Raw genomic sequence first — 94,035 nt, 5'->3', positions numbered from 1 at the left:
CCGACTTGCCCCGAGCCCCGCCGTCCCCGCGCCGGGACCGGCGGCCCCAGCGCCCCGGACCGAGCCGGCAGCCCCTGCCGCTGCGGCCCCGGCCGCTCCCAGCGCCCCGGCGACCCCCGCCGCGCCCGCCGCCCGGTCCGAGGTGTCCCCGGCCCGCGACGGTGGCAGGCCCGGTCCGGGTGTCCCGCAGCCCGCGCGCCCCGGTACCGCCGGACCGCGTCCCGGTGCCGCTCAGTCGGCGCCGCGTCCCGGTGGGCCCCGTCCCGGCGCCCCGCGTCCGGGCAACAACCCCTTCGCCCCGTCCCAGGGCATGGGCACCCAGCGCCCCGCAGCGCGCGAGGGCTCGCCGCGTCCCGGGAACAACCCGTTCGCGCCCTCGCAGGGCATGCCGCGGCCGCAGTCGCGGCCCGGTGGCCCGCGTCCGGGTGGCGCCGCCGGTGCCGGTGGTCCGCGCCCCGGTGGTCCGCGCCCCAGCCCCGGCATGATGCCCGACCGCTCCGCGGTCGGTCGTCCCGGTGAGCGCCCGGCGCGTCCGGGCGGTCGTGGCCCCGGTGGTCCCGGTGGCGGCGCAGGCCGTGGTCCCGGTGGGCCCGGTGGCCCCGCCGGTGGCGGCGGCTTCGCAGGTCGCGGTGGCTTCCGTGGTGGCGCGGGCCGTGGCTCGACCGCCGGTGCGTTCGGCCGCGGTGGCGGCCGTCCGGTTCGTGGCCGCAAGTCCAAGCGCGCGAAGCGCCAGGAGTTCGAGCAGATGCAGGCGCCGTCGATCGGTGGCGTGACCGTCCCCCGTGGCAACGGTGAGACGCTCATCCGGGTGCGTCGCGGCTCGTCGCTGAGCGACTTCGCGGACAAGATCAACGCCAACCCCGGCGCGCTGGTGACGGTGCTCTTCCACCTCGGCGAGATGGCCACGGCCACCCAGTCGCTGGACGAGGACACCTTCAAGCTGCTCGGTGCCGAGCTCGGCTACAACATCGAGGTCGTCTCGCCGGAGGAGGAGGAGAAGGAGCTCTTCGACTCCTTCAACATCGACCTGGAGACGGGCATCGAGGGCGAGGACGACGCAGACCTGCAGCCGCGTCCGCCGGTCGTCACCGTCGTCGGCCACGTCGACCACGGAAAGACCCGCCTGCTCGACGCGATCCGCAACGAGGACGTCGTGGCCGGCGAGGCCGGTGGCATCACCCAGCACATCGGTGCCTACCAGGTCCACCGTGAGCACGAGGGCCAGGACCGCGCGATCACCTTCATCGACACCCCCGGTCACGAGGCGTTCACCGCCATGCGTGCCCGTGGTGCCAAGGTGACCGACATCGCGATCCTCGTCGTCGCTGCCGACGACGGTGTGATGCCGCAGACCATCGAGGCGCTCAACCACATGCAGGCCGCCGACGTGCCGATCGTCGTCGCCGTCAACAAGATCGACGTCGAGGGCGCGAACCCGAGCAAGGTGCGCCAGCAGCTGACGGAGTACAACCTCGTCGCCGAGGAGTACGGCGGCGAGACGATGTTCGTCGACGTGTCGGCCAAGGCCGGCCAGAACATCGACGCGCTGCTCGAGGCCGTGCTGCTGACCGCCGACGCGGCGCTCGACCTGCGGGCCAACCCCGACAAGGACGCCCGCGGCGTCGCGATCGAGGCCAACCTCGACCGTGGCCGTGGTGCGACCGCGACGGTGCTGGTCCAGTCCGGCACGCTGCACGTCGGTGACGCCATCGTCACCGGCTCGGCCTACGGCCGTGTTCGCGCCATGCTCGACGAGCACGGCGCCAACGTCGAGGAGGCGACCCCGTCGCGTCCCGTGCAGGTGCTCGGCCTGTCTTCCGTGCCCCGCGCCGGTGACACCTTCGTCGTGGCGCCGGACGACCGCACGGCCCGCCAGATCGCCGAGAAGCGCGAGGCCGCGGACCGTCAGGCCTCCCTGGCCAAGGCCCGCAAGCGCATCTCGCTCGAGGACCTCAACGAGGCGCTCGCGGCCGGCAAGGTCGAGACGCTCAACCTCATCCTCAAGGGCGACGTGTCGGGTTCCGTCGAGGCGCTCGAGGACGCGCTGCTGCAGATCGACGTGGGCGACGAGGTCGACCTGCGGATCATCGACCGCGGCGTCGGTGCGATCACGATGAACAACATCAACCTCGCGATGGCGTCGGACGCGATCATCATCGGCTACAACGTCCGCGCCGAGGGCCAGAACGCCGACTACGCCGAGCGTGAGGGCGTCGAGATCCGGTACTACTCGGTGATCTACAACGCCATCGAGGAGATCGAGCAGGCGCTCAAGGGCATGCTCAAGCCGGAGTTCGAGGAGGTGGAGCTCGGCACCGCCGAGATCCGCGAGATCTTCCGCTCCAGCAAGTTCGGCAACATCGCCGGGTCCATCGTCCGCAGCGGCGAGATCAAGCGCGGCACCCGTGCCCGCATCACCCGCAACGGTGTGGTCGTCGCGGAGAACGTCGAGATCGCCGGCCTGCGCCGGTTCAAGGACGACGTCACCGAGGTCCGCGAGGGCTTCGAGTGCGGCATCAACCTGGGCTCGTTCAACGACCTCCAGCTGGGCGACCTCATCGCGACGTACGAGATGCGGGAGAAGCCGCGCGCCTGAGCGCGGTCCCGCACCAGGTGACGGTATGCCGCCGGCCCACGCCGGCGGCATACCGTCACCCACGACACCACTGACCAGGAGGAGCCATGGCCGACGCCGGACGTGCCCGCAGGATCGCCGACCGGATCAAGACGCTGGTCGCCGCGAACGTCGAGTCCATCGTCAAGGACCCGGACCTCGGCTTCGTCACCATCACCGACGTGCGCGTCACCGGCGACCTGCAGCACGCCTCGATCTTCTACACCGTCTTCGGTGACGAGGCGCAGCGCACCCGCACCGCCGAGCTGCTGGAGAAGAACAGGGGCCGGCTGCGCTCGTTCGTGGGCAAGCAGATCCAGATCCGGCTGACGCCGACCCTGGAGTTCATCGCCGACGCCATCCCGGAGACCGCCGCGCACCTCGAGGACCTCCTGCGCGAGGCCAAGGAGCGCGACGCGGCGGTGGCGGCGGCAGCGGCCGGCGCGACGTACGCCGGCGACGCCGACCCGTACAAGCACGACGAGGACGAGCTCGAGGACGACGATCTCGAGGACGAGCCGGGCGACACCGGCCTCGGGGACGACGGCGACGAGTCCGTGGGCGAGCGGGGCGACGGCGCGGATGCCCGCGCCTGACGGCCTGCTGGTCGTCGACAAGCCGCAGGGCTGGACCAGCCACGACGTGGTGGCCCGGGCGCGGCGCATCTGCGGCACCCGCAAGGTCGGGCACGCGGGGACCCTGGACCCCATGGCCACCGGCGTGCTCGTCCTCGGCATCGGTCGCGCGACCCGGTTGCTGACCTTCCTCGTCGGGTGCGACAAGGACTACGCCGCGACGGTCCGCCTGGGGCAGTCGACGCTCACCGACGACGCCGAGGGCGACGTCACCGCCTCCACCCCCGTCGACTCCGTGTCCGGCCTGGACGAGGCCGCGGTCGTCGCAGCGGTCGCCCGGCTCACCGGTGACCTCCAGCAGGTCCCGAGCGCCGTCTCGGCGATCAAGGTCAAGGGGGAGCGCGCGTACCACCGCGTCCGGGCCGGGGAGGACGTCGAGCTGCCGGCGCGCCCGGTGACCGTGTCGCGCTTCGCCGTCACCGGCCGGCGGCCGGGTGTCGCCGCCGACGGCACGCCCGTGCTCGACCTCGACGTCGAGGTGACCGTCAGCTCGGGCACGTACGTGCGGGCGCTGGCCCGCGACCTCGGGGACGACCTCGGCGTGGGCGGCCACCTCACCGCGCTGCGCCGCACGCGGGTCGGTGCGTTCGAGCTGGCGCGGGCGCACGACCTCGAGTCGCTCACGGCCCTCGAGCACCCCGAGGCGGTCCCGGTGCTGCCGCTGGCCGAGGCGGCGCGCGCCCAGTTCGCGGTGCACGAGCTCACCGAGCCCGAGGCCCGTGCCCTCGGCTACGGCCAGCGCGTCGACTCCGCGACACCCCTGCGCTCGGAGCCGGTCGCGGCGTTCGGACCGGACGGCCGGCTCGTCGCGATGCTCGATGAGTCGGGTCACAAAGCGAGGCCACACGTCGTGTTCGCCCCGGCCGGTTCGTAGAGTGTCCTCCGTGCACCGCTGGACCGACCCCGCCCAGACCCCCGCGCACCTGCGGCCCTCCGTCGCCACCTTCGGCAACTTCGACGGTGTCCACCTCGGCCACCGGGCGGTGCTCGGGCGGCTCGTCGAGGAGGGCGCTGCCCGCGGCCTGCCCAGCGTGGCGGTCACGTTCGAGCCGCACCCGGCGACGATCTTCCACCCCGAGTCGGTCGAGCTGATCGCCCCCGGCCGGCTGCGCGACGACCTGCTCGCGTCCACCGGCATCGACGGGCTGCTGGTCCTCGACTTCACCCGCGAGTTCGCCGACCAGACGCCCGAGGAGTTCATCGTCGCCACCTTCGTGCAGACGCTCGGGGTCCGGGCGCTCGTCGTCGGGGCGGACACCCAGGGCTTCGGCAAGGGCTACACCGGCGACGTCGCGCTGCTCGCCGAGCTCGGCCGCCAGCACGGTTTCGACGTCGTCGTGGTTGACGACCTCGGCGAGGGGGAGCGCTGGTCCTCCAGCGCGGTCCGGCGCCACCTCGACGCGGGCGAGGTCCGCGAGGCCGCAGCCGTGCTCGGCCGGCCGCACCGGATGACGGGCACCGTCGTCCACGGCGCGCACCGTGGCCGCGAGCTGGGCTACCCCACCGCCAACCTCGCCGACGACTCGCTCGGCCTCGTCCCGGCGGACGGGGTGTATGCCGGGTGGCTGACGCGCGTGCAGCGTCCGGTGCAGGACCCGGAGCGGACCCTGCCGGCGGCGATCTCGGTCGGCACCAACCCGACCTTCGACGGCAGCCTGCGCACGGTCGAGGCCTACGTCCTCGACCGCACCGACCTCGACCTGTACGGCGAGGAGGTCACGGTCGAGTTCGTCGAACGGATCCGGCCCACCCTGCGTTTCGACTCCGTCGAGGACCTGCTTGCGGCGATGGGCAAGGACGTGGAGAGGTGCCGCCGCGTGCTCGGCACCATCGTCCCGTCCTGACCTCCGGCGGCTCCCCGGCCGCTCCCCGGCCGCTCCCCGGCGGCTCCCCGGCCGCTCCCCGGCCGCTCCCCGGCCGCTCCCCGGCGGGTCCGCCGTGAGGGGTTCGCCACACGGGCAGCCTTTCGGTCACATTCACCCGTGATTTTGCCCTCCGGGTGCGCGACCATGGCACTATCCCTCGGATAGTCCCACCCCACCGCAGCAACCGAGCCGAGGACAACGATGTCGACTCCCACCCTGCACCACCCCCGGTCCGCCTCGGCGGAGACGATCGACGCGAGCCTGATCGAGAACCGCGCTCCCTCGGTCGGCCACCTGTTCCGCGACCGGGTGGCCAAGACCCCCGACGCGGAGGCCTTCCGGTTCGCCGACGGCGAGACCTGGGCGAGCGTCACCTGGTCGGAGGTGCAGCACCGCGCGTACCACCTCGCCGCGGGGCTCATCGCCCTCGGGGTCGGGCCCGAGGACCGGGTGGCGATCGCCTCCTCCACCCGGTACGAGTGGGCGCTGGCCGACCTGGCGGTCATGTGCTCGGGCGGAGCGACGACCACCATCTACCCGACCACCATCGCCCCTGACGTCGCCTACATCCTGTCCAACTCCGGCAGCGTCGTGGTCTTCGCGGAGAACGACGAGCAGGTCACCAAGCTGTGGGAGCGCCGGGTCGACCTGCCCGAGGTCTCCCGGGTGGTCACCTTCGACGGCGCCTCGGACGGCGAGTGGGTCCTCGGCCTGGCCGAGCTGGAGCAGATGGGCGCCGAGCTGCTCGCGACCAACCCCAGTGCGGTGGACGACCGCATCGACGCCCTCACCCCGGACCGGCTCGCCACGATCATCTACACCTCCGGCACCACGGGCCGGCCCAAGGGCGTGCGCCTGGACCACCACGCCTGGACCTACCAGGCCGCCGCCACCGACGCCATCGGGATCCTCAGCCCGCAGGACCTGCAGTACCTCTGGCTGCCGCTGGCCCACGTCTTCGGCAAGTTCCTGCTGACCCTGCCGGTCCAGTGCGGCTTCCCCACGGCGATCGACGGCCGGATCGACAAGATCGTCGACAACCTGGCCGTGGTCCAGCCGACCTTCATGGGGGCGGCGCCGCGGATCTTCGAGAAGGCCTACGCGCGCATCACGATGATGATGCAGGCCGAGGGCGGCCTGAAGGAGAAGCTCTTCCTGTGGTCGGTCAGCGTGGGCCGCCAGGTCGCCGCCATGCGGGCCCGTGGCGAGGAGCCGACGGGCATGCTGGCGAAGAAGATCGCCCTCGCCGACAAGCTCGTCCTGCACAAGGTGCGCGAGCGCTTCGGTGGTCGGATCCGGTTCTTCATCTCCGGGTCGGCAGCGCTCAACACCGACGTGGCGCACTGGTTCGACTCGATCGGGCTGACCATCATCGAGGGCTACGGCCTCACCGAGACCAGTGCCGCCTCGTTCGTGAACCGCCCGAGCAGCAACCGGATCGGCACCGTCGGCTGGGCCCTGCCCGGCACCGAGGCACGGATCGCGCCGGACGGCGAGGTGCTGCTGCGCGGCCCCGGCGTCATGGAGGGCTACCACAACAAGCCGGAGGACACGGCCGCAGCCAAGGACGCCGACGGCTGGATGCACACCGGTGACATCGGGGAGCTGGATGCCGACGGCTACCTCAAGATCACCGACCGCAAGAAGGACTTCTTCAAGACCTCCGGCGGCAAGTACGTCGCGCCGTCGCTCATCGAGTCGACCTTCAAGGGCCTGTGCCCGTACGTCAGCCAGTTCGTCGTCTACGGCGCGGAGCACAACTTCGTCACGGCGCTGGTCACCCTTGACGCCGAGGCCATCCGCGAGTGGGCGGAGGGCCACGGCCTCGCCGGCGACTACCGCACCATCGTGACCTCCCCCGAGGCCCGCGACATGGTGCAGACCTACATCGACACCCTCAACGTCAACCTCAACCGCTGGGAGCAGATCAAGAAGTTCGTGGTGCTCGACCACGACCTCACCATCGAGGACGGCGAGCTCACCCCGAGCCTGAAGCTGCGGCGCAAGGTCGTCAACGAGAAGTACGGCGACGTGCTCGACGCCCTCTACACCGGCTGACCCCCGCGGCCCTCGGCCGGCGGGCCGGTGACGAGGGGCACGAAGCGGTACCAGCCGTGCTCCTCGACCACCGGTCCGCCGTCGTGGTTGCGCACGCGGAGCATCCGGCCGGCGACGGGCACGACCATGACACCCCCGGGAGCGAGCTGCGCGACCAGGTCGGCGGGCAGCTCCCGGGCCTGAGCCGACACCAGCACCCGGTCGTACGGCGCGCCCGCCGGCCACCCGAGGTGGCCGGGCAGCGCCTCGTGGACCCGGGCGGTCCGGGCGCCCGCCCTCTCGACGTTCGCCGTCCCGAGGACCACGAGGTCGGGCAGCAGCTCGACTCCCACGACCGACCCCTGGGGGCCGGCGAGGTGGGCCAGCAGCGCGGTCGTCCAGCCCGACCCGCAGCCCACGTCGAGCACCCGGTCGCCGGGCTGCACGTCGAGCAGCTCGAGCATCGCGCGCACCGTCGTCGGCTGGCTGTTGGTCTGGCCGTGGCCGATGGGGAGGGGCTCGTCCCGGTCCGCGTGCCGGACCTGGTCCGCGGGCAGGAACCACCGGCGGGGCACCGCCTCGAGTGCCGCCGCGACCCGCGCCCGGGGGTCGGCCACGTCGCCAGTATGCCGCCGGGCCGGCCTCCCGCCCGTCCCCACCGAACTCCTGCCCGTCCTCACCGAACTCCCAGCCTGGGCGCAGGCAGGGCGCAGGATCCGACGGGATGCTCTCAGGTGGACCGGACCGCCGACACCCGGCGGACCGGGGAGGAGGAGTCTCGTGCCGCTGCTCGGTTGGCCGTTGCTGGTCACCCTGGGGGTCGTCGTGGGGACGGCCATGGCGCTTGCCGTCCTGCTCTGGTCCCGGGTCCGGGGTCCGCGCCCGCTCCGGGTGACCCAGCGCGTGGGGCTCCTCGTGCTGACCCAGGTGACGACCGTGCTGCTCGTCGCCGCCGCCCTCAACAACTACGGCTACTTCTACGGGTCCTGGTCCGACCTGCTCGGCACGTCCTCGGCAGGGGCGCCGAGCGCCAGGACGATCTCGCGGGCGCTCGCCGCGCACGGTCGCACGGGGGCACCGCTGGCGGTCACCCGGGACGCCACGGTGGCGGGCGAGTCCACCTGGTCGGCACCGGCCCAGTGGCGGACGAAGGGGCGCGTGGAGTCCCTGACCGTCTACGGCGCCCACAGCAGGCTCAGCGAGCAGACCCTGGTCTACCTGCCACCGCAGTACTTCCAGCCGGCCTACGCCAAGAGCCGTTTCCCCGCGGTGGAGGTCTTCACGGGCTACCCCGGGACGACGAGCAACCTCGTCCGGCGGATGCACTACCCCGACGTCCTGCTCAAGGAGATCCAGGCCGGGCGGTCGCGCCCGATGGTCCTCGTCATGCTGCGACCCACCGTGGCGCCTCCCCGTGACACCGAGTGCACGGACGTGCCGGCGGGACCGCAGACCCTCACCTACTTCGCCGAGGACGTGCCCCGGGCGATCTCGAGCTCGCTGCGGGTCCAGCAGGCCGGCTGGGGCGCCATGGGCGACTCGACGGGTGGGTACTGCGCGACCAAGATCGCGATGACGCACTCGAGCGTCTTCCCGGTGGCCGCCTCGCTGTCCGGGTACTACCACACGCTGCGCGACGGGACGACGGGCGACCTCTGGGGCGGCTCGCCCCAGGTGCGTGAGCTCAACGACCTGGAGTGGCTGCTGCGCCACCAGCCCGCCCCGCCGGTCTGGGTCTACGCCTCGATCGGCGCCGACGAGCACACCCACACCGGCGTCGGGGACACCAGGGCGTTCGCCGCGCTCGTGCGGCCGCCGATGTCCATGACGACGGTCGTGCTGCCCGGGGGCGGGCACAACTTCCGCTCGTGGTCGCAGGTCATGCCCGCCGCGCTGGACTTCCTGTCCCACCACCTCGCCTGATATGTAGTCGCATGCCACCCCGCGAAACAACGGTTGCTCGGCTTCCCGCGGGACATCGACGCGCGGGAAGCCGAGCAACCGTTGTTTTTGCGCGGGTCAGGCGGCCGGGGAGGGGGTCTCGGCCAGCAGCGCCCTGGCGATGAGGGTGTGGCCGGCGCCGTTGGGGTGGTCGCCGTCCTCGGCCAGCAGCGGCGTCGGGTTCTTCGTGCCGTCGGCGCCGAGGAAGGGGTGGTAGAGGTCCACGCAGGTGTCGCCGGCTGACGCTGCCTCCGCGCAGATCGCGGCGTTCGCCGCCACCGTCACGCGGTCGCTCCAGTCGGCGAAGCCGGGGCCCTCCTTGGAGTCGGCGACGTCGCCGTCCTCGAAGACGTTCCAGTAGTCCGTCACGAGCACCTGCGTGCCGTCGGGGACCAGGTGGTTGATCCGGGACAGCACGAGCGCCACCGACTTTCGCATCGTCGCGACCGCCGGCTGCACGCACGCGGACCCGCAGGGCCCGTTCTCCCAGGTCGAGACGAGCGGCACGAGGTCGTTCGCGCCGATGGTGACGACGACCGTCCCGGCGTTCGCGACCTCGGCGGCCGTGCCCGGGTCGGTGAGCTGGTCGGCCAGCTGGGCCGCCGTCTGGCCGCCCGCGCCGAGGTTCGAGGGGGAGACGGCCCGGTGGTCGCGGGCTGTCAGCATCGTCGCGTACTGCCCGAGGAACGGCTGGCAGTCACAGGCGGCCCCCGACATCACCGAGTCGCCCAGGCCGACGAGCCGCAACGTGGGCAGGGGTGTCGTCGTGCTCGTGGTGGGTGTCGCCGTCGTGGTGCTCGGCGCGGCGCTTCTCGACGGCGTGGCGTCCGAGGTGGCGGTGCTCGACCGTGGGGCGCTGGGGGGAGGGGCCGAGGAGCCCATCGCCGAACCCGTGCAGCCGGTGAGGAGGAGGGCGATGGCCGCCCCGGCGAGGCAACCGAGGGCGACAGCGTGGTTCCGGTCCGGGCGCCCCACGATCACGTGCCCGTCGGCGCCACGGTCCGTGCGTGGTGCGTCGTGGGTGTGGGGTCCGGCCCCGAGCCGACGGAGTGGGTGGCGATCGCGAGAGCGAGGAGCAGGCCGAGGGCGACGACGAGGCGGACGGATGACTGACGCACGGCCGCCGACGGTACCGGGGGTCGCTGGCAGTTCTCTGTGAGAGACATCAGGACGGCAGCTCCGGGTCCCGGGGCGTGGGCATCGAGGAGCCCGCGCGTTTCGGTGCGGCGGGCCGGCCCGGTTACCCTTGTCGGACCATGACCTCCACCCCCGGCGACTCCGTCTTCCCCCGCCTCGAGCCCCTGCTGGAGCAGGTCAGCAAGCCCATCCAGTACGTCGGTGGCGAGCTCAACTCCACGGTGAAGGACTGGAACGTCGGCGGCCACGGCCCCGGCGGGGAGGAGCTGACGACCCGCTGGGCGCTCATGTACCCCGACGCCTACGAGGTCGGCGTGCCCAACCAGGGCGTCATGATCCTCTACGAGGTGCTCAACGAGCGTGCCGACGCCCTCGCCGAGCGCACCTATGCCGTGTGGCCGGACCTCGAGCGCCTGATGCGCGAGCACGACGTCCCCCAGTTCACCGTCGACGGCCACCGGTCGGTGCGCGACTTCGACGTCCTGGGCATGTCGTTCTCCACCGAGCTCGGCTACACCAACATGCTCACCGCCCTCGACCTCGCGGGCATCCCCCTGCACGCGCAGGACCGCACCGAGGCGGACCCGCTCGTGGTCGCTGGCGGGCACGCGGCCTTCAACCCCGAGCCCATCGCCGACTTCCTCGACGCCGCCATCGTCGGCGACGGGGAGGAGGCCGTGCTCGCCGTCACCGACATCGTCGGCGACTGGAAGGCGCAGGGTATGCCGGGTGGCCGGCAGGAGCTGCTGCTGCGCCTGGCCCGCACGGGCGGGGTCTACGTCCCGTCGCTGTACGAGGTCTCCTACCTGCCGGACGGGCGGATCCAGCGCGTCGCGCCGCGGGGCGACGTCACGGGCGTGCCGTGGCGGGTGTCCAAGCACACCGTGATGGACCTCGACGCGTGGCCCTACCCGAAGCAGCCGCTGGTGCCGCTGGCCGAGTCGGTGCACGAGCGCATGTCGGTCGAGATCTTCCGGGGCTGCACCCGCGGCTGCCGGTTCTGCCAGGCCGGCATGATCACGCGCCCCGTGCGGGAGCGGAGCATCACCGGCATCGGCGAGATGGTCGAGCGCGGTCTGGCTGCGACCGGGTTCGAGGAGGTCGGCCTGCTGTCGCTGTCGTCCGCGGACCACTCGGAGATCGCGGACATCACCAAGGGCCTGGCGGACCGGTACGACGGGACCCAGACCGGCCTGTCGCTGCCCTCCACCCGGGTCGACGCGTTCAACATCGACCTCGCCAACGAGCTCACGCGCAACGGCCGCCGCTCCGGCCTGACGTTCGCGCCCGAGGGTGGCAGCGAGCGGATCCGCAAGGTCATCAACAAGATGGTGACCGAGGACGACCTCATCAACACCGTCGCCGCGGCGTACGGCGCCGGGTGGCGGCAGGTGAAGCTGTACTTCATGTGCGGGCTGCCGACCGAGACCGACGAGGACGTGCTGCAGATCGCCGAGCTCGCCAAGCGGGTCATCGAGACCGGCCGGCGCGTCTCCGGGCGACGCGACATCCGCTGCACCGTCTCCATCGGCGGCTTCGTGCCCAAGCCGCACACGCCGTTCCAGTGGTGCGGGCAGCTCGGCGCCGAGGAGACCGACGCCCGGCTGGCGAAGCTGCGCGATGCGATCCGGTCCGACAAGCGCTACGGCAGCTCGATCGGGTTCCGGTACCACGACGGCAAGCCCGGCATCGTCGAGGGGCTGCTGTCCCGGGGCGACCGCCGCGTCGGCCGGGTGATCGAGCAGGTCTGGCGCGACGGCGGCCGGTTCGACGGCTGGAGCGAGCACTTCTCCTACGAGCGCTGGATGACGGCCGCGCAGACGGCCCTGTCCGAGCTGCCGTGGGACCTCGACGTCGCCTGGTACACCACGCGTGAGCGCGGCGAGACCGAGGTCCTGCCCTGGGACCACATCGACTCGGGCCTGGACAAGGAGTGGCTCTGGGCCGACTGGCAGGACGCCCTCGACGAGACCGAGGTCGACGACTGCCGCTGGACCCCGTGCTTCGACTGCGGCGTCTGCCCGCAGATGGGCACCGAGATCGAGGTCGGGCCCACGGGCAAGACGCTGCTGCCGCTCACTGTGCTCGGGTCCGGCCGCGAGGCCATGCTCGCGGGGTCCTCGTCCGCCGGGGAGCCCCACTCGCACTGAGGCCGGCAGGCGGCCACGGGCGCCGCACCGGGACCTCCGCCCCTGCCTGCACGCGCCCGCGGTCCTCCACGCTGGCAGGCGGGAGACGAGGGGGCGGCCGATGCAGTGGACCCGCGAACGACGGACCTGGCTCGGGACGAGCCTGCAGAAGCGTGGCCGCTGGCACGGCATCCCGTACGTGGTCCACGGCTACCGCACGACCGGACTGACTCGTGGGGGAGCGGTGGTGCTCGCCCTGGTCGCCCTGCTCGTGGTCGCGGTGGTCCTCGTCGAGGAGCTCGTCCTGTGATCCCTGCGCCCGGCCGTGGCGGCGAGCCGTCGGCAGGTGTGCCCCCGGTGCGACCCCTGGTCGAGGGGGTCGACCACGTGTACGTGCCGATGGTCGGTGCCGAGGAGGCGTTCGAGGTCCTGTCGGCCGACCTGGGGCTGCCGGTCCTGTGGCCGTTCACCAGCTTCGGCGCCTTCGCCAGCGGGGGCCTCAGCGTGGGGTCGACCAAGCTCGAGGTGATCGGTGCGACCGACGCCGCCCCGTGGTGCACGGCGCAGATCCTTCCACAGATCCAGGGGGTGGCGCTGCGGCCGGCCGCCCCCGTCGACGCCGCGTACCTGCGGTCCGTGGACGCGAGCGGCCTGGCCCGCAGCGAGCCGGCGCTGTTCGAGCGGGACGGCAGGCCGGCCTGGACCAACCTCTACCTCACCGACGTCATCGGCGAGCGTGCCGGGGCGTTCGTCTGCGACTACCACCTGCCCGAGTCCAAGGACCTGGGCAGGAGGCGACGCGTCCTCGCGGACTGCGGAGGGGGCCTTGCTGGGTGTCCTGGACGCCGCCGAGCTGGTGGTCCGGGCCCGCGACCCGGCGCGGGCGGGGGACCGGTGGCAGCGGCTCCTCGACCCGCTTCGGACCGACGGGCTGGTCTGGCGCCCGGCCGTCGGGCCGGCGGTCCGGCTCGTGGCGACGAGGACCGGGTGGAACGGCTCGACCTCGCGGTCCGCTCCGTGGTGAGGGCCCGCGAGGTCTGGGCCGAGCGCGCCGCCCAGCGGCTGCCCGGGTTCCCCCTGGGCTTCGTCCCGGGGGAGCAGGGCGGTCCGCCGCACCGGGGGACGGCCGGGCCGCCGGACTGAGACGGTCTTCGGCCCAAGCGTCGTGCTCCGTGGCGGCCCGGGACACCGGGTCGCCCACCGCCCGGCCGTGCGTGCCCTGATGGGACTCTCAGGGAACTCACATGCAGGGGATGACACTTGTCATGGGGGCCGGGTCGGCCCCCGGTGTCCAATGGAGCAAGGCGGTCGTCTCCTCCTGACCGCTCCGGTGCGGACCCCTTCACCTCACCGGAACCCCCGGACGCTCGTGCGGAGAGCCTTCGGGAAACGTGCCGCCCGCGCCTCGGCCCAGCCGAGAGCGCGGGCGGCACATTCCTGTGCTCCGCCGGCCAGCCATGGCGGGCGGTCCCGCGGGGGACGCGCCCGCGGTGGCCGGGCGCCATGGTCGGGCGCGACGGACTGGCGCGATGGCTGGGCGTGGTGGCCGGGCTCGCCGGAGGCGCACTCGGTGACATCCGTCATGGTTGCGCAGGCCAACGGTCGTGTCGGATGGGGGAGTACTGCCTCGCGCGGTCACCCCTGCGCGGGCCCACCACTCCGGAGGTCTCATGTCACGACTGTCGAGAACCGCCTGTGCCGCCGTCGGGGCCGCAGCCCTGGTCACCGTCGCGGCCGCGGGAACCGCGCTCGCCGCACCCGGCGGGCGCCACGCCCTGGCCGGCAGCGTCCCGTCCTGGGCCATGCCCAAGAACGAGGTGGCGGCCTCGCCGTCCACCCAGCAGGTCACCTTCCGCGTCTACCTGGACTACCGCGGGGGTGACGCCGCAGCGGCGTACGCGCGCGCCGTCTCCACGCCGGGCAACGCGGACTACGGCCACTTCCTCACGCCCGCGCAGTTCCGCGCGAGGTTCTCCCCGGCGAGGAGCGACGTCGACGCGGTCTCGTCGTGGCTGAAGGGCCAGGGCTTCGCCCTCGGCACGGTCCCCGACAACCGCAAGTACGTCGAGGCGACCGGCACGCTCGCCCAGGCGGCGAGCGCGTTCGGGACGTCCTTCGCGCAGTACCGCACGGAGGGCAGGCAGGTCCGCGCCAACACCAGCCCCCTGCAGGTGCCGGACTCGCTCCCCGCGGTGGAGGGGGTCATCGGCCTCGACGAGTCCCAGACTCTCGCCCACGCGGACAAGGGGGCGCCCGGCCCCGGCCTGTTCCGCAACGCCCAGCCCTGCTCGGCGTACTGGGGACAGAAGACGGTGCAGAACACCCCCACCCCCGACGGCACCCCGCTCCCGGCCTCGCCGAGCGCCTACGCGCCGTGCGGCTACAGCGGCGCCCAGCTGCAGGGCCTCTACGGGATGGCGGGGGCGATCGGGTCGGGCAACGACGGCAGCGGCGTCACGGTCGGGATCATCGACGCGTACGCCTCGCCGACGATCGAGCAGGACGCCAACACCTACTTCGGCCGGCACGGCCTGCCGGCCTTCAAGCCCGGGCAGTTCAGCCAGGTGGTCTCGCCGGGGACGTACAACCGCCCCGAGAACCCGCGCCAGGACCCGCAGGGCTGGGCCGGTGAGGAGACCCTCGACGTCGAGGCCGTGCACACCATGGCCCCGGGGGCGGACATCACCTACATCGGCGCCCCCAACAACTTCCGGGACATGGACGCGATCATGAACCGCGTTGTCGACAAGCACCTCGCCGACATCGTGAGCAACTCCTACGGCTACGGCGGTGAGGCCCTCCCGGCCGGCACGATCAAGCCGTCGCTCGACACCCAGGTCCAGGCCGCGGCCGAGGGGATCTCGCTGTTCTTCTCCTCGGGCGACAACGCCGACGAGACCGACGCCGTTTCGGGTGCCACCCCTACCCCGGACTGGCCGGCCTCGAGCCCGTACGTCACCGCGGTCGGTGGCACCAGCGCCGGCGTCAGCCAGGCGAACGGCCGGGTCTTCGAGCTCGGCTGGGAGACCCGGCGCAGCGCGCTGGACACGGCGACCACCACGTGGAAGCCCTCGACCTGGCTCTACGGCTCCGGCGGCGGCACCTCGCGCCTCTTCGCCCAGCCGTCGTACCAGACCGGCGTGGTGCCGAGCTCGATCTCGCAGACCTACGGCGGCGCGGCCATGCGTGCGGTTCCGGACGTCGCGGCCCTCGGCGACCCCAACACCGGCATGCTCGTCGGCGAGACCCAGACCGCTCCCGACGGCTCGCAGGTCTACGACGAGTACCGCATCGGCGGCACCTCGCTCGCCTCGCCGCTCTACGCGGGCATGTTCGCCCTCGCCGAGCAGAAGGCCGGCCACGAGTTCGGCCTGGCCAACCCGGTGCTCTACGGCACCCGCGCTGCCAGCATCGACATCACGAAGAACGACCGCGACGCCTACCCCGGTGACGTCCGGTCCGACTACGTGAACGGGGTCGACGCGAGCAACGGCTACCGCTACAGCGCCCGCTGGTTCGACGCGGACGAGCAGCTGACGATCCACGTCCGACCCGGCTACGACGACGTCACCGGCGTCGGCGTGCCGAACGGGCAGGCCTGGCTGGACGCCGTCTCCGCGCAGTAGAGGTCCCGCAGCAGGCGTCCGCCCAGCAACGGCAACCGCGGGCACGTGTGCCGCCCGCTCACCTAGGCTCTCGGGCCATGGTCGAGCGGGCGGCATACGCGTGTCTGGAGGTGCAGGAGGAGCACCTGGCCGAGGTCGCACGGATGCGCACCGACTGGACGGTCGCCCAGGGCGGCTCACCGGACGCCGGTTTCGAGGACGAGCTGCGCGACTGGTGGGCCCGGGAGTCGCGGCACCGCCGTGCCTGGGTGGCGGTGCCCGAGGACCGGGACGGGCCGAGGGCGGCGGTCGGCATGGCCAACCTCATGGTGTTCGAGCGGATGCCGCGCCCGGGCCGGGAGGCCGGTCGGTGGGCCTACGTCGCCAACGTCTGGGTCGACCCCGGCCACCGCAGCCGAGGCGTCGGCCGGCTGCTCATGACGACGGTCATGGACTGGTGCCGGAGCCAGGGGCTGGTCCGGGTCGTGCTCAACCCCAGCGAGATGTCGGTCGCGCTCTACGCCTCGCTCGGGTTCCGGCCCGCCGACGACCTCATGCGCGTGGACCTCTGACGTCCCTCGTCGTCAGAGGTCCGACCACGACCCGCGCGGCCCCCTTTCCGTCCGCGCCGCGCGAGCGCATCGCGGTCGCGGGGGTCAGGTGTAGAGCGCCCCGACCACCTCGCGGAACACCTCGGTGTGCAGGTCGACGTCAGCGCGGGTCGTCTCCGGGCACATGAGCGCCATGTTGTGGAAGGGCGTCATGAGGATGCCACGGTTGCACATCGCCAGGTGGAGGTAGGCGTCGAGGCCGTCGTCCGCGGCGGCCGCCGACTCCTCGCCGGTGCGCGGCGCGGGGCGGGCGAAGCGGTACTCGGCCCGCGCCCCCAGCTGGCTGATGCTCCACGGCACGTCAAGGTCGTCGAGCGTCTGCTGCACCCCGGCCGTGAACGCCGTGGCGAGCTCGGTCATGTGCGCGAAGGCGTCCTCGGTCAGCACCTCGCCGAGGGTCGCCCGCATCGCCGCGACCGACAGGGCGTTGCCCGCCAGGGTGCCGCCGACGCCACCCACGTCGACGATGTCGGCGTCGCCCGCCTCGGTGTGGCGGGTCACCGCCGCGGCCACCTCCGCACTGATGCCGTACGCGCCGCACGGGATGCCGCCGCCGATGGACTTGCCGATCACGAAGAGGTCCGGCTCGAGCCCCCACTCCTTCGTCGCGCCGCCCCAGCCGGCGGAGAAGGTGTGCGTCTCGTCGATCATGAGCAGCGACCCGTACCGCGTCGCCAGCTCGCGCAGCCCCTCGAGGAAGCCGGGGTCGGGGAGCACGATGCCGATGTTGGTCAGGGCCGGCTCGGTGAGGATCGCGGCGACGTCGCCGTGGGCCAGCTCGCGCTCGACCGACTCGAGGTCGTTCCACGTCGCGGCCCGGGTGGTGAGGTCGAGGGGGACCGGGGGTGCGACGTTGCCGGGTCGGCTCTGCGCCTTGCCGTCCGGCCCTGGCAGGGCGAAGGCCTCGTCCACCGACCCGTGGTAGCAGTAGGCGAAGACGAGCACCTTCGGCCGTCCGGTCGCGAGCCGGGCGAGCCGGATCGCCCAGCGGTTCGCGTCGGTCGCCGACAGAGTGAAGCTCCACGACGGCATACCGAACCGGCGGGTGAGCTCGGCACCCACCCACTGGGCGTCCTCGGTCGGCAGCATCGTCGTGATGCCGCCCAGCTCGCCCATGCGGCGCTGCACCGCCGCGACCGTCGGGGCGGGGGAGTGCCCGGCCATGGCGCCGGTGTCGCCGAGCGCGAAGTCGACGTAGGTCCGGCCGTCGACGTCGGTCACGCGGTTGCCGTGGGCCCGGTCGAGGTAGAGCGGGAAACCCCCGGTCCACATGTTCATCCATGTCATCGGCACGCGGCCGAAGAGGTTGTCGGCCTGCGCGAAGAGCACGCGGCTGCGCGGGTGGGAGTCGGTGTATGCCGCCTGCTCGGCCTCGAGCAGGGCGGCCAGTCGGGTGCGGTCGAGGGACGCCATGGCCGAAGGCTAATGCGACGGTGTCGGTGGCGAAAGAGGGGTCCGACTGCCCATCTCGGTCGTCGTACCGCGGTTTCGCCACTGATTCCGCAGCCGTGGGCCCGCTCGGGGTGCCGCGACCAGGAGAGGCCCCGCCCGGTGGCGCGGGCTCGCCGGCACACCTCCTAGGCTTGCCCACCATGGCACGGCAGCGCACCCCCGACGGTCCCCCGCCCGCTCCGGTGGTCCAGAAGCTGCGGGTGCGGTACGCCAAGCGGGGGCGGCTGCGCTTCTCCTCCACCCGGGACTTCCAGCGAGCGCTCGAGCGGGCGCTGCGCCGGGCGGGGGTGCCGATGGCCTTCTCCGCCGGCTTCCACCCCCACCCCAGGATCAGCTACGCCAACGCGGCGCCGACCGGCACGGCCAGCGAGGCGGAGTACTTCGAGATCTCGGTGACCGAGCGGGTCGACCCGCAGTCGCTGCGGGCGGCGCTCGACGAGGCGCTGCCCGACGGCCTCGACGTGCTCGAGGTGGTCGAGGCCGCGCCGGGCGCGCTGGCGGACCGGCTCCAGGCGAGCGACTGGGTGATGGAGTTCCCCGGCCTCGGGGTGGCCGAGCTCGAGCGCGCCGCCGCAGGCTTCCTCGAGCAGGACCGTGCCGAGGTCACCCGCATGTTCAAGACCGGCCCGAGGACCTTCGACGTGCGCTCGGCCGTCGTGTCGCTGGACGCCACCACGGCGGAACGTCCCGACTGTGCGATACTGCGAGTGGTCGTACGGCACACCACACCGGCCGTACGCCCCGACGACGTCCTGACCGCGCTGCGCGCAGTGACAGAGCTCTCGCCACCGGCACCACCCCTGGTGACCCGGCTGGCGCAGGGCCCGCTGCGCACCGCAACCGCGAGGGTGGCTGATCCCTTGGCTGCCGACCTGGACGACGACGGCGCCTGACCCGGTGCCGCGCGGCCCGCGCGAGCTGGGGACGGCGTAGCCAAACCGACTTCCGTGCCGGGGGCAACCCCGCCACCGGCACGAGCATGACCGCGCACCACGCGGCCGTGCGGAGGATCCGCCCGCGGACCTCGGGTGTGGCCACGGCCCGTGGGTGACGGAAGGACGCCTCCCATGGCTTCCACGGACGACCAGCCCACCACCACCTCCCAGACCGAGGGTGCCCCGGCCGACGCCGGGGTGGACACGCCCCCACCGGTCAAGCGCCCGCGCCGGGCCACGAAGAAGGCCGCCGCACCAGCCCCGGCCGCGGCTGTCGGGGCGGCCCCGGACAGCCCCGACGGCACTGGCGCCGGCCCCGCCGACGCGCCCGACGTGGCCGCCGGTCAGGGTGCCGAAGAGGCGCCGGTGGCGAAGGCCGCGAAGCGGGCACCGCGCAAGAGCGCCAAGAAGGCCACCAAGGCCACCAAGGCCGCCACCGCGTCCGGCACCACGACCACCGAGCCCACCGTCGACGCGGCCACCGGCACCGAACCTGCCGCCGAGCCCGCCACCGAGCCCGCCGTAGAACCGGCGGCTGCTGCCGGGACGACCGAGCCGGGCGCGGCGAAGAAGACCGCCAAGCGGGCGACGCGCAAGCGCACGACGAAGGCGGCGAAGGCCGCCGAGGCCGCGGTCGAGCCGGTCACCGAGTCCGGCGCCGAGGAGGACGAGGAGGCGCTCGAGGCCGCACGGCTCGAAGCCGCCCGCGCCGACGAGGCGCGGCTGGCCGAGGGCGCCGCCGAGCCGGACGCCGGCTCGTCCGCGGCGACCGTCCCCAGCTTCGGCGTGCTGTTCCAGGCCCCCGACCCCGAGGCCGCCAAGCCGGCGCGCAAGCGCGCCACCCGCAAGCGCGCCACCGCCCCCGCCCAGGAGGTCACGCCCGCTCCCGAGACGGAGCCGGAGGCCGGGCCGGCCGAAGCCGCCGAGGACGTCGTCGGCGAGGCCACCGCGGTCGGCCCCGAGCCGGAGGCGTCCGAGCCCACGGAGGCCGGCGAGGGTGGCGGCCGTCGCCGTCGCCGTCGCGGCGGCAAGGGCCGCGGGCGCGGGCGGGGTGCAGACGGGGATGCCCGGGACGACTCCGAGGGCGGCGCTGACGAGACGGCGTCCGAGGACGCCGACCAGGCCGAGGGCCATGGCCCGGCCGACGACTCCGGTGAGGGCGAGGGCAGCGCCAGCAGCCGCCGTCGCCGTCGCCGCCGTCGCAGCGGCTCGGCCGGCGAGGGCGAGGACCCGCCCGGCACCGTGACCAGGGTGCGCGAGGCGCGTCGCGACGAGCCCCAGAGCGTCAAGGGCTCGACCCGGCTCGAGGCGAAGAAGCAGCGCCGCCGCGAGGGCCGCGAGGCCGGGCGTCGCCGCACGGTGATCACCGAGGCCGAGTTCCTCGCGCGCCGCGAGAGCGTCGAGCGGATCATGGTCGTGCGCGAGCGCGACGGCAAGACCCAGATCGGCGTGCTCGAGGACGACGTGCTCGTGGAGCACTACGTGTCGCGGGAGACCAACGCCTCGATGGCCGGCAACGTGTACCTCGGCCGCGTGCAGAACGTGCTGCCCTCGATGGAGGCGGCGTTCGTCGACATCGGCAAGGGCCGCAACGCCGTCCTCTACGCCGGTGAGGTCAACTGGGACGCCGCGGGCCTGGAGAACAACCAGCCCAAGCGCATCGAGAACGCCCTCAGGTCCGGCGACAGCGTGCTCGTGCAGGTCACCAAGGACCCGATCGGCCACAAGGGCGCCCGGCTGACGAGCCAGATCAGCCTGCCAGGCCGGTACCTCGTCTACGTGCCCGAGGGCTCGATGACCGGCATCTCCCGCAAGCTGCCCGACACCGAGCGCGCCCGGCTCAAGGGCATCCTCAAGGAGGTCGTGCCGGACCACGCCGGCGTCATCGTCCGCACCGCGGCCGAGGGCGCGAGCGAGGAGGAGCTGCGCGCCGACGTCGAGCGCCTCACCAAGACGTGGGAGAAGATCAGGGCCAAGGCCGACTCCAAGGGCAAGGCCAAGGGTGGCGCGCCCGCGCTGGTCCACGGCGAGCCAGACCTCACCGTCCGGGTGATCCGCGACGTCTTCAACGAGGACTTCGGCAGGCTCGTCGTCGCGGGCGAGCGTGCCTGGGACGAGGTCAGCGAGTACATCGGTGACGTCGCCCCCGACCTCGCCCCGCGGCTGGAGAAGTGGACCGGCACCGAGGACCTGTTCACCCGCTACCGGGTCGACGAGCAGATCGCCAAGGCGATGGACCGGAAGGTGTGGCTGCCCTCGGGTGGCTCGCTGGTCATCGACCGCACCGAGGCCATGACCGTCGTCGACGTCAACACCGGCAAGTTCGTCGGCTCGGGCGGCAACCTCGAGGAGACGGTCACCAAGAACAACATCGAGGCGGCCGAGGAGATCGTCCGGCAGCTGCGCCTGCGCGACATCGGCGGCATCATCGTCATCGACTTCATCGACATGGTGCTGGAGTCCAACCGCGACCTCGTCGTGCGCCGGCTGCTCGAGTGCCTCGGGCGCGACCGCACCAAGCACCAGGTCGCCGAGGTCACCTCGCTGGGACTGGTCCAGATGACCCGCAAGCGGGTCGGGTCCGGCCTCATCGAGGTCTTCTCCGAGACCTGCGACCACTGCGGCGGCCGGGGCATCATCGTCCACGACCACCCCGTGGAGAAGTCGTCGGGCGGCGACCAGGGCGGCTCGACCGGGTCGCGGGGCGGCTCCGAGCGTGGGTCGGCCACGACCGGCAGCACCCGGGGCCGGCGCGGACGCTCGGGCTCCGGCTCGAACGCCGGGGCGACCGAGCCGCAGCAGCCAGCCCAGCACGGTGGCCCGACGCCCGCCCAGATCGCGGCGGCAGCGCACGCCGCCGCCCTGAAGTCGTCCGAGGCCCATCCCTTCGGCACCGGTGAGCCGGTCGACGAGGCGCCCGCCCAGGACGAGCCGGTGGTGCAGGTGCACGAGACCGCGGACCAGGAGCCGGTCGAGGCGCGCACGCCCGCGCCCGAGGCCACCCAGCCCGAGCCGGCCCGGACCGGGTCGGTCCAGCCCGAACCCGTGCAGACCGTCGAGCCGGCGCCGACCGTTGTTCCGGAGCCGGCCCGTCCGGCAGCAGCCGCCGCGCCCCGGCGCCGCAAGCGCGGTCGGGTCGTGGCCCCCGCGGGGCCGCCGCGCCCGGCCGGCGCGGCGCCCGACGAGGCCCCCGCCGAGCCGGCGACGGACGCGTCCTGAGCCGTACGGCATCCCCGCAGGTCGTCCTGCGGGGATGCCGCCCGGCCGCCGGTTTGGTCGGGGGACCGCCCACCCGGTAATCTTGTGCCTCGGTGCGCCCACCGTCCGGCGTCCGCAACCAGAGCCCCGTCCGCGGGGTTCCTGCACGCGGGTCGCTGCCGGCCGGTCCAGACAGAGAGCGCGTGCCTCCCGAAGTAGGAAGAGAGTTACCCGTGTACGCGATCGTTCGCGCAGGTGGCCGCCAGGAGAAGGTCTCCGTCGGTGATGTGCTCATCATCGACAAGGTCTCCGGCAAGCCCGGTGACAGCATTGCGCTGACCCCGCTCCTCGTCGTCGACGGCTCGACCGTGACCAGCGACGCCGACAAGCTCGCCAAGGTCTCCGTCAAGGCCGAGGTGGTCAAGCCCGCCAAGGGTCCCAAGATCACGATCATGAAGTACAAGAACAAGACCGGCTACAAGAAGCGTCAGGGCCACCGTCAGCACCTGACCCAGGTCAAGATCACCGCGATCGACGCCTGAGCCGCGGCGACCGACACAGACTTCCAGAAGGCAGGAACCTGACATGGCACACAAGAAGGGTGCGTCCTCGACCCGCAACGGTCGCGACTCGAACGCACAGCGACTCGGCGTCAAGCGCTTCGGCGGCCAGCTCGTCAACGCCGGCGAGATCATCGTCCGCCAGCGCGGCACCCACTTCCACCCCGGTGACGGCGTGGGCCGCGGCAGCGACGACACCCTGTTCGCGCTCGTCGCGGGCAACGTGGAGTTCGGCACCCGGCGCCGTCGCCGCGTCGTCAACATCGTCCCGGTGGAGACCGCGGACGCCAGCTGATCTCGGTATGCCGGGTGCTCCCCACCCGGCGCACCGCACCGGAGGGGGCGGGCCCGACACGGGCCCGCCCCCTCCGCACGTCCCCTCCTAGACTCGGGGACGCACCGACCAGACCAGGAAGAAGAGCCCCATGACCACGTTCGTCGACCGCGTCGTGCTGCACGTCGCCGCGGGCGACGGTGGCCACGGTGTCGCCTCGGTCAAGCGCGAGAAGTTCAAGCCCCTCGGGGGCCCCGACGGCGGCAACGGCGGCCGTGGGGGAGACGTGGTGCTGCGGGTCGACCCGCAGGCCACCACGCTGCTCGACTACCACCACCACCCCCACCGCAAGGCCGACAACGGCCGGCCCGGTGCCGGTGACGAGCGCAACGGCGCCGACGGTAGCGACCTGGTGCTCCCCGTGCCGGAGGGCACCGTCGTGACCGACGGCTCCGGCGAGGTCCTCGCCGACCTCGTCGGCCCGGACGCGTCCTTCGTGGTCGCCCGCGGCGGCCGGGGCGGCCTGGGCAACAAGGCGCTGGCGTCCCAACGGCGCAAGGCCCCCGGCTTCGCCCTCCTCGGGGAGCCCGGTGACGTCCTCGACATCGTGCTCGAGCTGAAGTCGCTCGCCGACGTCGCGCTCATCGGCTTCCCGTCCGCGGGCAAGTCCTCGCTGGTCTCCGTGCTCTCGGCGGCCCGGCCCAAGATCGCGGACTACCCGTTCACGACCCTGGTCCCCAACCTCGGCGTCGTGCAGGCGGGGGAGCAGCGCTTCACCGTCGCCGACGTCCCCGGCCTCATCCCGGGCGCGAGCCAGGGCAAGGGCCTCGGCCTGGAGTTCCTGCGGCACGTCGAGCGGTGCTCCGTGCTCGTCCACGTCATCGACTGCGCCACGCTCGAGCCCGGCCGCGACCCCATGACCGACCTCGACGTGATCGAGGAGGAGCTGGCGCAGTACGTGCCCGACCAGACGCTCGGGGGGCGCCCGCTGTCCGAGCGCACCCGCATCGTCGTGCTCAACAAGGCCGACGTCCCCGACGCGCGGGAGCTGGCCGAGCTCGTCCGCCCCGACCTGGAGGCCCGCGGTCTCGAGGTGTTCGTGGTCTCCGCGGTGGCCCACAGCGGCCTGCGCGAGCTGACCTTCGCCATGGCCCGCCACGTCGCCGCGGCCCGCAAGGAGATCGAGGAGGCGGCCGCCGTGCCGCAGCGGATCGTCCTGCGGCCCAAGGCGGTCGACGACAGCGGCTTCCGCGTGGTGCGCGAGCAGACCGCTGACGGTGAGGTCTTCCGGATCGAGGGCGAGCGCCCGACCCGCTGGGTGCGCCAGACCGACTTCAGCAACGACGAGGCTGTCGGGTACCTCGCCGACCGGCTCGGCCGGCTCGGGGTCGAGGAGGCGCTGTTCAAGGCCGGGGCCGTCGCCGGCGCGACCGTGCTCATCGGCCCCGCGGACAACGCCGTCGTCTTCGACTGGGAGCCCACCCTGGCAGCCGGTGCCGAGCTGCTCGGCGCCCGGGGGACCGACCTGCGCCTCGAGGAGGCCGCGCGCCCCACCCGCGGTGACAAGCGCGAGCAGTACGCCGCGCGCAAGGCCGCCAAGTCCGCGGCCCGGGACGAGCTGGCGGCCGAGCGCCGGGCCAGCCACTGGGCGACCGCGCGGGACGAGGACGACGGGGAATGACGCCGGCCGACCACCGGCGCCCGGTCTCCGAGGGGCGCCGGCTCGTCGTCAAGATCGGCTCGTCCTCGCTGACCGACCCCGCGGGCGGTTCGCTCGACGAGGACCGCCTCGTCGCCCTCGTCGACACCCTCGCCACCCGCCGCCTCGCCGGCCAGCAGGTGGTCCTCGTCTCCTCCGGGGCGATCGCGGCCGGTATCGCGCCGCTCGGTCTGGCCCGCCGCCCGCGTGACCTCGCCACGCAGCAGGCTGCGGCGAGCGTGGGGCAGGGAGCCCTCGTGGCGGCATACCAACGGGCGTTCGGTGCCCACGGGCTCACGGTGGGCCAGGTGCTGCTCACCGTCGACGACGTGACGCGGCGGACGCACTTCACCAACGCCAAGCGCACCCTCGACCGGCTGCTCGAGCTGGACATCGTGCCCATCGTCAACGAGAACGACACGGTGGCCACGCAGGAGATCCGGTTCGGCGACAACGACCGGCTCGCCGCCCTCGTGGCGCACCTCGTCCAGGCGGACGGCCTGCTGCTGCTCACCGACGTCGACGCCCTCTACGACGGACCCCCCACCCACGCCGGGGCCCAGCGCGTGCCCACCGTCGTGGGTGGCCGGGGGCTGGAGGACCTCACGATCGGTGGGACCGGCTCGTCGGTCGGCAGCGGCGGGATGGTGACCAAGGTGGAGGCGGCCACGATCGCCAACGCCGCCGGCATCACCACGGTGCTCACCAGCGCGGCCCGGGCGGCCCAGGCGCTCGCGGGCGAGGACGTCGGCACGGTCTTCGCGCCGGGCGGCGGCTCGCGGCACACCTCGCGCAAGCTGTGGCTGGCCCACGCCACGACCCCGCGCGGCCGACTGCTGCTCGACCCCGGTGCCGTGCGGGCCATCACCGAGCAGCGGCGCTCCCTGCTGCCCGCCGGGATCCGGTCGGTCGAGGGCACGTTCGTCGACGGCGACCCGGTCGACCTGTGCACCCTCGAGGGAGCGCCGGTCGCGCGGGGGCTCGTGAACTACACCTCGGCGGAGCTGCCGGGGATGCTGGGCCGCACGACGCACGAGCTCGCGAAGGAGCTGGGCCCGGGGTACGAGCGGGAGGTCGTGCACCGCGACGACCTCGTGGTGCTCTAGGCCCTGGTGCCGTGCGCTCGCGGGCGCCCACGGCTCAGGGGGAGCTCGTGGGCGTCGGGGGCGGCTGCGGGACGATGTCGCCGGTGGCGCCGTCGACGACGGCGCGGCTGCCGACGGGCGCCGCCAGGGTCACCGTGACGGTGCGCAGCTGCGCGAGCGCCGGGCACGCCGCGTCGCCCTGCGGACCGGCGTGGGGCAGCTCGCGCAGCCGGATGTAGACGCGGTCGACCGTCTCGCTGGCCCCGGCCCGGTAGTCCGCGCCGCACGGTCCTGGCTGGTCCGGGATGCCGGTGAACGACACGACGACCTCTCGGCCCTGCACGCGGTAGGAGTCGAACGGGTGCACCCGGCCGCTGGGCGCCTGCCCCGGTGTGCCGCCCGAGCACGCAGCCAGGGCGGCGCCGGCTGCTGCCAGCAGCGCGACGGCGTGCCGCACGGTGTGGCGACGACGGGCGGTGGCCACGTCCCGGGACCCGGTCAGCGGACCTGCGTGACCTCGAACTGCATCCGCGGCTGCGCGATGGTGTCCTGCGACTGCACGAGCTGCAGCTCGCGCTCGCCCGACTCCAGCGTGGTGCGGAGCAGGTCGAAGACGCTGCTGGCGGTGCGAGCCAGCGCGACGGAGGGCTCGCCGGTCTCGAGCAGGTGGGCGGTGAAGAGGGCGGCGGTGACGTCGCCGGAGCCGTTGGCCTTCATCGGCAGCCGGGGCGTCTGCACCACCCAGGCGCCGTCGCCGGTCACGGCCATCATCTCGATCGTGTCCGCCGGCGCGTCCGGACGCTCCACGCTCGTCACCAGCACCGTCGCGGGACCCATGGCGCGCGCCAGGTCCACGGACGCGAGGGTGTCCTCGATGGTCCGCGGCTCGGTGCCCGTGAGGAAGCCAAGCTCGAACTGGTTGGGGGTGATGAGGTCGGCCCTGGGGACGACCTTCTCGCGCAGGAGCACCGGGATCGCCGGGTGGACGAAGCAGCCGCTCCTGGCGTTGCCCATGACCGGGTCGCAGGCGTAAATCGCCTCGGGGTTGGCGGCCTTGACCCGCTCGACCGCCTCGAGGATGACGTCGCCGATGTCCTCGCCGCCCTGGTACCCGGACAGCACCGCCGTCACGGCGGGGAACGCGCCCCGGTCCTCGACGCCGCGGATCACGGCACGCACGTCGTCCGCGGGCAGCAGCGGCCCGCGCCACTCGCCGTAGCCGGTGTGGTTGGAGAACACCACCGTGGACACGGGCCACACCTCGACGCCCAGGCGCTGGAGCGGGAAGACCGCCGCGCTGTTGCCGACGTGGCCGTAGGCGACCGAGGACTGGATGGAGAGGATGCTCACCCGAGCCATTCAACCAGCCGTTGTCGCCCGGGGTCGCCGGCGTGGCGCGGGCGCCGGAGGGGGACCCGGGCAGCAGGGGGCACGGGCCGGGGAGGGGGCCGGCAGGGGAGGGGGAGCTCCCGATGCGGACACCGGCACGAGGTGGCGGGCACCCGGCATACGCTGGACGCATGGCCGAGATCGACCCCACCGCCGTCGAGCAGGTCGCGCGGGCGGCGCGCGCCGCCCGGGAGGCCTCCCGGCGCCTGGCCCTGCTGTCCCGCGCCGACAAGGACGCCGCCCTGCTCGCCATGGCCCGCGCCCTGGAGGCCGCCGCGGCCGACGTCGTGGCCGCGAACGCCGAGGACCTCGAGCGCGGCCGCGCCTCTGGCATGGCCCAGGGCCTGCTGGACCGGCTGGCGCTGGACGAGACGCGGGTCCACGGCGTCGCGCAGGCGCTGCGGGACGTCGCCGCGCTGCCGGACCCGGTCGGCGAGGTCGTCCGCGGGTCCACGCTGGCCAACGGGCTCCAGATCCGGCAGGTCCGGGTGCCGATGGGCGTCGTGGGCATGGTCTACGAGGCCCGCCCGAACGTCACGGTCGACGCCGCGGGCCTGGGGCTCAAGTCCGGCAACGCGGTGATCCTGCGCGGTGGGTCGGCGGCGGAGTCGACCAACCGGGCGCTCGTGGCGGTCATGCGCCGGTCGCTGGAGGAGCAGGGACTGCCCGCCGACTCCGTCACGCTGCTCGAGGGCGGCCGCGACGCGGTGCGGGCCCTGCTCACCGCCCGGGGCCTCGTCGACCTCATCATCCCGCGCGGTGGCGCCGGCCTGATCCAGACCGTCGTCACCGAGTCCACGGTGCCCGTCATCGAGACCGGTGTCGGGAACGTCCACGTCTACGTCGACGCCGCCGCGGACCTCGACAAGGCGCTCGCCATCACCGTGAACGCCAAGACGCACCGGCCCAGCGTGTGCAACGCGGCCGAGACGCTGCTCGTCCACGAGTCCGTCGCCGCCGACTTCCTGCCCAAGGTGCTCGCCGAGCTGTCCGGTGCGGGCGTCGTGCTGCACACGGACGCGGCCTCCGGCGCCGCCGCCGACGCGGCCGGGGCGCCCCACACCGACGCCACGGAGGCGGACTGGGACACCGAGTACCTCGCGCTGGAGCTGGCGGTCCGCGTCGTCCCCGACCTCGACGCGGCCATGGAGCACATCCGGGCGCACGGGTCCGGTCACACCGAGGCGATCGTCACCGAGGACCGTGCGGCCGCCCGGCGCTTCACGGCCGAGGTCGACGCCGCCGCCGTCATGGTGAACGCCTCCACCCGGTTCACGGACGGTGGGGAGTTCGGCTTCGGGGCCGAGATCGGCATCTCCACGCAGAAGCTGCACGCCCGGGGCCCGATGGCGCTGCCCGAGCTGACGACGACCAAGTGGGTCGTCGAGGGGGACGGGCAGGTGCGGGCCTGAGCTCGGCCGGTGGCAGGATGACCCGCCATGGAAGGCACTGAGGTCCGCAAGCTCGCGGCGCTGGAGGACACCCACTGGTGGTACCGGGAGCGTCGCCACCTGCTCCGGCGCATGATCGAGGGGATCGCGCCGGGGAGGGCCCTCGACGTCGGTGCTGCCGGCGGCGGCAACACCCGGGTGCTGCGCGCCGCCGGCTGGTCCGCGGCCGCGCTGGAGTACGGAGCGGACGGCGCCGAGGTCGCGGCCGAGCGGGGGCTCGCCGTGCTGCGGGGGGATGCCACCGCGCTGCCCGTCGACGACGCGTCGCTGGACCTCGTCGTCGCCTTCGACGTGCTCGAACACATCCTCGACCACGACGCAGCGGTGCAGGAGGTGCACCGGGTGCTCGCCCCGGGTGGTCGCTTCCTCGTGGCCGTCCCGGCCGACCCCAGGCTGTGGTCCGAGCACGACGTCGCCGTCGACCACGTCCGCCGCTACACCCGCACCACGCTGCGGGGCGTGCTGGAGCGTGGGGGCTTCGAACTCACGTCGATGACGTCCTGGAACGTGCTGCTGCGGCCGGTCGTCGCCCTTCGCCGCCGGTCCGCCAGCGGCTCCGACCTCGACGACGTCCACCCCGTCGTCAATGCCGCGCTGAACGCGGTGGTCGCGGTCGAGCGCTACCTGCCCGTGAAGGCTATGCCCGGGGTGACCCTGTTGGTCGAGGCGCGTCGGCGGAGCTGACCCCGCCGGGGGTTGACCGGACGTCCGGACCGGTGTGGGGCGGCGTGGCCGTCCCGGTCCGGGAGGACTCGGCCGCGGTCGACGGAGCCCTGGACGGCTCGGCCGGGCCGGTCAGCGAGTCGTAGGCCACGTAGTAGGTGGGGCGGCCCTGGAGCTGGGCGTACATCCGCCCCACGTACTCCCCGAGGATCCCCACGCAGATCAGCTGCACGGCGCCGACACCGGCGACGGCCACGACCGTGGAGGTCCACCCCGGCAACGTCTCGCCGACCGCCATCGCCACGAGCGCGTACACCAGCAGGAGGAGTGCTCCGACCCCGCCGAGCAGGCCGAGCCACGTTGCCGCCCGCAGCGGTGCGGTGGAGAAGCCGGTGACGCTGTCCAGCGAGAGCCTGACCATCTTCGTCAGTGGGTACTTCGACCTGCCGGCCGCACGGGCCTCCCGCCGGTAGGTGACCGTCGCCGAGGGGAAGCCCAGGGCCGGCACCACGAAGCGAAGGACGCGGTGGTGCTCCGGCAGGGCGTTCACGGCATCGACGGTGGCGCGCGACATCATCCGGTAGTCGCCCGCGTCGACCTGCGCGTGGGTTCCCGACAGGCCGCGGATCAGGCGGTAGAAGGCTCGGGCACTGAGCCGCTTGAAGGCGGAGTCGGTCGAGCGGTCGCCGCGCACCCCGTAGACGACGTCCGCCCCCTCGGTGATGGCGAGGTCCAGCATCTCGGCGATCACCTCGGGCGGGTCCTGGAGGTCGGCGTCGAGGGTGACGACGTAGTCGCCCCGAGCGCTCGCCAGCCCTGCCGAGATGGCGGCCTGGTGCCCCGCGTTGGCCCGCAGCCGCACGATCCGCAGCTGCGGCCAGCCGCGCGCAAGCCGTTGCAGCACGGCGGCCGAGAGGTCGGTCGACCCGTCGTCGACCGTGACCACCTCGTAGGTCGTGCCGAGGGCGTCCGCGACCGGGCGCAGCCGTTGCGCGAGCAGGGGCAGGACGTCCTCCTCGTTGTACACGGGGACGACGATGCTCAGGGCCGGCGCTGCCATGGCACACAGGGTACGGGCGCCACGTCTGCCCAAGGCCCTCCCGCGGCCGGTCAGGGCCAGCAGGGTGTGGGGGGCGGCGACCTCGGTCGGTGGTCGAGGTCGCCGCAGGCAAGGCGAAGGCCCCTCGAAGTATGAGTTCGAGGGGCCTTCTGGTGCGGGTCCCGTTCCCGCCGAGGCGGTGGCGGGGCCCACGAGGTGCAGGGCACGACCGGCGAACCGGTGCGGGCGCTGCCCCGGTCGATCGCCCACGACCTGCCGTGGCGGGCCGTGTCCACTGCGACGGTGGCGCCAGCACCTGCGGCCGCCGGAGCGGCCCTCGGTGCGACGTTGCGATCTGGTCGGCGGGTCCGGAGTTCCTCCGTGGCGTCGCCCACGGACCCAGCACCCGAAGGCTCTGGGACCCCGTCCGGGCGGACCCGTGCGGGGCGGTCCACCGTTATCCGGCCGACCTGTGCCCTGGCCGGTGGATCTTCCCGGGTCTCCCCGTTCCGACCCTCCGTCCGGAGCGCGTGAGAGATGTCTAGTCGTGGGAATCCTTACCCCGCAAGGGGTTTCGCCGAGCACTTTTCATCCACCGGTTCCCCACACGGTTGTCCACACGACGCGGTGCGCAGGGAGCGTGTTGTGCACAGGTCTGTGCACAAGATCGGTGGACAACGAGGCGCGTACGTTCGCCAGCGCCGGTGGACCGGTGTCGGCGGCGGCGCGGGTGGCGCGGCCGGGTAGGCTGACCCCCATGTCGTCGTCCCTGTCGAACCTGCTCGCAGCCACCCAGGAGCAGACCCGCGAGCTGCCCATGCCGCCGCTGGCCTTCGGTGCCATCGCCTTCATCGGGTTCCTCGTGCTCCTCGGGGTGCTCTGGTCCTTCCGCGGCACCGCCCAGAAGATCTCCGGTCAGCACCTGCCGCACGACCACTCCGGCGGCACGCACTGACCATGCGCCTCGGTGTGATGGGCGGCACCTTCGACCCCATCCACCACGGCCACCTCGTGGCGGCCTCCGAGGTCCAGTCACGGTTCGGGCTCGACGAGGTCGTCTTCGTCCCGACTGGGCAACCCTGGCAGAAGGACGAGCGCAGGGTCAGCGTGGCCGAGCACCGCTACCTCATGACGGTGGTGGCCACGGCCTCCAACCCCCGGTTCACGGTGAGCCGGGTCGACATCGACCGGCCCGGTCCGACGTACACCATCGACACCCTGCGCGACCTGCACGGTGAGCGGCCCGAGGCCGAGCTGTTCTTCATCACCGGCGCCGACGCCCTGGCCCAGATCCTGTCCTGGAAGGACGCCGACGAGCTCTTCGAGCTGGCCCACTTCGTCGGGGTCACCCGTCCGGGGTACGTCCTGTCGGAGTCAGGCCTGCCACGCGACCGGGTCACCCTGCAGGAGGTCCCCGCGATGGCGATCAGCTCGACCGACTGCCGCTCGCGCGTCGAGCGGGCCGAGCCCGTGTGGTACCTCGTGCCGGACGGCGTGGTCCAGTACATCAACAAATACCGCTTGTATGCCGCCAACCCGCGTCCCGCGGGAACGGCACGGACGTAGGAGAGCAGTGCCCGCCACAGACCGATCCCTCGAGCTCGCCAAGACCGCTGCCCTGGCCGCGGACGACAAGCTCGCCACCACCGTCGTCGGCATCGACGTCAGCGAGCAGCTGGCGCTGACCGACGTCTTCGTCATCGTCTCCGGGTCCAGCGAGCGGCAGGTCGGCTCCATCGTCGACGAGGTCGAGGACAAGCTCCGCGAGCAGGGGGCCAAGCCGATCCGCCGCGAGGGCGAGCGCGACGGCCGCTGGGTGCTGCTCGACTTCGGCGACATCGTCGTGCACGTGCAGCACGACGACGAGCGTGAGTTCTACGAGCTCGAGCGGCTCTGGAAGGACTGCCCCGAGGTCGACCTGGGCGTGCCGAAGCGCCGCGACGCGTGAGCGCGGCGAAGGCCGTCCGCCGGGTCGTCGTCGTCCGCCACGGCGAGACCGACCACAACGCCGGCGGTGTCTGGCAGGGGCAGCTCGACACGCCGCTGTCCGACCGCGGGGTCGAGCAGGCGCGCGCCGCGGGGGCGGCCCTCGCGGCCTACCGGCCCACCCGGGTCGTCGCCTCGGACCTGTCGCGGGCGACGGTGACGGCACAGCACCTGGCCGACGCGGCCGGGCTCGACGTCGCCCTCGACGCGCGCTGGCGCGAGATCCACGTGGGGCAGTGGCAGGGGATGCACACCAGCCAGGTCCGCGCCGAGTATGCCGAGCTGCTCGAGCAGATGGACCTCGAGGACGTCCGCCGTGGGGTCGACGGCGAGACCCTGGCCGAGGTGGGGACGCGCGCGGGAGGTGCCCTGCGCGAGCTCCTCGACGGCGTCCCCGAGGGCGAGTGCGTCGTCGTCGTCGCCCACGGCGTCTCCAGCCGGGCAGCGGTCGCCGAGGTCCTGGGGATCGACCAGCACCTGGCGACGCATGCCCTCGCGACGCTCGGGAACTGCCACTGGGCGGAGCTCGCCGAAGGCCGCACGGGGTGGCAGCTCGCGGCGTGGAACGCCCACGCCTGAGCCGATTTGGTCGCTCGCGCGGGGCGTGGGTAGACTTCCGCAGTCCCCTTCGGGGGCACCCACTCGGGGCAACTCGGGGCTGTGGCGCAGTTGGTAGCGCACTTCCATGGCATGGAAGGGGTCAGGGGTTCGAATCCCCTCAGCTCCACAACGCGAAGATGGACCGGACACGCTTTTCGTCCGGTCCATCTTCGCGTTCTGGGACGACGCGCGGGGGATTCGGGAGGAGTCCCCCGGCGCGAAGCGCCCCCGCACGACGGCTCCCCTCAGCTCCACCGGCGAGTGGCGCTGGGAGCAGCGAAGCGTTGTCACCCGACCGCTCCCCTCAGCTCCACCGGCGAGCGGAGCTGGGTGCAGCGAAGCGCTGTTGGCTCAGCCGAGGGGGAGCCGGTAACCGAGCCAGCTCGAGCGGTCGGCGCCGGTGGCGTCGTAGAGGCGCTGGGCGACCCCGTTGTCGGGCGCGGTCTCCCAGGCCAGCGCAGGGCAGCCCCGCTCGCGGGCGGTCGAGGCGCACGCGTCCAGCAGCCGGTGCCCGACGCCTCGGCCACGGGCGTCCTCGGAGACGAACAGGTCCTCCATCACGGCCAGCGGCGTTCCGTTGGTGGTGTCCCAGCTCCACAGGATCGTGGCGAAGCCGGCCAATCCACCCGTCTCGCGGCGGGCCACGAGCTGCGTCCCTGACCCCGAGTCCCCGCAGAAGCCCTCGGCCATGCGCAGCAGGTCCGCGTCGGCCGCCTCGGCGCCGTAGAAGGCGCTGTACCCCCGCAGCAGGGGCAGCAGCGCGGGCAGGTCAGCGACGGTCGACGGCTCGATCACGATCTCCATGGAGGCCGACGGTAGTGGCTGCCTCCGGACGCGGGACAGGCTCGGTGGGCGTCGGCGTGACGGGGGGCGACGGCTCCGGTGCGACGAGCACGAAGCCGTGCCCACGGGGGGCGGTCCCGTCTGCGGACCGGGGCCGGGTGGGGCAGGCTTCGGACATGACCTCCTCCTCCGGACCGGCTCACGACCCGATGCCGGAGCCGGGCTCGATGCCGGCCCAGGGTCCGGCGCTGCGCGGCCGCCCGCTGATGACCCAGCGCTGGCAGGACATCACCTTCGTCCACTGGCGCGTGGACCCCGCGCGGCTGGAGCCGTTCATGCCGCGCGGAGTGCGGCCCGACATCCACGACGGTTCCGGCTGGGTGGGGCTGATCCCGTTCCGCATGGTCGACGCCGCCGTCGGCCGGGGCAGGCCGGTCCCGTGGCTGGGGACCTTCCTCGAGACCAACGTGCGGGTCTACTCCCGGGACGACAGGGGGCGTCGCGGCGTGGTGTTCCTCTCGCTCGACGCGCAGCGCCTGCCCGTCGTCGTGGGCGCTCGGCTGCTGTTCGGGACGCCCTACGAGTGGGCCGACATGGACTCCTCGCCCCCCGTGCTGCCGGCCGACCCTCGGGGCGCCGTCATGGCATACGCGCACCGTCGCCGCCGGGCGCCGTGGGGACGGGGTACGCGCGCCGGCCACACGGGGGCGCCGTCAGGGCCGGCGGCCACGAGGATGAGGGTGCGCATCGGTGAGCCGGTGACCGACCCGGACGAGCGCGACCTGTTCCTCACGGCGCGGTTCGGGCTGCACACGACGGTGCTCGGTCGTCCGCTCTGGGTGCCGAACACCCACGGACCGTGGCCGTTGCACCGCGCCGAACTGCTCGGGTTCGAGGACGGGTGTGTGGCAGCGGCCGGCCTGCCCGGCGTCGTCGACCGGGCCCCGGACAGCGTGCTCTTCTCCCCGGGTGTCGAGACGACCTTCGGGTGGCCGGTCCGGCTCTGACCGGCAGCAGGAGCCGAGACCGGCCGCGCTACGGCGTCGCCGGTCCGGTGCGTCGGATGAGGCCACGCCCGACCGCGGTGGCGACCGCTGCCGTGCGCGAGTCCACGTCGAGCTTGGTGAAGATGTGCACGAGGTGGGACTTCACGGTGGCCTGGGAGAGGAACAGCCGCTGGGCGATCTGCTCGTTCGACAGCCCGTCGGCCACGAGCGTGAGCACCTCGCTCTCGCGCGGGCTGAGTGAGGTGGCAGGGGTACGCATGCGCTCCAGCAGGCGCCCGGTGACCGCGGGGGCGAGGGCCGACCGACCCGCCGCCGCGGCGCGCACGGCGGCGACGAGCTCCTCCGGCGGGGCGTCCTTGAGCAGGTAGCCGCAGGCTCCCGCCTCGACCGCCGCGATGATGTCCGCCTCGGTGTCGTACGTCGTGAGGACGACCACCCGCGGTCCCCCGGGCAGGGCGCCGATCCGGCCGGTGGCCGCGATCCCGCCCGCGCCGGTGCCGAACTGCAGGTCCATGAGGACGACGTCCAGGTCGCCGTCGCGCGCTCGCTCGACGGCCGCCTCGCCCGTCGCGACGGCGTCGACCACCTCGATGTCGGCCTCGGACTCCAGGACGGCGCGCAGTCCTGCCCGCACCACGGGGTGGTCGTCGGCGAGCAGCAGGCGGATGGTGCTCACGAGACCGGCCCCGAGGAGCGGGGGAAGCGCACGGAGACCGCGGTGCCGTGCCCGGGCCGGGACTCCACCGTCAGGAGGCCGCCGAGCTCGGCCGCCCGCGAACGCATGGAGCGCAGCCCGAAGCCGCCCCCGGGGGCCTCGGCCCGGCCGTTCGGGGCGCGGCGGTCCGGGGAGTCGGGGACCGCGGACTGGAGGTCGTCCGCCTCCGCTCGCCCGGCGACGAACCCGACGCCGTCGTCGACGACGTCGAGGGTGACCTCGGAGTCCATGGTGGTCAGGGTGACATCGGCTCGGCCGGCGTGCGAGTGCTGGATCGTGTTGCCGAGCGCCGACTGGGCGATGCGCAGCAGCGCGACCTCGACCGGGGTCGGCAGCGGCTCGGCCGCACCGACCTCGTGGAACGCGACGGGGAGGGAGCCGCGGCTGCTCGTCGTCTCGCACAGCCGGCGCAGCGCCCCGGCCAGGCTCGACGCCTCCAGGTCGCCGGGCGCCAGGTCGCGGACGAACCGTCGCGCCTCCGCGAGGTTCTCCTGCGCCGTCTCCCGCGCCTGCTCGGTCAGGGTCGCGGCCCTGCCGACGTCGACCCCCCGCTCCGGGTCGAGCGAGCGCGTCGTCGCACGAAGCAGCAGCTGGATGCTGGTGAGGCCCTGCGCCAGGGTGTCGTGGATCTCGCGGGCCAGCCGCTCCCGTTCGTCCAGGACGCCGGCCCTGCGCTGGGCCGCCGCCAGCTCGTCCCGGGTGCGGGCCAGCTCGACGATGAGCACGCGGCGGCGTTCGGACTCGGCCTGCAGCGCCTGGTACCCGAGGACGGTGGCGGTCGCGACGGCGGCCCCCAGCACCGGCCCGATGACCATGGCGGCGTCGAGCCTGCCCTGGTGCCAGGCGAATCCCGCGACGGCCGCCACGGTGGTGGCGGCCACGGCGACCAGGCCGGCCGTCCTCGGCAGCAGGTGCAGCAGCAGGAGGAACCACGCGAACGCCAGGTAGATGGCGTCGGGGGTCAACGCCAGCAGGACCACCCACGTGCCGAGCAGCACCGTGAGCCACGCGGCGGCCCCACGCCGGGACGTCGACACCCTCGTGGAGTGCGGCCCCACGGCATACACGACCCCCACGACCGCCACCCAGGCGACGACCCATGGCCAGCCGGTCGGCCGGTTCGCGGCGGCGCGCACGGCCGCCAGCACCAGGAGCACCGCCACGAGCAGGTGCAGGCCCCACCGCGCCGTCGCGGGGACGGGCGCGGGCGCCCACCCGGAACCGTCGGCAGTGGCGGAGACGGTCGGGGAGGCCGGCCGGCCGGGGCGCGCAGTCATGTCCGTGCCACGGTACGGCCATGCCGGTGCGACGGCATCAATCGAAAGTCGGAACGGTCCGTGCGACCTCCGACGCCGAGGGTCTGTGCTGCGGGTCGATGTCGCTGGAGCCGCGCCACGGCACCGTGGATGGTGCGCCGCAGCCGCGGCGCGACCGGTCGCGGACCGACCCACTGCGGTGGGACGGGACGACTCGGTCCACCTCCACCGGAAAGGACGGCGCCGGCGTGTTCGTCGCCACCAGGGACCTGCGTTTCGCCAAGGGCCGGTTCGCCCTCATGGGCGCGGTCGTCACCCTCATCACCATGCTCGTCGTCCTGCTGTCGGGCCTGACCGCAGGACTCGGCCGGGGCAACACCTCGGCCATCACCGAGCTCCCCGTCGACCACCTCGTCCTCGCGGCACCCGCCGACGGGCAGAAGCTGGCCTTCACCGACTCCTCGCTGCCCGCGTCCGCCCAGGCGGCCTGGTCCCGCGAACCCGGGGTGCGTCGCGCTGACCCGGTCACCGTCGCCCTGAGCCGCGCGGCGGCGGGCGGGCGCACCAGCGGCGTCGCCGTCTTCGCCGTCCCGCCCTCGTCGCCGCTGGCGCCGGGGGTGGCGGCAGGACGGGCAGTGCTGTCCGTCAAGGCGGCCGACTCCCTCGACGCCGCCGCGGGTGACCGGGTCGAGGTGGCAGGACGGTCCCTCACCGTCGCCCGCGTCGCCGGCGACGCGGAGTTCTCGCACGCCCCCGTCGTGTGGGTCGCCACGGCCGACGCTGCGGTGTCGGGCCGCGAGGCCGGTACGGCGACGTTCCTGGCCCTCGACAGCGACGGCGTTGACCTCGCCGCCGCGGACGCACGCCACCACACGGTCACCCTCACCCCCGAGCAGTCCCTCGCCTCGATCGGCTCGTACGCCTCCGAGAACGGCTCGCTGCAGCTGATGCGGGCCCTGCTCTTCGCCATCTCGGCCCTGGTCATCGGCGCGTTCTTCACCGTCTGGACCGTCCAGCGCAGCAGCGAGATCGCGATCCTCAAGGCGCTCGGCGCCTCCACGCGCTACCTGCTCCGGGACGCGCTGGGACAGGCCCTGGTCCTGCTCGTGGTCGGCACCACCCTCGGCACCGCGCTCGCCGGTGCGCTCGGCGCCGGCGTCACCGCCGTCGCCGGGTCGGGGGTGCCGTTCGTGCTCACCCTGCCCACCCTCCTCCTGCCCGCCTTGGCCATGGTCCTGCTCGGCCTCGCCGGTGCGGCCGTCTCGCTCCGGACCGTCACCACGGTCGACCCGCTCACCGCCCTGGGAAGTGCCCGATGACCCTGCACCTGGACGACGTCACCCTGACCTACCCCGACGGCGAGCAGCGACTCACCGCGCTCGACCACGTCAGCCTGACCGCGGACCCGGGCACCCTGACCGCCGTGGTGGGGCCGTCGGGCTCCGGCAAGTCGAGCCTGCTGGCCGTGGCGGCGACGCTCATCACCCCCGACTCCGGTCGCGTCCTGCTCGAGGGTCGCGACCTGGCCACCCTGGGCCGCGCCGAGACGGCGGCGGTGCGCCGGGAGCAGATCGGCATCGTCTTCCAGAGCTCGAACCTGCTCGCCTCGCTGACCGCCCTCGACCAGCTGCTCGTCGTCGCCCACCTGGGCGGTGCCGACCTCGACACCGCCCGCGAGCAGGCCCGGGAGCTGCTCGACGCGGTCGGGCTGGGCGCCCAGGCCGGCAAGCGCCCGCACCAGCTCTCCGGTGGGCAGCGGCAGCGGGTGACGATCGCCCGCGGCCTGATGAACCGGCCGTCGCTGCTCCTGGTCGACGAGCCGACCAGCGCGCTGGACAGCGAGCGCGGCGAGGCCGTGGTGGCGCTGCTGCGCCGGCTCACCGTCGAGCGGTCCCTGACCACCGTCATGGTGACCCACGACGTGGAGCACCTCGCGGCGGCGGACCCGGTCGTGGAGATCGTGGACGGGCGCACCCGCCGGCCCGTGGAGCGGTCAGCGGGGAGCGGCCGAAGCGTGTGACGATGGGCCGGTGAGTGCGGTCTTCGACTACGAGAACCTCAGCGCGCGGCCGGCAGGTCCGGTGCTCACGGCGCTGTCGTGGGCCCTCCCGGGGGTGCGCGAGGTGCGGTCCCAGACGGCGCCCTATGCCGCGTTCTGGCGCGCGTCCAACGCCGCCGCCCTCGAGCAGGACGGTCCGCTCTGGGTCGCCCTCGGCGACTCGATGACCCAGGGGATCGGGGCCAGCGCGCCGGACCGCGGCTACGTCGGCCAGCTGCGCGACCACCTCGCAGCGGCAGGTCGCGCGCACCGGCTCGTCAACCTCTCGGTGACCGGCGCGCGGGTGCAGGACCTCGTCACCCACCAGCTGCCCGCGCTCGAGCGGCTGGTCGGCGGCGGTGAGGTGCCCGACCTGGTGACCGTCGTCATCGGGTCGAACGACGTGCTGTCACCGCGCAGCCGGGCCGGCCTCGCCGGGCGGTTCGAGGCGATGCTCGACCGGTTGCCCCCCGGCGCGGTGGTGGCCAACCTCCCCAACCCCCAGTCCGAGGCGCGCCGGGTCGGCACGGTCCTGCGCGAGCGGGCCGCCCGCGGCGAGCTCGTGGTCGCCGACATCCGGGCGCACGGCCCGCGCACCTGGCGTGGGCGGTTGGCCGCCGACAGGTTCCACCCCAACGACATGGGGTATGCCGGGATGGCGCGGGTGTTCGACGTGGCCCTCGGACTGCCCGGCGGGGAGGGCTGAGGTGGACGTCACGGCATACCTGGCCCGGGTGGGCCAACCACGGCGGAAGCCGGGCATCGAGGCACTCGGCGACCTGTACGAGGCCCACGTCCGCACGTTCACGTTCGACAACATCGACGTGCTCCTCGAGCAGCACCCGGGGGTCGAGCCGGACGTCGTCGAGGCCAAGTTCGTCGGGCGCGGGCGTGGCGGGTACTGCTTCGAGCACTCGACCCTCCTGTGGCGGGTGCTGCAGGAGCTGGGCTACGACGTCGAGCGCAGGCTGGGCCGGGTCGGCGACGTGACCGCGTCCGCACGCACCCACTGCGTGCTGTCGGTCCGCCTCGACGGGCGGCGTTGGCTCGCCGACCCCGGGTTCGGGCTCAGCCTCCTGCGCCCCGTCCCGCTCGAGGACGGAGCGCGCGAGGACCACGGCGGCTGGGGCTACCGGGTACGCCGCGTCGACGGCTCGGTGAGCGGGCCCACCTGGGAGCTGCAGCGGTGGCGTGAGGGGGCGTGGGAGCTGATGCACACGACCGACGAGCTGCCCGTGCAGCAGGTCGACGTGCGGTCGGGGCACCACTACACGAGCACGTACCCGGCCTCGCACTTCCGGCACGGCCTGATGCTGACCCGCCACCAGCCGGGCCGGCACACGACCGTCACGCACGAGCACGTCACCGTGCGTCGACCGGGGGAGCCCACCCAGCAGCACCGGCTCGAGCCCGGCGAGCTCGAGTCGCTGCTGCACGACCTGCAGGTCGGGCTCACCCCCGACGAGCGGAGCCGGCTGCTCACCGTCGTCGAGCGGCCGCGGGCCGAGCCGCCCCGCTGAGGGAGCGCTCCGCTGAGGGAGGGCTCCGCTGTGAGCCTGCGCGCCGAGGCGGTCGAGCCCGGCCGGGGTCGGTCCGGTCAGGCGTCGTGGTCGTCGCGGACGGAGGAGTCCCACCGCCACGGCCTGCCGCGGGTCTCCTCGGTGCGGCCCGTCGCCGCGAGCAGGTCCTGCCAGGGGTCGGCGCCGGGGACGACGTCCGGGAAGACGCGGTGGAGCACGCGCTCGGCGATCCCGGCGTCGACCTCGAAGGGGATGTCCTGCGCGGTGAGGACGTCCCAGGCGTGCAGCGCCCCCTCGACGATGCCGATCGCCGCGAAGCCCGAGGCGTCCGGGTTCCCGGAGGGGTGGAAGCCGAGGTGGCCCGGGGGAGCGGTCGCGGTCACCGCCACGAGCAGCCCACCGGTCGCGTCGACGCCGCGCACGATCGCCGCCGTGCCGCCGTCCGGGTCGGGCCAGCAGAACATCGGCGGGCTGCCCTCGCGCCAGGGCGGCGGCTCGAGGAACGGGACGTAGCTGTCGACGTGGACCTCGCGGCTGGCGAGGTTCATGGCGTAGAAGGCGAAGTCGTCCATCAGGTGCGCAGCGGTGTCCCGGCAGTCCCACTCCAGCCGGTGCGCCGGCCGCTCCCAGGCGTCGTCGGGCACCCGGGCGAACCCGGCCATGATCGTGTCGACGACGACCCGCAGGTCCTCGGGGGTGGAGACGGCTCGGCTCATGGCCCCGACCCTAGGCGCGGGGCCCGACGCCGCCCACCGGGTTTCGGGCCGGGTCGGGAGCAGGGGGTGCTCAGAAGCCGGGGCCATCCGCGGCCACGGTGCGGAGCCGAGGCCGTCAGGAGGCGGTCAGGAGCCGATGCGGTAGTCGATCGGCTTGCACGTGCCCGCGTTCGACTTCTCGGCCGAGCAGGCCGTCAGCCCCACGTGCAGGTCCAGCTCCGCGCGCACGACGAACCGGTCGCCCGCGACCGACGTGGGGGGGTCGATGTGCAGCTCGCCGGACCCTTCGGACCACACGTTCATGAAGATGTTGAGCGTCGTCGAGACCTGGTCGGCCATGACCCCGAAGGGCGCGAGCCCGGTCGAGAGGTTCTCCAGGCAGCTGGGGTGGTAGGCGCCCTGGAACTCGGGGTAGAGCAGGTCGAAGGTCTGCTGGCTGCAGGGCGTCAGCAGGATGTCGTGGTGCCCGCAGGTGTCTTCGACGACGGTGAGCATGGGGCGGCTGCGGTTGGAGTACAGCACTGACCCGGTGGTGACGGCGACGGAGTTGGCGTAGTCGATGGTGCGGCCGGTGGAGAACCACTCGTCGTGGTCCTCGGCGCTGAAGCAGAACAGGTCGCTGACCTGCTCCCCGGTCGGGTCGACGACGGTGAGCAGCTCTCCGGCCTCGAGCAGGAAGCCCGTGCCCGTCTGCGGCGACAGCCGGGTGAAGCCCGGGGCCGGCCCGTCGGCGCTCGTCCTCGCGTGGCCCTGGGCGGTGCCGGGTCCGGTGCTCATGCCGTCGCCCCTTCTCCCAGTGCGGGGGGCTCCCAGTCGGCGGGGACGGCCCGGCCGGAGTACTGGGCCGCCTCGGAGCCGCGGCCGTGGTCGGCGACCATCGGGTTGAGCGAGCCCTGGAGGGCGACGTCCCGCGTCCGGATGGTGTCCCGCATCCGCTCGAACCGGTCCGAGGCCCGCAGCTGCTCGAACTGCTCGTGCAGGTTGAAGACCAGGGTCGGCAGGGGTGCGCGGCGGGCGATCCGGGACGACAGCGGGTGCAGGCCCACGACAAAGTACGCCGTACCGCCCACGCTGAAGGCGAAGTGGGGGTCGGTGGGGTCCGCGGAGACCTGCGGGTCCCAGGGCTGGTCGTCGACGTGGTGGAGCAGCTCGAGCTGGCGCCACAGCAGCTGCTCGAAGTGCGACTCGTCGCGGACGTCGGTCCGGGCGAAGACCGCCAGGAGCGAGGCGAACCCCTCGTCGAGGTCGGTGGCGTCGGCGAACCGGTCGAGCTCGTCCCTGAGCGCCACCGCCGCGTCCCGCGTGCCCAGCTGCTCCAGCACGACGACCCGCGCCCGACTTCGGTTGAACACCGAGCGGGCGCCGAGACAGGGGTACTCGGGGTGCAGCACCATGGTCTCCAGCGCGTCGGCCACCTGCTCGGCGGTGCGGGGCTGGCCGTCCGAGTGCACGTGGGCCAGGTCCTGCAGGACGGTGGGCAGGGGCGGCTCGTGGCTCACGGAGCTCCTCGGGGTCGACGGCGTGCGGACCTCGCAGGTCCGTGGACCGGCCCCTACCCGCTGGGGACGGGGGCCAAACGCGGCCGGGCGGCGCGGTGATGCTGGGCGACAATGGCGCCGCACTGCGGAATATACCCTGTGGGGGTATGGTTGAGGTCACCATGACAACCACGGGAGACCACCACCACGTCCAGCACGGCGACGGCCCCCACACCTCGGGACCGGCCGGCTCGCTCTGGCGGCAGGCCGTGAGCGCCACGCTCCACTGCCTCCTCGGCTGCGCCATCGGCGAGGTCCTCGGCATGGTCATCGGCACCGCCCTCGGGTTCCACAACCTGGGCACCGTCGTCCTGTCGATCGCCCTCGCCTTCGTCTTCGGCTACTCGCTGGCCATGCGGCCCATCCTGCGCGCCGGCCTCACCCTGGCCGCGGCCCTGCCGGTCGCGCTGGCGTCCGACACCGTCTCGATCGCCACCATGGAGGTTGTCGACAACGCGCTCATGCTCGTCATCCCAGGGGCGATGGACGCCGGGCTGAGCAGCGCGCTGTTCTGGCTCTCGCTCGTCCTGTCGCTCGCCATCGCGTTCACCCTGACCGTGCCGGTCAACCGCTGGCTGCTGGCCCGCGGGCGGGGCCACGCGGTGGTGCACCAGTACCACCAGCACTGAGTGGCGCCGGTCCGCAGCTGGTCCCCCGGCGGCCGTCAGCCCTGAGGGTGCGCCCGGCCGGGCGTCGACCGGGCGGTCCACCCGGCGGGCGTCAGCGCCCTGCCGGGCGGCGCGGGCTCTCGGAGTCGGTGAGCGCGTCGAGGTCGGCGAGCGCACCGGCCACTAGCACGAGGCCGACCGACATCGCGCCCCGCCACGCGATCACCGCGGGCGAGGCGCCGCTGGGGACCGTGGGTGCCAGGCCCACGGTGACCAGCACGAGCCAGCCACCGACGGCCATGAGCACCCCCGGCAGCCGCGGGAAGACGCTGCCGCGCAGCACCGAGATGCCGAACAGCGCCAGACCCGCGGGGACCCATGTCGGGTTCCCCGCGAAGCCGAGGACCAGCACCGCGAGCCCCGCCCAGCCCAGCCAGGCGGACCGCGAGTCGGCCTGCCGCAGCTGGTACCCGACCAGCGCGGCACCGACCAACACGGCCGCCACCAGCCCGGTCAGCGCCAGCACGACGCCCGGGACGGGGGCGTGCACCGCGCTGAACATCCACCAGGCGAAGAGCACCAGCCCCCCTGCGTCGCCCGCGACCGGACCGACACGCTCGAGCGTCGCCGCCATGTCCTGCGTCTGCGCCATGGGCCGAACGTACGACCTCCGTCTCGACCTCGCATCGTCCGATTGACGCAGGCGCCCGCCACGGGGGCGGCCGGCGACGTCACGGCGCCTCAGCCGGTGACGACCCACCGGCCGGCATCTGGGTCGAGCCGGGCCAAGCCGCGCCGGTACAGCTCGGCCAGCCACCCCTCCATCGGGAACCAGCCCCACCGGTCGTGGAACACGTTGGCGTTCCTCACGATCGAGCGCCGGTGGCGCAGCGGTGGGCTCTCCTGCTCGTGGTGCTGGTGGAAGGCCGTGGCGCCCCCGACCCAGAGCATGGTGCCGCCCGCCGCGCGGATCCGCTGCCCGAAGTCGGTGTCCTCGCCGCCGTAGCCGACGTAGTCCTCGTCGAAGCCCCCCAGCCCCCGCCAGCCCGACGCGGTGACCGCGAACGACAGCGACCAGAACAGCCGGACGTCGTCGGCGACCTGCGTCGTCCCCGGGGTGGGCGCGGGACGGGCCGGGTGCGGCCTCGCGGTCGCAGCGAGCGAGGGCACCCGGTATGCCGTGGGGTGACCGACCGGGGGCAGGTAGGCGACCTCACCGCACGCGACCACGGGACCCGTCCCGGCGTCACGAAGCACCTGTGCGTAGCGGCCCACGGTGTCCTGGCCGGGGATGCAGTCGACGTCGAGGAACACGAGGACCTCGGCCCCGAGGTCCAGTGCGGCCTCCGCTCCCGCGTTGCGGGCCGTGGACAGGGGCAGCTCTCCGCTACCCGTGAGCGGCACCGGGACCACCGCAGCCGCCGGGTGGAGCTCGCGTGCGACCGCCTCGACCCCGGCGTCACCCATGGCGACGACCACGTAGGTGTCGGGTCGTACCGACTGGCGGCCGAGCCCCCAGCCCTGGCCCCGGAGGTGCTCGTGCCGGCCGTGGGCGAGGGTGATGACGGCCGTGCGGGGGTGGCTGACCCGACCGCCGGCGTCGCCGCTCGTGCGCTCACCGGGACGGCCGCTCGGGAGGGGCTCCGGGTGGCCGTTCACGCGGGCACCCGGGCGGGGAGCCCCACCTCCGACAGGAGGGCTGCGGCCCGGGCTGCCCCGTCCCCGGTGCTCCAGCGGGCCCAGCCCTCGCCGCCCGTCGCCACGGCCTGATCCAGCAGCCCCGGCCACTCGTGCGGCGGCGGCCAGCTCGTCCGGCCGACGGCCAGGCCGAGCTCCTGGACGCACTCGGCCGTCGCCACCTGCTCGTCGTGGGGGCGCGGCTGGGCGACCACGACGGCGGGACGCCGCGCTGCGGCGACCTCCGCGACCGCGTTCTGGCCGGCGTGGGTCACCACGACGTCGGCGCGCCGCAGCTCGTCCCACAGGTCCGTCGACGCGCGCGCGCCGGGGGAGCGTTCGACCCAGGTCCACCCAGGGGTTGCCGCGCGGGCGGCAGCCACCTGTGCGGCCGTCGTGCCCCGGCCGCCCGCGCCCCAGAGGAGGAGCACGGACGGTCCGGACGACGTCCCGCCGGGGGCCTTGTCCCGGGCGTCGCTCGGCGCGGGGGGTCCGGCCCACGGGGCTGTCGGGTTGCCGTCGGCCGGCACTGCGGCTGCGCCCTGCCGGCTCAGGGAGTCGAACCTGGAGATGCCGCCGACGCACCGGTTCTTGGCGACCCACTCCGGCGGCCAGGCCCGCTCGTGCGTCCCGGCCGGCCACGGGGCGAGCAGGGCTTCGGCCGTGTCGTACGCGAGCCGGTGCGCCCGGTCGTCACGGCGCCCGGGCAGGGCCACGACCACCGTGGGGACGCCGGCCAGCCGGGCCAGCAGAGCGACCTCGACCGACACGTCGACCACAAGCAGGCGCGGCCGGTGCCGGGCGGCCCAGGACACGACCTGCTGCGCCCGGCGCGCCAGCCCGGCGTGACCGCGGGGGACCCAGTGGAGGGCGCCCTGTGCCGTGACGTCGGCGTCGTGGTCGAGGGGATCCCCGGGGGCGTCGTCGTCCCGGGCCAGCTCGGTCCAGCCCGAGCTCCAGCCCTCCGGGCGCGGGGCCGAGCTGAGCCCCCAGACGGGTTCGTCCAGCGCCGCCGCGACGGCCTGCATGCGAGTCACGTGGCCGGCCCCTTGGTGGTGGGCGTAGTACCCGATCATGCGGCCTGCCCGACCTGCGTCATGTCCTCGTACCGCTCCACGTAGGCATCGACCATGGTGTCGAGCGAGCAGTGCCGGACCGCATGGTCGCGGCAGCCCGCGCGGTCGAGGATGACCGCGCCCGGCAGCGCGGCAGCCGCCGCGTCGACGTCGCCCGGGGCCACGAGGACGCCGGTGCCGGGGACGACGAACTCGCCCAGGCCGCCGCGGCGGTAGCCGACCACGGGCGTGCCGCACGCCAGCGACTCGGCCGCGACCAGACCGTACGGCTCGTCCCAGGCGGGCGTCACCAGCGTCGCCGCACTCGCTCCCACGAGGTCGCGCAGCGCGCGCACGCCGAGGTGCCCGACGTACTCGGCCCCAGCCCCCAGCAACGGCTCGACGACGTCGCGGACGTAGCCGGGGTCGCCGACGGGACCGGCTAGTCGCAGCCGCCGCCCGCTCGCCGCCGCGATGGCGATGGCCTCGTGCGGTGCCTTCTCAGGGACCAGGCGGCCGAACCACACGAGGTCGGTCCCACCCGGGCCGGGAGTCCACGTGGAGGTGTCGACGCCGTTGTGCACGACGTCGGCGGTGGTGACGTGCCGCCACTGCTCCGCGGTGTGAGCGCTGACGGCGACGAACCGGGCCCGGGACTGGTCCATGAGGGAGATCGCGGGCTCGAGCCACGGGGTGGGCGGCGTGTGCAGCGTCGTCAGCATCGGCGCGATGCAGGCCTGCGCCAAGGAGATGGGGACGAAGTGCAGGCTGTTGTTGTGGATGACGTCGACGTCGCGCCGCGCTCGCAGCTCGAGCATGACCTGCAGGTAGGCGTGGTGCTCGCGCAGCCACGGCTCCGGCGGCATGCCCACGTCGGCCCGCGCCGCGTCGCTGAGCCGCAGCGGCGCCACCATGAGCTCGCGGGCGTCGAGCTCCGGGTCGCTGCCGGGTCCGGCGAACACGGTGACGTCGACCCCCCGGTCACGCAGTCCGCGCACGAGCGCCCAGGTCAGCGACTCCAGTCCTCCGGCGAAGGGCTGCCGAAGGGGATGGCGGGCGGCGGCGAGGATCACGACGTGCACGCGCGCCTCCGGCCCAGGACGCCCTCGTACACGTCGTGGTGCACCGCGGCGACCTGCTCCCGCTCGGCCCGGCGCTCCTCCGTGGTCGCCCGGGGGGCCGCTCGTCCGGCCAACCAGCCACGGTGCGCGTCGCGCAGGGCCGCCACGAGGGACGGCACGCGCTCGGCTCCGTCCGCGGCATACGTCAGGCAGGGCCGCTGCTGGGCGTAGAAGCCGCAGTCGGGGGCGGCCACCCACGTGCCGAGGTCGTGGCAGGCCTCGAGCCAGCCGGAGTGGGTGCCGAAGCGGTACGGCAGGACGGACACGTCCAGGCCCTGCAGGTACGCCCAGAGCTCGTCGTCGGAGAAGTAGTCGTGCACCCGCAGGTCGACCCGGCCGTCCTCCGCGAGGGCGGTGAGGTGGGCCGCGAGCACGGGGTCGTGCCGCGCGAAGCCCTCGGTCATGACGTCGGTGTGCGCGTCGATGTGCAGCACGGCTCCGGGCAGGTCCCCGAGAGCGCCGACCATGCCGTCGACCAGGGCGAGCGGCTCCATGTTGGCGCGCAGGCTCTTGGCGTGCAGCCCGACGACGAACCGGTCCCGCACGGGACGCGGCCGCCCGAGCCACTCCTCCGGGACGACGTGCGGATGGGGGACGACGGTCGCGGTCCGTCCCCAGCGCTGCTCCAGGACGGCGGCGGCGCCGGGGGTCAGCGTGAGGAGGGCGTCGGCGGCCGCGACGAGCACGTCGAGCTGGGCGTCGTGGGTCTCGGCGGTGGGGTGGTGCGGGTTGCGCAGGTCGTGCACGGTCAGCACGAGCGGCTTGTCGTGCTGGCGGAGGGCGAGCGTGAGCGCCTCGAGGTCCGCGGGCGACAGGGCGTCGAACCCGAAGTGGACGTGCATGAGGTCGAACTCGGCCGCGTGGCCGTGCACCCACGCGCTCGTGAGCATCCGTGGCGGCCACCAGGGCGAGTCGGGGGAGGCGCCGGACGGCGGATCGGGGAGGCGGACCACGTCGGCGGGTGCCGGCCCTGGGGACGCCAGGTGCCGGACGTAGACGTGGCCGGACGGGATGGACGCGACGAGGATGCTCACAGCTGACCTTCGGGAGGGGTCGGGCGCGGCTGCACCCGACCAACGGGCAGCAGGCAGGTGGCTCGACCGGCTGTGGACTTCCCGACCAACGTAACCGGCATCCCCGACACTCGCTCCTCCGGCTGCGCCGACCCCCCGTCGGCACGCCCCCGGCGCAGGGGGCACGGGGGCTGCGGGCTCAACCTGCGAAGCGGCCTGCGCTAACCTGTCCTCGTGGCACGGTCCCTGCTCCTTACCTAGCCGCGACGACGACCCGACAGGACGTCGACGCGGCCAGCCCCTCCTGCGCGAGGGGCTTCGTTGTGTGTGGGCGCACCGGTGTGTGGACGCACGCAGCGGGTGGAGACCGTCGGGAGCAGGCCCGACCAGACGAGACGACGAGGACGAGATGAGCGACACGACGCCGCACCGGTACACCGCAGCCCTGGCCGACCGGATCGAGGTGGCCTGGCAGGACCGCTGGGAGCAGGAGGGGACGTTCCACGCCCCGAACCCGGCCGGTCCGTGGGCCGAGCCCGAGAAGGTCGGCGACCGCGAGAAGCTGCTCGTCCTCGACATGTTCCCGTACCCCTCCGGGGCGGGCCTGCACATCGGGCACCCGCTGGGGTACATCGCGACCGACGTGTTCGGGCGCTACCACCGGATGACCGGCAAGAACGTGCTGCACTGCCTGGGCTACGACGCGTTCGGGCTGCCGGCCGAGCAGTACGCCGTGCAGACCGGCCAGCACCCGCGGAAGACGACCGAGGAGAACATGGTCGTCATGAAGCGCCAGCTGCGGCGGCTGGGGCTGGCGCACGACGACCGGCGCGCGATCGCCACGATCGACCCCGAGTACTACAAGTGGACCCAGTGGATCTTCACCCAGATCTGGGACGCCTGGTACGACGTCGACGCCGTCCGTGAGGACGGTGGCCGGGGGAAGGCGCGGCCGATCCGCGAGCTGGTCGCACAGCTCGAGAGCGGCGAGCGCCCGACGCCGGACGGCCGCGACTGGGCTGACCTGTCCGCGGCCGAGCGCGCGGAGGTCCTCGACGGGTTCCGCCTGGCCTACTCCTCGCAGGCGCCGGTCAACTGGGCGCCCGGCCTGGGCACGGTGCTCTCCAACGAGGAGGTCACCAACGACGGCCGGTCCGAGCGCGGCAACTTCCCGGTCTTCAAGACCAACCTGCGCCAGTGGATGATGCGGATCACCGCGTATGCCGACCGGCTGGCCGACGACCTCGACCGCGTCGACTGGCCCGAGAAGGTCAAGCTGATGCAGCGCAACTGGATCGGGCGCAGCCAGGGCGCACGGGTGCGGTTCCCGGTCGCCGGTCACGACGTCACGATCGAGGTCTTCACGACCCGGCCCGACACGCTGTTCGGCGCGACCTTCATGGTGCTGGCGCCCGAGCACCCACTGCTGGAAACCATTGTCTCCCAGGGCGACTGGCCCGAGAGCGTCAACCCGGCGTGGACCGGTGGCGAGGTCACCCCCGCAGCCGCGGTCGCGGCGTACCAGCGGGCTGCCTCGCGCAAGTCCGAGGTGGAGCGGCAGACCGAGGGCAAGGACAAGACCGGCGTCTTCACCGGCGCCTGGGCGACGAACCCGGTCAACGGCGAGCAGATCCCGGTCTTCGTCGCCGACTACGTCCTCATGGGGTACGGCACCGGCGCGATCATGGCCGTGCCCGCGCAGGACACGCGAGACTGGGAGTACGCCGAGAAGTTCGGGCTGCCGATCGTGCGCACCGTCCAGCCGAGCGAGGGTCACGACGAGTCGACAGCGTTCACCGGCGACGGGCCGGCGGTCAACTCCGCCAACGACGAGATCTCGCTCAACGGCCTGGGGGTCGCCGAGGCGAAGTCCGCGATCATCGACTGGCTGGTGACGAAGGGCTTCGGCGAGGCCACGGTCAACTACAAGCTGCGCGACTGGCTGTTCAGCCGGCAGCGGTACTGGGGCGAGCCGTTCCCGATCCTGTTCGACGAGGACGGCGTGGCCCACGCGGTGCCCGACTCCATGCTGCCGGTGGAGCTGCCGGACGTGCCGGACTACTCGCCCAAGACGTTCGACCCCGACGACGACTCCTCGAGCCCGGAGGCGCCCCTGTCGCGGGCCACCGAGTGGGTCGAGGTCGAGCTCGACCTCGGCGACGGCTCCGGCCTGCGCAAGTACCGCCGCGAGACGAACACGATGCCCAACTGGGCGGGGTCGTGCTGGTACTACCTGCGCTACCTCGACCCGGCCAACGACGAGGCGTTCGTCGACCCCGAGAACGAGCGCTACTGGATGGGCAAGCACCCGACCCCCGTCGAGGGTGCGCCGGCCGGAGTCAGCGACCCCGGTGGCGTCGACCTGTACATCGGTGGCGTCGAGCACGCGGTGCTGCACCTGCTGTACGCGCGGTTCTGGCACAAGGTGCTGTTCGACCTCGGCCACGTCAGCAGCGAGGAGCCGTTCCGGAAGTACTTCTCCCAGGGGTACATCCAGGCCTTCGCCTACCGCGACAACCGCGGCCAGCCGGTCCCCGCCACCGAGGTCGAGGAGGTCGAGGGCAGCGACGCCCAGGACCCACAGTTCACCTGGCAGGGGCAGCCCGTCACCCGCGAGTACGGCAAGATCGGCAAGTCCCTCAAGAACGTCGTCAGCCCGGACGAGATGTACGACGCGTACGGCGCCGACACCCTGCGGGTCTACGAGATGTCGATGGGGCCGCTGGAGCTGTCCAAGCCGTGGGAGACACGCGCCGTCGTCGGGGCGCAGCGGTTCCTGCAGCGCCTGTGGCGCAACGTGATCGACGAGGAGACCGGCGAGGTCCGGGTGGTCGACGCACCGCTCGACCAGGACACGCTGCGCACCATGCACCGGACCATCGACGCGGTGTCGAAGGACTACCCGTCGCTGGGCTTCAACACGGCGATCGCCCGGCTCATCGAGCTCAACAACGCGCTCACCAAGCTCGACGCGGTGCCCCGGGAGGCGGCCGAGACCATCGTGAAGATGGTCGCGCCGATCGCCCCGCACATCGCCGAGGAGCTGTGGTCGCGGCTGGGCCACGACGAGACGATCACCTACGAGTCGTTCCCCGTCGCCGACCCGGCGCTGCTCGTCGAGGACACCGTGACCTGCGTCGTGCAGATCAAGGGCAAGGTCCGCGACCGGCTCGAGGTGGCCGCCGACATCAGCGAGGACGCGCTGCGCGAGCAGGTGTTGGCGCTGCCCAAGGTCGTGGCCGCGACCGAGGGCGGCATCCGCACCGTCATCGTGCGGGCGCCCAAGCTGGTCAACGTCGTCCCGGTCTGAGCCGTGCGGGTCCCGCGCTGCTCGTCCCGGTCCTGGGCGGTGCGCGTCCCGCGCTCCCCGTCCCGGTCCTGGGCGGTGCGGGTCCCGCGGGCCCCGTCGCGCCGATAGCCTGCGCGCGTGAGCGTCGCCCTCGTCACGGACTCCACGGCATACCTGCCGGCCTCGGTCGTCGAGGCCCGCGGGATCCGCGTCGTGCCGCTGCACGTGGTGATCGGCGGCACCGAGTTCAGCGAGGGCGTCGACGTGACCACGGCGGAGGTGGCGGCCGCACTGCGCGCGTTCAGGCCGGTGTCGACGTCGAGGCCCTCGCCCCAGGCGTTCCTCGAGGCGTACGAGAAGGCCGCGGCCGGCGGAGCGGACGCCGTCGTCTCCGTGCACATCTCGGCCGACATGTCCTCGACGGTCGAGTCGGCGCACCTGGCGGCGAAGCAGTCGCCGGTGCCGGTCACCGTGGTCGACTCGCGGTCGCTCGGCATGGCGATGGGGTATGCCGTGGTCTCGGCTGCCGACCTCGCGGCCGGTGGCGCCTCGGCCGAGGAGGTCGCGGCGGTGGCACGCTCGCGCAGCGAGGCCTCGACGGTCGTGTTCTACGTCGACACGCTCGAGCACCTCAGGCGCGGCGGCCGGATCGGCGCGGCGTCGGCACTGCTCGGATCGGCGCTCGCCATCAAGCCGATCCTCGGGCTCGGGGACGGGCACATCCGCCCGCTGGAGAAGGTCCGCACGTCCGCCCGGGCGCTGGCCCGGCTCGAGGAGCTCGCCGTCGAGGCGGTCACGGCAGCGGAGGGTGACGTCGACGTCGCCGTGCACCACCTCGACTCCGCGGCCCGGGCGGAGGACCTCGCCGAGCGGATCCGTGCGCGGGTCCCGGGCTCGGACGAGGTCGCCGTGGTGGAGCTGGGAGCCGTGGTGGGGGCCCACGTGGGTCCGGGCACGCTGGCCGTGGCGGTGTCGCCGAGGCCATGACGGCGCTCGACGTGGTGGTGGGGCCGGCCGGCCAGGTGCTCTGGTCGGCCGGTGGGGCGGTCCGGTCGGCCGGGGACGGGATGTGGTCGGCCGGGGAGGTGGTGTGGTCGGTCGGAGGGGTCGTCCAGGGAGTCGTCGCGGCGGTGGCGGCGTTCCTGCTCGGGTCGGTCAACCCGGCGACGATCCTCGCGAGGCTGCTGGGCAAGGACCTGGCCCGCTCGGGATCCGGCAACCCCGGGGCCACCAACGCGGGAAGGGTCCTCGGCGTGCGCTGGGGTGTGGTCGTCGGGCTCGCGGACGTCCTCAAGGGCTGGCTGCCGGTGGTGCTCGCGGCGTCCTGGCTCGGCCCCGTCGTGGCGCTCGTCGTCGGGCTCGCGGTCGTCCTGGGGCATATCTGGTCGCCGTTCCTGCGCGGCCACGGCGGGAAGGGCGTGGCGACGTCGCTGGGGGCGATCCTCGCGGTCCAGCCGTGGTTCGCGGTGGTCATGCTGCTGCTGTTCGCGCTGCTGGTGTGGCGGTTCCGCTGGGTGGCGGGCGCCTCGGTGACGGCGTGCCTCGTGCTGCTCGTCCTGGGCCTGCTGGCGCTGCTCGGCTGGCTGCCGGGGTGGGCGCCCGACGTGAGCCGGCAGACGGGGCTGTGGTGCGTGCTCCTGGCGCTGGTCGTCATCTACCGGCACCGCCGCAACATCGAGCTGTGGCTGCTCGCCCGCCGGGAGTCGTCCACAGGCTGACCCTGCGCCCCCGGCCGTCCACAGGCGGAGGCCGCGTGGTGCCGGGTTGCCCGCCGGCTTCCTAGCGTTCCGGTATGCCGTTGCGCCGCCGACCGCCCGAACCGTCGCCTCGACTGCGTGCCCTCCTCGACCGGGCGAGCGCGAGTGCCCCCGGCGAGCCGGCCGGTGGTGTGCCGGCCGGCGAGGCGACCGGTGCACCGGCGAGCGGGTTCGAGCCCTGGCAGCCGGAGCGAGCGTGGATCGCCTCGCCGCCCCAGTCCGCGGGTGCACCGCGCGTGACCGACCCCACGCAGGAGCCGCCCGCTGCCCGGGACCCCGCGGGGTCCCGAGCGGGGCGCGGCACGCCGGTCCTGCCCGGGCGGCATCGTCGACCCCGGCCTCCCGGACCGCCGTGGCTCGCGGTCCCGGAGGCGCTGCGAGGCGCCCGGCTGACGGCCCCGCGCGCGGCTGCGGCGGGGCTGCTGCTCGTGGTGCTCGTCGCGTCCCTCGTCTTCGGCGCCCGGGTGGCCCTCGCACGTGCCGCGAGCGAGCCCCGGCCGGTGGCGCCCGCGCCCTCGCAGTCGGCCGTCCTCACCCGTGGACCCTCCACCTTCGCCACGTCCGCCACCAGCGCGGGCGGGGGAGGGCCGCCGACCGCCCTGGCCACGGTCACCATCCACGTGGTCGGGCAGGTCACCCACCCCGGGGTGCTCCGCCTGCCCACCGGCTCACGGGTCGGGGACGCCGTCACCCGCGCGGGTGGCGCCCTGAAGGGCGCCGACCTCGGCGCCATCAACCTGGCCCGGGTCCTCACCGACGGCGAGCAGGTCAGGGTGCCCAAGCCGGGGGAGGCGGTCACCCAGCCGGGCGGGGCGGCAGGGGGCGGCGGCGCCGGTGGGGCCGGTACTGCTGGGGGCGGGACCGATGCGGGGGCAGGCGGTCCGGCCGGCGGACTGGTGGACCTCAACGCCGCCACGACCACCCAGCTGGAGGACCTGCCCGGCGTCGGGCCCGTGCTCGCGCAGCGCATCGTCGACTGGCGCACCGAGCACGGCCGCTTCACGACGGTCGACGAGCTCAACGAGGTGAGCGGCATCGGCGAGAAGATCTTCGCCCAGCTGAAGCCCAAGGTGACCGTGTGAGCGCCGAACCCCGTTCGCGCCGTAAGCCCGCTCGTCGCGCGGAGGTTCCCCACGACTCCCGGACGCCGGGGCAGGCAGTGCCGCCGGCGACCAGCCTCGACCTCCGGCTGCTGGTGCCGGCCCTGGTCGCCTGGGCCTTCGCGGCGTCGGTGCTGGGCCTGCCCGTCCAGGCGCTGGTCGTGGTGTCGTCGTGCCTCGTGGTCCTGGCGCTCGTGGTCCTGGCGCTCGCCGCCGGGCGGGTCGGCGTCTCGGGCGGTGGGGCGCCGACCTCCCGCCGGTTCCGCGCGGCCGTGATGGTCGCGATGTGCGCCGCGGCGTGCGCCCTCACGGGCGTGTCCGTGGCCGGTCACTCCGCCGTGCGCTCTGCGGGCCCGGTCGAGGCGTTGGCTCGCGACCACGCGACCGTGCAGGTGGTGGCGGTCGTGGCCACGGATCCCCGCCTGCGGCAGACCACCGGCCTGGCGGGTGCCAGCGTCTACGCGCGTCTCACCCTCAGCCAGGTGACGGCGCGGGGACAGGTCAGCCGCGTCCACGCCCCGGTGCTGCTCGTGGCCGACGAGCGCTGGCGCGACGTCCAGTGGCACCAGGAGCTCGTGGTCCGCGGCCGGCTGGTCGCCGCGGACCCCGGCGACGACGTCGTCGCGGTGCTCAAGCCGTCGGGCGGTCCGGCGGCGGCTCGGGACCCCGGAGTCGTCGCCCGCGCTGCCGAGCACCTGCGGTCAGGGCTGCGCCGGGCGTCCGACCCGCTGCCTTCGGACGCGCGTGGACTGCTGCCCGCCCTGGTCATCGGGGACACCAGCCGCACGCCCTCGGACCTCACGGACGCGATGCTCGCCACGGGGATGACCCACCTGAGCGCGGTGTCGGGCTCGAACGTCGCGATCGTGCTCGCGTTCGCCCTCGGGGCGGCTCGGCTCGGCGGCCTGCCTCGGCGGGCCAGGGTGCCGTGGGCGCTGGTGGTGCTGGCCGGTTTCGTCGTGCTCGCCCGCCCCGAGCCCAGCGTCGTGCGCGCCGCGACGATGGGGGCCATCGGGCTGCTGGGCCTGAGCGCCTCCCGCCGAGCGGCAGGCGTGCCGGTGCTCTCGGGCGCGGTCGTGGTGCTCCTGGTCGTTGACCCGTGGCTCAGCCGCTCCTACGGCTTCGCCCTGTCGACCCTCGCCACGCTCGGGCTGCTGCTCTTCACGCGTTCCTGGGGCCGGGCGATCGGGCGCCGGCTGCCCGGCCGCGCGAGCTCGCTCGGCCCGGCGCTCGCGATCCCGGTGGCCGCCCAGGCCATGTGCGCCCCGGTCGTGGTCCTCCTGCAGGGCTCGGTGTCCGTGGTGGGGATCCTCGCGAACCTGCTGGCCGCCCCACTCGTCGCACCCGCCACCGTGGCCGGCGTGAGTGCTGCCGTGGTGGCGCCGCTGTGGCCCCTCGGCGCGACGCTGCTGTGCTGGGCGGGGGCCCTGCCCAGCCTCGGCATCAGCTGGGTCGCCCGCACGTGCGCGACGGTGCCGGGCGGCACGCTGCCCTGGCCCGACGGTGCGCCCGGCGCGGTCCTCCTCACGGTGGTCACCGTGCTCGTCGTGGTGTCCGCGCGCCGGTGGGCCCACGTCGCCCGGTGGCACCCGGTCGCCTTCCTGGCCGCCGTGCTGCTGGTGGTGGCCGCGGCGGCTCCCACGTCGGCGGTGGCCTGGCCGCCGCCGGGCTGGCGCTTCGTCGCATGTGACGTCGGCCAGGGCGACGGGCTGGTCCTGGCCACGAGCCCGGGCCACGCGGTCGTCGTGGACGCCGGGCCCGACCCGGCCCTCATCGACGCCTGCCTGCGCCGGCTGAAGGTGGCGGTGGTCGACTCGCTCGTCCTCACCCACTTCCACGCCGACCACGCCGACGGACTGCCCGGGGTGTTGCGAGGACGGACCGTGCGCGGCGTCCTCGCCACCCCGGTGCGCGACCCGCCCTACCAGTGGCGCGAGGTGGAGGGCTGGACCCGCGCACGCGGCATCCCGGTCACTGACCTGGTGGCCGGCGACCACCTGAGCTGGCCGGGCGTGGAGGCCGACGTCTGGTGGCCGGCCCGCCGGCTCGACAGCGGCTCGGTGCCCAACAACTCCTCGGTGGTCCTCGCCGTGCGCGCCGGGCCGGTCGACCTGCTGCTGCTCGGGGACGTGGAGCGCGAGGCGGCCCACGCCATCCTCCTGCAGCTGCGGCGCGACCCGGCCATGGCGGCGCGGGCCGGGAGCTTCGACGTCGTCAAGGTGGCTCACCACGGTTCGGCCAACCTCGACCCCGAGCTGCTCGCGGCCGTCGCGGCGCCAGTGGCCGTCATCAGCGTGGGCAAGGACAACGACTACGGGCACCCGTCACCGAAGGCGCTGCAGGCGCTGGCGCGCGACGGGTATGCCGTGCTGCGCACCGACCAGCGTGGCGACGTCGCGGTCGTCGAGGACCGGGGAGCGGTCGGGGTGACGTGGCGCAGGCGCTGACCGCCCCCTGCCCGTCGACGCACCCCGGAGCGCTCCGCAAGGCGTCGCGGGTCGCCCGGACGCGCCGGGGCAGGAATCAGGTGCTGGCGAGGACCCGCGGCGTGGCCTTGGCCGCCTCGACGAGGGCGTCGATGGTCGCCTGCACGGCCGGCACCCGCTCCAAGTCGGGGGTGGTCACGACACTGACCGTGCGCCGCGAGGCCGGTTGGATCGGCAGGGTGACGACGTCCCGGTGGTGGGCCGTGCGCAGGATGAGGTCGGGGATGAGGGCGACCCCGAGGCCTTCGGCGACGAGGCCGAGCACGGCCACGTAGTCCTCGGTCTCGAAGCCGACGTTGGGCGAGAAGCCGGCCGTGGCGCACATCTGCAGCAGGTGTCCGCGGCAGCGCGGGCAGCCAGCGATCCAGTTGTCGTCGGCGAGCTTGGTGAGGTCGGCGACCGGCTCGGTGGCCAGCGGGTGGTCGCGGGGGAGCGCGAGGCGGACCTCGTCGTCGAGGAGCTTGTGCTGGACGAAGAGGTCCATGTCCTCCTCGCCGCGGCCGACGTCCGTGCCCTCGTAGGCGAAGGCCACGGCGAGGTCGCACTCGCCCGCCTTGAGCGCGGCCAGCGACTCGGGCGGCTCGGCCTCGGTGAAGGTCACCTGCACGTCCGGGAACCGCTGCTTGACCAGGGCGAGCGCGCGGGGCACGAGGGTCGCGGAGCTCGACGGGAACGCCATGAGGCGCACCCGCCCGGCGCGCAGCCCGGCGATGGCGGCGACCTCCTCCTCGGCGGCGTCGAGCGCGGCGAGGACCGAGACCGCGTGCCGGGCGAGGACCTGACCCGCCTCGGTGAGCCGCACGTTGCGGCCGACGCGCTCGACCAGCACGGTCCCGGTGCGCTGCTCGAGGCGGCGCACCATCTGGGAGATCGCGGGCTGGGAGTAGCCCAGCGCGAGGGCGGCGCCGGTGAAGCTGCCCTCGTCGGCAATCGCCTTCATCACGCGGAGGCCGGCTGCGTCGATCATGTCTCCAGCATAACGCAGAGTTATCGAAGCGGAAGACTTGTGCAGGATCGGTGATAGCCGCAGGTCGGGGGCGGTGCGGAGGACCCCTGGGGACAGCGCGGTCGCCGAAACCGGGCAAATCCGTAGAATCGCTGCTGCAGACAGGCCGCCCGGGCCGCACCGTGGCGGCTGCCGGCGAAGGGGGAGCAGGGTGCAGGTCCGCAGAGGGGCGCTCACGGCCGTCGCGGTGGCGGCGTCGGTCACGCTGGCCGCGTGCTCCGGCGGGGGCGAGGACCCGCCGCCGACGACCTCGGCGACCTCCACCAGCTCGAGCACCTCCAGCCCGCCCTCGACGAGCACCACTCGGTCCCCGAGCGCCACCAACACGGTGGCGCTCCCGCCAGAGGCGACCAAGCACACCGAGGCCGGCGCCATAGCCTTCGCGAAGTACTTCTTGCAGGTCTCCAGCGAGGCATTCGTGGCAGGCGATGGATCGACGGTCCGGGCCCTTTCTGAGAGCTCATGCTCCGGTTGCGGGGCGATCGCTCGGGCAGCCGACAACGAGTATGCGGACGGTTTACACCCGGCGACTGCCCGCTTCGTCTTCCAAGACTCCAATGTGCACCCAAGCAGCTCTGGCGACCTCCGAGTGATCGACGTGATTGGCACAGAGAAGTCAGTCGCAATGGTTGACGCGACCGGAGCTGAGAAGCGCCGGACCAAAGCTGAACCCTCATGGACGAGATCGACGGTCCGGTGGACAGGCAGGGAATGGGTGATGCAGGACTTCGCGGTGGTGAAGCAGTCATGATTCGGCGCCTGGTCCTGGCCATCGCGCTTGTTGCGGTGATCGGGCTCGGAGCTGGATCGGCGGCATCTGCGGACGGCCCTGCCAACCCGGACGGCTCGCTCACGACGGCGACCGCCAACGAAGGAGTGACTGTCAGCGCTGACACGTTCAGGGTTCCCTCTGGTTCCTCCAACACGAAGGGTGATCAGGAGAAGCCGATCGCCATCGGGGTGACTGCTCTGCAGGCCCTGGAGTTCCGCGCCTCCTTGGGCTGCGGGGATGCCTCTAGTCCGGACGCAACGGTCGACGTCACTGACTGCACCTTGGCCCTGTCTGCCTGTGGGGACAACGCCATCCTTCTGTATGTGTGGGCGCGTCGCGCCGCCAGCGAAGAGCCTTGGCAGTTCAAAGGGCAGACGTGCAAGGCCTCACAACTCCCGGTAGGGACTGGCATGCCGCCCGCGATCCCGACCATGGCGCAGCTCCAGACGGCCTTCCGGCAGCTGCCGTTCTCCAAGCCCACGGTCGGCATCCAGCCCGAGGGCAACACGACGCTGGTCAACCTGCCCACCTACTTCCGGGCCGAGTGGCCGGACGACACCGGCCTCCAGCCGGGCGAGGTCAGCAGGCCCGTCAGGCTCCTGTCCTGGACGGTGGAGTTCAAGATCGCGGCCCGCTCGTACGACTTCCACTACGGTGACGGGTCCAGCAGCGGCCCTACCTCCGACCCCGGCGGCGTCTACCCGGACGGCGCGATCCGCCACACCTACGCCGAACCCACTGCGGCCGCCCGGGTCAGCGTGGACTCGACGCTCACCGCGCAGTACCGCGCCAACGGCGGCCCGTGGCAGGACATCGACGCCGTCGCCGACCTGCAGGACGAACCCGTCACCACCCTCCAGGTCCGCGAGGCCCACGCCCGCCTGGTCACCCGCTGAGCACGGCATCGATGAGCCCGGCGTCGATGACCCCGGCGCCAACGACCCCGGTTTGGACGACCCCGGTTAGGACGAGCCCGGCGCCGGCGGGCGGTTGTCCGGACCGTCTGCTTGCATCGTCGGCACCATGAAGCCGGAGCAGACCGCCACCACCCGAGCCCTCGACGACGTCGATCCCGACACCGACGTCACGGACCTCGGCGGCATCGAGGGCCCGACCGGCGGCTCGCGTCGCAGGGGGACCGCACTCTGCCTCTCCGGCGGCGGCTACCGCGCAGCCCTGTTCCACCTCGGCGCGCTGCGGCGGCTCAACGAGCTCGGCGCCCTCGCCCAGCTCACGACGATCAGCGGCGTCTCCGGCGGCTCCATCGTCGCCAACCTCGTCGCCGACCCCCGACTGACCTTCCCGGGCGGCAGCGCGGGAGAGGTCGGCGGCTTCGACGAGTACGTCGCCGAGCCCCTCGCCCGCCTCGCCTCGCGCAACATCCGCACCCCGGCACTGCTCAGCCGGCTGCTCCCGTGGCGCTGGTCCACCTCGGACGCGGCGGTCCGGGCCCTCGCCGACGAGTTCGCGCAGACCGTCGACTGGTGGTCCAGGCCGTTGCGCGACAACGCCGTGGCCGGGCCCGCGGTCATCACCGGTGCCACCGAGATCGGCTACGGCGTCAACTGGGTGTTCGAGGACCCCACCGCCCACAAGCCGCACGGGCGGGTCGGCGACTACCGCCTCGGGTATGCCGCCCCGCCGCCCGGACTGCGGATGGCGGACATCGTGGCCGCGTCCTGTGCCTTCCCGCCGTTCTTCGCCCCCATGGTCCTCGACGGCGACGCGATCGGGCTCACGGGTGGCCACCAGGGCCTGGAGTCCGACGAGGCCCGATGGGAGATCCGGCGCCGGATCCGCCTCACCGACGGGGGCGTCTACGACAACCTCGGGCTCGAGCCCGTCTGGAAGCGCCACGCCACCGTCCTGGTCAGCGACGGCGGCGGTGTCTTCCGCGCCCGCACCGAGCGCACCGTCGCCGGCCGCATGCTGCGCATCCTCGGCATCGCGACCAACGGCGGCCAGTCGGTCCGCTCCCGGTGGCTGCACGCGGCATACGCGCGCAAGGTCATCCTCGGCACCTCGTGGGCCCTCGACATGGTCGTCGACGGGTGCTACCCGCGCCGGACCACCGAGCTGATCAACGCGGTCCGCACCGACCTCGACACCTTCTCGCTCCAGGAGCAGCACGTCCTCGAGCGCCACGGGTACCTCGTCGCCGACGCCCAGGTGCGCGCGCACGCCCCCCACCTCGTCACCAGCAACGTCCCGGCCCGCCCACCGCACGAGGACGTCGCGGACCCCGCCGTCGCCGAGCGCTCCCTGGCCGACTCGGCCAGGCGCCGACTGCTCGGCCGGTTCTGAGCGGTCCCACCGCACCGGCCTTGCCGGGTGCCGCCCACCCGCCCCACGTACCCTGAATCCCGTGACCTTGCCCGCCACCACGTCGACCGAGGACGCCCTCGACGACCTCGCAGCGCTGCTGGACCGTGGCGGCGTCGTCGCCCTGACCGGCGCCGGGATCTCCACCGAGTCGGGCATCCCCGACTACCGCGGCCCGGACGGCGAGCGCCGGGTGACGCCGATGCAGTACTCGGAGTTCACCGGCTCGAGCGAGGCCCGCAAGAAGTACTGGGCGCGCAGCTACGTCGGCTGGCAGCGGTTCAACCTCGCGCGCCCCAACGCCGGGCACGACGCGGTCGCCCGGCTGCAGGCCAGCGGCCGCATCGGCTCGGTCATCACCCAGAACGTCGACGGCCTGCACCAGCACGCCGGCGCCACCGACGTCGTCGAGCTGCACGGCTCGCTCGCCAAGGTCGTCTGCCTGACCTGCGGTGACCGCAGCAGCCGCTGGGACCTCGACGAACGGATGCGGGAGGCCAACCCCTCGTTCACGGTCACCTCCGACGAGATCCGGCCCGACGGCGACGTCGCGCTCAACGCCCTCGACGTCGAGTCGTTCGTCGTGCCGCTCTGCCTCGTCTGTGGCCGGGACACGCTCAAGCCGGACGTCGTGTTCTTCGGCGAGTCCGTGCCGAAGCCGTTGGTGGAGAGGTGCTTCCGGCTCACCGAGTCGGCCAGCGCGCTGCTCGTCCTGGGCTCGAGCCTGAAGGTGATGAGCGGCTACCGGTTCGTCCGGCGCGCCCACGCCCTCGGCATCCCGGTCGCGATCATCACCCGTGGCCCCACCCGTGGCGACGGCGAGGCCAGCCACCAGCTCGACGCACCCCTCGGGCCCACCCTCACCCGGCTGGTCGCCCGGCTGGGGGCCTGACCCGCCTCACCCCGACGGTCGCCGGGCCACCAGGACCACGTCGATCGCGTCACCCGCGTCGGTCTGCCGGACGACCTCCTCGCAGCGCTCGACGTCGAGGTCTGCCGCCACCTCGCGCAGCCCCTCGACGGTCTGCAGCAGGGCGGGGTCCGACGGGCCGCCGACGCCCTCGGTGAGGTTGCGCAGCGCGTGCCCGACCACGACCAGCGCCCCTCCCGGCGCGAGCCACGCCGTGGCCCGGGTGAGGACGTCCTCGGGCAGGTGGAGGTAGGCGACGAGGACGAGGTCGTAGGCCGTGTGCGCCGGCGGCTGCCAGGAGCGGACGTCGGCGACGACGCAGTCCACCCGCAGCCCCCGGCCCGTCGCCTCCTTCTCGCCCTTGGCCAGCCCGACCGCGGAGAAGTCGACTGCCGTCACCCGCCACCGCCTGGCGGCCAGCCAGACGGCGTGCCGGCCCTCGCCGGCGCCGAGGTCGAGAGCGCGCCCCGGCTCCCAGTCGCCGACGATGCGCTCGACCTCCGCGTTCGGCTCCGCGCTCCACACCCTGCCCTGCGCGGCATACCGCTCGTCCCACAGCTGGCGGCGCCCGGTGCCGGTGCTCGCCGCGCGTGCGCCCCCCGGCGCGTGCTCGTGACCGCGATCCTCGCTCATCCCCCTAGCATCGCCGATATGACTGCCCCTGCCACCGCGGGACGACCGCCGGTCGAGGTCCGCGACGCGGCCCCGACGGACGTCGGTGCCATGGCCGCCATCTACGACGAGCAGGTGCGGACCTCGGTGGCGACGTTCGACACGCAGGAGCGCGGCGCGGCCTACCTCGGCGAGAAGCTCGCGGCGACGGGGCCCGGGAACGTCGTCCTCGTCGCCTGCCTCGGGGACGAGGTCGTCGGCTACGCGTTCTCCGGTCCGTTCCGGCCGCGGCCGGCCTACGACGGGACCCGGGAGGTGTCCGTCTACGTCGACGCCTCCGCCCGTGGGGCGGGCATCGCCCGCAGCCTGTATGCCGCGCTGCTGGCCCGGCTCGACGCCGAACCGTCCGTGCACACCCAGCTCGCGGTGATCGCACTGCCGAACGAGGCGAGCGAGGCGCTGCACCGCAGCTTCGGCTTCGAGCGGGTCGGCGTGCTGCGCGAGGTCGGCAACAAGTTCGGCCGGTGGGTCGACACGGCCTGGTACCAGCGGCTGGCCTGAGCCGGGTCCCGGAACAGCACTGGCGCGTCACGCCCTGGCTTGGCACTCTCGTGCCGAGGAGATTCGCGCGAAGACTCGGGGAGGCTGACCCATGGGTGCGACCGGTGCCGGACCGTTCGAGAACGACGACGCCCTCGACTTCCTGGACGACCTGGAGGAGGCCGACGCCCAGGCGCGCCGGGAGCGGGTGGAGTCCGCCCTGGGGCGGGTCGTGCGCTCGCGCGACTACATCGAGGCCCCGGTGATGTCCGAGGCCATCGCCGCGGCCGTCATCGTGTCCGCCTGCGACGACCCGGAGTCGGTCGTGGGCGAGCGCAACGTGCCTCGCTGGGTCGACGAGGACCCGCTCGACATCGACGAGCGCCTCGAGGAGCTCGCCACCCAGGCGCTGCACCGCGCCCTGCGCTCGGAGGACAACGAGCTCTGGGAGCTGTGGGCGGACGGCGACGGCGGCGAGAAGTTCAGCGCGCGGCTGACGCACTACCTCGACGCCCTGGGCGACGAGAGCTAGGAGTCAGACCCGTCGCAGGACGGCGGTGACCTTGCCCAGGATCGTGGCGTGGTCACCGTCGATCGGCTCGAAGGCCGGGTTGTGCGGGAGCAGCCACACCTTGCCGTCGCGGCGCTTGAACGTCTTGACCGTCGCCTCGTTGTCGAGCATGGCGGCCACGATGTCGCCGTTGTCGGCCGTCGGCTGCTGGCGGACGACGACCCAGTCGCCGTCGCAGATCGCAGCGTCGATCATCGAGTCGCCGACGACCTTGAGCAGGAAGAGGGAGCCCTCGCCGACGATCTGCTTGGGCAGCGGGAAGACCTCCTCGACGGACTCCTCGGCCGTGATCGGCACGCCGGCCGCGATCCGGCCGAGGACCGGCACGTAGGACGCCTCCGGCCGGGCGTCGCCCATGCCCGTCTCGTCGAACTCGGCCACCTCGTCCTGCGGCGCGGCCCCGCCGCGGTAGCCGCGGCTGTCGGCGGCGGCGTCGGGGGAGACGACCTCGATGGCGCGGGGTCGGTTGGGGTCGCGGCGCAGGTAGCCCTTGCGCTCGAGCGTCGCGAGCTGGTGCGCGACCGAGCTCGGGGAGGTCAGCCCGACGGCCTCGCCGATCTCGCGCAGACTCGGCGGGTAGCCGCGGCGGTCGACCGAGTTCCGGATCACCTCGAGGACCTTGCGCTGGCGCACGGTGAGGCCGTCGCCGCGGTCGCGGTCGGGGAGTTCCTTGACGTTGTCGCCGCTCATGACGCTCCTCGTCTCTGCAGGTCAGGTGCCGTGGATCCGGTCGGTCGCCACGCCAGGAGGCCGGTCCCGGGCCCCGGCGTGGGGGCCGTTGTCAGTGCCGTCTGGTGTGCTCCTCGACGTGGACACAGCGTATGGCGTTCGAACACAGTTGCCAAACACGTGTTCGAGGTGTGTCTTGTCCTGTTCGAACATGCGTGCTAGAACTGGCACCAGCGGTCTTCGGACACCTGTTCGATGACCTTGACGATGGAGGACCCGATGAGTGCAGCAGTCGCCTGGGATGTCACCGCCCCGCCGGTGGACGAGCCGCGCCGGCCCGCACGCCCGCACCTGGTGTCGGTGCCGTGCGGTGACGACCTCCGGCTCCCCGCCCCCGCGCCGCTCCGGCTGACCCGCGCCGGCCGGCTCGCCGTGACCCTGACCGTCCTCGTGGCGCTCGTCGCGGTCGCCGTCGCCCTCCTCGCCGGGGGAGCCTCGGCCTCCTCCGCCGCCATCGACCACTCGACCACGGTGCGCTCCGGCCAGACGCTCTCCCAGGTGGCCGCCACGCAGCTGCCCGGCCTGCCGGTCGCCGACGCCGTGGCCCGCATCCAGGTCGCCAATGACCTCGCCTCCGACCAGGTCCACGCCGGCCAGATCCTGCTCATCCCCGCCGTCGGCTGAGCCACTCTCCCCGGCCGGGCCCGGCGGCCTGGTCCGGATGCCGCGCCCGGCGTCGAGCCGGTTGTCCGGTGGGACCCGCCCGGGCCGAACGCGTCTGGGGCGACGTCCTTTTCGTCGGGAGTGCGCGCTGCCGGACCCAGGGATATGGTCACCGCAAGGAGGCTGACTGATGAGCTCGACGAAGACGTTCCTGGACTGGCCGGTGCTGCGCCAGTTCCGCAGCGGTGACCTGCTCGGCCGGGGACCGGCCGTCACGTCCGAGCGCACCCGGTCGATGTCCCCGCGGACGGCCACGGCCGACCGCGTGGTGCAGTCGGTGTGCCCCTACTGCGCCGTCGGCTGCGGCCAGAAGGTGTTCGTCAAGGACGAGAAGGTCGTGCAGATCGAGGGCGACCCCGACTCGCCCATCTCGCGCGGCCGCCTGTGCCCCAAGGGCTCGGCCAGCGAGCAGCTCGTCAACAGCCCCTCCCGCCAGACCCACGTGCTCTACCGGCGCCCGCACGGCACCGAGTGGGAGCCGATGGACCGCGACACCGCGATCGACATGATCGCCGACCGGTTCGTCGAGAGCCGGCGCCGCACCTGGCAGGACGCCGACGAGCACGGCCGGCCGCTGCACCGGACCATGGGGATCGCCTCGCTCGGGGGAGCCACCCTCGACAACGAGGAGAACTACCTCATCAAGAAGCTCTTCACCGCCGCGGGCGCGATCCAGATCGAGAACCAAGCCCGTATTTGACACTCCGCCACGGTCCCCAGTCTGGGGTCCTCGTTCGGACGCGGCGGCGCGACGCAGTACGTGCAGGACCTGGCCAACGCCGACTGCATCGTCATCCAGGGCTCGAACATGGCCGAGTGCCACCCGGTCGGCTACCAGTGGGTGACCGAGGCACGCCTGCGCGGCGCCAAGGTCATCCACATCGACCCCCGGTTCACCCGCACCTCTGCGACCACGGACAAGCACGTCCCGATCCGCGCCGGCAGTGACGTGGTCTTCCTCGGCGCCCTGATCAACCACATCCTCACCAACGACCTCTACTTCAAGGAGTACGTGGTCGCCTACACCAACGCGGCGACGATCGTCAGCGACGAGTTCAAGGACACCGAGGACCTCGACGGCCTGTTCTCCGGCTACGACGACAAGCTCGGCAGCTACGACCCCTCGAGCTGGGCGTACGCCACGGAGGGGGAGGGCGAGAACGCGTCGCCCGGCACGATCGGTGGTCCCGCGGCGACGCACGAGCACGGTCAGTCGACCTCCGACCGCTCTGCCGGAGACGAGCACGGCTCCGGCGGCCCGGCCCTCGAGCACGCCCGGGTCAAGCGCGACGAGACCCTGCAGGACCCGCACACCGTCTTCCAGATCCTCAAGCGGCACTACTCGCGCTACACGCCCGAGATGGTGGCGGAGGTCTGCGGCATCAGCGCCGACGACTTCCACTACGTCGCCAAGGCGCTCACCGAGAACAGCGGCCGCGACCGCACGTCGGCGTTCGTGTACGCCGTCGGCTGGACCCACCACTCGCTCGGCGCGCAGTTCATCCGCACGGCCGCCATCGTCCAGCTGCTGCTGGGGAACATGGGCCGGCCGGGCGGCGGGATCATGGCCCTGCGCGGGCACGCGAGCATCCAGGGCTCGACCGACATCCCGACCCTCTACAACATCCTCCCCGGCTACCTCGCCATGCCGATGGTCGGCAACCACGACACCTGGGAGGACTACGTCAGCGCGATCGCCAACAAGGCGCAGAAGGGCTACTGGGCCAACGCCGACGCGTATGCCGTGAGCCTGCTCAAGGCGTGGTGGGGCGACGCCGCGACGAAGGAGAACGACTGGGCGTACGACTACCTGCCCCGGCTCAGCGGAGCACACGGCACGTACCAGACGACCATGGCGATGAGGGATGGCGAGGTCGAGGGCTACTTCCTGCTCGGACAGAACCCGGCCGTCGGGTCCGCCAACGGGCGCATGCAGCGGATGGCCCTGGCCCAGCTGAAGTGGCTCGTCGTCCGCGACCTGCAGATGATCGAGTCGGCGACGTTCTGGAAGGACGCCCCCGAGATTGCCACCGGCGAGCTGGAGACGGAGGCGATCGGGACCGAGGTCTTCTTCCTGCCGCCCGCCTCCCACGTCGAGAAGGCCGGCAGCTTCACCCAGACCCAGCGGCTGCTGCAGTGGCGGCACAAGGCGGTCAACCCGCCGGGCGACTGCCAGAGCGAGCTGGAGTTCTTCTACGAGCTCGGCACGCGGATCCGCGCCAAGCTCGCCGGGTCCGACGACCCGCGCGACCGGCCGCTGCTCGACCTCACCTGGGACTACCCCCTCGACGAGGACGGCGAGATCAGCGGCGAAGCTGTGCTCGCGGAGATCAACGGCCGCCACCTGTCCGGTGACAAGGCGGGCGAGCTCGCCGGCATGTACACCGAGCTCAAGGCCGACGGCTCGACGACCTCCGGTTGCTGGATCTACTGCGGCGTCTACGCCGGCGGCGTCAACCGCTCGGCCAACCGCAAGCCCGGTCGTGAGCAGGGCCCGACCGCCCAGGAGTGGGGCTGGGCCTGGCCGGACAACCGCCGCATCCTCTACAACCGCGCCTCGGCCGACCCCGACGGCAAGCCGTGGAGCGAGCGCAAGAAGTACGTCTGGTGGGACGAGGAGAACCAGGCCTGGACGGGCATCGACACCCCGGACTTCGTCAAGACGAAGGCCCCGTCGTACCGCCCCGAGCCGGGCACCGGCGGACCCGACGGCCTCGCGGGCGACGACCCGTTCGTCATGATGGCCGACGGCAAGGGCTGGCTGTTCACCCCCAAGGGCCTGCTCGACGGGCCGCTGCCCACGCACTACGAGCCGCAGGAGTCCCCGGTCCAGAACGCGCTGTACGGCCAGCAGAGCAACCCGGCCCGGCGCGTCTACCCCCGTAAGGACAACCTGTTCAGCCCTTCCGGCACCCAGCCGGGATCCGACGTGTTCCCGTTCGTGTTCACGACCTACCGGCTCACCGAGCACCACACGGCCGGCGGGATGAGCCGGTGGCTGCCGTACCTGTCCGAGCTCCAGCCCGAGTTCTTCTGCGAGGTCTCCCCGGAGCTCGCGGGCGAGCGGGGCCTGGTCAACGGCGGCTGGGCCACGATCGTGTCGGCCCGGTCGGCGATCGAGGCGCGCGTGCTCGTCACGGAGCGGATGACGCCGCTGCAGGTCGGCGGCCACACCATCCACCAGGTCGGGCTGCCGTACCATTGGGGTGTGGGCGGCGACGCCGTCGTGTCCGGCGACGCTGCGAACGACCTGCTCGGCATCGCCCTCGACCCCAACGTGCAGATCCAGGAGTCGAAGGTCGCGTCCTGCGACATCGTCCCCGGGCGCCGCCCGCGCGGGGAGGCGCTGCTGCGGCTGGTCGAGGAGTACCAGTCCCGCGCCGGGATCACGGTCGAGACCAGCAACCAGCTGCGCACCACCGACATGAAGGAGGCCGGCGCCTGATGGGGTTCTGGCAGCACCAGCTCGCAGGGCCGACCGACCCGTCGCACGACGCGGCGTGGGAGGAGCCCGAACCCCGCAAGGGCTTCTTCACCGACACCTCGATCTGCATCGGCTGCAAGGCCTGCGAGGTGGCGTGCAAGGAGTGGAACGCCATCCCCGAGGACGGCCTCACCCTCACCGGCAACTCCTACGACAACACCGGCGGCCTCGGGGCGAGCACCTGGCGGCACGTGGCCTTCATCGAGCAGACCACGGACCGGGTCCAGGAGGCCCGGGAGTCCGGTCGCAAGCTGATCGACCTCGGTATGCCGGCGCTGCGGCCGCCGGACGCGCCGCACCCCGGTCCGTCGGGGGCTTCCGGCACGGCCCCGGCCGCGCTCGAGGGCGTCGTGCCCGCCGCGGTCGGTGACGACGGCTCGCTCGACGCGATGGCCGCAGCGGCGAGGACCGCCGCGGCCACCGGGACGCTGCCGGACTTCCGGTGGCTGATGGCCTCGGACGTGTGCAAGCACTGCACGCACGCCGGCTGCCTCGACGTCTGCCCGACCGGTGCGCTCTTCCGCACCGAGCACGGGACAGTCGTCGTCCAGCCCGACGTCTGCAACGGCTGCGGGTACTGCGTGGCCGCCTGCCCCTTCGGGGTCATCGAGCGGCGCGAGGACGAGCGGGCCGACACCCGCCACGGCGGGGAGGTGTCCAACGTCGGCATCGCCCAGAAGTGCACGCTCTGCTACGACCGGATCGGCCACGACCAGACCCCGGCGTGCGCCCAGGCCTGCCCGACGACCTCGATCAAGTTCGGCACGCTCGCCGAGATGCTCGACACCGCTCGCGACCGGGTCGAGGTGCTGCACGAGAACGGCTTCACCGAGGCCAGGCTCTACGGTGCCAACGCCCACGACGGCGTCGGCGGCACGGGGTCGGTCTTCCTGCTCCTCGACGAGCCCGAGGTCTACGGGCTGCCGCCGGACCCGGTCGTCCCGACGGCCGACCTGCCCGACATGTTCCGCAAGGCCGGCTTCGCCGCGGTGGCGATGTTGGGCATGGCCGTGGCCGCGTTCGCTGGGAGGCGCCGATGACCACCAACCCGCTCGACGCGGACCGCCCTCCGGAGCTGCCCCGCGGCCAGCGGCGCCGCAACGGTGCCGGCGGCAAGGGCGACGGCTCCGGCCGGCGGCGTCGCGACGAGTCGGTCATGGTGCCGGACGCGCAGTTCTCCAGCTACTACGGGCACAACGTCGTCAAGCCCGCCCCGTGGGGGCACGAGATCGCCGCCTACCTGTTCCTCGGCGGTCTCGCCGGCGGTTCCGGCCTGGTCGCGGCCGGCGGGGCGGCCACCGGCCGACCCGCGCTGCGGCGCACCGGCCGCGTCGCCGCCCTGGTGTCCGTCGCGCTCGGCGGTGCCGCCCTCGCCAAGGACCTCGGTCGCCCGGAGCGCGCCCTCAACATGCTGCGGGTCGCCAAGCTGACCTCGCCGATGTCGGTCGGCTCGTGGATCCTCACGGCGTTCGGCACCTTCGCCGGGGCCGGTGCCGCCACCGAGCTGGCCCAAGCCGTGCTGCCCCGCGGGTCGCGGCTGGCCCGCCTGGCCCGGTTCGCCGACCCGGCGGCGACGGTCGGGACGACCGCGTTCTCGATGCCGCTCGCGGCCTACACCGCCGTGCTGCTGGCCGACACGACCACGCCGACCTGGCGCGAGTCCTACCGCGAGCTGCCGTTCGTCTTCGTCGGCTCCGCCAACGCGGCGGCCGCAGGCCTGGCCCTGGTCACGACGCCCGCCGAGCAGAACGGCCCGGCCCGGCGCCTCGCCGCCGTGAGCGCGGCCGTCGAGCTCGGCGCGTCCGAGCTGATGGAACGCCGGATGCACCCGCTGGTCGCCGAGCCGCTGCACGAGGGCCGGGCCGGCGGGATGCTCAAGGCCGCCAAGGCGCTCACCGCCGGGGGCGCGGTCGGGGCTGCGCTCTTCGGCCGCAACCGCACGATGGCCGGTCTCAGCGGCGTTGCGCTGCTCGCCGGCTCGGTGCTCACGCGGTTCGGGATCTTCGAGGCCGGCATGGAGTCCGCCAAGGACCCGAAGTACACCGTGACGCCGCAGAAGGAACGGCTCGAGGAGCGCCGCCGCCGGGGCGAGACGAAGGACTCGATCACCACGGGACGCTGACCGGCGACTCGTGCAGGGGCCCGCACACCCGGGCGAGAAGGGAGAGCGCATGAGCGAGAGCACCCGCAACACCACGGTGGGGTCCCCGGGACGTGCCGGGGTCGCCGCAGCGGAGCGGACGCACAACCGCTGGGTCATCCTCGTCTGCGCCATCCTCGTGCAGCTCGCGATCGGCTCGGTCTACGCGTGGAGCGTCTTCGCCAAGGCGATGACCGAGCCGGACGCCTTCGGCTGGTCCAAGTCCAAGGCCGCGGTGCCGTTCAGCGTGGTGCTCGGGATGATCTTCATCGGCAGCTTCGTCGGCGGCCGGCTGCAGGACCGCCGCGGACCCCGCGTCGTGGCCCTGACCGGCGGGATCATCTACAGCGTGGGCGTCATCCTGGCGTCGTTCGCGACGAACAAGGACATGTTCTGGCTGCTCGTGCTCGGGTACGGCGTCATCGGCGGCTTCGGGCTCGGGATGGTCTACATCGTCCCGATCGCCATGCTGCAGAAGTGGTTTCCCGACAAGCCCGGGCTCATCACCGGGCTCGCGGTGGCAGGGTTCGGCTTCGGGGCGGTGATCACGGCCCCGGTCGGGCAGGCGCTCATCGACAACACCCCGTCGCAGCCGACCAGGGCCTTCCTCTGGCTCGGCATCGCCTACCTCGTCGCCCTGCTCATCGGTACGACGTTCTTCGCCAACCCACCGACCCGCGCGGCTGTGGCCGACTCGGCGGCTCCCGCACCCGCCACCGCCGGCGCGACCACGCCCTCGGGTGAGACAGCCGGCGCCGCTGACGGGCCGGCCACCGCACGGAGCGTCGACCCGGTGTCGGGGGAGCCGGACTTCGAGACCAACGAGGCCCTGAGCACCCCGCAGTGGTACCTGCTGACCCTCATACTCACCATGAGCGTCACCGCTGGCATCTCGCTCATCGCGGTCGCCGCGGGCAGCGCCACCGACATCGCGGGCTACTCCAAGACCGCGGCGGCGAGCCTGGTCGGCATCCTGGCCGTGTTCAACGGCGGCGGCCGGATCCTGTGGGGCTGGCTGTCCGACCTGGTCGGCAAGATGCCGGCGTTCCTCGGCATCCTCGGCATCCAGGCGGTCTGCCTGCTGCTCATCCCGCACGCCAGCAACACCGCGCTGTTCGCGGTCCTCGCCGCGCTCATCTACACCTGCTACGGCGGGGCGTTCGGCACCATGCCCTCGACCGCGGGCCGGTTCTTCGGCGTCCGCAACGTCGGCGCCATCTACGGCCTGATGCTCATCGGCTGGAGCATCGGCGGCGTCATCGGCCCGCTGCTGATCACCAGCCTGATCGGCGAAGGCAAGGCCTACAACAGGGGCTTCACCATCATCGGCATCATCACGATCGTCTCGATGGTCATCCCGCTCATCACCCGCAAGCCGCACCACGACGGGGCACGGGCGGCGGCGGCAGCACCGCGCTGACCCGGTCCGCGACGGGCCCGGCCGCGTGCCGGCCCGTCGCGGCGCCGCTCGCTCGAGCGACCCCACTCATTCGCGCGAACCCGATCGGTCGGCGCGGTCCAGCCCGGTCGCGCAAGCTCACTCGCGGACGTCGGCCGGCCCCTCGTGCGTCGGCAGACCCGCGGCCAGCCACGCCTCGACGCCGCCGACGACGTCGGTCGCGTCCAGCCCGAGCTGGCGCAGCGAGAAGGCGGCCAGGCTCGAGCTGTACCCCTGCCGGCAGACCACGACGACCAGCCGGTCGACGTCGACCGCCTCGGGGATGCGCCACGGGCTGGTCGGGTCGAGCCGCCACTCCAGCACGGTCCGGTCGATGACGAGGGCGCCGGGCAGGTCGCCCTGGCGCTCGCGCTGGGTGGGCGTGCGCGTGTCCACGAGCAGGGCCCCGGCCCGCACCGCCTCGTATGCCGCGTCCGCCGTCAGCCGGTGCAGCCCGGCCCGAGCCCGCGCCAGGAGGGCCTCGACGCCCGTTCCGTCGGTGAGGTCCGCGGTGCCGCGGTCGGAGGCCACCAAGTCGGGAACCACCGAGTCGGGAACCGCCGAGTCGGGAACCACTGACAGGGCGCGGCGTGGGGCGCCGAGCGAGGACAGGCGCTCCTCGACGGTCACCGGACGACCAGGACGGCGTCGCCGCGGGGGACGAGCTCACCGATGACCGGCGCACCCGGCACCTCGCCGGCGAGCAGCAGGCCGCCGCTGGTCTGGGCATCGGCGAGCAGGACGAGCTCGTCGTCGTCCACCGAGGCGGTCAGGTGCGGGCGGACCCAGTCGAGGTTGCGGCGGCTGCCACCGGGCACGAACCCGGCAGCCAGCGACTCGCGCACGCCCTCGAGGTAGGGGACGGCGGCGGCGTCGACCACCGCCGTGACGCCGGACGCTCGAGCCATCTTGTAGAGGTGGCCGAGCAGCCCGAACCCGGTGACGTCGGTGGCCGCCTCGACCCCTGCGTCCAGCGCGGCGCGGGACGCCGCGGCGTTGAGCGCCGCCATCGAGGCGACCGCGTGCTCGAACACCTCGCCGGTGGCCTTGTGCCGGTTGTTGAGCACCCCGACGCCGAGCGGCTTGGTCAGCGAGATCGGCTGACCGGCGCGAGCGGCGTCGTTGCGCAGCAGGCGCCGGGCGTCGGCCACCCCGGTGACGGCCATGCCGTACTTCGGCTCCGGGTCGTCGATGCTGTGGCCGCCCGCCACGGGGCAGCCGGCCTCGCGGCCGACGTCGAGCCCGCCGCGCAGCACCTCGCGGGCCAGCTCCACCGGCAGGGTGTCACGCGGCCAGCCGAGCAGGTTGACGGCGACGACGGGCCGGCCGCCCATGGCGTAGATGTCGGAGAGGGCGTTCGCGGCTGCGATGCGGCCCCAGTCGTAGGCGTCGTCGACGACCGGGGTGAAGAAGTCGGCGGTCGCGAGGACCGCGAGGTCTCCCTCGATCCGCACCGCGGCGGCGTCGTCGCCGGCGTCGAGGCCGACGAGCAGGTCCGCCGACCCCTCGCCGACGAGGTCGCGAACCATCTCCTCGAGCTCGCCCGGGGGGATCTTGCAGGCACAGCCGCCGCCGTGGGCGAACTGGGTGAGGCGCAGCGCCGAAGCCGTCGTCATGGCCTCGACTCTAGGTCGGCCCCGTCAACCGGGCAGCCCGGACCGGAGCAGCCCGGACCGGCGCAGCCCGGACCGGGGCTGCCCGGCGGCGCCGGGGAACGCCGACTACGGTGGGCCGCGGAGGTGTCAGGGTTCCTGGTGGTCCCCCCGGTCTTCAAAACCGGTGAGACCGAGCATCTCGGTCTGGCGGGTTCGATTCCCGTCCACCTCCGCCACAGCCGTCCCGGTGAGGTGCGAGGAGGAACAGCACGGTGCACGTCCTCGCGACCGCCGGGCACGTCGACCACGGCAAGTCGACCCTCGTCCGCGCGCTCACCGGCATCGAGCCGGACCGCTGGGCCGAGGAGCACCGCCGCGGCCTGACCATCGACCTCGGGTACGCGTGGACGACGCTGCCGTCGGGGCGCGAGGTCGCGTTCGTCGACGTGCCCGGCCACGAGCGGTTCATCGGCAACATGCTCGCCGGTCTGGGGCCGGCGCCCGCCGTCGTCTTCGTCGTCGCCGCGGACGAGGGCTGGCGCACCCAGTCCGCCGAGCACCTCGCCGCGGTCGACGCCCTCGGCCTCGCCCACGGCCTGCTCGTCGTGACCCGCAGCGACCTCGCCGACCCCGCTGCCGCGCTCGCCGAGGCGGGCGACCGGATCGCGGCGACGAGCCTTGGCCGGTGCCCCGCCGTCGCCGTGTCGGCGCGGACCGGCGACGGCCTCGACACCCTGCGCCGGGAGCTCGACGCCCTCGCCGCACGCCTGCCCGCCCCCGACCCGACCGCGCGCGTGCGGCTCTGGGTGGACCGCGCCTTCACCATCAGGGGCGCCGGGACGGTCGTCACCGGTACGCTCGAGCAGGGCACGCTGCGCGTCGGCGACGAGGTCCAGGTCGGCGACCGGCGCCTGCGCGTGCGCGGGCTGCAGTCGCTCGAGCGCGCGCACGACGCTGTCGCCGCCGTGGCCCGCGTGGCGGTCAACCTGCGCGACGTCGGCCCCGACGAGGTGCCCCGCGGCACGCCGCTGCTGACGCCCGGAGCCTGGCGGAGCACCACCACCGTCGACGTCCGGACGGACGCCGACCCGGCGGCCCTTCCGGGCACCGTCACCCTGCACCTGGGCACCGTCGCCGTCGAGGCGCACGTCCGTCCGCTCGCCGGGTATGCCGCCCGCCTCACCCTGCCGCGCCCGCTGCCGCTCGTCGCCGGGGACCGCGCGATCCTGCGCGAGCCCGGCGGCCACCGGCTGCTCGTCGGCGCCCTCGTGGTCGACGCCGACCCGCCCGCCCTGTCCCGCCGCGGCGACGGGCGACGGCGCGGCGACAGCATCGCCGAGCTGACGGGGACGCCGGACCTGCCCGCCGAGGTCGCCCGCCGAGGCGCGATGCGCCGGTCCCACGCCTCCGCGCTCGGGCTCGACCCGTCGGCGGCCCACGCCGACGTCGTCGCCGAGGGGGAGTGGCTGGTCGACCGCGCCGCCCTCGAGGGCTGGGGCGAAGCGCTGGCCCGGGCCGTGCGCGCCCGCGCGACCGCGGAGCCGCTCGACCCCTCGCTGCCGGTCGAGGCGGCCCGCGCGCAGGCCGGCATACCCGACCTCGCCCTGGTGCCCGCCGCCGCACGGGAGGCGGGGCTGGAGGTCCGTGCCGGCCGGGTGTGGCTGCCCGGGGTGGAGGGTTCGCTGGGCGAGGCGGAGGCAGGGTTGCGGGCGATCGAGGAGCGGCTGGCACGCGAGCCGTTCGCCGCGCCGGAGCGCCCCGAGCTCGAGGCCGCCGGCCTGGGTCCGCGGCAGCTGGCGGCTGCCCAGCGGCTGGGACGCGTGCTGCGGCTGCCCGACGACGTGGTGCTCCTGCCCTCCGGGCCGGCGCAGGCGATGCGGCGGCTGGCGGCGCTGCCGCAGCCGTTCACCGCGAGCGACGCGCGCCGCGCCCTCGGCACCACCCGCCGGGTGGTCATCCCGCTGCTCGAGCACCTCGACGGGCGGGGCTGGACCCGGCGGGTCGACGGGACCCTGCGCGAGGTCGTCCGCCGCTGAGCCCGCCCGCCGCCCGCTCGGCCCCTCGCAGTTCGCCCACACGCTCGTCTGCGCACACATCCGCGTCCCACTCGCGCGGATCCGCTCCCTGCGCACGCACACGCGGGTCTGCGCACAGACCTCGGTATCCGGGTCAGCCGCGCCACAGGGGCGGCCGGCCCTCGCCCTCGGTGTACGCCAGGTCCCGCTCCAGGAACGCCGCGAGCCGCTGCGAGGCGACGCGCACGGAGGTCCGGCGGGTCCGCGGCAGGCTCGGGGCGAGCCGGACGTCGACCTCGACCGCGGTGGGGGAGACGGTGCGCTTCCACAGGCCGACGTTCTCGCCGTCGGCGACGACCATCGCCCAGAACGGGTCGGGGCGCTCGGCGTAGGGGTGGTCGGCCGGGGCGGGGAAGGTCACCGTCGGGTAGGTCAGCACGACCTCGTCGTAGGTGGGGAAGAGGTATGCCGTCGGCGCGGCCGGGCTGCGCCGCGGCACCGCCTCGGGGTCGTACCAGTGCGGCTGGCCGTCGACCTCGACCTGCTCGAGGTCGTCGCCGAGCTCGGCGAGCGCCGCCCTGGTGTCGGAGACGGTGAGCGAGGACCAGCGGGTGAAGTCCTTCACCGTGGCGGGGCCGTGCCCGGTGAAGAAGCGCCGCACGAGCTCGACCAGCGCCTCATCGCGCTCGCGGGCCGGGGTGGGGGCGACGACCTCGTCGACGAGGGCGTAGGTGTGGTGCACGCCCTCCATCGGCCCGGAGCAGATGACGCCGCGCAGCTCGGCGACGAGCAGCAGGTGGCCGAGCTGCTCTCCCGGGCTGATCGGCGAACCCCGCCGCGCGAGCTCGGCGCCGAGGTCGGTCCGGGTGCGAAAGGTCCTGTCCCGCAACAGCTCCGCGACCCGCTCGACCTCGCGGTCGAGCAGCCCCGGCTCGTCGAGGCCGAGCTGGCGGTGCCGCGCCGCCATGCCCGCCAGCACGCGCGCCGAGGTGAGCTCGAGGATCCAGCGCAGGTCCTCGGGGCGGACGAAGTGCCAGGTGGGCCGCAGGATGTGGGTGCGCAGGAAGGCGCCGGCGTCGTGCTCGCGTCGAACCTCGGCATACGTCGACCGGCGCGAGCGCATGGCCAGGGAGTAGAAGGCGTGGTCGCGCTCCTGGCTCTGGACGCAGGTGAGCAGGCCGACGACGTCGGCCGCGGTCGGCAGGAGAGCGGACGACAGGCGCTGGGTGGCCAGGCGCAGCGCGAGGACCCGGGAGGGGTCCAGGGCCGTCACCATGGGCCCATCCTGTAGGAACTGGGGCGCCGGTGCGCGACCATGGGGTGATGGAGCAGAGCACCACCATCGACGTCGCGGCCCCGCCGAGCCGGGTGTGGGAGGTGGTCAGCGACGTCGAGCACTGGCCCGACTGGACGGCCTCCGTGCGCTGGGTGCGACGGCTGGACGAGGGTCCGCTGCGCACCGGTTCGCAGGCCAAGATCAGCCAGCCGAAGATGCCCACCGTCGACTGGACGGTCACCGACCTCGAGCCGGTCGGGCACTTCACCTGGGTGAGCACCTCGCCGGGGGTGCGGACCACGGCGACGCACACGGTGGAGGAGCTGCCGGGCGGCGGGACCCGGGTGCGGCTGGCCATCGACCAGGCGGGTCCGCTCGGGCCGGTGGTGCAGTGGGTGTACGGCGGGCTCACCGACCGCTACCTCGCGATGGAGGCGGCCGGGCTCAAGCAGTGGTGCGAGGCCGACGCCTGAGCTGACCGGCGCGAGCGACCGGCCGCCCGACCGGACCGCCCGACCGCACAGGCCGACCGATGAGTTCCGGCCGTCGCGCCTGTCAGTCCCCGTGACAGGCGAGCGACGAAGGAGCGCAACATGGGCACGGTCAGGGCAGGGATCACCACCTCGGTCGACGGGTACGTCGCCGGCCCCCACGACGGTCCCGACCGGGGGCTGGGCGAGGGCGGTGAGCGGCTGCACCACTGGGTGTTCGGCGGGCCGTGGACCTACGACGCGATGCCGGAGGGCGAGACGAGGGCCGACGACGGCGGCTGGATGGCCCGCGGGCTCGGCGACCTCGGGGCCGTCGTGGCAGGCAGGGGCACCTACGAGGCGTCCGGTCACTGGGGTGGCAGCAACCCGTGGGGCGTCCCGTTCTTCATCGTGACGCACCGCCCGCAGGAGCAGCCGGAGGGCGACGACTTCCGGTTCGTCACTGGTGTGACCGAGGCCGTCGAGGCGGCCCGGGAGGCCGCCGGCGACAGGAACGTCCACGTCATGGGCGGGGCCGACGTCATCCGGCAGGCGCTCGCCGCCGGGCTGGTCGACGAGCTGTCGCTCATCCTCGCGCCGGTCGTGCTCGGGGGCGGCAAGCGGCTGTTCGAGGGGTTCGACCAGGACCTCGAGCTCGAGCACCTCGGCGTGACGCAGACCCGGCTGGCGACCTTCGTCGACTACCGGGTGGTGCGGTCGTGACCGCCCTGCCCCGGCTCGCCGGTCCCGCCCGCAGGGCCCTGCAGGCCGCCGGGATCACCACGCTCGAGGACTGCGTGCGCGAGGGGCGCCGGGCCGTCGCCGACCTGCCCGGGCTCGACCGTGTCGCCATGGCAGCCCTGGACGAGGCGGTCCTGCGCGCCGGCCTCGCCGACCACGGTGCCGGCGGCGCCCTCACCCTCGCCGGCTGAGCGAAGCCGGCGGCGCCGGCCCACCCGGCGCAGGGCGAGCATCAGCCCGACCAGGACCAGCACCCCGCCGAGCAGCAGGCCCGCGCCCACAGGCGTCGCCCGGCCGGCAGCGGTGCGCGCGTCGGCGAGCTCCGCGTCCGCCTCGGCAGTGTCACCCTTGGCGATGGCGGTGCGAGCCCGCTCGAGGTCGGCGTCCGGCCGGAGCACGAGCCCACCGAGCCGGGCGACGGGGCCTGCCCCCTCGACGGCCGCCCGCGTCGACCGGTACGCCGCAGCCTCGCGCACGAACGCCGTGAGCCGTCCCCCCACCTCGCGGTACTCGCCGGACCCGTCGGCGGACTGGTACGCAGCCCGCAGCGGCGCCACGTCCAGGCCGCTCGCCGTCGCCGCAGTCTGGGCCGCGCCGGCTTGGCGCCCCAGGGCCCGGGTCAGCGCCAGCTCGCGCCCGGCCCGGGCGAAGTCCCAGTCCGCCATCGCCGTGCGCACCCCGCGCGGGAGGGACCACGCGCCGTCGGCGGCGTCCTGCGCGGCATACGCGGTGCGGGCGGAGGCACGCGCCGGCAGCAGCGCCGCCTCCTTCGGGCCGAGCACCCAGCGGGTCATCAGGGTGCGCGTACTGGTGTTGCCGCCGAGCACCTCGAAGAGGTCGTACGCCTGGCGCCAGGTGGTCGCGTGGGTGGTGATGGTGCGCTCGCCGGGGGCGTCGTAGACGGTCTTCTTCGTGGTGAGGGCCTTGACCAGCTCGGCGTGCGGCACGGCCCGGCTCCCCGCGACGAGGTCGTGGACCACCCGCCACGAGGCGGGGTAGGCGTACTCCTCGGCGCTGCCCGCGCGGGACGACCCCTGCCACTCGGCCAGGGGGAGCGCTCCCTGCTGGGTGGGCGAGACCGCCGGGTGCGAGGTGTCCTTCTGGCCGGTGGCGGCGGTGGTCTCGGTGGCGAGCTCCTGCGCCAGGCCCTCGGTGAGCCACCGGTCGTCGAGGTTGTCGTAGCTCGCCCACGCGTGGGCCAGTTCGTGCGCGAGCAGGGCGGGGTCGAGGGCCTCGGAGACGTCGATGGTGCCGCGCTCGTAGGAGCCGTCCCAGCCGTAGACCTGGCCGCTGAAGTCCTCGGTGACCGTGGTCGAGCGGTTCGGCCACGGCTGGCCGGTGAGCCGCTCGAGCGTCGTCACGGAGGCGGGCAGGCGACCGGCGACGTAGGACGCCCACCGGGTGTCACCGGGGAACGCCTGGAGCGAGAACGCGTACGGCCCGACCGTCACCTTGCGCGTGACGGACTGGGACGGGTCGCGCAGCGAGAGCAGGGTCGACAGGCCCTCGGGGCCGCCGCCGCGGATCGTCGCGACGCGGGTGTCGCCGGTGACCGCCTCGGTGTGGTCGACCCCGAGGTCGAGGGTCATCCAGCGGGGCGAGACGACCTCGATGGTGGCGCGCCCGGCGTCGCCGGGGGAGAAGACGTCGAACGCGGCATACCCCTTGCCGACCCGGCCCGGACGGGAGGAGCGGATGGGCGACCCCGGGATCGTGTAGGTCAGCGTGACGGTGCGGGTCTGGCCGTAGCGCAGCTGGCTCGGGAAGGTGAGGTCGGCGTAGGACTGGCCCTTCTGCCGCACGACCTTGACCGGGATCGAGGACCCCCCGGACACCGCCGCCAGCGACCGCACGTCGGTCGGCAGCCACACCCCGTACCCGGTCCAGTAGAAGTAGCGGGTCGCGGTCGACGGCTGCTCGTTGGTGACGGTGACTGTCTGCGTGACCTTCACCGGCGACCCGTCGTCGGACACGACGTACCGGGTCGTGCCCGACTCCCCGAGGCCGCCGCCGGCCAGCGCGGGGCTGGGCGCGAGCGCGGTCGTGCCGATGCCCAGACCCGTGGCCACGGCGAGCGTGAGCGCCGCGGTCCGGGCGCCGTCCCCCAGGTGCATGGCCGCAGTATGGCCGAGGCGGCTGGCAGGCCCAGGCGTTCGTCCCCAGAACGGCCCGGGGCGCGTCCGTCTGTGCACACACCGGCGTGTCACTGCGCAGGGATCCGCTCCCTGCGCAGTGACACGGCCGTCTGTGCGCAGACCTCCGCGTGGGAGCGAGCCGGGTCGACCTGTCTTGGTCAGGCGAGCTCGCGGCGCATCACCAGCCGCGGCAGTCCACCCGCGACCGCGTCGGTCGTCCCCACGACCTCGAACCCCACCCGCTCGAACATCGCCCGCGTCCCCACGAACGCCATCGTCTGGTCCATCCGCCCGCCCTCGGTGTCCACCGGGTGGGCCTCCACGGCGGGCGCGCCCCGGCTCGCGGCATACGCCACGGCTTCCTCGAGCAGGTGCGTGGTGACCCCCTGCCTGCGGTGACCCGACCGCACCACCACGCAGACGATGCTCCACACCGGCCGGTCGTCGAGCGCGCGGATGACGGTCGACCGCACGAGCCGGGTGATCTCCGAGCGGGGGCCGAGGTTGCACCAGCCGACCGGTATGCCGTCCCGGTAGGTCACGACGCCCGGCGCCAGCCAACCACCGCTCGCCGACGACACGCCCGTCTGCTCACCCACCTGCGTCCTCCTGCGCAGGGATCGGCTCCCTGCGCACCACCACGCGCGTCTGTGCGCAGACCTCCGGGCGGAGGGTGGGGGCGACGGCGCGTGTCGTATGCCGGGCGGGCACCAGATGTGGGGGAGCGGCCACCCGGCCGGTCCCACATGTGGGGGTGCCTCTGACGTCACACCAGTCACACGGACACCACTTCGGGCGTGTCGCGACCGGCCTGCGCAGGGCCCTGACCTGCGGCGATGCAGACTGCCTCAGCAGAACGGCGGAGATTTCCCGAACGACTTGCATCGTCGCCGCCAGCGATGCAGACTATCCCTACATCTAGTGGTTACACGGCTGTAGTTCGTCCACATGTAGTGCACAGGCCAGGGCCAGTTACCCACAGACTCTCAACAGGTAGTCCACACGTCCGTCCCCAGGCGCCGGCCCGCACGACCGGCCGAGACAGCCCCGGGACGGTCACCACAGGGGGAGGAGCCCGGCCACCATGCACTGCCCGTTCTGCCGGCACACCGACTCCCGCGTGATGGACTCGCGCACCACCGACGACGGCAGCTCGATCCGCCGCCGCCGCCAGTGCCCGGAGTGCGGCCGCCGCTTCACGACGATCGAGACCGCGAGCCTCACGGTGACCAAGCGCTCCGGGGTGAGCGAGCCGTTCAGCCGCGCCAAGGTCCTCGCCGGCGTCCGCAAGGCCTGCCAGGGCCGCCCGGTCACCGAGGACGACCTGGCCCTCCTCGCCCAGCGCGTCGAGGAGTGCATCCGCCAGCAGGGGCAGGCCGAGGTCGAGGCCCACGAGGTGGGCCTGGCGATCCTCGGGCCGCTGCGCGAGCTCGACGAGGTCGCCTACCTGCGCTTCGCCAGCGTCTACCAGGCCTTCGACACCCTCGAGGACTTCGAGGCCGCCATCACCCTGCTTCGCGCCGAGCGCGACGCGACCGGCGAGGAGCCCCAGGGCGCTCCGAGCCACCAGAGCAAGGCAGGTATGCCGCCCGGCTAGCCCCGCGGCATACCTGCCTGACCATCGCCCGCACCGACTGTCGGTGCTCGTTGAAACCATTGCAACCAATGCACCACCAGGGGACCAGGGAGGCCCACACCATGACCGAAACGGCAGGCGCACGTGCAGGTGCGCGCAAGAACTCCTCCAAGGGAGTGAAGGTCGAGCGGATCTACACCACCCCCGGGGTGCACCCGTACGACGAGGTCACCTGGGAGAAGCGCGACGTCGTCCAGCAGAACTGGAAGACCGGCGAGGTCATCTTCGAGCAGCGCGGTGTCGAGTTCCCCGACTTCTGGTCGGTCAACGCCTCCACCATCGTCACCACCAAGTACTTCCGCGGCGCCGTCGGCACCCCGCAGCGTGAGCAGAGCCTCAAGCAGCTCATCGACCGCGTCGTGCTGACGTACGTCAAGGCCGGCAAGGACCACGGCTACTTCTCGACCGCGGACGACGCGGAGCTCTTCGAGCACGAGCTGACCTACGCCCTGCTGCACCAGGTGTTCAGCTTCAACTCCCCGGTCTGGTTCAACGTCGGCACCAAGAGCCCCCAGCAGGTCAGCGCCTGCTTCATCCTCGCCGTCGACGACTCGATGGACTCGATCCTCAACTGGTACAAGGAGGAGGGGAAGATCTTCCAGGGCGGCTCCGGTGCCGGCCTCAACCTCTCCCGCATCCGCTCCTCCAAGGAGCTGCTCTCCTCCGGTGGCACGGCCAGCGGCCCGGTCTCCTTCATGCGTGGCGCCGACGCGTCCGCGGGCACGATCAAGTCCGGTGGCGCGACCCGTCGCGCGGCCAAGATGGTCGTGCTCGACGTCGACCACCCCGACATCATGGAGTTCGTCGAGACCAAGGCGCGCGAGGAGGACAAGATCCGCGCGCTGCGCGACGCCGGCTTCGACATGGACCTCGGCGGCAAGGACATCACCTCCGTCCAGTACCAGAACGCCAACAACTCGGTCCGCGTCAGCGACGAGTTCATGCGTGCGGTCGAGGAGGGCACGACCTTCGGGCTGCGCGCCCGCCAGACCGGTGAGGTCATCGAGGAGGTCGACGCCCGCGAGCTGTTCACCAAGATCGCCGAGGCCGCGTGGGAGTGCGCCGACCCGGGCCTGCAGTACGACGACACCATCAACGACTGGCACACCAACCCCGAGACCGGCCGCATCACCGCGTCCAACCCGTGCTCGGAGTACATGTCGCTCGACAACAGCTCGTGCAACCTGGCGTCGCTCAACCTGCTGAAGTTCCTCAAGGACGACGACACGTTCGACGCCGTGACCTTCCAGAAGGTCGCCGAGCTCGTCATCACCGCGATGGACATCTCGATCTGCTTCGCCGACTTCCCGACCGAGGCGATCGGCAAGACCACGGTCGACTACCGCCAGCTCGGCATCGGCTACGCCAACCTCGGCGCGCTGCTCATGGCGACCGGCCACGGGTACGACTCCGACGGTGGCCGTGCGCTCGCCGCGACCATCACCTCGCTGCTCACCGGTGCCGCGTACAAGCGCTCCGCCGAGATCGCCGCCGTTGTCGGCCCGTATGCCGGGTACGCCCGGAACGCGGACGCCCACAAGCGCGTGATGCGCAAGCACCAGGCCGCCAACGACGCGATCCGCACGCTCGACGTGATGGACAAGGGCATCCACCAGGCCGCCACCAAGGCGTGGGACGACGTCGTCAAGCTCGGGGAGAAGAACGGCTACCGCAACGCCCAGGCGTCGGTGCTGGCCCCGACCGGGACCATCGGCTTCATGATGGACTGCGACACCACCGGCATCGAGCCCGACTTCTCGCTGGTGAAGTTCAAGAAGCTCGTCGGCGGCGGGTCGATGCAGATCGTCAACCTCACCATCCCGCGCGCGCTGAAGAAGCTCGGGTACACGCAGGAGACCATCGAGGCGATCGTCGAGTACATCGCCGACAAGGGCCACGTCATCGATGCCCCCGGCCTCAAGCCGGAGCACTACGAGGTGTTCGACACCGCGATGGGCGCCCGCGCGATCAGCCCGATGGGCCACGTCCGGATGATGGCGGCCGTCCAGCCGTTCCTGTCCGGCGCGATCAGCAAGACGGTCAACCTGCCCGAGGACGCCACGGTCGAGCAGATCGAGGACGTGCACCTGCAGGGCTGGAAGCTCGGACTCAAGGCGATCGCGGTCTACCGCGACAACTGCAAGGTCGGCCAGCCGCTGTCCGACGGTGGCTCGGCCGCCAAGGACAAGGCCGCTGACAAGGCCGCCGAGGCCGCTGCCCCGGTCGTGGAGAAGGTCGTCGAGTACCGGCCCGTCCGGCGCCGGCTGCCCAAGCGTCGTCAGTCGCAGACCACCTCGTTCGCGGTCGGCGGGGCCGAGGGCTACCTCACCGCCGGGACGTACGAGAACGGCGAGCTCGGTGAGCTGTTCCTCAAGTTCGGCAAGCAGGGCTCGACCCTGGCCGGCGTGATGGACGCCTTCTCGATCGCGGTGTCGGTGGGCCTGCAGTACGGCGTGCCGCTGGAGACCTTCGTCGAGAAGTTCACCAACCTGCGGTTCGAGCCAGCCGGCATGACCGACGACCCGGACGTGCGGATGGCGCAGTCGCTCATGGACTACGTGTTCCGCCGGCTGGCGCTGGACTACCTCGACTTCGAGACCCGCTCGTTCATGGGGATCCACACGGCTGAGGAGCGCGCGCACCAGCTCGAGACCGGCTCGTACGAGCTCGAGGCCGCCGCGGACGACGAGGACGAGTCGGAGGCCGAGCTCGAGACCCTGTCGCAGTCGACGCCGGTCACCAAGGCCGAGCCGAAGCACGAGGCCAAGGTCGAGGGCAAGCCCCTAGCTGCCGACGCGGTGAAGAGTGGCGCCGGCGCTGCCTCGGCCCGCGAGGTCTCGGTCGAGGTCCACTCGTCCGCCGAGCTCCTGGAGAAGTTCCAGGGCAAGGCCGCCGACGCCCCGATCTGCATGACCTGCGGCACGAAGATGCGCCCCGCCGGCTCCTGCTACGTCTGCGAAGGCTGCGGCAGCACCAGCGGCTGCAGCTGAGTTAGCCAGTCAAAGGGTGGGCCCGGAGCGATCTTCGCTCCGGGCCCATCGCCATGCGCGGTCGAAAACCCATGCAATTACCCCTCTTTAACCCATTTTCACTCAAAGCTTGGGCGTCCCCGATAGGTTCATTCGAAGGATAGGTGCTTGTGAGGGGAGGCCCCGCCGTGCCACTTGGCGTGGGAAATGCCGTCGTATTCCGGGGCTCGCCGGGCGTTGGGCGTGTTGGTGAAACGGACGGTGACAGGGTGCGGGTTGACTTCTTCGAGTCCGCGGCCGAACCGGTCGCAAAATCAGTCTGGCTTCCCGCGACGAGCGTTCGGCGAGAGACTCTCGGTGAGCAAACGCGTGTGTTCTTCCGTGACGGCAAGGAACGCTGGAGGGCCGGTCGTGTGGTCGGGGGCGGCCCGGAGAGATACTTCGTCCGGGTGCCGAACGTGCGCATGGACGTCGACATCGACGAGCGTGACCTTCGGGTTCGCTGGGAGAAACCGCCGAGGGACCCCATGCAGGTGCTCCTGTCCGGCGCTAATGAAACCCCTCGCTACCGCGACGTCCGCGAGCCTGTCCGGCGCCTGCTGATCGCCGAGCGAGCGGCTACCAGTTCAGCCACCGGGATCATGTCCTCCGGTGTCCGAATGCACGCTCACCAAATCAACGCGGCCCTGCGAATCATCCGCGACCCCGTCCAGCGCTACCTCCTGGCTGACGAGGTGGGGATGGGCAAGACCATTCAAGCCGGCCTGGTCATGCGCCAGATCCTGCTGGACGCACCAGGGCGCCGGGTGGGGGTTTTGGCTCCGGACGCGCTAGTGGGACAGTGGCGGGCCGAACTGCGCGACAAGTTCCACCTCAGCGACTTCCCGGCCAAGGAGGGCGAAGACCCGGTCCGTATTATCGCCCATAGTCAGTTGGCCGACTGGGATCAATTCGGTGAACTCGACTTGCTTGTCGTCGACGAGGCACACCTGCTGGCCCGTACGTCGGGACCCGACGAGTCGCCCTACCGGGAACTCACGGCGCTCGCGCACGCGGCACCTCGAGTCCTGATGTTGTCAGCCACCCCGTTCTCAAGGGGCGCGACCACCCACATGGCGTTGTTACATCTCCTCGATCCGGCTCTGTTCCGCTGGGAGGACCTCTCCTCCTTCGCACGGTTACTAGAGAGCCGGCACGCTCTAGCTCTGGCCGTTTTCGGACTCGACGAGGAGCCCGACGTCGACAACCCAGAACTCTTGCAGCTTCAATTCGACCAACTGCGAGAGAACCTGCCGGACGACGACGTGCTGGGGGCAGCGATTGAGCGCGCCATGGCCCTTTACGGCCCAGAGGGCACCCCGCCGGAGGATGTAGACGGGGAGGAGTTGCGCCTCGCCGTCGCCGCGATGCGCGCGCATGTCTCAGAGACCTACCGACTGCATCAGCGCGTGATCCGTAATCGACGTCATGTAATCGAGAAGCAGCGTCTGGACGATGAGGGTTTGTTGACCCCCTTCGAGTTCACTGGTCGATCCCGCCCGAAGGTCGCCCGGTCGGACGAGACTGAGATACAGGCGGGAGCTGCCGCCGTTGCGGCCTGGGCTGCGGGATGCGCGGACGCCGTGCTCGACGAGGGCATTGACCCAGGGACGTATGGGCCCGCACTCGCTGTCCTGTTCTCCCGCCTCGGCGGCTCAATCGACGACGTCTGCGCGGTCCTTGAGCACCGTCTCGGCGGTGACGCGTCCTCGGCCGCCCTGCTTTCCTCGGAGAAGGAAGCGCTCGACGCGGCACCAGTCCTTGAGTTCGAAGCTGAGGTTCTGGCCAAGGCGCGCATCGCGATCGGAGGGGGAGCCGTCCGCTCCATTGCTGGCATGATCGCGAAGCGCACGCCTCCGAAGAGCACGGCCGTCGTATTCTGCGGACGCGGATCATTGGCCACTGATCTCGCAGCAGCGTTCGCCACCAATGACCGGGTTGAGTCCACGCACGCACACGTGGCCAGCCAGACGGAGGAGGATCGCGAACAAGCCGTCGCCGCATGGCTTGCAGGGGGCGGTATCCTGGTGGCGGACGACACTGGCGACGTTGGTCGGAACTTCCAGCAGGCCGATCTGGCCTTCCATGTCCGACTGCCGGCGAACCCAAATGCGCTCGAGCAGCGAATCGGGCGTATCGACCGCTACGGCTACGAGAGCACTGCCCAGCAGTATGTGATCGCCGACGACGACCGCGAGGGCATCACCTCGGCCTGGCTTGGCGCATTGGTTCGGGGGTTCGGCATCTTCGACACCTCGATTTCGGCTCTCCAAGAGGTGGTCGACGACCTCACCGATCAGGCGTGGGCTGGGGTGCTCAGGGACGGCGTCGAGGCATTGACCGGCATGCGCGAGTCCATCACGACCGAACTTGCCAAGGAGAAGCGACGGATCAATGAACTCGACGCACTCGAGTCGAGCTACGGCGGCGATGAGAACGGGCAGGCCCTAGCCAAGGCGATCGCCGAGTACGAGGCGGACGTTGCCGGGATCGAGAAGGCGTTCCGGGCTCTGATCGAGGGTGGTGAAGGCTTCCGGTTCGTCAGCAAGACAAACAAAGACGGCAGCGTCTACTTCGGCCGCAGTCCCGAGGACAAGCCCCTGCTTAGCGAGAGGATGCTCGCTCGATTGGTGAACGTGGAGGATGCTCGTACCGGGTACTTCGACCGCTGGCGGGTGACCCCTGGCAGAGCCCTGTTCCGTCGTGGGAACCCCTTCGTGGATGGGTTAGAGCAACTACTCAGCCTCGACGACCGCGGGCAAGCGGTTGCGTTGTGGCGGCTCGATAAGGCATGGCCGCACGACCCGCTCGCGTTCTTCGGCTTCGACTTCCTTGTGGAGGCGGACGTCCAGCCGATCCTCTCTGTGCTCTTCGGCGACGCGCAGGCACTCCCGATCGCCCGGAGGAGGGCAGACGCGGCCTTCCCACCGTTGCACCAGCGAATCTGGGTGCCAATCACCACGAAGGAACCGGTGACGGACGACCGCCTCATCGCGTACCTCGGGGAGCCCCTGCTGAAGAACCGCGACGTGAACCTCAACTTCGACCGGATCCCGGCACTACACACCCTGGTGGGGGGCGAGGAGCACCTCGCGAGCGTGGCAGAGGCGTGTTTCGCTGCGGCACGGGCCCGGGTTGACGAGGTCTCCGACGTGGTAGAGGCGTCCAAGCGTGCTGCTCGACGAGTGAATCTGGAGACGGAAATGTTGATCGCACGCAGCGCTGCGCGAGCGAAGGCTTCCGGTTTGGTTGCGGACCCGGGCGCCCTCGAAGCCGAGATCGAACTCAGTCGCGCAATCGAGACCGGGGTCACCTCTCCCGTCGTCCGCGTATCCGGCGTAAGCGTCGTCGTCCTGTCTGCCCAGTCTTTTGCCGACTATGTCTAGTCACGACCTGGCCACGCTGCAGGCGGCAACCAACGAGTGGCCGAACGCGCTGCGTGTCGATGACACTAGCCACCTGAGCGACTCTTGCCGTCGCGCTTTGGACGCCTTGCCGGGTCTGAGCCGCGGTGCCTCGGGATGGCTCGACGTCGCCGGCCTGGTTCGCCAGGTGCTGCTCACCTGCGGAGTCACCTATGGAGGCGCGCCCTCGCTGACGGTGCCGACCATTGACCCCTGGCCGAGCGCCGGCCAGTGGCGCGACGTGTCCTGCGCAGCCGTGCCGACCCAGGACGGCCGACTCCGGATCACCGCTGAAGATTGGGCCCCGCCGAGTTCGCCAACCAATGACGGCATCGGTGACGACCTCGCTCGGGAGCAGGTGCGGGAGGTCTACCGCGATCAGGACCGCGTGTGGCAGAACTCGTTGCCCGCGGATCCATTCTGGATGGCCGCGCATCAGGGATTTGGCGCCTACCGGGGCGAGCCCCAGCGACAGGCCGCGCGCGCGGCCGTCATGAACGACGGCGGATCGGTCGTCATCGCTCTCCCGACGGGCCGGGGCAAGACAGCAGTGGCATGGACCAAGACCCTGTTGTCGAACACAGGCGTCACCGTGGTGATCGTTCCGACGGTCGTCCTAGCGCTCGACATGGAGCGACGCACCCTCGAGGCGGAGAAGGAACTAAAGCGGTCACTGAGTCCAGTCAACCGCTTCGCCTACATCGGAGCGATGGATCCGGAGATCAAGAAGGAGTTGCGTGCCGCAGTGCGCGCGGGGTCTCAACGCATTATCTATACCTCGCCGGAGGCGTTCGTCTCCGGGCTCTCCCACGCGGTATCGAGGGCCGCCCGCGACGGCCATCTGCAGCAGATCGTCATCGACGAAGCACACCTTGTCGACCAATGGGGTACCGACTTCCGGCCGGAGTTCCAGACGATGCCGGGCCTGATCCGCGACGCCTACGCCCAAGCTCCCGAGGATCGGAAGCCCGCGGTGCTCTTGCTTAGCGCCACCTTGGCGCAACGGGCCGTCGACGTGCTCACCCGACTCTTTCAGGTGGGGCAGCGCGCGGTCGACATGGTTTGGGGGTCGGAGATCCGCACCGAACCGGCTTACTTCTTCAGTCGGCACGAGACCGAAGACGATCGAAACAAGGCTGTGCTCGAAGCCGTCAAGCGCTTGCCTCGTCCACTCATTCTCTACACAACCAGGGTCGAGGACGCCGAGCATTGGGCCGTACGGCTGCGTCAGGCCGGCTTGAATCGTGTAGATGCGATCACGGGCAAGGTGTCCGACGACGTGCGCCGTACCGTCATGCAGCGCTGGCGTGGCGAAGCACCGGACGGCGCAGCGATTGCGACGTCACTAGACGTCATCGTCGGCACCTCGGCCTTCGGGCTGGGGTTGGACATGCCGAACGTCCGCACCGTGCTGCACGCCTGCCTGCCCGAGACGATCGACCGCTACTACCAGGAGGTCGGCCGGGCCGGTCGCGACGGCCGGCCGTCGGTCACCTATCTCGCGCAGGCGCCGGACGACCTCGAACTGGCCGTGTCGCTGAACAACGTCACGATGATTGGCGACGAGTTGGGTTGGAAACGCTGGGAGTCGATGCGGCAGAGTGCTGAAGTGGTGGGTCAATTTCGCTACCGGATCCGCAAGGACACCCTGCCGCCCTATCTGGACGTCGGCTACAAGCGATCCGCCCTGTGGAACGTCCGTACCCTTACCCTTCTTGCTCAGGCAGGTGTGATCGATCTGTGCGCTCCTCGCTTGGCCCTCGACCCGGACCTGTCCGACGAGGAGAAGGAAGCACGTCGCGACGAGTTCTATGGGCAGGCCGAATCCTTCATCGAGTTCGAACTCCGGGACGGACGACTGTTGGAAGAGGGCTCATGGAAGACTGCCGCCGGCGAAGTCCGGACGGCTGTGCGTGCGGCGCAGTCTGCCGCACTGACCTCGCTGCGGCGGGCGATCGAAGGGAGTTCGTGCGTTGGACGGACGATCGCGCAGCACTACAAGGTGCACGTGGATAACGGTCTGTTGTTGACCAACGCGGCATGCCGTGGCTGTCCCGCGTGTCGCCGGGACCCGTCCCAGTGCCCGGGCACCGACCCCTTGGAGCCGAGCCCACCGCTGCCTGCGCCGGACCCGTCGCGCGACCGTCTGGCATTGTGGCGGGGTGACACGAGTTTCGTTTTTGTCCACTACAGGCCCGGGGAGAACCTGACCGCCTTGTTCACCCGGATGGCTGAGCGTCACCTCCGCGTCTGGCGGGTCACTCGTGAGGTCGCAGAGAGGTTGCAGCGCGACGCCAGTCAGATGCCGATCATCCACGATGATCCCGAGGGGACGTCCTCACTGCTTGATCAGTACGCCGGCCCGATGGTGGTGGTTTTCACTGAACCGGAGGTTCCACCGGCCGTTTGGGAGAGGGTCAGGTCCGGCCTGCCGACGTATCTGATCGGCCCGAGCGAGACCATGAATCCGGATAAGCCTGGGATGCGACTGCGAGACGTTGCGGACGGGCCCTGCGTATCGGCGACCGCGTTGTTGAAGGGAATCTAAATGGAGTACCTGAACCCTAATCCGTCTCCAGCCCTTCCTCAGGCGATGTGGCTTGTGTATCGCGCTGCGATGGAGCGCCCGGGCACAAGGACTGAGGACTTGTTCGATCTGGTCGTGCCTACGGCTATCCGTGCGAAGACCCCAGGCGCAGGTGCACACTTCAAGAGCGCGCTGTCTGCGCTGCGAAAGCTTGGCGTGCTCAGCCAGCACGAGGGGGTGCTGGAGGCGACGAAAGTTCCTGACTCGAGGGCATTTCTGCGTTTGCTGCGGCATAGAATCGTGCAGCCGGCGGCGTCCTTCAGCGCGGATTTCGAAGGCGCGGACGATATCCGCAGAGGCCTGATTTGGTTGATGCGACAGTCTCCCGCGAAGCCCCTCGACTACGAGGCAGACGTGGCGCCCAAGACGTCGGTGTTCGTGAATGGAACTCGATGGAACACCTTCCGAACCTGGTGCGATGCACTCGGCTTCGGTCAGGCGGCGCTCAGCGTGATGGCCAAGAACAATGCAAACAATTGCATCGTTCCGAACCCCACGCGGGCGGTGGTGGACGCAATCGCGCATCCTTTCGGGGAGGGGCTGCCTCGCGGTGAGCAGGTGCCGATCGGCCGACTGGTCGACTTCCTCCGGCGGGAGTTGCCGGTCCTCCCGGGGCACCCCAGCGCGATGTTGGAAGGTTTGAATGAAGACGAGGACAACGCCTTGCGCGCGATCGGTCTCGCGCTGACCGCTGCCGAGGAACTGGACGTTCTCACCTTGAAGTACCAGTCCGACCCGTCCGGCGTGATGGCGCTTCCGGACGCCCAGCATGGCGAGACGCGATACGTCTCCGCGGTCACGATCGGGAAGTAGATCCATGAGCACCCAGGCCAATTTCGTATGCTGGACCAGCGCGGATGTCACTGCGACCATCCCGACCGAGGCGGCCACGCCGTCCGCCGAGGTTCTTCTCGCCACGCATGCACCTCTCCGCATCAGTCGGCGCGGCGCCAAAGGCCGACACGCCGAATTGGAGATTGTCGACGAGCAGCAGGTACTGGAGGAATTCCTCACCAGCGAGCCAACGAACGGCGTCCTTGTTGCCCCCGTGCTCGGAGAGTCCGGAACCGGGAAGTCGCATCTGGTGCGATGGGTCGAGGCCAAGCTCGACCCCAACAAGCCGGGGCGGCACGTCATCTACCTACGCAAGACCGACACGAGTCTGAAGAACGTCGTCGAGCAGCTCCTGGTCGGCCAGCAGGGGCCCAAGTTCGACGAAATCCGAACCAAGCTGGACTCGCTCGGCAGCGGCGTCACCCAGGAGACCATGGAGGGCCGCATCCTCGACTCGCTCGCCGAGGCCCTCGAGCAGCATGAAGCATCCGGTCCTGCCAGGGCACTGGTTGGCCCCGACGGACTAGCCGTGTTCTTCCGCGACCCCTTGTTCCGCAATCACCTTCGCCGGGAAGGGTCTTTCGTCCAGCGGCGGGCGCAGCACGCACTTCGAGGGCGGGACGCCGACGAGCCCGATATCCCTCTAGAGTTCACAGCCGATCAACTGCCGCTGGACATCGTCGACTTCGCCGACATCGCGGACGCCGCCGCGGCAACGCGCAAGATCTTCACCAGGCTGGCGACCAGCCCGCAACTGCAGGCTCAGGCGGTCGCGATGATTAACGATCTCCTACACGTCGCCGTGACTCGCGCGGTGGGCCTCAGCGTCGGCGACGTGGCACAGGCGTTCCTGCAGATGCGCGCGAACCTCGTCGAGGACGAGATCGTCCTGCTTATCGAGGATGTGGCGCTCATCCAGGGGGTGCGGCGCGACCTGCTTGACGCGATCGTCGAACCCGGGGTCGACAAGGGTGTTCGGAAGTACGCGACGATCCGCACGATGATGGCGGTCACCTCGGGTTACTACAACGAGACTTTGCCTGAGACCTTCCGCTACCGCGCCGAGGCGACCGGGCCGCGTTACGTCGTCGACGTCGACCTGGCGAGCAAGGCGGCCGACGACGGGTTGTTCATCGACTTCGTGGGTCGCTATCTGAACGCCGCGCGGGTCGGCAAGCAGGAGTTGGAGCAGGCGGCGCCCCGAGTGCCCAATGCGTGCGCCACTTGCGACTTCCGGCCCTCATGCCACGAGAACTTCGGAGAGTCCAGCGACGGGTACGGGCTTTACCCTTACAACCGGCCGGCCATCCTGCGGGCGATCCAGACCTTGGCGGACCGCGCTGGGAACACTCGAACGTTCAATCCGCGGCGGTTGCTCGCTAGGGCCGTCCGAGACACCCTCGGCGACGACCAGTCCTTGATCACCTCGGGCCAGTTCCCGCCGGCAGACTTCCTGTCCGGTCCGGGCGAATCGGGCCTCCCGACCTTGTCGCTCGGAGTCCGAGCCCGCATAGAAGAGCACTACGGTGAGGCCGGCTCCGGTCGTCTGCAGACGTTGCTTACGTTCTGGGGCGACACGGGGCACAGCCCGATTCTGCCTGGAGTGCTGACCGCCTTTTCACACGATCCGATTCCGGAGTCGGTCTTCGACGACGAAGCCGCCCCTGGTCTGGATACGCCTGACCAGCCGGGTCCGGCAACGACCCTGCCGAGAGCTCTGATCGCCAAACTCGACGCGATCGACAAGTGGTCCGACGGCGCCACTTTGGCACCGGCGATCGCAGGCGAGTTGCGAAGCACGGTACGCGAAGCTCTACTCGCACGGCTTGACTGGTTCGACCCGGTTATCAAGGATCCGAACGCCGAGACCCTAAAGAAGGCCGTGCCCACAAACGCCGCAGGGATCTCGATCGAAGGCGCCACCGAGAACATCCAGAACGCGAACCCGGTGCTAGTCGTCCCCCGCAGTGCCCGGATGGGGCAGATGTTCAGCGGTCTGGTGCTCCTGAATGCTGGGATGCCTGAGCGAGCCGGCGAAGCGCTGCCGCGACTGGACGCTCTGGTGGCACCGGCCGTGGACGAGCTTCGAGAGCGGGTCGTCAATGTCCTGGAGATCGACGATGCTTCGCTCACCGAGGCTGCGGCGTCGTTACTCGCCGGTGCGGCGCGTTGCGGCAGGGTGCCAGACGCGCCGAAGGACGTCGACCTGCTCAACGCGATCCTCTGGGCGGATACCAGCCAGGACCGGGCTGACGCGGCCGTGCGTCGTCCAGAGTGGATGATCGCGTACCAGAACTACGTGAACTCTCGAGTCGTGGTCGTCGACCGCCTCTTGGCAGGTGTATCTGCAGCACAGGGGACCGGTGGAGTGCACGCGCTTGACGTGAACCGGCTGCTTCCGCTGGTGAGAGCCGCGTGGAAGAAGGTCAAGGCGGGGGAGACCCTGGTCCTGCCGCACTGGTGCAAGAGCGCTGATCTGCACGCCAACGCCCTCGCGCGCGCGGCCGGCCCACAGATCACTCACTGGAAGGATCTCATCGCCCGAATACGCGAGCACGTGCCA

At 72.6% G+C, this 94,035-nt stretch carries 80 protein-coding genes and 2 tRNA genes (1 of these 82 cut by a window edge); 56 read left to right on the top strand and 26 right to left on the bottom strand.

The window, feature by feature from the left end:
• The 5 genes from infB to ACYVDO_RS14795 form a co-directional block, all read left to right on the top strand.
• A partial coding sequence (gene infB, locus ACYVDO_RS14815) for a translation initiation factor IF-2 (RefSeq protein ID WP_460937227.1) occupies nt 1–2,596 on the top strand: 2,596 nt, incomplete at its 5' end.
• An 86-nt stretch (nt 2,597–2,682) separates the two neighbouring features.
• Nucleotides 2,683–3,210 (top strand): 30S ribosome-binding factor RbfA, encoded by a 528-nt coding sequence (gene rbfA / locus ACYVDO_RS14810; RefSeq protein WP_460937225.1) that lies wholly within the window; start codon nt 2,683–2,685, stop codon nt 3,208–3,210.
• Entirely contained in the window at nt 3,197–4,123 is a 927-nt protein-coding gene (gene truB, locus ACYVDO_RS14805; RefSeq protein WP_460937223.1) for a tRNA pseudouridine(55) synthase TruB, read from the top strand. The genes rbfA and truB overlap by 14 nt, the downstream gene beginning before the upstream one ends.
• Nucleotides 4,124–4,133: 10 nt before the next feature.
• On the top strand, nt 4,134–5,093 hold the full coding sequence (locus tag ACYVDO_RS14800; RefSeq protein ID WP_460937221.1) for a bifunctional riboflavin kinase/FAD synthetase: 960 nt from the start codon (nt 4,134–4,136) through the stop codon (nt 5,091–5,093).
• Nucleotides 5,094–5,315: 222 nt separating this feature from the next.
• On the top strand, nt 5,316–7,172 hold the full coding sequence (locus tag ACYVDO_RS14795; RefSeq protein WP_460937220.1) for an AMP-dependent synthetase/ligase: 1,857 nt from the start codon (nt 5,316–5,318) through the stop codon (nt 7,170–7,172).
• Here the strand turns inward: ACYVDO_RS14795 and ACYVDO_RS14790 are convergent.
• Complete coding sequence (locus ACYVDO_RS14790; RefSeq protein WP_460937218.1) at nt 7,160–7,768, bottom strand: protein-L-isoaspartate O-methyltransferase family protein; 609 nt, start codon at nt 7,766–7,768, stop codon at nt 7,160–7,162. The two genes, ACYVDO_RS14795 and ACYVDO_RS14790, sit on opposite strands and share 13 nt — an antisense overlap.
• Nucleotides 7,769–7,931: 163 nt before the next feature.
• On the opposite strand from ACYVDO_RS14790, the gene ACYVDO_RS14785 reads away from it, so the two are divergent.
• Nucleotides 7,932–9,074 carry an alpha/beta hydrolase gene (locus ACYVDO_RS14785; RefSeq protein ID WP_460937216.1) on the top strand — a complete coding sequence of 381 codons (1,143 nt, stop codon included), beginning with the start codon at nt 7,932–7,934 and terminating at the stop codon, nt 9,072–9,074.
• 96 nt (nt 9,075–9,170) lie between these two features.
• On the opposite strand, the gene ACYVDO_RS14780 is transcribed toward ACYVDO_RS14785, so the two are convergent.
• Entirely contained in the window at nt 9,171–10,073 is a 903-nt protein-coding gene (locus ACYVDO_RS14780; RefSeq protein WP_460937214.1) for an SGNH/GDSL hydrolase family protein, read from the bottom strand.
• Nucleotides 10,070–10,210, bottom strand: a complete 141-nt coding sequence (locus tag ACYVDO_RS14775; RefSeq protein WP_460937212.1) for a hypothetical protein — start codon at nt 10,208–10,210, stop codon at nt 10,070–10,072. Before ACYVDO_RS14775 ends, ACYVDO_RS14780 begins: the two co-directional genes overlap by 4 nt.
• Before the next feature lie 138 nt (nt 10,211–10,348).
• Here ACYVDO_RS14775 and ACYVDO_RS14770 point away from each other — a divergent pair, with 138 nt between their 5' ends.
• The 5 genes from ACYVDO_RS14770 to ACYVDO_RS14750 all read left to right on the top strand — a co-directional run bounded on the left by ACYVDO_RS14770 (nt 10,349) and on the right by ACYVDO_RS14750 (nt 16,535).
• Complete coding sequence (locus ACYVDO_RS14770; protein WP_460937210.1) at nt 10,349–12,379, top strand: TIGR03960 family B12-binding radical SAM protein; 2,031 nt, start codon at nt 10,349–10,351, stop codon at nt 12,377–12,379.
• A 100-nt stretch (nt 12,380–12,479) separates the two neighbouring features.
• A complete protein-coding gene (locus ACYVDO_RS14765) occupies nt 12,480–12,668 on the top strand; it encodes a hypothetical protein (RefSeq protein WP_460937208.1) in 189 nt (62 codons plus the stop codon).
• A gap of 47 nt (nt 12,669–12,715) precedes the next feature.
• Entirely contained in the window at nt 12,716–13,501 is a 786-nt protein-coding gene (locus ACYVDO_RS14760) for a hypothetical protein (RefSeq protein ID WP_460937206.1), read from the top strand.
• A 527-nt stretch (nt 13,502–14,028) separates the two neighbouring features.
• Nucleotides 14,029–15,984: a S53 family peptidase gene (locus ACYVDO_RS14755; RefSeq protein WP_460937204.1), complete on the top strand. Its 1,956-nt coding sequence runs from the start codon at nt 14,029–14,031 to the stop codon at nt 15,982–15,984.
• Between the two features lie 77 nt (nt 15,985–16,061).
• Entirely contained in the window at nt 16,062–16,535 is a 474-nt protein-coding gene (locus ACYVDO_RS14750) for a GNAT family N-acetyltransferase (protein WP_460937202.1), read from the top strand.
• A gap of 84 nt (nt 16,536–16,619) precedes the next feature.
• On the opposite strand, the gene ACYVDO_RS14745 is transcribed toward ACYVDO_RS14750, so the two are convergent.
• On the bottom strand, nt 16,620–17,987 hold the full coding sequence (locus ACYVDO_RS14745; protein WP_460937200.1) for a transaminase: 1,368 nt from the start codon (nt 17,985–17,987) through the stop codon (nt 16,620–16,622).
• 179 nt (nt 17,988–18,166) lie between these two features.
• Between ACYVDO_RS14745 and ACYVDO_RS14740 the strand changes: the two genes are divergently transcribed.
• From ACYVDO_RS14740 to proB, 6 genes are all read left to right on the top strand, one after another.
• Nucleotides 18,167–18,919, top strand: a complete 753-nt coding sequence (locus tag ACYVDO_RS14740) for a TIGR03936 family radical SAM-associated protein (protein ID WP_460937198.1) — start codon at nt 18,167–18,169, stop codon at nt 18,917–18,919.
• Between the two features lie 174 nt (nt 18,920–19,093).
• A complete protein-coding gene (locus tag ACYVDO_RS14735) occupies nt 19,094–22,180 on the top strand; it encodes an Rne/Rng family ribonuclease (protein WP_460937196.1) in 3,087 nt (1,028 codons plus the stop codon).
• Between the two features lie 212 nt (nt 22,181–22,392).
• Nucleotides 22,393–22,701: a 50S ribosomal protein L21 gene (gene rplU / locus ACYVDO_RS14730; RefSeq protein WP_316007766.1), complete on the top strand. Its 309-nt coding sequence runs from the start codon at nt 22,393–22,395 to the stop codon at nt 22,699–22,701.
• Nucleotides 22,702–22,744: 43 nt separating this feature from the next.
• On the top strand, nt 22,745–23,014 hold the full coding sequence (rpmA, locus tag ACYVDO_RS14725; protein ID WP_460937193.1) for a 50S ribosomal protein L27: 270 nt from the start codon (nt 22,745–22,747) through the stop codon (nt 23,012–23,014).
• A 130-nt stretch (nt 23,015–23,144) separates the two neighbouring features.
• A complete protein-coding gene (obgE, locus tag ACYVDO_RS14720; protein WP_460937191.1) occupies nt 23,145–24,674 on the top strand; it encodes a GTPase ObgE in 1,530 nt (509 codons plus the stop codon).
• On the top strand, nt 24,671–25,798 hold the full coding sequence (proB, locus tag ACYVDO_RS14715; protein ID WP_460937189.1) for a glutamate 5-kinase: 1,128 nt from the start codon (nt 24,671–24,673) through the stop codon (nt 25,796–25,798). The genes obgE and proB overlap by 4 nt, the downstream gene beginning before the upstream one ends.
• Nucleotides 25,799–25,832: 34 nt before the next feature.
• Here the strand turns inward: proB and ACYVDO_RS14710 are convergent, their stop codons facing one another.
• Both ACYVDO_RS14710 and pdxY read right to left on the bottom strand, forming a co-directional pair.
• Nucleotides 25,833–26,261 (bottom strand): hypothetical protein, encoded by a 429-nt coding sequence (locus tag ACYVDO_RS14710; RefSeq protein WP_460937187.1) that lies wholly within the window; start codon nt 26,259–26,261, stop codon nt 25,833–25,835.
• Nucleotides 26,262–26,275: 14 nt separating this feature from the next.
• Complete coding sequence (pdxY, locus tag ACYVDO_RS14705; protein ID WP_460937185.1) at nt 26,276–27,127, bottom strand: pyridoxal kinase PdxY; 852 nt, start codon at nt 27,125–27,127, stop codon at nt 26,276–26,278.
• Between the two features lie 122 nt (nt 27,128–27,249).
• On the opposite strand from pdxY, the gene ACYVDO_RS14700 reads away from it, so the two are divergent.
• Both ACYVDO_RS14700 and ACYVDO_RS14695 read left to right on the top strand, forming a co-directional pair.
• Complete coding sequence (locus ACYVDO_RS14700; RefSeq protein ID WP_460937183.1) at nt 27,250–28,578, top strand: glutamate-5-semialdehyde dehydrogenase; 1,329 nt, start codon at nt 27,250–27,252, stop codon at nt 28,576–28,578.
• A gap of 27 nt (nt 28,579–28,605) precedes the next feature.
• Nucleotides 28,606–29,301 (top strand): class I SAM-dependent methyltransferase, encoded by a 696-nt coding sequence (locus ACYVDO_RS14695; protein ID WP_460937181.1) that lies wholly within the window; start codon nt 28,606–28,608, stop codon nt 29,299–29,301.
• Here the strand turns inward: ACYVDO_RS14695 and ACYVDO_RS14690 are convergent.
• Nucleotides 29,255–30,340, bottom strand: coding sequence for a glycosyltransferase family 2 protein (locus ACYVDO_RS14690; protein ID WP_460937179.1), 1,086 nt, complete (start codon nt 30,338–30,340; stop codon nt 29,255–29,257). The genes ACYVDO_RS14695 and ACYVDO_RS14690 overlap by 47 nt on opposite strands.
• Before the next feature lie 736 nt (nt 30,341–31,076).
• Here ACYVDO_RS14690 and ACYVDO_RS14685 point away from each other — a divergent pair.
• The 5 genes from ACYVDO_RS14685 to ACYVDO_RS14665 all read left to right on the top strand — a co-directional run bounded on the left by ACYVDO_RS14685 (nt 31,077) and on the right by ACYVDO_RS14665 (nt 33,032).
• On the top strand, nt 31,077–31,274 hold the full coding sequence (locus ACYVDO_RS14685) for a hypothetical protein (protein WP_460937177.1): 198 nt from the start codon (nt 31,077–31,079) through the stop codon (nt 31,272–31,274).
• 2 nt (nt 31,275–31,276) lie between these two features.
• On the top strand, nt 31,277–31,885 hold the full coding sequence (nadD, locus tag ACYVDO_RS14680; protein WP_460937175.1) for a nicotinate-nucleotide adenylyltransferase: 609 nt from the start codon (nt 31,277–31,279) through the stop codon (nt 31,883–31,885).
• A 7-nt stretch (nt 31,886–31,892) separates the two neighbouring features.
• The gene (gene rsfS, locus ACYVDO_RS14675; protein ID WP_460937173.1) at nt 31,893–32,267 is read left to right on the top strand and encodes a ribosome silencing factor; all 375 of its coding nucleotides are present in this window, start codon (nt 31,893–31,895) and stop codon (nt 32,265–32,267) included.
• Nucleotides 32,264–32,884 (top strand): histidine phosphatase family protein, encoded by a 621-nt coding sequence (locus ACYVDO_RS14670; RefSeq protein WP_460937171.1) that lies wholly within the window; start codon nt 32,264–32,266, stop codon nt 32,882–32,884. Before rsfS ends, ACYVDO_RS14670 begins: the two co-directional genes overlap by 4 nt.
• A gap of 75 nt (nt 32,885–32,959) precedes the next feature.
• Nucleotides 32,960–33,032, top strand: a tRNA-Ala gene (locus tag ACYVDO_RS14665).
• A 224-nt stretch (nt 33,033–33,256) separates the two neighbouring features.
• Here the strand turns inward: ACYVDO_RS14665 and ACYVDO_RS14660 are convergent.
• On the bottom strand, nt 33,257–33,709 hold the full coding sequence (locus ACYVDO_RS14660) for a GNAT family N-acetyltransferase (protein WP_460937169.1): 453 nt from the start codon (nt 33,707–33,709) through the stop codon (nt 33,257–33,259).
• Nucleotides 33,710–33,864: 155 nt separating this feature from the next.
• Between ACYVDO_RS14660 and ACYVDO_RS14655 the strand changes: the two genes are divergently transcribed.
• A complete protein-coding gene (locus ACYVDO_RS14655) occupies nt 33,865–34,695 on the top strand; it encodes a YqjF family protein (RefSeq protein ID WP_460937167.1) in 831 nt (276 codons plus the stop codon).
• A gap of 28 nt (nt 34,696–34,723) precedes the next feature.
• On the opposite strand, the gene ACYVDO_RS14650 is transcribed toward ACYVDO_RS14655, so the two are convergent.
• On the bottom strand, nt 34,724–35,371 hold the full coding sequence (locus ACYVDO_RS14650) for a response regulator transcription factor (protein ID WP_460937165.1): 648 nt from the start codon (nt 35,369–35,371) through the stop codon (nt 34,724–34,726).
• Nucleotides 35,368–36,687: a sensor histidine kinase gene (locus tag ACYVDO_RS14645; protein ID WP_460937163.1), complete on the bottom strand. Its 1,320-nt coding sequence runs from the start codon at nt 36,685–36,687 to the stop codon at nt 35,368–35,370. The genes ACYVDO_RS14650 and ACYVDO_RS14645 overlap by 4 nt, the downstream gene beginning before the upstream one ends.
• Before the next feature lie 227 nt (nt 36,688–36,914).
• On the opposite strand from ACYVDO_RS14645, the gene ACYVDO_RS14640 reads away from it, so the two are divergent.
• From ACYVDO_RS14640 to ACYVDO_RS14625, 4 genes are read left to right on the top strand one after another with little or no spacing between them, the layout of a single operon-like run.
• A complete protein-coding gene (locus tag ACYVDO_RS14640; RefSeq protein WP_460937161.1) occupies nt 36,915–37,985 on the top strand; it encodes an ABC transporter permease in 1,071 nt (356 codons plus the stop codon).
• Entirely contained in the window at nt 37,982–38,686 is a 705-nt protein-coding gene (locus ACYVDO_RS14635; RefSeq protein ID WP_460937159.1) for an ABC transporter ATP-binding protein, read from the top strand. Before ACYVDO_RS14640 ends, ACYVDO_RS14635 begins: the two co-directional genes overlap by 4 nt.
• A 10-nt stretch (nt 38,687–38,696) precedes the next feature.
• Complete coding sequence (locus tag ACYVDO_RS14630; RefSeq protein ID WP_460937157.1) at nt 38,697–39,410, top strand: SGNH/GDSL hydrolase family protein; 714 nt, start codon at nt 38,697–38,699, stop codon at nt 39,408–39,410.
• A 1-nt stretch (nt 39,411) separates the two neighbouring features.
• Nucleotides 39,412–40,224 carry an arylamine N-acetyltransferase family protein gene (locus ACYVDO_RS14625; RefSeq protein WP_460937155.1) on the top strand — a complete coding sequence of 271 codons (813 nt, stop codon included), beginning with the start codon at nt 39,412–39,414 and terminating at the stop codon, nt 40,222–40,224.
• Nucleotides 40,225–40,301: 77 nt separating this feature from the next.
• On the opposite strand, the gene ACYVDO_RS14620 is transcribed toward ACYVDO_RS14625, so the two are convergent.
• The 3 genes from ACYVDO_RS14620 to gntA all read right to left on the bottom strand — a co-directional run bounded on the left by ACYVDO_RS14620 (nt 40,302) and on the right by gntA (nt 42,439).
• Nucleotides 40,302–40,940, bottom strand: a complete 639-nt coding sequence (locus ACYVDO_RS14620; protein WP_460937153.1) for a hypothetical protein — start codon at nt 40,938–40,940, stop codon at nt 40,302–40,304.
• A 126-nt stretch (nt 40,941–41,066) separates the two neighbouring features.
• A complete protein-coding gene (locus ACYVDO_RS14615; RefSeq protein WP_460937151.1) occupies nt 41,067–41,717 on the bottom strand; it encodes a DUF1989 domain-containing protein in 651 nt (216 codons plus the stop codon).
• Nucleotides 41,714–42,439, bottom strand: coding sequence for a guanitoxin biosynthesis heme-dependent pre-guanitoxin N-hydroxylase GntA (gntA, locus tag ACYVDO_RS14610; RefSeq protein ID WP_460937149.1), 726 nt, complete (start codon nt 42,437–42,439; stop codon nt 41,714–41,716). Before gntA ends, ACYVDO_RS14615 begins: the two co-directional genes overlap by 4 nt.
• Before the next feature lie 146 nt (nt 42,440–42,585).
• Between gntA and ACYVDO_RS14605 the strand changes: the two genes are divergently transcribed.
• Complete coding sequence (locus tag ACYVDO_RS14605; protein WP_460937147.1) at nt 42,586–43,107, top strand: DUF4396 domain-containing protein; 522 nt, start codon at nt 42,586–42,588, stop codon at nt 43,105–43,107.
• 91 nt (nt 43,108–43,198) lie between these two features.
• Here the strand turns inward: ACYVDO_RS14605 and ACYVDO_RS14600 are convergent, their stop codons facing one another.
• The 5 genes from ACYVDO_RS14600 to ACYVDO_RS14580 all read right to left on the bottom strand — a co-directional run bounded on the left by ACYVDO_RS14600 (nt 43,199) and on the right by ACYVDO_RS14580 (nt 47,973).
• A complete protein-coding gene (locus ACYVDO_RS14600; RefSeq protein WP_460937145.1) occupies nt 43,199–43,738 on the bottom strand; it encodes a hypothetical protein in 540 nt (179 codons plus the stop codon).
• Between the two features lie 89 nt (nt 43,739–43,827).
• Complete coding sequence (locus ACYVDO_RS14595) at nt 43,828–44,745, bottom strand: glycosyltransferase family 2 protein (protein WP_460937143.1); 918 nt, start codon at nt 44,743–44,745, stop codon at nt 43,828–43,830.
• On the bottom strand, nt 44,742–45,791 hold the full coding sequence (locus ACYVDO_RS14590; RefSeq protein ID WP_460937233.1) for a glycosyltransferase: 1,050 nt from the start codon (nt 45,789–45,791) through the stop codon (nt 44,742–44,744). The genes ACYVDO_RS14595 and ACYVDO_RS14590 overlap by 4 nt, the downstream gene beginning before the upstream one ends.
• 44 nt (nt 45,792–45,835) lie before the next feature.
• Nucleotides 45,836–46,900, bottom strand: coding sequence for a glycosyltransferase (locus ACYVDO_RS14585; protein WP_460937141.1), 1,065 nt, complete (start codon nt 46,898–46,900; stop codon nt 45,836–45,838).
• A complete protein-coding gene (locus ACYVDO_RS14580; protein WP_460937139.1) occupies nt 46,888–47,973 on the bottom strand; it encodes a glycosyltransferase in 1,086 nt (361 codons plus the stop codon). The genes ACYVDO_RS14585 and ACYVDO_RS14580 overlap by 13 nt, the downstream gene beginning before the upstream one ends.
• Nucleotides 47,974–48,361: 388 nt before the next feature.
• Between ACYVDO_RS14580 and leuS the strand changes: the two genes are divergently transcribed.
• The 5 genes from leuS to ACYVDO_RS14555 all read left to right on the top strand — a co-directional run bounded on the left by leuS (nt 48,362) and on the right by ACYVDO_RS14555 (nt 56,545).
• A complete protein-coding gene (gene leuS / locus ACYVDO_RS14575; RefSeq protein WP_460937137.1) occupies nt 48,362–51,262 on the top strand; it encodes a leucine--tRNA ligase in 2,901 nt (966 codons plus the stop codon).
• Between the two features lie 117 nt (nt 51,263–51,379).
• Nucleotides 51,380–52,228 carry a DegV family protein gene (locus ACYVDO_RS14570; RefSeq protein ID WP_460937134.1) on the top strand — a complete coding sequence of 283 codons (849 nt, stop codon included), beginning with the start codon at nt 51,380–51,382 and terminating at the stop codon, nt 52,226–52,228.
• The gene (gene plsY / locus ACYVDO_RS14565) at nt 52,225–52,959 is read left to right on the top strand and encodes a glycerol-3-phosphate 1-O-acyltransferase PlsY (protein ID WP_460937132.1); all 735 of its coding nucleotides are present in this window, start codon (nt 52,225–52,227) and stop codon (nt 52,957–52,959) included. The genes ACYVDO_RS14570 and plsY overlap by 4 nt, the downstream gene beginning before the upstream one ends.
• Before the next feature lie 74 nt (nt 52,960–53,033).
• Nucleotides 53,034–54,080, top strand: a complete 1,047-nt coding sequence (locus ACYVDO_RS14560) for a helix-hairpin-helix domain-containing protein (protein ID WP_460937130.1) — start codon at nt 53,034–53,036, stop codon at nt 54,078–54,080.
• Nucleotides 54,077–56,545 (top strand): ComEC/Rec2 family competence protein, encoded by a 2,469-nt coding sequence (locus ACYVDO_RS14555; RefSeq protein WP_460937129.1) that lies wholly within the window; start codon nt 54,077–54,079, stop codon nt 56,543–56,545. Before ACYVDO_RS14560 ends, ACYVDO_RS14555 begins: the two co-directional genes overlap by 4 nt.
• Before the next feature lie 76 nt (nt 56,546–56,621).
• Here ACYVDO_RS14555 and ACYVDO_RS14550 read toward each other — a convergent pair whose 3' ends face one another.
• Complete coding sequence (locus ACYVDO_RS14550; RefSeq protein WP_460937127.1) at nt 56,622–57,551, bottom strand: LysR family transcriptional regulator; 930 nt, start codon at nt 57,549–57,551, stop codon at nt 56,622–56,624.
• Nucleotides 57,552–57,624: 73 nt separating this feature from the next.
• On the opposite strand from ACYVDO_RS14550, the gene ACYVDO_RS14545 reads away from it, so the two are divergent.
• From ACYVDO_RS14545 to ACYVDO_RS14530, 4 genes are all read left to right on the top strand, one after another.
• A complete protein-coding gene (locus tag ACYVDO_RS14545; protein ID WP_460937125.1) occupies nt 57,625–58,341 on the top strand; it encodes a DUF6318 family protein in 717 nt (238 codons plus the stop codon).
• 431 nt (nt 58,342–58,772) lie between these two features.
• Complete coding sequence (locus ACYVDO_RS14540) at nt 58,773–59,258, top strand: hypothetical protein (protein ID WP_460937123.1); 486 nt, start codon at nt 58,773–58,775, stop codon at nt 59,256–59,258.
• Nucleotides 59,259–59,385: 127 nt separating this feature from the next.
• Complete coding sequence (locus ACYVDO_RS14535; protein ID WP_460937121.1) at nt 59,386–60,666, top strand: patatin-like phospholipase family protein; 1,281 nt, start codon at nt 59,386–59,388, stop codon at nt 60,664–60,666.
• A gap of 61 nt (nt 60,667–60,727) precedes the next feature.
• Nucleotides 60,728–61,576, top strand: a complete 849-nt coding sequence (locus ACYVDO_RS14530; protein ID WP_460937119.1) for an NAD-dependent protein deacetylase — start codon at nt 60,728–60,730, stop codon at nt 61,574–61,576.
• A gap of 6 nt (nt 61,577–61,582) precedes the next feature.
• On the opposite strand, the gene ACYVDO_RS14525 is transcribed toward ACYVDO_RS14530, so the two are convergent.
• Nucleotides 61,583–62,227, bottom strand: coding sequence for a class I SAM-dependent methyltransferase (locus ACYVDO_RS14525; RefSeq protein ID WP_460937117.1), 645 nt, complete (start codon nt 62,225–62,227; stop codon nt 61,583–61,585).
• An 18-nt stretch (nt 62,228–62,245) separates the two neighbouring features.
• Between ACYVDO_RS14525 and ACYVDO_RS14520 the strand changes: the two genes are divergently transcribed.
• A complete protein-coding gene (locus tag ACYVDO_RS14520) occupies nt 62,246–62,767 on the top strand; it encodes a GNAT family N-acetyltransferase (RefSeq protein WP_460937114.1) in 522 nt (173 codons plus the stop codon).
• 91 nt (nt 62,768–62,858) lie between these two features.
• The gene (locus tag ACYVDO_RS14515; protein ID WP_460937112.1) at nt 62,859–63,278 is read left to right on the top strand and encodes a DUF4259 domain-containing protein; all 420 of its coding nucleotides are present in this window, start codon (nt 62,859–62,861) and stop codon (nt 63,276–63,278) included.
• A 3-nt stretch (nt 63,279–63,281) separates the two neighbouring features.
• Here ACYVDO_RS14515 and lexA read toward each other — a convergent pair whose 3' ends face one another.
• Nucleotides 63,282–64,007, bottom strand: coding sequence for a transcriptional repressor LexA (lexA, locus tag ACYVDO_RS14510; protein ID WP_460937110.1), 726 nt, complete (start codon nt 64,005–64,007; stop codon nt 63,282–63,284).
• A 258-nt stretch (nt 64,008–64,265) separates the two neighbouring features.
• Here lexA and ACYVDO_RS14505 point away from each other — a divergent pair, with 258 nt between their 5' ends.
• The 5 genes from ACYVDO_RS14505 (at nt 64,266) to ACYVDO_RS14485 (ending at nt 71,753) form a co-directional block, all read left to right on the top strand.
• Nucleotides 64,266–64,670, top strand: a complete 405-nt coding sequence (locus tag ACYVDO_RS14505; protein WP_460937108.1) for a LysM peptidoglycan-binding domain-containing protein — start codon at nt 64,266–64,268, stop codon at nt 64,668–64,670.
• Between the two features lie 169 nt (nt 64,671–64,839).
• A complete protein-coding gene (gene fdh / locus ACYVDO_RS14500) occupies nt 64,840–68,154 on the top strand; it encodes a formate dehydrogenase (RefSeq protein WP_460937106.1) in 3,315 nt (1,104 codons plus the stop codon).
• On the top strand, nt 68,154–69,233 hold the full coding sequence (locus ACYVDO_RS14495) for a 4Fe-4S dicluster domain-containing protein (RefSeq protein WP_460937104.1): 1,080 nt from the start codon (nt 68,154–68,156) through the stop codon (nt 69,231–69,233). The genes fdh and ACYVDO_RS14495 overlap by 1 nt, the downstream gene beginning before the upstream one ends.
• The gene (gene nrfD / locus ACYVDO_RS14490) at nt 69,230–70,315 is read left to right on the top strand and encodes an NrfD/PsrC family molybdoenzyme membrane anchor subunit (RefSeq protein WP_460937101.1); all 1,086 of its coding nucleotides are present in this window, start codon (nt 69,230–69,232) and stop codon (nt 70,313–70,315) included. Before ACYVDO_RS14495 ends, nrfD begins: the two co-directional genes overlap by 4 nt.
• A 49-nt stretch (nt 70,316–70,364) precedes the next feature.
• A complete protein-coding gene (locus ACYVDO_RS14485; protein ID WP_460937099.1) occupies nt 70,365–71,753 on the top strand; it encodes an L-lactate MFS transporter in 1,389 nt (462 codons plus the stop codon).
• Between the two features lie 117 nt (nt 71,754–71,870).
• Here ACYVDO_RS14485 and ACYVDO_RS14480 read toward each other — a convergent pair whose 3' ends face one another.
• Complete coding sequence (locus tag ACYVDO_RS14480; protein ID WP_460937097.1) at nt 71,871–72,401, bottom strand: rhodanese-like domain-containing protein; 531 nt, start codon at nt 72,399–72,401, stop codon at nt 71,871–71,873.
• Nucleotides 72,398–73,387, bottom strand: a complete 990-nt coding sequence (selD, locus tag ACYVDO_RS14475) for a selenide, water dikinase SelD (RefSeq protein ID WP_460937095.1) — start codon at nt 73,385–73,387, stop codon at nt 72,398–72,400. Before selD ends, ACYVDO_RS14480 begins: the two co-directional genes overlap by 4 nt.
• 119 nt (nt 73,388–73,506) lie before the next feature.
• Here selD and ACYVDO_RS14470 point away from each other — a divergent pair.
• A tRNA-Sec gene (locus ACYVDO_RS14470) sits at nt 73,507–73,602 on the top strand.
• Between the two features lie 36 nt (nt 73,603–73,638).
• Nucleotides 73,639–75,402, top strand: coding sequence for a selenocysteine-specific translation elongation factor (gene selB, locus ACYVDO_RS14465; protein WP_460937093.1), 1,764 nt, complete (start codon nt 73,639–73,641; stop codon nt 75,400–75,402).
• A gap of 133 nt (nt 75,403–75,535) precedes the next feature.
• Here selB and ACYVDO_RS14460 read toward each other — a convergent pair whose 3' ends face one another.
• Nucleotides 75,536–76,657, bottom strand: coding sequence for a winged helix DNA-binding domain-containing protein (locus tag ACYVDO_RS14460; RefSeq protein ID WP_460937091.1), 1,122 nt, complete (start codon nt 76,655–76,657; stop codon nt 75,536–75,538).
• 47 nt (nt 76,658–76,704) lie between these two features.
• Here ACYVDO_RS14460 and ACYVDO_RS14455 point away from each other — a divergent pair, with 47 nt between their 5' ends.
• Both ACYVDO_RS14455 and ACYVDO_RS14450 read left to right on the top strand, forming a co-directional pair.
• On the top strand, nt 76,705–77,130 hold the full coding sequence (locus tag ACYVDO_RS14455; RefSeq protein ID WP_460937089.1) for an SRPBCC family protein: 426 nt from the start codon (nt 76,705–76,707) through the stop codon (nt 77,128–77,130).
• Nucleotides 77,131–77,250: 120 nt separating this feature from the next.
• Nucleotides 77,251–77,850 carry a dihydrofolate reductase family protein gene (locus ACYVDO_RS14450; RefSeq protein WP_460937087.1) on the top strand — a complete coding sequence of 200 codons (600 nt, stop codon included), beginning with the start codon at nt 77,251–77,253 and terminating at the stop codon, nt 77,848–77,850.
• Here ACYVDO_RS14450 and ACYVDO_RS14445 read toward each other — a convergent pair.
• Both ACYVDO_RS14445 and ACYVDO_RS14440 read right to left on the bottom strand, forming a co-directional pair.
• Nucleotides 77,829–79,982, bottom strand: a complete 2,154-nt coding sequence (locus tag ACYVDO_RS14445) for a hypothetical protein (RefSeq protein WP_460937085.1) — start codon at nt 79,980–79,982, stop codon at nt 77,829–77,831. The genes ACYVDO_RS14450 and ACYVDO_RS14445 overlap by 22 nt on opposite strands.
• 179 nt (nt 79,983–80,161) lie before the next feature.
• Entirely contained in the window at nt 80,162–80,602 is a 441-nt protein-coding gene (locus tag ACYVDO_RS14440; RefSeq protein WP_460937083.1) for a GNAT family N-acetyltransferase, read from the bottom strand.
• A 485-nt stretch (nt 80,603–81,087) separates the two neighbouring features.
• Here ACYVDO_RS14440 and nrdR point away from each other — a divergent pair, with 485 nt between their 5' ends.
• The 6 genes from nrdR to dpdH all read left to right on the top strand — a co-directional run.
• Nucleotides 81,088–81,600 (top strand): transcriptional regulator NrdR, encoded by a 513-nt coding sequence (gene nrdR / locus ACYVDO_RS14435; RefSeq protein WP_460937081.1) that lies wholly within the window; start codon nt 81,088–81,090, stop codon nt 81,598–81,600.
• 101 nt (nt 81,601–81,701) lie between these two features.
• A complete protein-coding gene (locus ACYVDO_RS14430; RefSeq protein WP_460937079.1) occupies nt 81,702–84,629 on the top strand; it encodes a vitamin B12-dependent ribonucleotide reductase in 2,928 nt (975 codons plus the stop codon).
• 143 nt (nt 84,630–84,772) lie between these two features.
• Nucleotides 84,773–88,033 (top strand): protein DpdE, encoded by a 3,261-nt coding sequence (gene dpdE, locus ACYVDO_RS14425; RefSeq protein WP_460937077.1) that lies wholly within the window; start codon nt 84,773–84,775, stop codon nt 88,031–88,033.
• Nucleotides 88,026–90,599, top strand: coding sequence for a protein DpdF (dpdF, locus tag ACYVDO_RS14420; RefSeq protein WP_460937075.1), 2,574 nt, complete (start codon nt 88,026–88,028; stop codon nt 90,597–90,599). Before dpdE ends, dpdF begins: the two co-directional genes overlap by 8 nt.
• Entirely contained in the window at nt 90,600–91,451 is an 852-nt protein-coding gene (locus tag ACYVDO_RS14415; protein ID WP_460937073.1) for a hypothetical protein, read from the top strand.
• 4 nt (nt 91,452–91,455) lie between these two features.
• A protein-coding gene (gene dpdH, locus ACYVDO_RS14410; RefSeq protein WP_460937071.1) for a protein DpdH crosses the window boundary here: on the top strand, nt 91,456–94,035 show its 5' portion. Its footprint extends 444 nt past the window's final position; only the first 2,580 of its 3,024 coding nucleotides appear in the window; it begins with the start codon at nt 91,456–91,458; its stop codon lies beyond the right edge, outside the window.

The sequence above is a fragment of the Phycicoccus ginsengisoli genome (assembly GCF_054779295.1).
The sequence above is the reverse complement of the archived record's forward strand: the minus strand, read 5'-3'. Positions and strand labels throughout refer to the sequence as shown.

Excerpts from the sequence above, each read along its gene's own strand:
- rbfA (WP_460937225.1), top strand. The coding sequence starts at position 2,683 with ATGGCCGACGCCGGACGTGCCCGCAGGATCGCCGACCGGATCAAGACG.
- truB (WP_460937223.1), top strand. The coding sequence starts at position 3,197 with ATGCCCGCGCCTGACGGCCTGCTGGTCGTCGACAAGCCGCAGGGCTGG.
- ACYVDO_RS14795 (WP_460937220.1), top strand. The coding sequence starts at position 5,316 with ATGTCGACTCCCACCCTGCACCACCCCCGGTCCGCCTCGGCGGAGACG.
- ACYVDO_RS14770 (WP_460937210.1), top strand. The coding sequence starts at position 10,349 with ATGACCTCCACCCCCGGCGACTCCGTCTTCCCCCGCCTCGAGCCCCTG.
- ACYVDO_RS14765 (WP_460937208.1), top strand. The coding sequence starts at position 12,480 with ATGCAGTGGACCCGCGAACGACGGACCTGGCTCGGGACGAGCCTGCAG.
- ACYVDO_RS14755 (WP_460937204.1), top strand. The coding sequence starts at position 14,029 with ATGTCACGACTGTCGAGAACCGCCTGTGCCGCCGTCGGGGCCGCAGCC.
- ACYVDO_RS14750 (WP_460937202.1), top strand. The coding sequence starts at position 16,062 with ATGGTCGAGCGGGCGGCATACGCGTGTCTGGAGGTGCAGGAGGAGCAC.
- ACYVDO_RS14745 (WP_460937200.1), bottom strand. The coding sequence starts at position 17,987 with ATGGCGTCCCTCGACCGCACCCGACTGGCCGCCCTGCTCGAGGCCGAG.
- ACYVDO_RS14740 (WP_460937198.1), top strand. The coding sequence starts at position 18,167 with ATGGCACGGCAGCGCACCCCCGACGGTCCCCCGCCCGCTCCGGTGGTC.
- ACYVDO_RS14735 (WP_460937196.1), top strand. The coding sequence starts at position 19,094 with ATGGCTTCCACGGACGACCAGCCCACCACCACCTCCCAGACCGAGGGT.
- rpmA (WP_460937193.1), top strand. The coding sequence starts at position 22,745 with ATGGCACACAAGAAGGGTGCGTCCTCGACCCGCAACGGTCGCGACTCG.
- obgE (WP_460937191.1), top strand. The coding sequence starts at position 23,145 with ATGACCACGTTCGTCGACCGCGTCGTGCTGCACGTCGCCGCGGGCGAC.
- proB (WP_460937189.1), top strand. The coding sequence starts at position 24,671 with ATGACGCCGGCCGACCACCGGCGCCCGGTCTCCGAGGGGCGCCGGCTC.
- ACYVDO_RS14700 (WP_460937183.1), top strand. The coding sequence starts at position 27,250 with ATGCGGACACCGGCACGAGGTGGCGGGCACCCGGCATACGCTGGACGC.
- ACYVDO_RS14695 (WP_460937181.1), top strand. The coding sequence starts at position 28,606 with ATGGAAGGCACTGAGGTCCGCAAGCTCGCGGCGCTGGAGGACACCCAC.
- ACYVDO_RS14690 (WP_460937179.1), bottom strand. The coding sequence starts at position 30,340 with ATGGCAGCGCCGGCCCTGAGCATCGTCGTCCCCGTGTACAACGAGGAG.
- ACYVDO_RS14685 (WP_460937177.1), top strand. The coding sequence starts at position 31,077 with ATGTCGTCGTCCCTGTCGAACCTGCTCGCAGCCACCCAGGAGCAGACC.
- nadD (WP_460937175.1), top strand. The coding sequence starts at position 31,277 with ATGCGCCTCGGTGTGATGGGCGGCACCTTCGACCCCATCCACCACGGC.
- ACYVDO_RS14660 (WP_460937169.1), bottom strand. The coding sequence starts at position 33,709 with ATGGAGATCGTGATCGAGCCGTCGACCGTCGCTGACCTGCCCGCGCTG.
- ACYVDO_RS14655 (WP_460937167.1), top strand. The coding sequence starts at position 33,865 with ATGACCTCCTCCTCCGGACCGGCTCACGACCCGATGCCGGAGCCGGGC.
- ACYVDO_RS14645 (WP_460937163.1), bottom strand. The coding sequence starts at position 36,687 with ATGACTGCGCGCCCCGGCCGGCCGGCCTCCCCGACCGTCTCCGCCACT.
- ACYVDO_RS14635 (WP_460937159.1), top strand. The coding sequence starts at position 37,982 with ATGACCCTGCACCTGGACGACGTCACCCTGACCTACCCCGACGGCGAG.
- ACYVDO_RS14620 (WP_460937153.1), bottom strand. The coding sequence starts at position 40,940 with ATGAGCCGAGCCGTCTCCACCCCCGAGGACCTGCGGGTCGTCGTCGAC.
- ACYVDO_RS14615 (WP_460937151.1), bottom strand. The coding sequence starts at position 41,717 with ATGAGCACCGGACCCGGCACCGCCCAGGGCCACGCGAGGACGAGCGCC.
- ACYVDO_RS14605 (WP_460937147.1), top strand. The coding sequence starts at position 42,586 with ATGGTTGAGGTCACCATGACAACCACGGGAGACCACCACCACGTCCAG.
- ACYVDO_RS14600 (WP_460937145.1), bottom strand. The coding sequence starts at position 43,738 with ATGGCGCAGACGCAGGACATGGCGGCGACGCTCGAGCGTGTCGGTCCG.
- ACYVDO_RS14590 (WP_460937233.1), bottom strand. The coding sequence starts at position 45,791 with ATGCAGGCCGTCGCGGCGGCGCTGGACGAACCCGTCTGGGGGCTCAGC.
- leuS (WP_460937137.1), top strand. The coding sequence starts at position 48,362 with ATGAGCGACACGACGCCGCACCGGTACACCGCAGCCCTGGCCGACCGG.
- plsY (WP_460937132.1), top strand. The coding sequence starts at position 52,225 with ATGACGGCGCTCGACGTGGTGGTGGGGCCGGCCGGCCAGGTGCTCTGG.
- ACYVDO_RS14560 (WP_460937130.1), top strand. The coding sequence starts at position 53,034 with ATGCCGTTGCGCCGCCGACCGCCCGAACCGTCGCCTCGACTGCGTGCC.
- ACYVDO_RS14550 (WP_460937127.1), bottom strand. The coding sequence starts at position 57,551 with ATGATCGACGCAGCCGGCCTCCGCGTGATGAAGGCGATTGCCGACGAG.
- ACYVDO_RS14540 (WP_460937123.1), top strand. The coding sequence starts at position 58,773 with ATGCCGCCCGCGATCCCGACCATGGCGCAGCTCCAGACGGCCTTCCGG.
- ACYVDO_RS14535 (WP_460937121.1), top strand. The coding sequence starts at position 59,386 with ATGAAGCCGGAGCAGACCGCCACCACCCGAGCCCTCGACGACGTCGAT.
- ACYVDO_RS14525 (WP_460937117.1), bottom strand. The coding sequence starts at position 62,227 with ATGAGCGAGGATCGCGGTCACGAGCACGCGCCGGGGGGCGCACGCGCG.
- ACYVDO_RS14520 (WP_460937114.1), top strand. The coding sequence starts at position 62,246 with ATGACTGCCCCTGCCACCGCGGGACGACCGCCGGTCGAGGTCCGCGAC.
- ACYVDO_RS14515 (WP_460937112.1), top strand. The coding sequence starts at position 62,859 with ATGGGTGCGACCGGTGCCGGACCGTTCGAGAACGACGACGCCCTCGAC.
- lexA (WP_460937110.1), bottom strand. The coding sequence starts at position 64,007 with ATGAGCGGCGACAACGTCAAGGAACTCCCCGACCGCGACCGCGGCGAC.
- ACYVDO_RS14505 (WP_460937108.1), top strand. The coding sequence starts at position 64,266 with ATGAGTGCAGCAGTCGCCTGGGATGTCACCGCCCCGCCGGTGGACGAG.
- ACYVDO_RS14495 (WP_460937104.1), top strand. The coding sequence starts at position 68,154 with ATGGGGTTCTGGCAGCACCAGCTCGCAGGGCCGACCGACCCGTCGCAC.
- nrfD (WP_460937101.1), top strand. The coding sequence starts at position 69,230 with ATGACCACCAACCCGCTCGACGCGGACCGCCCTCCGGAGCTGCCCCGC.
- ACYVDO_RS14485 (WP_460937099.1), top strand. The coding sequence starts at position 70,365 with ATGAGCGAGAGCACCCGCAACACCACGGTGGGGTCCCCGGGACGTGCC.
- selD (WP_460937095.1), bottom strand. The coding sequence starts at position 73,387 with ATGACGACGGCTTCGGCGCTGCGCCTCACCCAGTTCGCCCACGGCGGC.
- ACYVDO_RS14460 (WP_460937091.1), bottom strand. The coding sequence starts at position 76,657 with ATGGTGACGGCCCTGGACCCCTCCCGGGTCCTCGCGCTGCGCCTGGCC.
- ACYVDO_RS14455 (WP_460937089.1), top strand. The coding sequence starts at position 76,705 with ATGGAGCAGAGCACCACCATCGACGTCGCGGCCCCGCCGAGCCGGGTG.
- ACYVDO_RS14450 (WP_460937087.1), top strand. The coding sequence starts at position 77,251 with ATGGGCACGGTCAGGGCAGGGATCACCACCTCGGTCGACGGGTACGTC.
- ACYVDO_RS14445 (WP_460937085.1), bottom strand. The coding sequence starts at position 79,982 with ATGCACCTGGGGGACGGCGCCCGGACCGCGGCGCTCACGCTCGCCGTG.
- nrdR (WP_460937081.1), top strand. The coding sequence starts at position 81,088 with ATGCACTGCCCGTTCTGCCGGCACACCGACTCCCGCGTGATGGACTCG.
- ACYVDO_RS14430 (WP_460937079.1), top strand. The coding sequence starts at position 81,702 with ATGACCGAAACGGCAGGCGCACGTGCAGGTGCGCGCAAGAACTCCTCC.
- dpdF (WP_460937075.1), top strand. The coding sequence starts at position 88,026 with ATGTCTAGTCACGACCTGGCCACGCTGCAGGCGGCAACCAACGAGTGG.
- ACYVDO_RS14415 (WP_460937073.1), top strand. The coding sequence starts at position 90,600 with ATGGAGTACCTGAACCCTAATCCGTCTCCAGCCCTTCCTCAGGCGATG.